Origin of the sequence: Halomonas sp. KO116, from assembly GCF_000734975.2 — a bacterium.
Lineage (GTDB): Bacteria > Pseudomonadota > Gammaproteobacteria > Pseudomonadales > Halomonadaceae > Vreelandella > Vreelandella glaciei.
Genome location: NZ_CP011052.1, coordinates 1724762 through 1840104, shown reverse-complemented (window position 1 = coordinate 1840104; position 115343 = coordinate 1724762). Strand labels below are relative to the sequence as shown.

The window sequence follows — 115343 nt, the reverse complement described above, 5'->3', positions numbered from 1 at the left end:
ACACGCTGTTCCCAGGATTCATTGATGCCTTCAAGCTCAGCCGTTAACTCTTCAACCTGCGCCTCTAACGCGGGTAACTGCTCAATGGCACTGGGTGTTTCTTGCAGCTCATCACTCAATACCCACACCGCATTGCCATCGCTGTTGCGCACACGCGTGTAGTCACCGCTGGATTCAAGCACATCGACCTGTTCGCCAGCATTGAGCGTACCAATAATACGATAACCGTCCGTTGGGCCACTACGAACGTAGGTACTTAACTCGTCAGTCACCCACGCCCGGTTATCGGATTGGGCGTTAGCATTAATGCTCGCCACACTTAGTAAAACGCCAGCCGCAGCGGCGTAATTTCGAAAACGAATTTTATTTACCTGCATGACATCATGTCCTGATTAAAAACGCTGCAAGGCGGACGAAGCCAACAGCGCTTATCGCCTAACTTAGCGGTGCGTTTGTCTCATACGCTTACCCTTCGCCGCGCGGTGGCAACGAAAAGGGACGGGGGAACTCTGCTACCCGGGCATCAGTTTTAACCGCCTTCAATGGGCCTTCACGCTCTACTTCATCAATGCGCACAATAGCATTTAACGGTAGGTAGCTACGTTTGACACCATCAAAGGTTCGCTGCAATTTTTCAGTCGCAGGGTCGACGACTACCCGTGAAGCATCGTCAAAGACAAACTCCTCGACTTCAATAAAGCCCCAGAGTTCGCTCTGAAAGATTTCTCGGACGTATAAATCCCAAATTTCACCCTGCTGGTGAACCACCACACGGTAGATCGGCTTGGCCGCCATCTTGGCCTATTCCTCTTGCCATTTGTACATGAAGTTGAACCGCCTAGCTTACCATATTCCTATCGCTACGCCTTTAAGGTTAGCCGTTGGCAAGGTCTGCGTTAGTGCTACGGATAAAGCGCTCATTAGCCGCTCATGCCCCCCTCGTGTATGGTGGGGCAGGTAATTTGGCAGTTCTGTTTATTCACCAAGTAGGAGTCATCAACATGCAAAAGGATCCAAATAAGGGCTATATTGCTCTATTAGGCTGGAGCCTAAATGCGATTGAAGCGGCTGAGAATTTTGACCGTCGCTACATTGTCGTTGCACCTGACTGGGCCGAAGAGTATTGCCAAAAACACGACATTCCCTACGTGCCTTGGAATTTTGAGCGTCTTAATGATCGCTCGATGGAAATTGCCGAGACGCTTAAAGAAAAAGGTGTTGATGTCGCGATCCCCCTCTACGAAGAAACCGTAGAGTGGGCTGGAGCTATCAACTCTTTACTGCTTGATAATCCGCGCATTTATGGCCAGTCATTACTGTTACGTGACAAGGCGCTGATGAAGCGTCGTGCCCAGCTGGGCGGTATCCGCGTCGGTATTTTTGAAGAAGCCCACGATAAAGAAGACGTAGTGCGCTTCCTCAAACGCGTTAACCAGACGTTACTAAAGCTGGACGGCGACCCTAACGACCCGATTCACCTCAAGGCCTTCGATAAAGCAGGCTGCCTGGGCCACCGTGTCATTCGTACGCCGGATGAAGTGGACACCATCCCTGAGGAAGAGTTTCCGGTGTTAATGGAATCGCATCTGGATGGCTGGGAATTTGCCGTTGAAGCGTGGATTCACGATGGCAAAATCGCTTTCTTGAATATCTCGGAGTACGTGACACTGGGCTACTCGGTATTCGTGCCCGCGTCGCCTGAGCTTGAGATTTACCGCGAGCAGATTACCCAACAGATTGAAAAGTTGATCAAGGCGTTCGACATTGAGTTTGGTTTGATCCACCCCGAATACTTTGTCACCAGCGATGGTGAGATGTACTTTGGCGAAGTGGCGTATCGTCCGCCCGGTTTCAAAGTCTTCGAATTGTTAGAGCGTGTTTACGGCTTCAATGCTTATCAAGCTTCAATGCTGGTGTTCGACCCGAAAACCACGAAAGAAGAAGTGGCCAAGTTTTTCCCGAAAGAAGTGGTCGATGCCGATGGCTTTGCCGGTTGCTTTGGCGTATACCCACGCCGTCGTGTAGTCAGCCGTTTGGAAATTCCCGAAGAGACCGAAGATCACCCCTACTTTGAGTCTCATGAGCTAACCTCACCAGTAGAAGAAACCGTTACTAAACGCACCGCGTTTGGTACCCATTGGGGTCTGGTCTACTTTAAAGGCGAGGATGCGCATACCATACGCGACCTATTAAAACGCCAAGAAGACCTCGACTTCTATGTATAATCCCCGCTAACGCTGGGATAAGGAGTCACCGTGGAGACAGATCAAGTGACGTCTTCTCAAGAAGATAGCAAGCTCAATGGGTTGTTGAGCAAATTTGATGACGCCGTGCGCCTGCTTACGCAGGCGCCCGCCTTCTCAAAGCCCGCCAAGCTGCCGCGAGTAATGGATACTGCGCGGCGAATATTACTTCAGGATGGCGGTTGTGAAGCACTGGAATCGCGTGCGCAAGCGTTCGAGGACGCCGGTGTATTTTTAGGTTCTGATTGGGAAACCCCTCAATACTTGGTGCCTACTTTGACGACTTTCTCGCTGAAAAGCGCAGATGCCAACGTGGTCGTTATTGAGTCATTAAGCGAGCTGCGACTGCTCTCTGTCGCTAAAGGCGATTTTGTACACCCGCTGGTTTCTGCAGAGCATGCGCACCATTACCTTACTCAGGTCATGGCGATTAATTTATGGCTACTGTTCTTACCGCCCAGCGAGGCGGAGCGGGAAACCCAGGGGCGCCTGGCGACCATTCCTCGCCTGCTTTTCCAGCACTTAGCGGATCGAATCGGCTACGAACATATTGTCGATCAACTGATTGATGAAATTTGGCGCATTTTAAAGCAGCGACCTATCCAGGTTGACGCAATCAAGCAGATGATCACCCAAATTGCCCTTTGCCAAGCCAACCCAGCAATTGATCTAGGCGCTAGTGGTCAAGGTGCCGACCGTTTGGTCAGCTCACTTTACGGGCCCACTCAGGCCTGCCGAGAAGACCCTGGTGTCGATGTTTATCGCGATCGACTGGAGCACATGGATCAGACGGCGCTGCAGGCTGAATCCACGGGCTTTGCCAGAGCGATGCACGATACCGGCTTAGTATCGCCCTACCACGCCGTGTTGCTACGCCACCTGCTTGAAGAGGGGGATCATTTACTCTCTGAAGCGTTGGGCTTGTCGTCTACCGGGCGTGATTGCTTACTCTGCTACCGTGAGCTGGTTCAAGCGTTGATTCGTGGTGGGGTTTATCCTGCTACCTCTCAGGCGGTCTACGGCCTTGCGCTAATGCTCGAACGCGGTATTCTCTATCAGCCGCCGGTGGCACCGGCAATGTGGCGTCAGCTTAATCTACCGCTCTCAGAGTGGGCGCAGTCACGACTCTCTATCGCCTATGGCGACACTGTCTCTCCCCGCGCACGACTGATTGAAGGCGTGCTATGCATGCTGGGTCTACCGTTAGGCGTGGGACAGGGCAATAACCCTACCTGCCAATCGGCACGCGCCCTTTCCATGTGGGCCTACAACGATCCGGACTATCTGCTACAGATGGTGGCGTGGGCAGCACGCGATGACGAAATCATCATGCATTTCGAGGGCCAGGCCATCTCATCAATGGAGAGCCTTTCTGGCGTTGCAACTGAACTGCCTATGGATTTAGACCCCGTTTCGCTAATTGTCGTGCCACATCTGGATCGCATTTATGCCGAAATGGGCCGACGCTGCATTGGTCGTGAGGGCGACCCACACCGCTGGGTGAATCCTGAATTTCATGGCTGGTGGTCAGGACGTGGTTTCCGCATCAATGTCGATGTGGCCACCGGGCAGCTAAGCGATGTGGATGATTTTGTACGCCACTTCTACGCCAGTTATCACCCCTACTACAATGGCAACCAACCGCTGATTCATCCACAGCCAGCGGGCATTGCGGTCACCGATAGCGCAGCGCGTTTCATTGGCTGGCACGCCATCACCATTTTGCGGGCGTCCCTCGACCCCTCTGACGTTATGCGGGTTTATTTTTATAATCCCAACAACGATAGCGGTCAGGATTGGGGCGACGACGTCATTGTCAGCACATCGGGTAACGGTGAACGCTTTGGTGAAGCATCACTGCCATTCGAACGCTTTGCATCGCGGCTGTATATTTATCATTACGACCCACTCGAGCGCGGTGAAATAGTCTCTGTCACCAGTGAAGAGTTGGAAAATGTTAAGTATTACCTGCACCGTAGCTGGGGGGCATCGCGTTTACCGCCTGTCGAACTACAGGCTGATCAAGGCCCTAATGCCCCACCGGATGCAGAATAAACCGCCCTATTAACGACACTCTCAATCATGATGATGCGACTCGATCAACTGTTGGTCAGCCAAGGGCTGGCCAATTCGCGTACCCGCGCCCAGCGGCTTATTCGCCATGGCCGGATTCGTCTTGCCAGTAACGGCAAACCGTTAACTAAAGCGTCAGAAAAGTGGCCCGAAGATACTCGCTTTGACGTAGAGGACGACCCTGAAGAGCGCTATGTCTCCCGCGCGGGTCTGAAACTCGAAGCGGTACTGACAACGCTTGAAATGCGCTTGGATGAAACAGTGGTACTCGATATAGGCCAATCAACCGGTGGCTTCACCGACTGCGCGCTGCGCTTTGGCGCCCGCCATGTCATTGGTGTAGAAGTTGGCCATGGGCAGTTGGCCCCCGAGCTACGTGGCGACCCACGCGTGACGTGCCTGGAGGGATTAAATGCGCGTTACATGAGTAGCGATGAAGCACTAAAAAGCGTGCTTGCCGCCCAACCCATTCATAGCGCCATTATGGATGTGTCATTTATCTCGCAAACGCTGATTCTGCCTGAAATTGCCGCCCTGCTGCCGCCGGAGGGGCACTTGATCTCGCTGGTTAAACCTCAGTTTGAGCTGAACGCAGAAGCTCTCGATAAACGCGGCGTGGTGCGTGATGCTCGGCGTTATAACGACGTTGAAACCAATATTCGCAGCGCCTGTGACGCCTGCGGGCTCGCCATTCGTCACTGGCAGGAGAGCCCGATTACCGGCGGCGATGGCAATCGGGAGTTCCTCCTGCATGCCATCAAGGAACGTAAGAAAGGGGCTTGAAAAGAGTATCAAGTCGATGAAGGAGGCGTGAGCTGATTTGCAGACTGCACTTTTATCGCCTCGCCTTTCTCGGGATGAAGCCATACATCCATCTGCTCAAAGGCCACGCGTACGCCCGCTTCACGAAACAGTGCATCAACCCGACAGTTAATTTCATCGGCCGCAAACAGCCTGTCGAGCAGGTCGTTGACGAAAATACGCAGCTCGAAATTGAGGCTATGCTGCCCGTAGCTTAAACAGAACACCTGAGGTTCAGGGTCAGTTAGCACACGAGCGTTTTCATCTGCGGCTTTGCGCAGCAGTTGATGCACCTTCTGCATGTCCGAGCCGTGAGCCACGCCGTAGGTAAGCACGACTCGGGTGATGTTATCCGACAGCGACCAGTTGATCAGCTGGTCAGTCACAAAGGTTTTATTGGGGATAATAATCTCTTTACGATCAAAATCAGTGACAGTCGTCGCTCGGATGCGGATACGGCTGACGGTACCGTGCAAATTGCCAATCGTGATCGTGTCGCCAATACGGATAGGACGTTCAAACAGAATGATCAAGCCGGATATAAAGTTGGCGAAAATCTCCTGCAAACCAAACCCTAACCCTACGCTCAATGCGGCTACCAGCCACTGCAGTTTGTCCCAGGAAACCCCAAGGGTCGACAGCCCCATAACGATCCCCGTGCCCACAATGGTGTAGGAGAGCAGCGAGCTAATCGCATAAGCGCTGCCCTGTTTCAATGACAGCCGGGATAGCACCATTACTTCTAACAGGCCGGGTAAGTTGCCCGCCATAATAAACGTAATAGCGACGATCAGCAGAGCAGCAAAGATGTCGGATATCGATAGCGCGTTATCAACCAGATCCCCCTCTTGCGCCTCCCACAGTGATACGTTGTCCAAATAGCCGAGCACCGAGAGCAAGTCTGACCAGACCAAGTAAAGCAGCGCACTAAAGCCAATCAACACAATCAGCTTGGAAAGCCGCAGCGATTGGCTATTGATCTGCGCCATATCAAGCGGGGGCTCTTCGACTACTTCGAGACCACCTTCCGCCCCCTCTTGTACTTGAGCGCGACGACGGGCCAGTGCACGACGATAGGCGAGCCGACGAGCAGCTACTGCCAAGCTGCGCACCAACGTAGCTTCCACCACCACCCACAGCCCCAGCAGGTAAAGCGTAATGGCGAACCTGCCTACTAGGCGCAACGCAGTGTATTCATAGCCCCAGGTGACTAACCCCAGCAGCATCAGTGGCACCGACGCCATCGCAAGCCCCAACAGCAAACGAAACAGACGCACGCCAAAAATGGGTATATGCGCCAGTATCAACTGCGCCAGCCACCAGCTCATGGCTATCAAACCAAGCGAGAGTAATGCTAGCGCAACGGGACGCATTGCTAACGGGGTCTCCACTTCACCCGACATAGCCGCAATGGCAATGACGGGCACCAAAGCAACCCCTAACCCGCCTAGCAGTTGGCGTAACCGAGCGGTGTATTGAGGTGACCAGGTAAAATGACGCTCAGCCACCCCCTCAGCAACCAATAGTCGGCGCACCCATGCCACTACGCCCCAACTCAGGGCTAACTGAAGCAGTGCCGGAGCAACGCTAGTTACCAACGGCCCCGCTGCGCCTAACAACCCAACCCCAATGCCCGCTAACGCTAATGGGCCAGGCAGCGCCAGCAGCGCATTTAGCAGCACCGCTTTAGGCGTGTGCAGCTGGGTGTCGCTTTTCAAGCGTCCGATTTGTGAATGCAGGTTCGCCAAGCGCGTCTTAATTTGGCGACGTAACCCCATCAGCACGAGACCCACCAACACAAGCGGTGCCCCGTTAAGCACTTGCCAAGAGAGTCCTTGCCAGCGGGTGGGCAAAATGGCACGCCACTCTCCCTCTTGCCACTCCAGGCGTAAATTATGCGGCAACTGGCGCAACCAGTTAACGTCCAGCGGGCGACTATTGGCGACCCAAAATAGCTGTTCATCAATGGTTTCAAGCAGCTCACTGGTGGTCGTTAACACTTGCTGCTGGTTCAGCTGTAGCTCGATCGCTGCACTCAACAAGCTTCCATAGGACTGCTCCAATTGTTCGACCAGCTCTCGCCGGGACTGATAGAGCCGCGAGAGTGAATCCACCAGTCCTGGCGTCGCTTCTATACCCGCTTCGGCTAGCTGCGCAGCCGCAAACTGCTCGCTTTGGCGTAACTGGTCACGCTGACGGACTAAATCAAATTGCTTCAAACGCAGATCAGCAATTTCATCCTGCAAATCGCGCCGTGCGGTTAATGGCGGGAGGGATTGGCGCTGCTCGCGCAAAATACGCGACAGCAGTTGGCTTCCGCGTATGGCATCAATTTGCTCATTCAGGCTACGCTGTAGTTGGCGTACATGCTCCAACTGACGCTGGGCTTCAATATTCTCACGCACGATACTGTTAGCGCGGTCGGTAGCTCGTAGCAGTTCAAGGCTTAACGTTTGGTTGGCTTGTTGGGCTTGCACCACCACTGGGTGGCCAGCGGCAATTAAGGGGTTATCACGGGCGGCATCAGCAATCGCCTGCTCTGAGGCCAAACGCCGCTGTTGGTCTATCACCCCTTGCAGCATACTGAGCTGCTGCTCTTGATAATCAATTTGCAACATCAGAACATCACGGCGCTCCTGCGCCAATTCGCGCAGCCGACTATTCGCGCTGAGTTCACGCTGGTAAAAGCTCACTTCGCGGTCAGCAAGTACGCGCTCAAGGCGCAGCTGTATAAGCCGTGCATCACTCAATGCCGAAAGTTGCCGATCTGCTAGCAAAGCCTCGCGCTCATCGTGTTGTCGGCGTAAACTCTCCGCGCGCTGGAGAGTTTCAGCGATGGATTGTTGGGCGCGTTCTGGGAGTGTTTGCGCAGCCAGGAGTTGAGAGTTCACTTCTGCTAGCTGACTTTGCAACTGTTGAAGCTCGACCACCGCCTCAGTTTGCAGGGTTTCCAGCTCGTCAAGGCGCCGGTCACTCAAACCAGCCACGGAAAGCTGCTGTGACGCTTCTTCGGCTTCGCTCAACTCACGCTGCAAACGAGTTAGTAATTCTGGGGCTTGCTCTACGCGCGTATCTAACGCGGCCAGGCGCTCATCGACAGAGGCTAGCCGTTCATAGGCCTCAAGGGCGGCCTCCAAGGCTTCTTTATCGCTGGTTTGTTGAGCAGTCAATGCGCCCTCAAGCGCTTCCAACTGAGCAAGCCTGGATGCCAGCTCAGCCTGTTCAGGCACACGCTCGAGCATGCTGGCCTGGAATGTAGCCTGGGCCGCGGCACTGCTAACAATAAGCAGCAAGAATAAGCACGTTACGATCCACTTACAGGCGCATCTCACCACGTTTCATATGCCTCGTTGACATCGATAGCTCCGCAGACACGGATAATAAGGTTATTGTCAGGCGTTCTGATAGCCAGCGCAATCAGAGGTGTTGACTTCCGCAGGCGGCGTGATAGAAACAACCATGGCATTTGCCTATTCATTCATTTTGCGAGCCACCTTAGATGGTTATCCGAAAACTACCGGTCACGAAATTATTGGTTCTGCTGAGTCTTGCTACGTTTAGTGCAAGTTCCTTCGCTGAGTCCCAACAAGAGATTGAGGCGCGTATCCGTGCCCTCAACGCTGAGCTATATGATCTGCATCAACAGTTGCAGCAGATAGAAAATCCCGAAGAAGCCGCTCAAGGCGTGCCATTTGAGCAGTTGCCTGAAGAAGCCGCCAGAGAAGACTTGAGCGAGCGCCGTGAACTCGAACAGGAATCGAGCCGAAACCCGTTTTCAATCACAGCGCACCGCACCAATTATCTGTTCCCGGTTAGCTATAATACGAACCAGAACCGCGAAAGCTTTCGCAATATCTCAGACGACAGCGAAATAGATAGCGTAGAGCTTAAGTTCCAGTTCAGCGCCAAGGTAAATCTGGCTGAACAGGTGTTTGGCAACTACGGCGACGTCTTTTTTGGCTACACCCAGCGCAGCTGGTGGCAAGCCTACAATACCGACGCTTCATCGCCTTTCCGAGAAACCAACTACGAACCTGAAATATTCATCGACTTTGACAATGCCTGGGAGGCGCTTGGCTGGGTGAATACACGCAACCGAATTGCCCTTAATCACCAGTCTAATGGTCGCTCAGATCCTCTCTCCCGTAGCTGGAACCGGGTTTATCTTGAAAGCACCTTCCAGCGCGGTGACTGGGCGTTCACCCTGGCACCGCATTGGCGGATACCGGAATCCTCAGAGGACGACGACAACCCGGATATCGAACGTTACATGGGGTACGGCGATATTCGCCTCGCCAAGCGCCTCAATAATAACCATGAAATGAGCGGTCAGTTACGCGGCAACCCCAGCGCAGGGAATATAGGCACCCAGATTGATTACAGCTGGCCTGCTTTCAACAGTTTGCGGGCGCATGTACAGTACTACTACGGATATGGTGAAAGCATGATCGATTATGATCATCGCGTGCACCGCTTGAGCCTTGGGTTTAGCTTAAATCCCTTATTTAGTACGACAGGGCTGAACCGATAGGCGCAATTGCTTGTCTGTTATTAAATGGCTGCTATGCTCATAGTAGCTAAACCATTCATTCGTCAAAGGAAGACTCCATGGCTAAACGTCAACCCACTTATTCTACTCAAGCCGATCAACTCAAAGATGATCTGCGCCACTTGAGTGAAACCGTTGAAGAGCTGGTCAACGCGACCGCTAAAGATGCCAGCGGAGAGATGAACGATCTACGTACCCGTGCCGAACGCCGTTTGAAAGACACCCGTGCACGCCTCGAAGCTCGCGGCGAACGTATCTATGACGAAACTCGTGACTCGTTGACCCATCAAGCCGATGCATGTGATCGCTACGTGCATGAAAACCCCTGGACGAGCATTGGTATTGGTGCCGCTGCAGGTATGGTTGTAGGTATGCTGCTCGGTCGTCGCTAATGGCTTTGGGTCCAACCCAACGCGTCTTCTCTGCCGCCAAACGCTTACTAAAATCGCTGATTGCTAATAGCGAAACCCGCCTGCGTTTGGCGGTGTTTGAGTTAGAAGAGGAGCGTGCTCGCTTACTGGTTCTACTGCTTCTCGCAGGAGCAAGCTTACTGCTGCTCTTGTTGGGTATTGCCACGCTGACGGCATTAGTAGTGGTTCTGTTCTGGGATACCTATCGCTTAACCGCCATTGCCATCAGTGCAGGTGCGTTAATCGGCGCCAGTTTGCTACTCGCGGTCATCGCGATTCGCCAGTCCAAGCAACACTCTCTTTTAAAAGAAACACTCAAACAGCTTGCTGCAGACCGAGCACTGCTTGAGGAGCCAAGTGATGAAACCATCCGCAGACAACGCTAAACCGCCAACGAAACCTTTAAGCCGCGCTGAGCGCAAAGCGCTGCTGCTAGCCGAACTAGAGCAGCAGCGCGTGGATATTTTGGTGGATAGCGACTATTTGCAGCAGGCAGCCTCGCCGCTAGACCAAAGCTGGCAAAGCTTTAAACTGCCGCTCTACGCCGTCGGCGGCTTTGCTGCTTATAAGCTAGCACGCCACCCAGGTGGCGCTATGGCGGCAGGCCGAAAAGCGCTTGCGGGCTACATGCTATTCAAAAAGCTTAAGTTATTAGCCAAAGTGGCTACTTAATTAAAGCTTTTTTGTACTGGGCTTTTTTGTACTGGGCTTTTTTGTACTGGGCTAGGATGTACGTGAAACGCATTTCCTAGCCTAGCAGGCTTGCCCACAAGCGACGCCACTCGCCCACGCCCACTGAAAGTTATACCCGCCTAGCTCTCCCGTCACATCCAATACCTCTCCAATAAAGCGCAGTTGCGGCAGGCCTTTAACTTCAAAGGTCTTGGACGATAGCGCCTCGGTATTGACCCCGCCCATGGTCACCTCTGCGGTGCGCCAACCTTCAGTCCCCGCTGGCTTCAGTTGCCAAGCGTTGAGCCTTCCTGCCCACTCATCCAGCGCTGCGTTGGCATACTGGGCCAGTGGTCGCGCCGGGTCATTGTCGGGGTACCACTCCAACAGCGCTTGCGCCAAGCGTTTCGGGAAGCGTTCGCCAAGCCAGGTAGAGAGTTGGCGCTTGGGGGTCTCTTGGCGCGCTTCGCGCAGTGACTCCGCCACGTTCTCACCGGGCAGCAGATCAATGCTAATCGCCTCCCCTGGCTGCCAAACGCTGGATATCTGCAGCATCGCAGGCCCAGACAAGCCACGATGGGTAAATAGCATGGGCTCTACAAAGCGGCGACTGCCTGCGCTAACGGCCACTGGCACGCTGACGCCTGATAGCTCTGCTGCGCGCGCCTTCCAAGTATCGCTCAGCGTGAACGGCACCAGCCCCGGGCGGGTATCGAATACTTCCAAGCCAAATTGACGGGCTATATCGTAACCCAATCCCGTCGCCCCCATGCTCGGAATGGAAAGCCCGCCGCTCGCCACGACCACTACACCCGCATCAATGTTACCTATCGAGGTGGTTAGCCGCATGGCACCGCCCTGCTGCTCCACGCGAGTAATCTGTGTGCTGAGTTTTATATCAGCCCCCGCCCACTCACACTCGGTCAGAAGCGTACGGACAATCTCTTTGGCCGAGGTGGCACAGAATAGCTGACCCGGCGTTTTCTCAACATGTTCAACGCCATGGCGCTCAACCAGCTCGACAAAGTGCTCGGGACGATAACGTTTGAGCGCCGAAATACAAAAGTAAGGGTTTGATGAGTAAAAGTGCTGCGGCGTCGTGCCAAGATGGGTAAAGTTGCAACGGCCGCCCCCGGACATGAGAATCTTCTTGCCCGCTTTGTTAGCATGATCAAGCACTAAGACCCGCTTTCCGGCATAGCCTGCTTGCGCTGCGCACATTAAGCCTGCGGCGCCAGCGCCGATGATGACAACGTCATAGATCATAATGGACAGCTCATATTGAGGACGATTCCCGCTATAAAAAGCAGGCATTCTAACAGGGTCGCACTTAAAAATTATTATATGATCAAATTACCCTATACAATAATTGTATAAATATTATCTAACGCTGAGAACTCTATGCTTTTGCCTTTTCATCGACGACGGCTGTTGCGACTTGCGCTTGTGCCTCTCACCCTTCTGCTTGCCAGTGTGACGTTCGCCCAATCGGCGCCCTCCATCATCGGCACACGGGCAATCTTGACGACCTGGTCCGATCCACTGGAAGCCTTGGGAACCCTTCGTGCTGATGAGAGCGTGACGCTATCAGCTACCGTCACGGACATCGTTGCCGAGATCAATTTCCGTGACGGCGAGCAGGTTGAAGAGGGGCAGCTGCTTATTCGCCTAGAGGATGCCGAGGAGCAGGCGCAGCTTAGGGCGTCCCAGGCACTTCGCGAAGAGCGGCGCAACGCGTCAAATCGCGCTTCCCAGCTGCAAGAACGCAATCTGGCGGCCCGGGCCGATGTAGAAGATAGCCAATCACGGCTGCGCCAGGCAGATGCCGATATACAAGCGATTGAAGCGGAGTTGGCTAATTACCAGATAAAAGCGCCCTTCAGCGGCCGTGTGGGCTTTCGCAATATCAGTATTGGCGCTCTGGTCACCCCAGGCATGGACCTGGTGACGCTTGATAAATTGGATGTTATGCAGCTCGACTTCAGCGTTCCAGAAGTATTTCTTGGTCGCCTATCGCCAGGCTTGATGCTCAACGCCACGACTGCCGCCTACCCTGACGCCCTCTTTAGCGGTGAAATTGCCACCATCGGCACACGGGTGGATCCAATAACGCGCAGCGTAAGCGTCCGCGCTGATCTCGATAATGCCGACGGCCGCCTGCGCCCTGGCATGCTGATGGAAGTGATCGTTCAACAGCGCGTACGCGATACTGTCGTCATCCCTGAGGCTGCCATAGAGCCTAGCGGTGACCGTCACTTCGTGATGCTAATTGAGCAGAGTGAAGGTAGCACACGCTTGGCACGGCGCGAAGTGGCGATCGGCGAGCGGCGCAATGGCGAGGTGGAAATTCTTGAGGGGCTCACCGCCAACGATTTAATTGTCTTTCATGGTCTACAGCTAGCCAGAGATGGACAAGAAGCCAGGTTAATCGGGATCGCCGATGACGAGACCGGTATCCGAGCGCTGCTGGAGGCCGACCGCTAATGCGCTTATCGGATATCTCTGTACAGCGACCGGTACTGGCGATGGTGATTGCGGCGCTGATTGTTGCCTTTGGTCTGCTAGCGCTCAATCGTTTGCCGCTTCAAGAGTACCCCACCATCGACCCGCCAGTGGTCACCATCGATACCCGCTACCCCGGCGCCTCGGCCAGCGTTGTCGAAACACGTATTACCCAGGTATTAGAAGACCGCATTGCGGGTGTTGAAGGCATCGAGCTAATTACCTCGCAAAGCGAAGATGGTCGCTCTCAGATCGAGATCGAGTTTGGCATCGATATGGATATCAATGCCGCCGCCAATGATATTCGCGACCGTATCTCCGGCGCGCTGCGCAACCTACCCGACGACGCTGACAACCCAGAGGTCACCAAAGCCGATAGCAGCGAAGAGATAGTGGTGTGGCTAAGCCTTTCCGGCGAAGATTACTCCATAACTGAATTGACCGACTACGCTAACCGCTTTCTGGTCGACAGCCTTTCCGTTCAACCGGGAGTGGCTCGAGTGCGTGTCGGCGGCGGCAGTGACTACGCCATGCGCGTATGGCTGGATCGCAATGCCTTAGCCGCACGCGGACTCACCGTTAGCGATATTGAAGATGCGTTGCGGGCTGAGAACGTAGAGCTACCGGCAGGCTCGCTTGAATCCGAAGATCGTCAGTTTATTGTCCGTCTCCCCCGCAGCTTTGCCAGCGCCGAAGATTTTCAGCGCCTCGCCCTCAGCTCTCCTCAAAACCAGGAGGAAAACGGCTATCTGGTGCGCCTTGCTGACGTAGCAAGAGTAGAAGTCGGCGCGGTGGAGGATCGTTCTGTCTTCCGCTCTAACGGCATCCCCATGGTCGGCCTGGGTATGATCATGCAGTCGACGGCCAACGTAATAGAGCTCTCCGAAGCCGTTCAGGTCGAACTTGAACGGCTGCAGGGCACCCTGCCCGAAGGCATGTCGCTAAGCCTGAACTACGACGCCTCGCTGTTCGTCTCAGGGGCGATTGAGCAGGTCGTTATGACGCTGTTTATCGCCATGGGCCTGGTGGTGGTAGTGATCTTTATGTTTTTGGGCAATTTGCGCACTACCCTGGTACCTGCGGTGACCGTTCCGATTGCCGTTATTGGGGCTTTTACCGCTCTGGCCGCGATGAATTTCTCAATCAACCTGCTAACGCTGCTGGCGCTGGTGCTGGCGATCGGCCTGATTGTCGATGATGCCATCGTCGTGCTTGAAAATATAAACCGGCGTATGCACGACTACGGCGAGACACCGCTAGTCGCCGCCTTTCGCGGTACCCGGCAAATCGCTTTTGCAGTTATCGCCACCACCCTGGTGTTGGTGGCGGTTTTCTTGCCGCTCAGCATGTTGCAAGGCGATATTGGCCGACTATTTTCCGAGTTCGCACTGACCATGGCCGCCGCAGTAGTCGTCTCTACGCTGCTGGCACTGACGCTTACGCCGATGATGGCGTCTAAAATTCTTAAGCCGGGCATGCACGACAGCCGGATTGGAAAAGCCGTGCAGTGGCTGCTCAGCGGCACTCAACGCCGCTATCAGGCCACGCTAGAGTGGATGCTCAAAATGCGCTGGCTAGTGGTCGCGGCGTTTGTATTGCTGATAGGTGCCACCGCCTGGCTGGCCACGGCACTGCCCAACGAATACACGCCTCAGGAGGATCGCGGCAACTTTATCGTATTGGTGAATGGCCCCGAAGGCGCCACCTTCGACTATATGATGGACTACATGGATGAGATCGAAGCGAGGATGACGCCACTAGTGGAGAGCGGTGAGTTGGAGCGCGTCGTCGTTCGCGCCCCTCGTGGCTACGGCAACATCGAGAATTTTAATAGCGGCTTTATTATCGTCAATATGGCCGAGTGGGGCAGCCGACGCAGCGCCTGGGAGATAATGGCCGACGTACGCCAGACACTGAGTACCCTACCCGGCGTACAAGCGTTCCCTGTAATGCGCCAGGGCTTTGGACAACGCACCGAAAAACCGGTCCAGTTTGTGCTGGGTGGCGGCACGTATGAGGAACTTGCCCGCTGGCGGGATATGCTGATAGACCATGTGCGTGAAAACAATACGCGCTTAACAGCCCTGGAAAGCAACTACAACGAGACCCAACCGCAACTGCGGGTAGAGATCGACTACGAGCGTGCCGCCTCGTTAGGGGTTACCGTCTCGGAAATCGGCAGAACGCTGGAAGTGTTGTTGGGCGGTCGCAATGTCACTCGCTATGTGGATGAGGGTGAGGAGTATGATGTCATCCTGGAAGGCGATCGCAGTAGCCAGAATAGCCCCAGAGCGCTGGATAACATTCAGGTTCGCTCGGCGCGCTCTAGTGAGCTGATTCCTCTAGCCAGCCTTGTCACGCTTTCCGACTTTGCTGGCGCCAGCACCCTGAATCGCTTTGACCGCATACGCGCGATTACCATTGAGGCCAACCTGGCAGATGGTTACCCGCTCGGCGAAGCGTTGGCGTACCTAGAGGAGAGCGCTGCTGAGTTGCTGCCAGAAGAGGCACAAACCAATGTGGCAGGCGCATCGCGCGACTTCCAGCAGGCTAGTGGCGCCACCGCCTTCCTATTGTTAATGGGCGCACTGGTGGTGTTCCTGGTACTCGCTGCCCAGTTCGAGAGCTTAATCCATCCCTTTGTCATCATGCTCACGGTGCCACTGGCAATGAGTGGCGCTCTGCTTGCCCTGCTGCTCACTGGCCAGTCATTGAACATCTACAGTCAAGTAGGCTTAGTGCTACTGATTGGTTTAGCCGCTAAAAACGGCATTTTGATTGTCGAGTTTGCCAACCAGTTGCGCGACGAGGGTAAAGCGTTTCGCTCGGCGTTGATTGAAGCCTCTGTGACGCGATTGAGGCCTATCTTAATGACGGCTGTCACCACTATGGCTGGCGCCATTCCATTGATCATCTCGACAGGACCGGGGGCCGAATCGCGTTTGGTCATCGGTACCGTGATTATGGCGGGAGTCGGCTCGGCCACGCTGTTTACGCTGTTTGTGGTGCCCGTCGCTTACGATCTACTCGCGCGTCACACGGGTTCGCCAGGTGCAGTTAAGCGGCAGTTGGAGGAGGAAATTGCAAACGCGCCATCTGACTGATGTCATTGCGACTGAAGCGTGGCAATTTGGGCGGGGGATGTCATTGCGTATAGGGACTCCTCCCCGGTTGCAAGCTCCGATGATGAACAACATAAGCCGATGCGTGCGTATAGTCGGTCTCTTAATGGGGACGCTATCCCCTGACCCTGATGAACGTCGCGCACCTTCTCTCCTCAACGAACGATAGGCTTTTTCAGCCATCGCAATGATCAGGTTTCGAGAAGGCCGGTCTGACCTGTTTTTCATCCATCGTTGCTCAGCAACAAGGTAGCCGCCTGTCGGCGCTTAGGCGCTGATGGTGCTACCGCTTAGCTCACCATCAGCGCTGAACCGTCGTTAAACTCTCTACAATAGGACTGACCGCTGTGCAGAACCGCCCAGGCGGTTCGTACTGTCTTGTTCGCTAACGCAACAGCCGCTTTGTTCTTGCCAACGCGAGCGACCAGGGATCGTAGCCAACGACTTTTAGCATCCTGTTTGTCACCCACGGTGTTGATGACCGAGTGTGCGCCACGTATCAGGGCAGCTTTCAGGGAGACTTGACCCGTTCGGCCAATGCCCTTGATCTTCGCGATGCCACCACTGCTGTGTTGTGTCGGCGTTAACCCCAGATAGGCTGACGCTTGGCGACCTTTCTTAAACGCGTCGCCGTTACCGAGGGCGCTATAGAGCTGGGTGGCGACCACCGGCCCCACACCCTCTATCGCCAGGAGTTGGCGACAAGGCCCCACGGCGTGACTCATCTGCTCCACCCGTTTATCCAGTGACTGAATACGCTCATTGAGCCGATCCAGCTCCGTCATTTGTTCAGCGAGTAAGTCACGCATCAGCATTGAGAGTTCGTTGTCGGCATCTTCTAGGGCGCGCCATACACGTTGCTTTAATGCCTTCTGACCACGACCGCTAATCACACCGTATTCCTGTAATAGTCCATGAACTTGATTGATCAACTGGGTGCGCTGATGAATGTACCTTTCCCGAATGCGGTGCAGGCTCTGAATATCCTGCTGCTCGACGCTTTTGAGCGGTACAAAGCGCATGTCTGGGCGCAAACCCGCCTCTACAATAGCGAGAGCGTCATTGGCATCTGTCTTGTGCCCCTTGCGAAAAGGCGTCACAAACTGGGGCGAAATGAGGGCAACGGTATGGCCGAGGGCCTGCAGCTGTCGCGCCCAATAATGCGATCCACCGCACGCCTCCATGAACACCCGACAGGCCGGTTGGCGGCGCATAAAATCCAAGACCTGATGCCGTTTAAGCTCTTTGTTGACCTGAACACGCGAGGAGTGTGTGTCGACAACACACACTTGAAAAACACGCTTTGCCAGATCAATACCGATTATCTTATGCTTGTTCATGACTCTTCCCCTCCGCATTGAAGTGGTTCAACTATCAATGTAGCTCTCTGAAGCTTCGAGAGGGGAGGAGTCCCTTTCATTGAACGCAGTGAAGCAATCTGGTTTTTAGAGGCCGCCGCACGCTTGAGATTGCCGCGTCGCTGCGCTCATCGCAATGATATAGGGGGGCATTGCGAAGCTTCGTCGTTTCACTCCTTGCAATGACGACCTCAATGAAAAAAGGTGCCTGTTGGCACCCTTTGAAAAGAGAGCTAGCGATTACTCACACTCGCCTAGGTACTCGCCTTCAATGACCGTGTTCATGCTCAGTTCCCCCATGGGTGACTGGGTCAGGATATCGACGCTGCCTTCGATACGCTCGCCCATAAAACGCATTTCGCCATCGATGGTGGCTTCACCACCCTCAGCGCGACACACCATGCTGTAGCTGAGACCGTCTGCATTCAGCTCCTGGTCGAGCAGTTCACAGCCTTCCTCTTCCTCGATGAAGCCAAATTCAGCGCCCTCAAGCTCTTCCTGACTAATACACTGGCGCTCGGTTTCCGTTTGATCCGGAATTTCCATTTCGCCGGTAACGCTGGTTTTGCTCACAAACTCCCACTCACCAGCGGTGACATTGGGGGTTTCAGCCAACGCGACCATCGGAAAGGCCACTAGGGCCGCTACTGCCATGTTACGTAACATCATCGCTACTCTCGCTGCGTTGCTTTGGGAACTTAAATCCTGAGATATCCTACCTGATTCAATCCCACGATGCCCTACCCGACGACCACACTGCTACACTCATTGGGTAAGAAACTGACTTAGCGCATCCGCAATACAAGGTAACCAACAATGCAAGACGACGCTCTGGTCAATTATGACTTTCACTGCCCCTACTGCGATTCACCGCTGACCTTCCTGATTGATACGTCACAGGGCAGTCATGACACCTGGGAGGATTGCCACCAATGCTGTGCGCCCATCCAGCTACAAGTCATCGTCTCGCCGATGAGCGGAGAACTCGAAAGCGTCGTCGCTGGGCGTGACGACGACGTGCTGTAGCTTGATCTAAACGTCTCGTAAAGCAGCCTTTCGCCGGGTCTCATTACGCCGCATAAAAAACCACGCCAACAGTGTCGCCAGCGATACCGTTAGGATGATCAAGGTAGCAAGCGCATTGATCTTCGGCGACACCCCCATGCGCACCGACGAAAACACCACCATCGGCAGCGTATTAGCCCCTGGGCCTGAAACAAAGCTGGCGATCACCAGGTCATCCAGCGAGAGGGTAAACGCCAGCAGCCAGCCTGCTGCCAACGCGGGGGTAATGATCGGCAGCGTGATAGAGAAGAAGGTTTTCACTGGAGGTGAGCCCAAATCCATGGCGGCCTCTTCAATGGAGTGATCCACTTCCCGCAGGCGCGCAGCCACCACGACCGCCACGTAGGCACTACAAAAGGTGGTATGGGCAATCCAAATGGTCGCCATACCCCGGTCGGCTGGCCAGCCGGTAATCTGCGCCATCTGCACAAATAGCAGCAGCAGTGAAAGACCCGTTATGACTTCGGGCATCACCAGCGGCGCTGTGACCATGCTGGATAGCGCCGTTTTACCGCGGAAGTGGCCATAGCGCGTCATTACGAAGGCTGCCACGGTGCCCAGGCAAACCGCCATGCTGGCAGCGAAAAATGCGATCCTTAGGCTCGTCCACACCGCCGACAGAATCTGCTCGTCACGAAATAGTTCGCCGTACCATTGGGTGGAGAACCCCGCCCACACCGTGACCAACTTTGAAGCGTTAAACGAATACACCACCAGCACAAACATCGGCAGGTAAAGAAACAGTAGGCCAATCACCAGCATGACCGTTGAGAAGTTGATCCGCCGCAGGCTGCTCATGACGCTAGCTCCTTGGACTGATAGCGATGGAACCAGACAATCGGCACCAGTAAGAGCAACAGCATCACCATGGCCAGCGCCGACGCCACGGGCCAGTCGCGGTTAAGGAAAAACTCCTCCCACAACACCTTACCGATCATTAATGTGTCCGGGCCGCCAAGTAACTCGGGAATCACGAACTCGCCTACCGCCGGGATAAACACTAGCATCGAACCGGCGACAATCCCCCCCATAGAGAGCGGCAGAGTAACTTTGATAAAGGTATTGATCTTGCGCGAACCCAGGTCGGCAGCAGCTTCCAATAAAGAATTATCCATCCGGGTTAGATGGGCATAAAGCGGCAACACCATAAACGGCAAGTAGGCGTAAACGATACCAATCGTGACCGCAAACTGGGTGTTCATCATGCGCAGCGGAGAATCGATCAGCCCTATCCCTATCAGTAGGTTATTGATCAACCCGCTATTGCTTAAAATACCCATCCAGGCGTAAACACGAATCAGAAACGACGTCCACGAAGGCAGCATGACCAGTAGCAGTAACAGCAGCTGCCAGCGAGCGGGTGCCCGCGCCATGGCATACGCCATTGGGTAGCCGATCAGCAGACAAGCCACCGTCGCTATGAATGCAGTTTTGACTGAGCCCCAATAGGCGGCGATATAGAGCGAATCTGAGAGCAGAAAGAGGTAATTGCCCAGATTAAGAAAGACATGCAGTGTCTGATCGGCGTACTCAAGCAGCGGGCCATAGGGCGGAATCGCAATCGCCGCTTCTGAGAGGCTGATTTTGAGCACTAGCGCAAAGGGCAGTAAAAAAAACAGCGTCAGCCACACGAGCGGAAACGCAATCACTGCTCGACGCCCTAACTGCAAGCGTTTGAGCAGTGCTGAAGAACGAGATAACTTCATTAAAGGCAGTCTCCTCGCAGTAAGGAATGCGCCACTATCGCAATTCAAAACGTTAGCAGCTCAAGACGCTAGCGGTTCAAAACAATCGTACTGTGATCTTCCCAGTAGACATACACACTGTCTTCCCAGGTGGGTCGATCACCGCGACGCTCGGTATTGGCCATACTGACTTTAATGATCTGGCCCGACTGGGTGCGCACGTAGTAGAGCGAGAAACCGCCTAAATAGGCAATATCATCCACCTTGCCTTCTGCCCAGTTATATTCTGTTGTGGGTTTCTCGCGGGTTAGCCAGATTTTTTCAGGGCGCAGCGCGACCCAAACCCGCCGATTCGACGCCTGTGTGGTAATACCGTGGTCAATATAGATGGGGCGCTCGAGCGCTGGAGCGGCGATACGGCAGTGGTCGGCAGCGTCTTCGATAATCTCGCCTTCAAACAGATTCACCGTGCCGACGAATTCCGCCACCATGCGGCTCACCGGGCTTTCATAAATATCGATGGGCGAGCCTATTTGCTCGATCCAGCCATCAGCCATGATCGCCACACGGTCGGCCATGGTCATCGCCTCTTCCTGGTCGTGAGTGACCATAATGCAGGTCACACCCACCTGCTCAATGATCTCGACCACTTCAAGCTGCATTTCAGTGCGCAGCTTTTTATCCAGTGCGCCCATGGGCTCATCTAACAGTAACAGCTTAGGCCGCTTGGCCAGCGAACGCGCCAGTGCTACCCGCTGGCGCTGGCCGCCAGAGAGCTGATGCGGCTTGCGCTTGGCAAAGCGCTCCATATGCACCAGTTTCAACATTTGCGCGACGCGAGCGTCGATATCCGTTTTGGGGAGCTTGTCCTGCTTTAAGCCAAAGGCAATATTCTGCGCCACTGTCATATGCGGAAATAGCGCATAGGACTGAAACATCATATTGATAGGCCGCTTGTGCGGGGGCATGGCGGTGATATTCTCACCGTCTAATAAAACCCGGCCTTCGGAGGGCGTTTCAAAGCCCGCCAACATCCGCAGCAGGGTGGATTTACCCGACCCGGAGCCACCTAATAGCGCGAAAATTTCCCCGCGCTTAACCTGCAAATTGACATCATCCACCGCCAGCGCATCATCAAACCGTTTGCTTAAGCGTTTCACTTCCAGCACGACATCCTCGGCAAACCGTGGGGTTTTGCCCTGGGGTCGTGACGAAGAAGGAGTCGTTGGCGCAGCAGATGAAGGCTCGTTCGACAGGGGCGTAGTGACCATTCGCCACTCCCATCAAAAGGCCCGGCAACCCGGGCATTAATAAAGACGAACAGCGAGCCGGTGAGGGAATGCCTCTGGCTCGCCGTCGGATAAATGTCGGTTTAACGACCGGACTTTACACGATTCCAGATCCGTGTACGTGCGCGAAGCACATCTTGAGGCTTTTCAGCCTGTACGTACAGGTTTTGCATGACATCGGTGGTCGGGTAAATCGCCGGATCATTCAGGATTTCATCAGAGAGATATTCATTAGCCGCCAAGTTAGGGTTGGCATAGCGTACATACTCGGTGATCTCGGCGGCAATTTCCGGGTCAAGAATGAAGTTGATAAAGGCATGAGCGTTTTCAGTGTTCGGCGCGTCAGCGGGCACCGCCATCATATCGAACCAAAGGGCAGCGCCTTCCTTGGGGATGCTATAGCCAATAGAGAAGTCGCGTCCTGCTTCTTCAGCACGAGCAGCGGCTTGGAAAACATCACCGGAGTAGCCTGCGGCGACGCAAATATCGCCATTCGCCAGGTCAGACACATAGCGTGACGAGTGGAAATAGGTCATATCGTCGCGAACACTAGCAATCAGCTCACCCGCCGCTTCGATATCGTCGATATTTTCGCTGAGCGGGTCTAGGCCTAGATACGCCATGGCGGGTGACAACATCTCATCAGCAGAATCCAGCATTGACAAGCCGCAGCCCGCCTCGCTCAGTGCGCTGGTTATTTCAGGATCAAACAGCAGCCCCCAGCTGTCCAAGGGGGCGTCGTCACCCAGGATTTCTTTTACACGCTCAACGTTATAGCCGATCCCATTGGTGCCCCACATATAAGGGACCGAGTATTCGCTACCGGCGTCGATGGTTTCCAGGTTAGCCATCAGCTCTGGGTTGAGGTTATCTAAATTGGGCAGTAACTCGTGGTTCAGTGGCTGAAACACGCCAGCTTTCACTTGGCGGGTAAAATAGTAAGTGGATGGCACGACCACATCGTAACCGGAACGCCCAGCGAGCAAGGCGGCATCAAGAATTTCATTACTGTCGTAAACGTCGTAGGTCACTTCAATGCCGGTGCGCTCGGTAAATTTTTCCAGCGTTTCCGGGGCAATGTAGTCTGACCAGTTAAATACCCGCACCTCTTCGGCTTGGGCAGCGCTAGCCGCTGCGGCGAATGAGATAGCCGCAACGGCCGCGGAAAGTTTGTGGATGTTCCCCATTATCACTGCTCCTGTTGTCTCAACTAGTCATTAAACAATTCAGCATTCACTAAACAGTTCAGCCAAATGTTTTGCCAAGTGTCTTCATACCAAGTGCGCCCTGCTGCTGCCGGCAACAGCCCTCAGCGGCTAACAATAGCGTAGGCCATAATACTGACCGTGCGAATTTTGCGGTGCAGTGACGCCTACCGCAAGCCAATGTGAAAAATTCTTGTATTTTGCTTCATCGACCCCATTAACCAGCTAGTGCAACGACAACCGCCTGGCCAATAGAGAAATGCTATTGATGGCATGGCTATTCTTAATTTTAGCCATTAGTCGTTAGCCATTAGTATTATCAACAATTTCACATTATTCATTCACCAATCCTGGAGATTATCTGAATGTCATTGATCAACACTGAAGTTAAGCCGTTTAAAGCAACTGCCTATTTGAATGGCGAATTTGTTGATGTTACTGAAGCCGACATGCAGGGTCAGTGGTCCATCTTTTTCTTCTATCCCGCTGACTTCACTTTTGTTTGCCCGACTGAGCTTGGTGACTTAGCCGACAACTATGCTGAGTTCAAAAAACTGGGCGTTGAAATCTACAGCGTTTCAACCGATACCCACTTTACTCACAAGGCATGGCACGACAGCTCTGACACCATCGGCAAACTTCAGTACCCGATGATTGCGGATCCGACGCTGCGCATTTCACGTAACTTTGAAGTCTTGATCGAAGAAGCCGGTCTTGCCGAGCGCGGCACCTTTGTTGTCGACCCCGACGGAAAAATCCAGATCGTCGAAATTAACGCAGGCAACATCGGTCGTAATGCCGAAGAACTGCTGCGCAAAGTGAAAGCCGCCCAATACGTGCGTGCCAACCCGAACGAAGTGTGCCCAGCCAAGTGGAAAGAAGGCGAAGAGACACTCGCTCCTTCTCTGGACCTGGTAGGCAAAATCTAAACCGCTCGCGGTTTTCACATCCTTGCTCTTTTTTGCTGCGCAAGGGTGTGCATGTTCAACGCCCGGGTTTCGCCCGGGCGTTCTGTTTTAAAACTGTTATTAAACCTGTTAACAGTTTTTTAAAGTATTACTGATTAGCACCGTCACACACGTGTGTTCAATACGTCTGTTATCTGCGAGGAAGCTACTGTCATGCTGGACGCCAATTTAAAATCCCAGTTAAAAGCGTATCTGGAAAAAGTGACTCAGCCGTTCGAGATCGTTGCGTCCCTCGATGACGGTGCCAAGTCACAAGAATTGCTTGGTCTGTTGGAAGATATCAGCAGCCTGAGCGACAAGATTACCTTGCACAGCGATGGTCAGGATGCACGTACGCCATCGTTTGCGCTCAACCGCCCCGGTGAAGAGACTGGCGTGGTGTTTGCAGGCATTCCTATGGGCCACGAGTTCACCTCGTTAGTGCTTGCCCTGCTGCACGTTGGCGGTCATCCGCCTAAGACGTCTGACGAATTGCTTGATCAGGTTCGAGCATTAGATGGCGAGATGCTTTTCGAGACCTATTACTCGCTGTCTTGCCAGAACTGCCCGGACGTGGTTCAGGCACTCAATTTGATGGCCATCTTCAACCCGAACGTGCGCCACGTCGCTATTGACGGCGCGCTGTTTCAGGATGAAGTCGAGTCTAGGGAAATCATGTCGGTGCCGAGCGTCTATTTGAACGGTAAACCGTTCGACCAGGGCCGCATGACGCTTGAACAGATTCTTGCCAAGGTTGATACCGGTGCCGCCGAACGCGATGCCAAAAAGCTGAGCGAAAAAGCCGCTTTCGATACGCTTGTCATTGGTGGTGGCCCGGCAGGTGCTGCGGCGGCTATCTACTCGGCGCGCAAAGGCATCAATACCGGCGTTGCCGCTGAGCGCTTCGGTGGTCAGGTGGCGGACACCATGGGCATTGAAAACTTCATTTCGGTGTCACACACCGAAGGCCCGAAAATGGTCAGCGCGCTAGAAGAGCATGTCAAAGATTACGAAGTTGACGTCATGAACCTGCAGCTTGCTACTTCCTTTAAAGCTGCCGAGACAGAAGGCGGCCTTCACGAAGTATCGTTTGAGTCCGGCGCTAAGCTGAAGAGCAAGACGCTAGTACTGGCGACAGGCGCCCGCTGGCGTGAGATGAACGTGCCCGGCGAGCAGCAGTATCGCAACAAAGGTGTTGCCTACTGCCCTCACTGTGACGGTCCGCTGTTCAAAGGCAAGCGGGTAGCGGTTATAGGGGGTGGTAACTCGGGTGTTGAAGCGGCGATTGACTTAGCGGGCATTGTCGGCCACGTCACGCTGGTTGAGTTTATGGGCGAGATGCGCGCTGATGCGGTGCTGCAGAAAAAGCTCAAGAGCCTGCCTAACGTTGATATCATTCTCAACGCCCAATCGACCGAAGTCACCGGTGACGGCAGCCGTGTCAATGGCTTGAACTATAAAGACCGTACGACTGATGAGAGCAAATCCATCGCGTTAGAAGGTATTTTTGTTCAGATTGGTCTGGTACCTAACACCGAGTGGTTGAAAGGCTCACCGATCGAAATGACGCCGCGTGGTGAAATCATTGTCGATGCCCATGGCATGACATCCGTGCCCGGCGTATTTGCCGCAGGCGATGTGACCACCGTGCCCTACAAGCAGATCATTATCGCCATGGGCGAAGGTGCTAAAGCATCGCTCGGCGCTTTTGACTACTTGATTCGTAACTGATCTCGACGAAAAAAAGCCCGCGGACATTTGTCCGCGGGCTTTTCTGTTGGGAAGTACCTTTAACTCGCGACCCGTTAGAGTACCCACGTACCGCCTTTTAGGTGCCCATTAAGATTTAGCTGGAATTTCCCCTAGTACCTCTGGAATCGTCATCTTCACATAGCGCCCTGGCGCAGGCTCAATCACTTTGAGCTGACCATCGCCAGGTTGGCGCACAGGCACCATCTTTTCGCTATCGGCATAGCCATTCTCAGTCATCCAAGACTGCCAATGGGGCCACCAGGAGCCTTCATGAGCCGCTGCGTTTGCTAGCCACTCATCATGCGTTTCCGGCAGCGCTTCGTTCGTCCAGTAGCCGTACTTGTTTTTATGGGGTGGATTAACAATACCCGCAATATGGCCCGATCCGCCCAATACGAAGGTAACCGGCCCTTTAGGTAACAAAGCCCCATAGTAAGTGCTGTTCCACTTGGCGATGTGATCCTCTTTGGTGGACACGAAATAGCTGGGCGTGGAGATTTTACGCAGGTCTATTTTCACATCATCCAATTCAATGCCGCCAGGCTCAACGAGACGGTTCTCCAGGTACATATAGCGCAGGTACCAAGCGTGCGTCCCGGCAGGAAGGTTGGTGCCATCCGTGTTCCAGTAAAGCAGGTCAAAGGCGGCGGGCGTTTCGCCCTTTAAATAATTATTGATGTAAAACGACCAAAATAGATCATTTTCACGCAGCAAGTTAAAGGTATATGCCATTGAACGACCATCAAGATAGCCTTTCAACTGCAGCGTCTGCTCAATGCCTTCTACCACTCGCTCATTAAGAAATACGCCGATATCGCCAGGGTCACGAAAATCCTGCAGCGTCGCCATATAAGTAACCGACTTTACTTTGCGCCCACGCCGCGTGCTGGTGAGATAGGCCACTGTAGAGGCGGCTAGTGTGCCCCCCACGCAATAGCTGAGTAGATTGACCGACTTCTCACCACAGGCCTGTTCGATGGCTTCCATCGCGCTGATGGGCCCCATCTGCATATAGTCGGCCCAGGTGATATCGCGTTGTTCAGGGCCAGGGTTACGCCAGGAGATCAGAAAGACGGTATGGCCTTGATCCACCAGCCACTTAACCATTGAGTTATCTTCACGTAGGTCAAGAATGTAGTACTTATTGATCCACGGCGGCACCATTAGCAACGGCGTTTTAAAGGTTTTTTCCGTGGTGGGGGTGTACTGGATCAACTGGATCAATTCGTTTTCGTAGACCACTGCCCCGGGTGTTACGGCGATATTTTCACCCACGCCAAAAGCGCCGCGATCCGTCATGCAGACATTGATACCCTCGGCAGAATTGCCCAAGTCTTCGCGCAGGCGAGCTAATCCATCCACCAAGTTCTGGCCACGGGTTTCAAGCGTGCGGCGCATGACTTCAGGGTTGGTGCCCATAAAATTTGTCGGCGCCATCGCGTTGACCAACTGGCGCGCGTAAAACATCAGGTTACGCTTTTTGGTTTCGTCTAAACCGCTTAGGCTTTCAACCAGCTCTTCCACCATCTGCGAAAACAGTAGGTACTGCTGCATAATAGCCATATAGTGCGGGTCTTGTGTCCACGCCTCGTCTTTAAAACGGCGGTCATTTTTGGCCGGCGTGATCAACGGGGTAACCTGCTCGCCAGCCATCCCGCGCATGGCTTGCTGCCACAACAGCCACTGATCCTGCACCAACCGGGCCTGGGTTTCCCACAGCAAAGTAGGATTCTGCATCAGCGACTGCGCACCCGCTTCAAAGCTTTCGCGCATATCGCTATAAATGGAGTCGGCGGCCTCACTGGGTGCAATACGGGAAAGCAGATCCTGCATCAATCCTTGGTACTGCTCACCGATCTCTTTGAGTTGATTATGCCACTCTTCAAGCTCTGCCTGAGATAACCCTTCAGGTAAGCCCTTGGCTATTTCATCGGCTAGCCCTTGAGAAAGCCCTGATGATAATGCCTGGAACGGATTGTGCCACGCTGACTGCATACTAACTCTCCCTACGCCCTCTCCAGGCGCACCGACCACTTTGACCAAGACCAAGCTGTTATATAGCTAAGTTTTTATACGATAAGGCTTCTATATGACAAGGTTTTATCGTTGCAATGTTTTATTTATAGTTGCAACGTTTTAAATGCATCGCGGCGCCCTAAGGCGCCGCGATGATGTCGTCAATCAGCTTTTGCGCGTTGACTGACTGGAGGCTTTCGCAGGCTGCTCCCCTTTCGCAGTAGCCTTGGCTTGGTCGGACATTTGCTGCCCGGCTTCACTGAACATCTTTTCCATTTCAGATTTAAACTGCAGGCTCATTTCGCTCATCACCCGCGCGTCTTCCTGCATCTGCTGGGAAAGTTCGTTCATCATCTCGGCTTGCTTGGTGCCGAAATCACGCAGGCTTTCTGCGTCTTGAATTTCAGTGGCGCTACGAATGCGCTCAGTACCCATCTGGCTGTAGCGCTTCATGGCTTCCAACTGATACTGGGTCATTTTTTCCATATTGTTGAGCATCAGCGAATTAATTTTTCGCATGGGCTCAAACATCTGCTTAGTTTGGGCGTTAAAGGCGTCCATCATATTGTCTTGCATAGTGTCTGCTCCTGTATCGTTCCTTGGCATGAGCCTTGGAGTGACTCACCGTGATGTAGCTTTGCTGCACTGCAAAAAGAGTAATCTTTGGCATGCTGCATTGCAACAGTGGCGTCATTTCAGTATCACCGTGCAAGCCTGAACCGCTTTGCCATATTACTCTGCCCTACCTCAACAGGTGGAGAACCACCTGTTAAGTTAATGCGCGTTAACTGCTTGCTTCAATCTATGTGCCGCTGCGTTTGGATTCAGAACGGGAACGTGACGATGCCGTTGACTTTGCTTTGCTGGAAGAAGCGCTTTCTGAATTGCTTTTAGAGCTAGTCCCCCCTGCCTTCTCATCATCATTGCTGGGGGCCGAAGAAGCGCTGGCGCTGCCCGCTTGCCGCAACATATCGAGCATCATTTGCTGGTAGGTTCCGAAATTAGCTAGCCCTTGAGAAAGTCCCTGTTGCATCATCGGTTGCTGCAGGAAAGGCCGCATTAGACTCATAGGATCGTAGCCTTCCACCCCAGACTCCATCTGCCGTTGAATATTCTCTAGCAGATTTTTCTGGAAAGCTTCGACATCAGGCAGCCCCAGTGATTGGCGAAACTCATCAGGGGTAAGATCAAACTCAACGTTAATCTTCATAGGCGGCTCCTGCACTGTTTTTCATGACGACTGCTCATGCATTTGTTTTGTTTGAGTGTAGCAGCGAACTGCCAACATCACCGTATCGGGTTAGCGCTGAGTTAAACGGGGCGTATCAACGCTAACGTCACCATTTTGACCACGCTGACGAAGCCAGTGATCCAACAGCGTAATCGCCATCATCGCTTCAGCGATAGGCGTTGCGCGAATCCCTACGCAGGGGTCGTGGCGCCCTTTAGTCACCACCTCAACTGCCTGACCATGAATATCGATAGAGCGGCCCGGCGTAGTGATGCTGGAAGTGGGTTTCAGCGCTAAGCGCGCTACAATCGGCTGCCCGCTAGAGATGCCACCGAGCACGCCGCCAGCATGATTGGAAAGAAAGCCCTCTGGCGTCATCTCATCACGGTGCTCGCTGCCCCGCTGGGCGATACAGCCAAACCCTGCGCCAATCTCAATCCCTTTTACCGCATTGATACTCATCAAAGCATGCGCCAGATCAGCATCCAGGCGGTCAAAGACGGGTTCACCCAGCCCTACCGGCACGCCTTCGGCAATCACGGTAATTTCAGCACCTACCGAATCCTGGTCGCGACGCAGTTGATCCATATAGGCTTCCAGTTCAGCGACGCGCTCCGGGTCGGGGCAGAAAAACGCATTTTGACCCACCGATTCCCACTGTTTGAACTCAATCTTGATAGGGCCTAACTGGCTCATATAGCCACGAATCTGGACGCCCTGGGCGGCTAGATACTTCTTGGCAATCGCCCCGGCAGCCACCCGCATAGCAGTTTCACGGGCACTGGAGCGCCCGCCCCCGCGATAGTCGCGGTGGCCATATTTATGGTGGTAGGTGTAATCCGCGTGGGCTGGCCGAAACTGCTCTTTGATTTTCGAGTAGTCGTTAGAGCGCTGATCGGTGTTCTCAATCAGCAAGCCGATCGAGGTACCCGTGGTTTTGCCTTCAAACACACCGGACAGAATGCGCACCTGATCGGGTTCTTTGCGCTGAGTGGTATGCCGCGAACTGCCCGGCCTGCGGCGATCCAGGTCGAGCTGTAAATCGGCTTCGCTTAACGGCAGCCCAGGCGGACAGCCATCCACAATAGCGCCGAGCGCTGGTCCGTGGCTCTCACCAAAGGTAGTCACACTGAATAGTTTGCCAAACGTATTGCCAGACATGGCCGTTAATTCCTCACACGAAAGACGCCGCATGGGCGTCGAGTTCAGCGGCGCTCAGAGCAAAAACACCCTGGCCGCCACGCTCGAATTCAAGCCATAGAAAAGCGACATCCGGAAATGCCGCTTCCACATGGCGGTCAGAGTTGCCGACTTCTACAATCAGCCAGCCATCATCGGTTAAGTGTTCCCGCGCCTCGCGCAAAATGCGCCGCACTATATCCAACCCATCGCTACCGGCTCCCAGGGCCAGTGAAGGCTCGTGGCGAAACTCGGCAGGCATAGTGGCAAGGTCACGGGCATCGACATAAGGCGGGTTAGAGACGATCAAATCAAAGCGTCGGCCTTCTAAACCGCTGAATACGTCCGATTCGACCGCCCGCACCCGGTCGCCCACATCGTGGCGGGTAATGTTCTGGCGGGCCACGGCCAAGGCATCCTGACTAACATCGGCAAGCGCCACTTCGCAGGTCGGTAAATAAAGCGCCGTCGCAATGCCGATACAGCCAGAACCGGTGCATAAATCCAGCACACTGGCAGGCGGCTCTTCAGGAAACCAGGCGGCAAAGCCGTCTTCAATCAGCTCGGCAATCGGCGAGCGCGGAATCAGTACCCGTTCATCGACACTGAACGGATGGCCGGCAAAAAAGCTCTCGCCCAATAAATAGGGAAGCGGACGGCGGGTGGTAACACGCTCCCGTGCCAGAGCAATAATCCGCTGCCGTTCTACGGGCAGCAGCCGCGCCTCGAGCACACTGGGATCGATGTTCCACGGCAAGTGCAGAGCACCCAGGCAGAGCGCTACCGCCTCATCCCAGGCAGAATCGGTACCATGGCCGTAGTGCAGGCCCGCCAGATAAAACTCGCTGGAGACCCAGCGCAGATAGTCGCGTAGGGTAAAGAGCTGGCTCACCAGCAACGACTCCGACAGGGAAAGGGTTGAGTGAGGATGCTCAACGTTTAGATGCGTGGTCACAGCGGCTCCTGGTTGACGATAATGATGAATGCAGCTGATAAAGCCTTATTCATGCAACGAATAAAAAGATTGTACCTTTCACGCCGTCCGGTTCACAGCAACGCTCAGCCCGCTATACTGTGCGTCTTTATCTGTTTCACCTTTATTTGCCACTTTTTTGCCACCCGAGCCTACCATGACGCGACGCCGCCACCTGCCCGACGATGACGATATCAATGCCTTCCGCGATGCGTTAAAGGCGGCAGGCGTGCGCCGTATCGCGACTAACCAGGCCGATCCAGGCAAACCTAAAATTGACGGTAAGGCCCATGAGGCTAGACGTCATGCGGCTGTTGAAAGCAATACGCCTCAGTCCAGCGGGCGCACCTCAGATGGCCGGGTGGAGGCCGTGCGTCCCTCTGAGTATTTAGAGTTTTGTGTACCGGATTTACCATGGCGTACGTTTAGCCAACTAAAACGTGGGCAAACGGCGTGGCAAGCGGGACTTGATATGCACGGCTATACGCTGGAAGAGGCGCGTGTGGAGTTGGAGAGTTTTTTGCGCGACGCCGCCAGCCAAGGCTTGCGCTGCGTACTGGTAGTGCATGGCAAAGCGTGGGGCACCACGTCCGACTTTCCTGTGCTTAAAAGCCATACCAATGCCTGGTTACGTGAGTGGCCCGGCGTGCTGGCTTTCTGCTCGGCTATCGATATCGATGGTGGCACCGGTGCGGTGTATATATTGCTCCGCAAGCGAAGCCAGTAGCCGTTACTCGATAGCGTCGGACGCGATACTTGGCATGCGCCGCTCCAGCGCTTCATCGGCCAAATGTCTGCCCAGACGAATCAACTCCTTGCCGCGGTGGAATTCATAGGTACTGCAGACTGTTTTGGGTATTTCGATCAGCACGTCGGGCGGGTAGCCCGCCACCTTGTACTTGGCCAGCGCTGCCTGGGTAATATCAAACGACTCCAGAATCATATCGAGCTTGCTCCACTCCCGCTTACCACGGGCTTCAGTGGTCTCCTCCAGCTCTTCGCCCTCTCCGCTTGCCCCCTCACCATTCGCTCCCAGCCCCGCCCACAGTTTTCGCGTAGCGGCGCGCACATCCCCCATCCAGTTACCCATGTTTTGATCGCGCTCAATCTCTTTTTTGCTACGGCTATCGGTCGCCTCCTCCTCCTTAGGCAGCAATTCCTCCATGGTGACTGGCAGCGGGCTATGCGCGGTCACGTTGACCGCCACCACAAAATCCGCTTGATGAGCCGCCACCACAGGCATGATCGGCAGCGGGTTAAGCAACCCGCCATCCACCAACACTTGATCACCCAAATGCACTGGCGTTATTACCCCCGGCACGGCAATTGAAGCGCGAATCGCTTGCAATAAGGGTCCATTTTGAAACCACACTTCCCGCTGGCGAACCAGATCCGTTGCCACCGTTGTCACTGGAATCGCGAGGTCTTCAATTAAGATATCGCCCACCAGCGTTTCCAGCTTGTTCATGACCTTGCTGGCACGCATCGCGCCCATGGGGCTCCAGGTCACGTCGACTAATTTGAGCACATCCAAATAGTCAAGGTTGCACACCCAATCGCGGTATTCAGGCAGCTTGCCTGCCGCGTAAATACCACCGATCAGCGCGCCCATCGAGCATCCTGATACGGCGATGATTTCAAAGCCCCGCGCCTCAAGGGCTTCAATCACCCCAATATGCGCGTAACCGCGCGCACCGCCGCTGCCTAACACCAGAGCGACCTTGTTCCCACTACTGACATGCGCCAATCCGTTCATACTACTATCCATCGCTAGGCCTTATCGGTCTTAACCCTGTCGCTCGTAACCCAGTGAGCGCCAATCACTGCGGCGACTTGCGCTACGGCACGGGGTTCCAGATGCAAGTGGTGGCCGCCATTAAGCACACGCCGGGTCAATGCTTTTACTGCTTGCCGCGCCTGAACCGCCCAGGCGCGTTCACCCAGAATCCCCTGCTCCCCTTCAACCAATAGCACTGGAGCGCTGATTTCCGCCAGCAATGACAACACCTGTTCGGGCGTGAAGCGCACCAATGAAGGCTTCAGCAAGCGACTGTCGGTGCGCATTTGCACATGGCCATCGGCGGTGGCCTGGGTGTTGCGCTCCACTAACGGTGTGGCCGTAATGGTATCCACCGGCGTGACGCCTCCAGCAACACGCGCAGCGATGGCACTCTCGATATCCGGGTAGCGCGGCGCGCGGGAAAGTGGCCGACGGTAGGCTGTCAGTCCTTTGCACAGTTGGCTAGCGGTCTCTTCAATGGGCGTATTGAGCGCCCCCAGCCCGTCAATCAACGTTAGCCGCTCCACCCGTTCGGGTAGCGCAGCAGCAAGCAAGCAAGCCACTGCGGCGCCCATGGAGTGGGCCAACACGCTAACCTGGTTAAGGCCGAGGTCTTCCATGGCATCCAACACATCGTGGCAGTAGCCCCATAGCGCATAGCCACCGCCCTGGGGCACATGTGCCGAATGACCATGGCCGCGAAAATCCAGTGCCACGATACGCATATCCAATGACTCTACCAGAAGCGGGGCTAACCGAGTAAAACTGGCTGCATTATCCAGCCAGCCGTGCAGAGCCAGCCAAACCGGGGCATCAGCGCGCCCCCAACTAAGGGCGGCCAGGCGACCCTGGGCAAGAGAAAGCGGCTGCGGCGCAACGCTGCGTGCAGCCGTAGATTCGGTGTGGGGCATAATCAACCATCCTGAACAAACGGCAACGTTATAAGGCAAGCAAGATGACGACGTAAGCGACAAACGTTACCATGCCCGGCGTTATGCTTCCGCCTCTTTTACCTCCACCCTCATTTGGTGCCATTATGAAACCACACCGCGATACCCGCGCTCGTAATCTGGTCTTTTTTGTTGCTGTCATTAGCGCCCTGGTGGTCGGTTTCTGGCTCGCAAAATAGGTTCAAGCCTCACCGAGTAGCCCCAGGCTGGCCGCTGGCGCTTGGCGACGTAATCCCCGCGAAAGTGCATGACCTATCACGCCAATCAGCACAGCACCGCCAATGGGGAGGAAAATCCATAGCCCCAGATGAAGGTGCGGGGTTAGATCCAACAAAAAGATGTACAACGCTGCGGTGGTCAATTCAGCCAGTACCGCCCCCATCAACCCACTGGCAAAGCCCAGCAACGCGTATTCAGCGCCCTGCACCCGTGAAATCATTTTACTGCCTGCGCCAAATACGCGTAATAGACCGCTTTCATGGGCGCGCACAGGTAAGCTTGCAGTCAGTGCGGCATACAGTACGCTTATCCCTGCCAATAGGACCAATGCAAGCACTAACTCCACCGCCCGTGTAACCTGGCCGAGTACATCCCGCACCTGGCCCAAAATGGCATCAACATTCAGTAAGGAAACTCCTGGGAATTCGGCAATCAGCTCCCGGATCAACCCCTGCTCCGCTTCAGGCAGATGAAAGGCGGTGATGTAGCTATGCCCAAACTGTTCCAGCACGCCCGGCGGAAAAATGACGAAGAAATTAGGCTGAAAACTATCCCAATTCAGGCTGCGCAAGCTGGTAATTTGGGTGGTGATTTCATCGCTACCCACCGAGAAGGTCATCTCATCACCGATGTTTAAGCCAAGCCTTTCAGCGAGTCCATCCTCCATGGAGATGGGTACTGGCGCCGCTTGCTGCGTTGCCTCGACGGCGCTCATCCAGCCTTGGCTTTCACTGCCCTCTTCATTGCCCTTCTCACTGTTTGTGTCGCCTCCCAACGGGGCTGGCGAGAACCATTCACCGGCCACCACAGCATTGCCCTCTGGCACTTCAGATTGCCACGTCAGGTTGAGCTCCCGGCGCAGCGAGTTGTCACCGCGGGCATCAGGCGGCACAGCATCTCCCGGCGGCTGACCATTAATGGCAATCACTCGCCCACGCACCATTGGGTAGAGGGTGCTTTGGGTTTCCACCCGTGGCGAAACTGCCGCATCGAAAGGATCGCGTTCGGAAGGCTGGATATTGATGGCAAAGTAGTTAGGCGTATTGTCAGGCAGTTGGTCTTGCCACGTGCTGAGCAGGTCGCCCCGTACCAGTACAATCATCGCCATGGCAAAGAAAGTCACTGAAAAGGCCAGTAACTGGCCTAGGCCCGCTTGGCGACGCCGTGCTAGCTGGCGGCCGCCTAAGCGGAGCGCCTGAGACCACTCACTACGCCCGGAAAATCGCTGTACAACGCGCAACAAACCGCTAAGCAGCAGCGCACTAATCATCCACAGCACACCGAGCAGAGCCGCCCCACCAATCAACAGCGCAATAGCCAGCGGCAGGCTACCCGAGTAGAGCCACAGCAGCCCGCCAAACACTAGGCTTGCCACGCCCACCACCAGCCAGGCCGAAGGCGGCAGCGGATCTAATTCGCGACGCAGAACTTTTAATGCGCTCACTCGTTTGATACGCAGCAGGGTTGGCCCAGCAAACCCCACCAGCACGGCAAGAGCCGTAAACACGCCTAATCCCAACGGCATAAGACCAGGCGGCGGTAGCGTCATGGGTAAGAAACTCACCAACAGCCAGATAAGAACCGCTTGGCCAACCAGCCCAAGCAGCGCCCCAATCACTGCGGCTACCAGTGCCAAACCCATTAGCTGAAGCGAAAAAATCGTCACCAGTTGCCGCTGGCTGGCGCCAAAGCAACGCAACAGTGCGGCAGTATCCAGGTGGCGTTCCACATAACGGCGAGTCGACATTGCCACTGCCACGCCTGCCAGCAGTACCGCTGCTAAACCGGCCAGCCCCAGATAACTCTCTGCACGCTGCAAGGCATTGCCAAGCTGGGGGCGATCAACGCGGACATCCCGTACCTCTACCCCATCGCGGCGTAGCTCAGCAAGCAGGCCTTGCACTTGATCAAGCGCTTCCGGCGGGCCTGCTGCCAGGATTTCAAACTCAATCCGCGAGCCTTCTTGAACAAGACCGGTGGCTTCGACATCCTCGGTATTGATCATCAAGCGTGGATTAAAATTACTGAAGCCGCCGGACTGGTCCGCTTCGCGCTCAATGATCCCTGTTATCTCAAGTTCGGTCTGGCCCACTTGGACCCGGTCACCCAACTCTATCTCGACCAGTTCTATCAAGCGTGGATCCGCCCATGCTTCACCAGGGGCTGGACCAGACGCTATTTGTTCAGTGCCATTGCCAAAATCGACGGAAGAGGCGCCATAGTGTGGGTAGACCTCATCCACGGCTTTTAAGCTAGCCGGTTGAAAACGCCCGTCGCGGCTAATCATCGATACCAGATCGACTTGGTCACTCAGTACGAAACCTGCATTTTCAAGGCGTTCTCGCAGCTCCTCTGAAAACGGATCACGCTGCTCTAATACCAGATCGCCACCCAGCATTTGGCCCGCCTGGCGCTCTAGGCCGCGCTCTAGGCGATCTAGGAAAAACGCAATCATGGTGGAAGCCGCGACCGCCAATACCAGGGCGATAAATAGCGCACGTACATCAGCGGCACGCAGGTCTCGCTTGAGGCTGCGCATGGCCAGGCGCCAGTTCACATCACTCATTGCGTGCCCTCGTCAATCGAAGCCGCGGTGGGCACAAACGCTTCTAATTTTCCATGATCTAATCGCAGGCAGCGGTCACAACGACGCGCCAGGGCATGGTCGTGAGTCACTAAAATCAGCGTGGTGCCTGCTTCCCGGTTTAGGGTGAAGAGCAAGTCAATGATTTGCGCGCCGGTGTCGGGGTCCAAATTACCGGTGGGCTCATCGGCAAATACCAGCTCGGGGTCGGTAACGAAAGCACGGGCAACGGCAACGCGCTGCTGCTCACCACCGGAAAGTTGTTTGGGTAAGTGATTCACTCGCTCGCCAAGTCCAACACGCTCCAACCACTGGGCAGCGGTTTGTGTCTCCCCTGCACGCGGTGAGAGTTCGAGGGGTAACATGACGTTTTCAAGCGCGCTCAACGTGGGCAGCAGTTGGAAGTTCTGGAACACAAAGCCCACTCGCCCAGCGCGTAGCGCAGCTCGCCCATCTTCATCCAAGCGGCTCAATGCATGGCCGAAGAGTGTTAGCTCACCATCGCTTGGAGTATCAAGGCCAGCCAGTAGCCCTAGTAGGGTTGATTTCCCCGCACCGCTCTTGCCTAGAATCGCCACACTTTCACCTGCCGCCACGCTTAGCGATAGGTCGTGTAAGATAGTTAGTGAGCGTTCACCGCTCGTCACTTTTTTAGACAGCTTATCGGCATGCAGAACAGGATGCCTAACGGCGCCTTGTGGAACATCGCTTAACGCTTGGTTGTCGGTATTAGGCTGGCGCTCACCGTAGGGTGACTCGCTCGACATTGATATATCCGTAGCAGTATTTTCAGTTTTATCTGAGGAGTTTGGATTTGAAGAACATGGATTTGAAGAGCTTTGATTTGAAGAGCTTTGATTTGAAGAGCTTTGATTTAAGGAGTAAGACATGAAGCGTGGCATCCCTGTGGCATGGCATGGACTGAACCGCATGGTAACCGGATGGCTGGTGTTGCTGATAGTCACCTTTGCCTCGGTGTCTATCAACGCTTCGCCTACCAATACCGAACAGTCACCCAGCCTATTAGTGATGGGCGATAGCTTAAGCGCCGCCTACGGTATTGAGCGTGAAGAGGGCTGGGTGAGCCTGCTGGCAGAGCGTTTAGAAGGCGAGGTGAACGTCATTAACGCCAGCATTAGCGGTGAAACCACATCCGGAGGTCTACAACGATTCTCTGATATTCTCGGACAGCAGCAACCGGATATTGTTCTACTGGAATTAGGCGGCAATGACGGTTTGCGCGGTCTGGCACCCAATCAAATGCAGGCGAACTTAGCCAGCATGATTGAGCAGAGCCAAGAGGCAGGTGCACAAGTACTGCTACTAGGGATCGATATACCGCCCAATTATGGCCAAGCGTACCGGGATGCTTTTACCGGGGTTTTCCACTCGCTGTCAGAAGAGTACAACATTTCTTTAGTGCCTTTCTTGCTGGAGGATATAGCCCTAAACAACGCGTTAATGCAAAGTGACGGCATTCATCCTACCGCCGATGCACAGCCGATTATCCTCGACAATGTGTGGCCCGAGCTTGAGCCGCTGATTGAGCCCCTGGTTGAGGGGCAGTTAGAGACAACGCATCAGGCAGCGGTTCAGTAAGGTTAACAAAAAGCTGTTTATCTACTTTATCGACGGGTGGATAAACCGCCCTATGAAATAAACGTTAGTGCATATCTTCTGCCATATGGACTAACATCAGCAGTGTTGCTGAAAAATAGTCGTCCTGCTGTTGAGGTGTTGAGCTAGGCAACGTTTCGCCACTGACATAGGCTCTAATCGCATCCACTCCACGTGAAATCGGATATTCAGCACGCTCATCACTTACCACATCAACCCAAGCGGGTGCTGGTTGATGTACAGGATCATCCCAAAAAGCCTTAATACTGCCAAGGCCGCTGGCTTCCTCACGCCCACCCCATACAAAATAGAGCGGGATACGAACAGCATCAAAACCGAATCTAGGCGCCCAGTTTGTTGCCGGGCTCAATTCACCCTCCTGAGTGATTTGAACCCAATCGGTTGGCAATAAATATGCGCCAAAACGTGCTTGATCCAGTAATTTAACGCCATCATTAATCAGGCGGTCCCAGGACTCATTCGGCTCAATTTCAGCGAAGTCTTGTAACGCGGGAATAAACCAGTATGAGAGGTTGAGATCAGCTCCTTCGTTGCGACGAAAACCTTCTATGCCTGGCAGTAACACCTGAAAGCCAGCAACTTCGTATGTTAGGTTTTCAAGTATTGCGCTTCGTATACTTTTTGATGCACTCGCATAATTAGCGTTATCCCAGCGCTCGGCTGCTAAATATAATGCCCAGGCAATAAATAAATCACCATCGGTTGCGTTATTTCGATCGCGCACTGCTGGTATATCGCGAGGGTCATATCGCCAAGAGAAGAGTGATACATCCGGTCTATTCAGGTGACGGCGGGTCCAGCGCCAAATCTGATCAAACGTTTTCTGATCATTATAATGCTGAGCAAGCATCATGCCCCACCCTTGCCCTTCCGAGTGACTGATATTGTGATTACCTGTGTCAATCACCCTTCCCTCTGCATTAACAAAGCGCTCACGATAGACGTGCCAAGCAGAGTCTGCCTGGGCTGCACTTATGCTGCTGAACAAACAGACAAGAAGCCCAGCGCTTAACGTAAACCGATACAGCATTTTCGGTTAGCCCTTTAATTGTGCAGCTCCATTAACAAAAGCCGCTAACGACCATAGAGGAAAGTGCATTCACGCTGTTCTAGATTACGACTTATACATCTGATAGGCACATCAAAATCTCCACCCTGCTGTTGCAGCCACCCTTTAAACACGCCTTCTAGCAATGCGGACATTGCTAGCAAACTGGTATCGAGGCGCTCCGGAGACGATCCTGGTACTGGGAATGCAGTATGACAAATATGCATTGCTTTATTTTCGGCCACGATGCTCGCCTGCCCCCAGTCCAGCAGGCCTAATTCATCGTTGACGGCTTGCTCCAGCCGCTCTAGCGTAGCGCACTCTCCAATAGGCTTTTCTGCAGCTATTCGACTACCGATATGGTGCCAAAAACCAGATGATTCCTCTTTACCCGCGTTATTAGAGAGCTCATCAAAGACCAGTTCTAAAAAAAGCCGCCACTGGGGACTACAGTGTCGCTTAGCGTAGTACTCGATGTGTTGAATATGATTATCTGGCTCGTTCACCGCTATCTCCAAAGATATAGTTCATAAACATACTCGCGGATGTATCGTTGTAATCACCGAAGCTATTGAAGTCCACATTGCCGCCAAGGGAAAGTTCCGGGGTCATTTGATACTTCATAGTTCCACCGAATGAAAGACCTACACCACTTTCGCTCTCTCCCTCATAGCGTGATTCTTGCGTCGCTCCCAAGGCAGCAAACACATCTAGCAACGCTTGTGCATCCGGATCAGTGGGAAAATAATTGCTTTCATCAGTACTATAGCTTTGGAAACCTGGAGCAATGTATCCACCCAACGTTAACTGGTCGGTAAAGTTTTCCTGATAATTGATAGGGAAGGTCACGCTAACGTAGTCCTGAGGACTGAAATATCCTCCATGCCCATAGGTAAAGTGGCTGAGATCATCATCAAAAGCCATCGCAGAAATATGAACACCCGTTTGCAGCCGACGACGTTCATTATTGATCGGACGCGCATAGCCACCCAGAGATAGTTCATATGACTGGTTATCGGCAACGTTATTACCGGTATATCGATATGTACCAATATCAGCATAGAGACCGCCTGTTTCAGTATCGTAATTGATACCTGCTCGGCCACCGGTGCTCACTACTCCACCCCACGTATCGCCAGAATAAGCATCGTAGGTGCCCGCATACGAAAGTACACTATCCTTCACAGCTCGGCGCTCAGCAGTAAAATTCAGCGATATATTGTCAGCGACCTCAGGGCGCCAATTGATACCACCAACCAAATTTGTTTCTTCAAACCCAAGAGGCGTGCTGCCAATATCCAAGTTTAGGTTGCGATTTGTATAACTAAGTTCTAGCCCCGAACCGCTATCCCGTAGGCTGGAGGGACGTGCTGATTGTGCCTCTAAACGGCTTTGGATGCCAGCAAGGGCAGTTTCAATCTGCTCACGACTATTTGCAAACGCACTTAAAGACTCGCCGTCCAGGTCTAGCTCAGCAAAATTGACACTATTTTCTTCAAGGTAACTATTAAATAGCGCTAGCTGTTGATCAGTCAGACTGGCGACCGTTAAGCCTGCTTCAAATAGTGGATTACGCTCAAGAGCTGCCTCATAAAAGCCTCTCGCCTCCTCTAGTTCAGCAGCCAATCTAACCGCCTCTTGTTCATTTACTGCAGCATCCAGGCTACTCTGGGCAGCGAAAAAGTTTGTTACGGCTGACTCAATCTCGTCCAAGATAGAGGAGACGCCACCCAACGACTGATTTAATGTACTGGCACTCTCAGCCAGACCACTGCGCCCATAGCGTCGCAGGCCATCTCCCTCAGGCGTTCCCGCCGTTACTTGTGTTGGCGTGATCGCTACTTCAAGACGGCCCTCTCCGAATGGTATTGCTGAAAAACGCAAGGGAGCTTCAATGCGATCCTGTTGGCTCAAGCCACTCTCGCCATCGCGGAAATTAAACACAAACTCGGTGGTAACTCTTGGCGCCCGCTCGCGCCTAATCTCTCTAGAGAGATCATCAATCTGTTGGCTTACAGTCGGGGCTTGCATCTCTGTTTCAGCGAGCTCAACGTCGCTGCTGATTTCGCGGCTAGCGCTCGGTAGCCAGCTAGGTCGTTGTGAATAATTTGCGGTTCCTCTGGCCCTATCCGTAAACGGATTCTGTCTTTGAGAAAGGGCAGCAACCTCGCCTTCTTGTCCACTTAACCGCTGGCGGGCTTCGCTCAATAAAGCCAGTGCTCCAAGGCTCTGGCCGTTAGCTCGAGCAACTTGGGCGCGGAGTAGTAGTATATCAGCCGTTTGCTCCTCTGACGCATAGCGCTCCAGCAGCTGGCTAGCTTGACTCGTGCGGTTGTTAGAAAGCGCCGTTTGCACAGCGCCTAGCAGCGCCTGCTCACTCTGTGGATGACGAGTCAACACATAGGTGTAAATTTGTTCTGCTTGTGCTTGGCGCCCCCCATCAGCATATACACGACCCATCGCCAACAATAAATCTTCATTGTCAGGTGTTTGTCGCATCGGTTCAGCAAGCCGATCATAAGCACTAGCTAAGCGGCCACTCTGACGCAGTTGGTCAGCTTCAATAATAACCAACCCACGTTCTACTGCTAACGCATCTTGATTTTCTTGCCATTGAGGATAAGCAGCTAAACGATGAAATAATTGGCGAGCTGCTTCTGGGCGCCCTGCCTGGGCCATCACCAGCACGTGGTTGATATATTCGTTGGGTGTTTGCTCGTCAATTCCACGGGCTAAGTCGCGCTCCACCCAACGAAGGGCTTCACTTTTTGCACCCGCCTGAGATAAAGCTCCCGCAATTTGACTAACCTGATTTGGCGTCAGCTCAGAATCTCTATAGCGAAGATATAACTGCTGTAGTGAGGCAATTGCGGCAGTGCGATTTCCCTGCTCTAGCTGAGCAATTGCTTCCGTGAGGGGCTGCTGAATTTGCGCCTGCTGCTGAAGTGATTGCATATCAGCGGTTATTGCATTGGCCGGAATCCCAGATAGCAAACGCTGGGTTTCTGACCAACGTTCCTGCTCAGAAGCAAATAACGCAGCGGCGTAGCGTTGGTCAGGTGTTGCACTGCCGCTTTGAAAAGGCACCATCAAGGCTTGCGCTTCATCAGGGCGTGATTGATCAGCTAAAACCCGTGCTAAGTCGAGCCGCGTCCAAGGATCATTTGGCGATAAAGCAAGGGCTTCGCGAAGCGCCGTCTCAGCCCCAAAACTATCCTGCTGACGCGCTTGACGACGCAGCGCCTCCACTTGCGCAGTGGTTAATCCGCCAATTTGGCTGCGGGCACTTTCCGGAAGAGCCTGCGCTACTTGCTGAGCAGTCGCCCAATCACCTTTATCAGACAGTACTTGAACCAAACCAACACGCGCGTCTACATCATTTTGACGGGCTTCCAGAAGGCCGCGGTAGGCCTGTTCTGCAGCATCCAGACGCTGCTGCCTGCGCAAAATGTCTGCTTCTAACAGTCGGGCGGCACGCCCTGCATCACCGTTCTGCTGAGTAAGCGGCCGTACTTGCCCAAGCGCCTGCTCAAGATTATTCGCCTCCGCTAAACGCCGAGCTTCTCCCAAGCGGGCATAAAACGCTGCGCTTTGATACGCGGCCGCCCACTGTTCTCGCTGAGCAGGCACTTCATCCATCGCTTCACCGAGTAAATCTCTCGCTTCAGCAAACTGCTGCCTACGTAGCAGTATCAGCCCTAAACCGACTTTAGCCTCTGCGTCTTGAGAATTAACGTTAAGCGCTTGCCGAAATGACTCCTCCGCATTGCCAAGCTCTCCAGACTGAAGCGCAGTAAAGCCGATTGCACGAGAGTTCTGAGCAATGGAGTCTTCGAACCGCTGTATCACTTCGGTATCACTTGGGTTGGCCTGTGCATAAGCCTGATAAAGCGTTTGGTCCGCAGGCGTGGCCTCTAGCCACAATAATGCTTGACGCCAAGCACTCCGTGCAGCCGCCGCATCTAAGCCATCTTCTTGCGCTATCTGTGCTAACTGATCAATTCCTTCACGGCGGGTGCCCTCGCGATAGGTTAAGACCTTTCCTAAGGCAAGGCTTAGAGGATCATTTTCAGGATATTTATTACTAAACTGGCGCAGGCCATCACGCGCCTCTCGCCATTGAGTATCGCTGCCACCGGCCAATGTTTGGTAATACTCAACCGCCAAACCTCGAGGAGGTGTTTCACCTCTAAATAACTCCCGGTATGCGGTTACCGACTCTTCATAGCGGTTAGCACGGGCTAACTGACGAGCACGATTCAGCTGCGCGGTGTCTAACTCACTGCCCTGCTGAAGCTGGTCTAGCTCGATTAGACGCGGGTTATTAGGTGATACCTCTGCAAGGCGCTGAATCCACTGCTCCGCTTGATCAGGTTGTTCATCCACGAGGGCTTGTTGCGCTAATCGGAACAGAACTTCTGGGTCGTCCGGCCGACCAGAAAGGTATCGCTCTAAGGCTTGCCTAGCTAAATCCGGACGTTGATTTTCTTGCCAGAAATCAGCTTGGCGTAATAAAGCATCTAGGGCGGTTTGCGAGTTATCTTGCCCCCACGCAGTTGACACTGGAACGCAGCAGGCGAATGCACTTAGCAAAAGCCGCTTTTTTAACTTCATGATAGTAGGTACGGGTGATGTATACATATTTATTTCCCGCCAGGGTGCGTATTGCTACCACTATATGCGCGCCGCAATGCCCGCCGCTTGAGAGCGCTATAAAAAACTCCCGCCATTAATAAAAGTACCGTCACCATCGCCAGCAGCATAGGAATAATATACTGCCCTGCATACCAGCGAATAAGTCGATGCCAGACCATTCTTCCTCGCGCTGTCCGGGGCCCAACTTGATAAGCATTAACTTTGTGATCAGGAGAGATCACTACTAAGTCACCTACTGCTTGACGGCTAATTTGGGGTTGATCAATGATCGCAGCTAACGTCCGCATTCCTTCATCGTGAAAAGCAGTTGCTACCACGATACTTCGCATTGGATTAAGCGGTGACCGAACTCCCATTAACACTTGTTCTGGTGCTTGACTACCGAGCCTGTTACGTGAACGTTCTACGTCTTTTCCCCACTGTGCCTGCGACCACAAGTTGAGACGACTAAGCAGACTTAACGGTGTAACACGCAAAGCGCCTTGCTGAATGCTAAATGGGTCTATGTGGCTATTGAGCTGGCTATTTTCTAATTGATCAGCGCGAGCAACGACCAGGATATCTTGCTGGGCTAGGCTGTCATTAAGGGTTAATCCTTTTCGTATATTTAAGGCCGTACTTGGATAACCCGTGGAAGCCCCCATACGACCAATCAAACCAAGCGCGGTGCTAATTTCCACAGCGTCAGGCTCACTTGCCACCATCAATGTCGTTTGAGATAAATCCGCCCACTGGGTAAATGGAAAGCCAGCACTTAACCAGTACGAGAGTTCGGGTAACACTGCAAAATGTTGCGCGTCACTCATATCTAAATATGAGTCTGGATAAAGTCGCGTTTCAATACGATCAGGCAGGCCAAGCTCGCAACCATCTTCAGGCGTATTGACGGCCATATTAAAGTAGAAACTAAGTTGGTTATTTCCATATAGCTGCTCTTGTGGAATACGTAACGTTGCTCTTTCTTGGCGAATATCATTGCCCAGTAGCCTCCATGCATCCCAAGCTAGCGAGCGTTTTTCAACGGGTAAAGAGCCAAGATAAGACCCGTTTAATTCCACCTCTAAGCGTGAGTCGCTTTCATTTAACCAATCGCCACGTGGGAACTCATAACCTATCTCCAACGTGACATCGTCACCGGGCCACAAGTGTATGTTTGGCGGTAGACGGAAGCTATAGTTTTGTGGCGGAGGACGAATACCTTCACCGACCATTTCACTGCTACTTGTCATGCTAGTGAGAAATATTGGTTCATTAAGTGCCTGCCAGTTAGGTGCGTCATAAGGTTTCCTCAAAGGAAAAAGAGGAGCGCTAACTTGTTCGCTATCCCCACTCAGCCTCGCTTGATAACTAGCTAAATAAGTTGCAGCATTTTTCACTTCCTGTTCGGTTTTCCCCGTCGCAATAAGCAAGCGATACATAGGATTATTGGGATTGGCTTGTTGCAGTAAAGTTGGCCCATTAATCCGCGGCAACTCCACCCCTAGCGGCATTTGCTCAGGGGTGCCTATCACAACCGCATGCTGGTCAGGTATTTGGGTATGATGAACTGGAAAATCCGCCCCCCTAAATCCAGATTCAACCGCAAAATGCGACGCTAAAATAGCACTGGCACTCAGTAACGTTTCAGAGGGAGAAGCAGGCATAACAAAGGGTAATTCCAGCCGATCCATGTCTGCTATATCAAAAAATGGAGCTGGCAAATTAGCTAAACCGCTTACTGGTGGTAATGATTGAACGTCTACTGTAAGTGTCGAGCTAGGCAGTATTTCCACCCAAATATCTTTACTCAGCAGGTTATTACACTGCTCTAATGTTTGACCTGTAATACTCAGCAACAATGTGTTGTAGGATACAATTAACTCAGGAGGGATAGTAATTTCAGCCACTAGATGATCTGCGGTGAAGCGATCAAGTTCAAGAGTATCAACCACTATGCCGTTTAGATTAACGTCTAACTGACTAAGTCCTTCCAATAACATATCGGAATAGCGTATCTCCAAATGCAATACAGCTTCCGTTGACACTTCATCACTGCGTAAGGCGAACTCCACCCCCGCCTGGGCTCCATTACCCTGTATGCGTAAGGTATTAGGTTCTAACGATTCGCTATTCGTTTGCTGTAAAAGCGGGTAGATGCGTTCGCGAGTTTGAGTCGGCATATTGAAAGCCAGCCCTCCTCTCGCGCTCACTTCAACGTCAGGCAAAAATGAATTGTCAGGCGATAAAGTATCTGACATCAACAACTTTGATTGCGGTGGCAGCGGTGAAACACCTAACTCTTGGCTCCATGCCCGCTGAGTAGACATAATGCCAATCACAATTAAAGCGACCAACACCATGCGCCATACCCATGTTGACGCTGGAGTCGTTGCTTGAGCTGCTACTGGTGCTGCACTGGTGGGGATGCCTTCTGCCTCCTTAACTTGTTTTGCGCCTGAAGCACCTCTTGCAAATAGGCGATTCTCCTTCCAGTTTTTGAAAAACAGACCTGTAACTGCACGAATGACCGTCCACATGGAGCGAAGTGGCTGATCTTGGGGAAGTTTACGTTTTTGTAACCAAGCATCTGCACGCCCCATAACTAATTTGACCAACTGTCGACGTTGCGCCACGTTCAAGCTGCCAAACCGTAGACGGATATGCTGGTTATCATGGCTCACTACATGCACTGGAAAAAGAACTGGATGGCCGTCGAATTTCATTTCAACAAAATCAATTCGGGAATCTTCAGAAAAGCCCGCTATTGCAGCGATTTGCATCCCCCCCATTGAAAGGTTTTGAGTGGCCGCCGTTAAGGTATAACCACCGACTAGATGCAATACCGCAGGGCGACTGAGTTTAATCCGCACGTATTCACGAACTTGTCGTTGCTCACTTCCTACCGCGATTGCCGCCATCAAAAAGAAAGCGCTAAAGGAAGCCCAGATTATATTGAAGAGTAAAACGCTTAATTGTTCACCTTCCGGGTTCCACCAGACGAAGCGTATAATGCCCCATAGCGTACCGGCCGTCAGTAACGCTAGCAAAAATAAATGTGGTCGTGTGACATTAAAATCAAAAAAACTTCGATCTAGCCGCCCGCCCTTTTCGGTAACATTAAACTTGCCACGGTTAGGATTAAAAAGAGTAATAATCGAAGGTTTAAGAAGATAAAAGGTTAGAACCGTTTCATATATTTCATTCCAAAATGTATAGCGGTACTGACCGACAAGTTTTGCATTGGTATAAACGACAGCAAACAAGTGAGGTAAAACATACACCGCAACTGACTGCGGAGAGGCCTGGATAATATTAAGTCCAAATAGCAGGTAAGCTAACGGCGCCGTTAAAAAAACAAAACGCGCTAGAGGAAACTGGAAATGCAGCATTGCGCTCAAGTAGCAAAGACGCTGAGGAATACTTAACCCTCGTCCCAGAAGTGGGTTATCACGGCGCAATATTTGTGTCATCCCACGAGCCCATCGCGCTCGCTGAACGATATGTAGTGCCAAACGCTCAGTAGCCAAACCAGCTGCAAGAGGTATCCCCAGATATGCGGTGGACCATCCTTTTCTCTGCAACTTTAATGCTGTATGAGCATCCTCCGTTACTGTTTCAACAGCAAAGCCGTCGATTTCGGCCAGAGCACTGCGACGGATAACAGCACAGGAACCGCAAAAAAAAGTTGCGTTCCAGTAATCATTTCCTTTCTGAATGGGACCGTAGAAAAGCTCACCTTCGTGAGGTACTTCTCTTCCGCTTACTAGATTACGTTCAAAAGGATCAGGAGAATAAAAATGGTGGGGCGTCTGTATAAGTGCTAAACGTTCATCAACAAGAAATGAACCCACTGTTGCCTGTAAAAAGACTCGCGTCGTAACATGATCACAATCAAATATACAAATTAGCTCTCCTTTTGTTTTTTGAAGAGCATTATTTAAATTACCCGCTTTAGCATACATATTATCTGAACGTGCTATATAACCCACTCCTGCTTGTGCCGCAAAAGCAGCAAACTCAGCCCTTTTACCGTCATCTAAAATATAGACATTAACTTTATCAGCCGGGTAGTCAAGATTTTGCGCTGCCAGCACGGTATCACGAACGACATCTAAACTTTCGTTATAGGTGGGGATATAAACGTCTACCGTTGGCCATTTAGAGATTTGCTTAGGTAATGGCACAACTTTACGTTCAAGTAGCCAAGCTGATTGAAAAAAGCTAAGTACTAATACTAGCCAAGCATACAGTTCTGCACCTAAGAGCCCCAAGCTCAAAATAGACTCTAGAAGGCCTTCGGTAACCAGTGTCTCAGTCACCCGCCAATAGATATAACGACTCGCGGTCATAACCGTAATCAAGGCCATTGCTAAGCGTACACGTGGCGAATTAACCTGACCCATCACAAGTAAAAGTGCAGCCGTAATCCCCCCAAAAGCTAACTGATTACTCAGCGTCATGGGCGTTGAAATCACAATTAGCAAAATAGGAGTGCAAAGAAGTAATAAAAGGATAATCCAGGTTTTATACAGAAGCTGTTTCATCACTCACCTACCTGACGAATTTGCACTAACGCAGTATCCGGCATTAAACGCATAAGATTATGAGCGATGACTTCCAAATCATTAACCACCGCTGATGTATAAGCATGCTGTAGAACAGAGACCTGTAGAGCATGTGCTTCAGACACCGCAGGATCGCGATGTACAGATCCTAGCAGAGAAGCACCTAATCGTTCTTTTAAAAGCGAATACACGTCACGACTAAGCTCACTTCTTAAATCCAGTTGGTTCACAACGTAATACAGATGCCTACTTACATCTCCTGAATAGAAGTCTCCCTCTTCAATGGAAGGCAGAACAGCCAAAGAAGCGCTATCAGAAAGCAGTGCTGTCACACATAGTGGCTTTAATTTACATATTGCATCTAAAGCAACCGAATGCCCTGGGGGCAAATCCACTAATAAAACATCGTCCGGGGAGTCATAGAAACTCCTAAGTGATTGATATAGAGCTTGCGGATCACTGGAGATATAGCTCTCAAAACGGTAGCGTTCCTCTCGAGTTGTGGGACCGTAAGCAAGCACATTGATGCCAATGGATGTAGTTCTTACCATTTCATGCCAATATGGATTTGAAGTTGCTTCAGCCACATATCCTTGCGGGTCATTAAAAGCAATGCCAAAATGTAATTTCAGCGCATCCTGGCTATCGAAATCGATAACCGTGACATTAAATCCTTGACGCTGAAATGTGTAGGCAAGATTAGCAGTTAACGTCGTTTTTCCAACACCTCCTTTAGGTGATGCAACGCAAATAAGAGTCATGAATTAATTTCCCTTAGCAACGCTTTTAGCGACGTTTCTTCGTTTTCATCTGATTGTTGCTCGTTACCGTTATCGGTATAAATTTCAAATAAGTGACCAAAAGAAGGTCGCTTCGGTTGAGTGGGCGATGGATGCTCATATGATGGATGCTCATATAAAGCGTCGAAGGAGGTGGGCCGGGAAACATTTTTTTGTTGAGGAGTCGCTGGTCGCAGCGTTGGTACCATCGCTGGTTTTTGTACTTGATGAGGTACCCGTGGTGCTTGCTTTGAGCGCTCAACGCTCGTATGCACTACACCAGGGGCATACTTTGCAATACAATCGAGCAATTTCCAACGCTGAGACTCATTGGAATGAGCCGTACCTTCCGAAAATTCCCGATGTTCAAATCCCGTACCGAAATTTTCATCTGATACACCAATATCTACATTTTTTCCCATGTTTTCGTTACAACCTCGTTTAAATCTACAACCAACACTATACTGAAGGCTAAACTTCATGCATCTTTATGCCAGTATTTTGTTAGTAGCAACTGTTGGCTCATACTGAGGAACTAGCTATTAACTTGGTTTTGTATACTAGATCACTACCCACATCAAGGACTAAAATAACAATAATTCAACAAATAGAAATATTCGTTTGCCGAACAACAACTGTCTAGTTACCCTTTTGTCCTTGCTGAAGCCCTAATCCCAACAAAATGAGCACCAACCCGACCAGGGTTGAAGGCAAAATAGGCTCGCCTACCACTAGATAAAGCAAAAACAGCGACACAGGCGGTGAAAGAAAAATCAGGTTGGAGACTTTGGCGGTGCGCGACACTTGATGTACCGCTAGCTGCCACAAAATAAACGCCACACCCATTTCAAACAGACCTACATAAACGCCCGCCCCAAACGCTGGCCAACCGTGCCACTGCACACCTGGGCCAAGCAGTAACAAAACTGTCAACACAGGTAGACCCACGCTGAAATTTTGCCATTGGCCTACTAGGGGCTGTCGCTTATCGCGTGCATTGAGAAGCCAATAAAGTGCCCACAGCAGTGTCGAAGCGAGTGCCAGTACAACCCCTAACGGATCGGCGAAAGAGACATTGAAAACCAAGCCACGTGTAGCGATCACCCACACGCCTGCATAAGCGACCAACCCAGCAACGATATCTATTCGGGTTAAGCGTTGACCAAGCAAAGGCACCGCTAAAAACGCCATCGCTAACGCCCAGGTGTAATTCAGCGCCATGGCTTCTTGCCCGGGGAGGCGGTCATAGGCGGCGAATAGCACTAAATAATAAGCCACGGGATTCATCAGCCCCGCCCATGCAGCCGTTTTCCAACCACTGCGTAGCGCCTTAGACATATTTCCCTGCTTGATGACTAGCGCCCCCATTAATGCCCAGGAAACGAATGCCGCTAGCCACATCAATTCCAAAGGACTCATCCAAGCGAGTGCTACTTTGAAAGCCGTTGCTACTGTCGACCAAAGCGCTACCGCCCCCAGGCCATAGAGGACGGCTTGCTTATCCTGATTCATCGGTCGATATGTCCTAAATCTCGCCCTGGATCCAATTGATCTCGCACACGCTGCTTAAGAAGTTTTATATCGGGAAAGCCGCCATCACGCTTACGCTCCCAGAGCAGTAGCTCATCACACCATATCTCGAAAGCGCCGCCATGAGAGGGGGATAGCGCGACCTCGGTCAGTTGCTCACCGAAGGTCGATAGAAGTTCTTGGGCATACCAAGCGCTACGCAATAGCCACTGACATTGAGTGCAGTAGCGGATTTGAATACGTGGCATTGAGAGTTCCTTATCGGTAAATTCCTTTGCAGGATACTATGTCGTTCTCAGAAAACATTTTGTCATTTTAAATTAGCAATCGCCAAGGAACCGTCATGGCTCAACCGGATGTTTCACAGTCTCGCCTTTATGAGTGGCTAACAGGCGATGAAGATAGCCGCATGTGCGATGACATACCTGATAGTGCTTGCAACGCACAGCCGCACAACTTTTTCCTACACCTATGGGCTTCTTTAGGAAATAAGTTGGCTGACGAGTTATCTAGCGCGCGCTTAGTTTTACCGTGGCTGATGGGAATTATTGGAGCACCGGTGTGGATGGTAGGCTTGCTAGTGCCCATCCGTGAGGCGGGTGCGCTACTGCCACAAATTTTTGTGGCGGGTTTTATCCGCTTAAAACCCAAACGGAAATGGGTATGGGTAACAGGTGCGTTGATTCAGGCGCTAGCTGCATTAGTGCTGGCCCTACTGGCATTGTTCGCCACCGGCTCTTTGGGCGGTGCATTAGTGTTAGCCGCGCTCGTGCTGCTTTCGCTGGCACGGGGCTTATCCTCTATCGCGACCAAAGACGTGCTGGGTAAAACCATTTCCAAACGCCGCCGCGGCACGTTGATGGGCTGGAGCGGCAGCGTTGCCGGTGGTGCTACGCTGGCGGCGGGCGCTGTACTCATGCTGTTTGGTAGTCGCCCCGGCAATGTCATCGTGGCGCTCTTACTCGTAGTCGCCGCTAGCAGCTGGCTAATGAATGCCTTAGCCGCGGCCCGTATTGAAGAAGCTCCTGGCGCCGTTGAAGGAGGAGAAAACGGCTGGGACAGTATTAAGCTAGGTCTGTCGCTGCTAAAAAATGATCGCACTTTTCTACACTTCAACCTTGCCAGGGCATTACTGCTATCAAGTGCACTCGCCTTGCCTTACATCGCCCTGCTGGGGCAGAACCAAAGTGGCACCGACCTCGGCGGCCTGGGTATTTTGATTGTGGTATCCGGGCTTGCAGCGATGGTGGCAAGCCCCGTCTGGGGCAAGCGCGCCGACCAATCGAGCCGCAGCGTTATGCGCGATGCAGCGGTAGGTACGGCTATTTGCTGTTTATTAGCTGCCAGCGTGGTCTGGTTGCCAAACGGCTGGGCACAAAGCATTTGGCCCTATGCGGTGGTTTACGCGCTCTTAGTGGTTATTCACCATGGCGTACGCTTGGGGCGAAAAACCTACCTCATTGATATGGCGAGTCAAGATAATCGGGCGCTTTATGTTGCGCTCTCTAATACGCTAACAGGCGTATTAATGCTTTTGGTAGGCGGCATTATTGGCGCTCTTGCACAATGGTTTGGTAGCGCCATACTACTGCTAATACTGGCAGCAACCGCCGTGGGGGCTGTATTGAGCGCCCACCAATTACCCGAGGTCGAATGAGACGGTGCGCGTACACGATTGCAATGCGTGACAACGCTCGCCATGATAGAGCCAGATAGCAGCGGTAGATTGGAGCCCTTGCTATGCTGCTGATAATAAATGATTTGAAATGCTGCCCGTTCACAGGCAAAAAAAGCCACTTTGAACGGCGGGAAGGATTGGAGCTGCAACAGGAACCCCTTGATGAAACGATCTCCATTGATCAGTCCAGAGCTGCTCGAACGCATAATTGACGCCTCGGAAGACGGTATTGTTGTTGCTGAACAGGAAGGCGATGAAAATATCCTCATCTACGTCAATAAAGGCTTTGAACGCTTAACGGGCTATAGCGCAGATGAAATTCTGTATCGCGACTGTCGTTTTTTGCAGAACGAAGACCGCGACCAGGATGCCCTGATCTCTATCCGAGACGCGCTTAAAGATGGCAGTCCTTCTCGCGAAGTACTGCGTAATTACCGTAAAGACGGCACCATGTTTTGGAATGAATTATCCATTACACCGGTCTACGACGAAGCAGACGAGCTGATGTATTACATTGGCGTACAAAAAGACGTAACGGAACGTGTAGAGGCTCAGCTTGCGCTTGTGGAGTTACAAAAACAGCGAGATAACCGCTAATTATTAACTTTTCCACTAAAAAAACCGATCAATGCTTGAACTTCATCCCTACTGGCGTTATATAGCCGCAAGGCGCTTAATTTGCGCTAGGCGCTTCACTTTGCAATCCACACGTGCTTTTTGATCCGCACGTGCTAATAAGTGGAGCCGTTGTTACGCCGGCACGCCGGCTGGGTTGGAGGACATCACATGAGCCGTGATCCCCTAAATCGTGAAACGTTTACCAGTGAAGCAATCGACTCAGACGAGTTTGAAAGTTTAGATGCCGTTAATGATGACCATTACGGTAAAAGCAAGCCTAGCAAAGCAGACAGCTTACGCGCACGACGCCAAGTAGAAGCATGGCTAGAAGAGCGTCGACTTCAGCGAGCCATAGAAGACGACTGGGACGAAGAAGAGTAAGCGTTGAATAGCTTGGCCTTCTCAGCCAATGAGTGGGTCTGGCTAGCCGCGCACCTTAAGCAGCCTAGCCTTTCCTGGCGCAGACCACTATCATCATTCCTTAGCCAGTAGCCTGCTGCTGTCGCTTTTTTCTATCAACAACCTAACGGATCTCCATGGCGCAATACGTTTTCACCATGAATCGGGTTGGCAAAGTAGTGCCGCCCAAAAAGCAAATTCTCAAGGATATCTCATTATCATTTTTTCCTGGTGCCAAAATCGGCGTATTGGGGCTTAACGGTTCGGGAAAATCCACACTGCTGCGCATCATGGCCGGTGTCGATAAAGAGTTTGAAGGTGAAGCTCGTCCGATGCCCGGCATCAATATTGGCTACCTGCCCCAGGAGCCGGAACTAGACGACGAGAAAAACGTCCGCGACACCGTCGAAGAAGCGCTAGGGGCAATTAAAGAAGCACAAGAGAAGTTAGATGCAGTGTACGCAGCTTACGCCGAGCCAGACGCCGACTTTGATGCCCTGGCAAGTGAGCAGGGGCGGCTGGAAAATATTATCGAGGCGGCCGATGCGCATAACTTAGAACGCAAGTTAGACGTTGCCGCTGAAGCGTTGCGCCTTCCTCCTTGGGATGCCAAAGTCGGCAACCTATCAGGGGGTGAACGCCGCCGGGTGGCACTATGTCGCCTGCTACTCTCAAGTCCTGACATGCTGCTGTTGGATGAGCCTACCAACCACCTTGATGCAGAATCAGTGGCTTGGCTTGAGCGCTTCTTGCACGACTACAACGGCACCGTAGTGGCGATTACCCACGACCGTTACTTCCTGGATAACGTGGCGGGCTGGATTCTTGAGCTCGACCGTGGTCAGGGTATCCCGTTTGAGGGTAATTACTCTCAGTGGCTTGAGCAGAAAGATCAGCGCTTAAACCAAGAAGCCAAGCAGGAAGCCTCGCGCCAAAAAGCCATCAGGCAAGAGCTTGAGTGGGTGCGCAGCAACGCCAAAGGCCGTCAGGCAAAAAGCAAAGCGCGTCTTAACCGCTTTGAAGAAATGCAGTCAGGCGACTTTCAGAAACGCAATGAAACCAATGAAATCTATATTCCGCCTGGTCCACGCCTAGGCGACAAGGTTATTGAGTTTCATAACGTGACCAAGCGCTTCGATGACAAGCTGCTTTATCAAGACCTCTCTTTCACGATTCCACCGGGTGCGATTGTGGGGATCGTAGGCGGTAACGGCGCAGGTAAGTCGACCCTATTTCAGCTAATTACCGGTAAAGAACAGCCCGATGCAGGCGAAGTTGTGATTGGCGAAACCGTCGATATCGCCTATGTCGAGCAGTTACGCGATGCGCTGGACAACAAGCAAACTGTCTGGGAAGCCGTATCGGATGGTCAGGACATCCTCAATATTAACGGCTACGAAGTCTCCTCCCGCGCCTATGTTGGTCGATTCAACTTTAAAGGTAACGACCAGCAGAAGCGTTTATCGGAGCTCTCCGGGGGCGAACGCGGTCGCTTACAGCTTGCGCAAACGCTCAAGCAAGGCGCTAACGTGCTGTTGCTTGATGAGCCGTCAAACGATTTGGATATCGAAACCCTGCGGGCACTGGAAGACGCACTACTCGCCTTCCCGGGCTGTGCCATGGTGATTTCGCACGATCGTTGGTTCTTAGACCGTATCGCCACGCACATTATGGCCTTTGAAGGTGATTCTGAAGTGGTCTTGTTTGAAGGCAACTACGCAGAGTACGAAGAAGATCATAAGAAGCGGGTCGGGAACGATACGCCTAAGCGCATGAAATACAAGCGCATTGATGCCTGATAGTTTGCCTAACGCTGACGCGTGATATTAATAGCCAAGGCCTCGCACTGCGGGGCCTTCTCATTTCCGATTACGCTGAAAAACATTGTATTAATCAGGGTTCGTCATGAAGGTATATTAAAGGTGATAGGCACTTTTAGAGATGACTTTCGAGGCCAGTCGCATGCCCCACTTCACCGGGGCAGGAAAACGAATGCCCCCTGCCTCTAAAGCAAGATGGGCGTGATGCGCCTCATCAACAGCCATTTGGCGTAGGATAGCTCGTGAGCGATAGTCGCCGGGGGGTAGCGATTTTTGGTGAGCATCCAGATGTTTACCTGCCTGTTCTTCCGTCGCGGCAACAACCCCCAAACTGATACGATCACTGACCGCCCCAGTCGCTGCCCCGATGCCAAACGAGGCTACATAAAAGAGCGGGTTTAAATAGCTGGGTCGGCTTTGTAACTGCACTAAACGCTCATCACACCAGGCCAGATGATCGATCTCTTCCAGTGCAGACTGCTCAACCTGTTGACGCACATGAGGAAGTTTAGCGGTCACGCTCTGCCCCTGGTACAGCGCTTGGGCACACACTTCACCGGTATGATTAATCCGCATCAAACCCGCCGCGTGGCGGCGCTCTTGATCATCGAGCGCGCCATCGACAACACCCGCTGCAGGGCTGGTGCGCTGCGATGCGGCCGCGTGGGGCATTAGCGTACGTAAAACAGTATCAAACTGGTGGATGACGCGATCTGAACGACTCTGTTGACGATCCATGGCAACACTCCGTTGTTTGATGACGGGTGACGATAGCGGTCTACTTAGCCTAACCAGCAGGCCACGTGAAAGCGCGTCCACCCATTAAATGCATGTGGATATGGTAGACCGTTTGCCCGCCCATTTCGTTGCAGTTCATAACCACACGATAGCCATCTTCAGCAAAGCCCTGCTCACGGGCAAGCTTGGCGGCAGTAAACTGCAGCCGCCCTACCGTAACAAGATCGGTTTCATCGATATCATTGAGTGTGGCGATATGCTTTTTGGGAATGATCAACTGATGCGTCGGCGCTTGGGGGCCAATATCGTTAAACGCTAACACATGCTCATCTTCATAAACGATATCAGCAGGGATTTCACGCTTAATGATTTTGCAAAACAGACAGTCCATATAACTCTCCTTACGGCTTTCAACCAATGCTGACGGTCACGATTAACGGAAGCGCCGCTGCGCCAGTAGATGCCTGACCAGAGGGGCAAGGATAAGCTCCATGGCCAGCGACATCCGCGCGCCGGGTACCACCAAGGTATGCGGGCGGGTCATAAACGAATCTTTGATCATCGCCAGCAGCCAAGGGAAATCAACCGTGGAGGGATCTCGAAAGCGGATGACCACAAACGACTCAGCATCAGTGGGGATATCCTGCACCTCAAAGGGGTTGGAGGTATCAACCGTAGGCACCCGCTGAAAATTGATGTGGGTGCGCGAGAACTGCGGCTGGATATAACGGACATAGTCATCCATCCGGCCCAGGATAGTGTCAATAACCGCTTCTTGTGAATAACCACGCAGCTTGGTGTCACGGTCGATTTTTTGAATCCACTCCAGATTCATGGTGGGTGCCACGCCTACCAATAGATCCACATGGCGGGCAATATCATACTCTTCGGTCACCAACCCGCCGTGCAAACCTTCATAGAACAGCAGGTCGGTTCCACAGGGCAGCGATTGCCACTCGGTGAACGTCCCCACCCGGTAGCCCGCTTCAATTTTCTGCTTATCTTCGGCGTGGATATAGTGGCGAAAGGTACCTGAACCATGTTCGCCATACTCGCTAAACAAGCCTTCCAGGCGGTCCAGTAAGTTAGCCTCTACGGCAAAATGAGAAAGCTCATCTTTGCGCTCAGGCTCTTCCCGGAAGATACGGTGCAAATCATCGCGAGTGTAGCGGTGAAAGGCATCGCCATCGACCATGGCTGCATGCACATCTTCACGCAGAAACATCCGCTCAAAACTGCGCCGAACGGTGGTCGTGCCCGCCCCGGAAGAGCCGGTGACCGCAATAATCGGATACTCCCGTGACATTAGCCGCTCCTCGCATGTGCAAGCGCTTGTTTAACCTGCTCAGGCACCTCAGCAGGGCGGCCCGTAGCAAGATCAATCAGCAGTTGATTAACCCGTGCTGTCGCGACAACCTGCTGGGATTCTGCCTGGTAAATACGCTGATAAACTGTCAACGCTTTACCTTGCGGCTCAGGCACGGCAGTCGCAATGATCAAAGCGTCAGGCCAGCGTGCTTCACTTTGATACGTTACCGCAAGGTCGGCGACGACCGATGGATGCCCATGCATGTCCCACTCAGGCAGATCCAGCGCCGCAAAGGCTTGAATACGCGCCTCGTGGAGCAGCGATACCACCGCATCGTGCCCCAAATGACGGCCGTAGTTTATATCGGTTACCCGCACTGTCAGAGAGTGACGATGAATGACCGCTTCAGCGGGAAAGTCCAGCTTGACACGCTCCATGCCTTTTCCTCGTCAGTGAAGTAGGAAACCTCGGTTTAAACGGCGTATGCGTTCAGTACTAGCTCAGCATCAGGAGTACTTACCCCTCGCGAGCAATCGCTCTGAAAGCGATATCACGCCGACACTCAACGCCTTCCCAGTGAATCGCGTTAACGCCTTGGTACGCTTGCTGCTGCGCTTCTGAAACGCTATCACCTAACGCTGTTACGCACAGCACACGCCCGCCTGCCGTAGTGATCTCACCCTGGGCATTTTGCGCTGTACCCGCGTGAAACACTTTGCACCCCGTCTGTTCAGCGTCTGCTAAGCCGTGGATAACATCGCCTTTGCGATAGCTACCAGGATAGCCGCCAGCAGCCAATACCACGCCTACCGCCGCACGTGAATCCCATTCGCAATGCTGTCCGGCCAATCGGCCTTCGGCACCCGCCAAGCAAAGCTCCGCCAGGTCAGAAAGCAAGCGCAGCATAATCGGCTGGGTTTCAGGGTCACCGAAGCGGCAGTTGTACTCAATAACACGAGGGTTACCGGCGGCATCAATCATTAAGCCTGCATACAGGAACCCCGTATAGGCATTGCCCTCAGCAGCCATGCCACGCACAGTGGGCAGAATCACCTGCTCCATAATGCGCGCATCAACTTCAGGGGTAACCACCGGTGCTGGCGAATAAGCCCCCATACCACCCGTATTCGGGCCGGTATCACCATCGTAGGCACGTTTATGGTCTTGGCTAGTCGCCATGGGCACGACATTCTCGCCATCCACCATGACAATAAAGCTCGCCTCTTCACCCTCTAGGAACTCTTCAATCACCACCCGAGCGCCTGCATCGCCAAACGCATTGGCTTCCAGCATGTCACGAATAGCGGCCTCTGCTTCGGCTTCGCTAAGGGCTACGATGACGCCCTTACCCGCAGCCAAGCCATCCGCTTTGATCACTATCGGCGCACCCATTGTTTGCAGATAGGCCAGCGCGGGGGCTACCTCAGTAAAGGTTTGATAGTCCGCCGAAGGGATTTTATGACGAGCCAGAAAATCCTTGGTAAAGGATTTGGAACCTTCCAACTGGGCAGCCGCCTGCGTAGGGCCAAAAATTGTTAACCCCGCGGCTTGAAAACGATCGACCACACCGTCTACCAAAGGCGCTTCAGGGCCTACCACGGTAAGGCCAATCTGCTCATCACGGGCAAAGGCGATCAGACCCTCTAAATCGGTTGCCGCAATCGCCACATTGGTTAACTTAGGCTCCGTGGCGGTGCCTGCGTTTCCAGGCGCGACAAATACTTGTTCAACCTGTTTAGATTGCGCTAATTTCCAAGCCAGGGCGTGCTCACGACCACCGCCGCCTATCATCAAAACCTTCATGTGCATCCTTCTCAAACGGGAGAGCGTTATCGGCGGCATTATGCCACAGCGCAGCGGCGAGTGGGGTTAGGAGGTAGGTTTGTTATCATCGCTGGTGTCGCGGTTATCGCCCTCAGCCTGCGTTGTATCGTCTGAGTCATCAGCTTGACCGGGCTGGTTCAGCGTTTTTTGCCAAAAGCGCATATTCTCTTCAGCTAACTCGCGCATAAACTCCAACGGCGTGTTACGCATCGCCTGCTTCCACTGACTTTGCAAACGCTTTTGCTGCTCTAACATCAGTTGAGTGCCCTGTTCTAGATAGCGCGACAGCGGCAACGGTGATGTCATGTCGTAAACGCGGATTAATTGCGCCAGCAGGTCGTTAGAAAACACTTCTGCCTCGCTGTCCGCTTGCTCCTGCTCAATAATAATAGAGAGCAAAATAGTACGCGTCAGATCTTCCCTGCTTTTGGCATCTTCTACCCGAAATGGCTCTTCTTCGATAATTAAACGGCGTAGGTCTTCCAGCGTTACATAACGACTTTGCTGAGTATCGTACAACCTACGGTTAGCATACTTGCGAATCACGCGCACGGCGCATCTCCTTAAACGCGATAGGGGCTTTTGTTCCCGTTACTGGTATTGTGCCTGCACCACGCGTCCATGCAAGCCACCTTAATAGTTTAGCAAGACGCACTGCGCCTGTTCTGTGACCAATAGACCTCATTATGAATTTGATTTTGCTTGATCCTAACGATCTGACCGCCGACGGCCACGTCTGCATCACCGACCTACGTCGCCTGACACATTTACGCGAAGTCCATCGCTCAGTCCCCGGCGACCTTCTTACCGTAGGTGTACAGGGCGGTAACATGGGTAAAGCGCTGCTGAAGGAACTGACGCCGGAACGCGCCTTTTTCCAACTGGAAGCCCTTGATGAACCACCGCCGCCACCACTTCCCGTGCACTTGGTGCTAGCACTTCCCCGCCCGCGGATGCTAGCGCGCACGTTGGAACATGTAACGGCGCTGGGTGTGAAAGAGATTACCTTACTGCATACCAAGCGGGTGGAAAAAAGCTACTGGCAGTCACCCGAGTTACGCGCTGAGAAAATTCATCAACACCTCCTATTAGGCTTGGAACAAGCGCGCGATACACAGCTGCCTACTGTCACGCTGAGCAAAGGCTTTCGTCCATTTCTGGAGCAGCAACTACCTGGCTTACTGGGCAACCGACGCGGATTGGTAGCCCACCCTGGCATGCCTGCCCCCTGTCCCAGAAATATCAGTGAACCTACCTTGTTATTAGTAGGGCCAGAGGGAGGATTTATAGCGTGGGAAGTCGAGCAGTTGCTGACGGCGGGTTGCGAGGGCATGCACCTTGGCCCGCGCATTCTACGCGTCGAAACAGCCGTGACCGCGCTGCTGTCACGGCTGTTTTAACTTAGTCAATGTCAGTGTAAATGTAAGTGGTTAAGATTGGTCATCTTCCGGGTCGTGGGGCACAACGGTCGCGTTTTCCCCACACTCAGGATCTTGCAAGAAGGTTTCACGCACATCTAGCATGCCAAGGTGGCTAATCGTACGGCGGCCCAGCAGTAGCGGGTAGTTCATCTCTTCGCGGTCGCGCAGACTGAATTGCTCTTCATAAATAGTATCGCCCATGCAGACTTCCAGCAGCACCACAGGGCGTTCGTCGCGGCCGCCGGCTCCGCGTACGGCTAATTCTCGGTAAAGCGGACGCTCAATCTGATCACTGAAGACCTCACCACTCGCCTGATCTTCAAGCTTTAAACGAAAGCGTACCCACTCTTCATCATCTTGCTCAAACAGCTCAATATCCCGCGCATCCAGCGAGGAGGTTAATGCGCCACTATCAAGTTTGGCCTTCACTTCAATATCCCAAGGCTGCAGGGTTGCTTTTTCAACCCAGCCAAATACTTGATCGTCATCGGCCATTGCCACGGAGGCAGAGAGCAAGCCTCCCATCAACACACTGCCTAGTAACTTTTCTAGTAACTTTTTGCCCATTAATTGCATAGCATCATCCTTGGTAAATTAACGTAAACCTAGTCACTCTAAATGACTGCGTAACTGCTCAAGCAGTGCTTGCGTCGCAAAGCCATCCGGCATTAACCCTTGATCTCGCTGGAAGTTCCGCAACCCCTGGCGTGTATTGGGCCCCATTACGCCATCCGCGCCGCCCACAGAGTAACCAGCGCGGTTTAGACCCCGCTGAAGTTCTTGAACATCGCCACGGGTAAGCGGTTGCTGATCCCGCGGCCATGCATGCTGGATTCCATCACGCCCGGCGATTGCATCACCCAGTGTCGCGACGGCCAATGCATAACTGGTGGCATTGTTATAGCGTAAAATGGCGCGGAAATTTGCGCCGGCTAGGAAGGCAGGCCCCTCAGCCCCCGCAGGGATAATGATGGCTGCGCTATCAAAGTTGGGTAACTCACCCTGCAGCGCTTGAACACCTTTTCCACGCCACTCAGCGCTGCTGCGTCGCTCGGTCTGAGCATAATCAAAGCCTTCTGGCAAACGCACCTCGACTCCCCACGGCTGACCGGCCTGCCAGCCAGCCCGGTCAAGATAGTTAGCCGTTGATGCCATAACGTCGGGGATACTGCCCCAGATATCGCGACGGCCATCACCATCGCCGTCCACGGCATAGGCTTCAAAACTGCTGGGGATAAACTGGGTATGACCCATCGCCCCTGCCCAAGAACCTTTCATCTGCTCGGCGGCGATATCTCCTTCGTCGATAATACGCAAGGCAGCGAGTAGTTCACCACGAGCAAAGTCACGACGCCGACCGTCATAAGCCAGTGTGGCAAGGGATTCCAAGGTTGAGAAATCGCCGAAATTACTGCCGTAGTTGCTCTCGATTCCCCAGATGGCGACGATAATTTCGGCAGGGATGCCAAAGCGTTGCTGCATCTCCAGCGCGGTATCCCGGTGGGCAGCCAACTTCTCCCTCCCGGTATTAATCCGCGTAGACGACACCGCAGTATCAAGGTACTCCCAGATAGCGCGGACAAATTCGGGCTGATAACCGTCGAGTTCGATCACCCGCTCGCGAAAGCGTACGCCATCCAGTGCACTGCTCAGGGTTGCTTCGCTGATTCCCTGATTGGCGGCGTACTGACGAAACTCCTGAAGCCACTGCTGAAAGTTTGCATAACTAACCTCAGTTGCCGCCTGAGTATCTACTTCTGTCATCAATTGAGAGTCGGCGAGCGCAACACTGCCTGCAAAAGAAGTACTTAACGCGGCAATGAACGAGGCACATACTAAAGGGCGGAATGGTCGCCCAGCAGAGAAATTACGAGACATCATTTATATCCTTAGGCAGTCCTTGGCATGCCTGGGATGATGGCCTAGAAAAGTCGTAGATGCCAGCCTTCACGGCTGGTCATAAGCGAAGGTTACTTTGTAACGATAGTCAATATAGGCGGCTTGGCTGTTGTAACCGCTTCTTGGTAAGGAATTAACCACGGCGCCCACTGTTCGGGTTCAACATAAGGAGCCTTAAACGCGAGAGCATTGACACGCCATGGTTGATGGCGTGCTAAACCAGGGGGTAAATTTTCGAGCGGTTTCACCCAGTGCGCAACATACAGCCCTTGCGGGTCATAATGGCCTGCCTGCTTGAGCACGTTAAAATAGCGATCCTGTCGTGGAGCGCGCCCTACCCCGGCAATATAACGCCAATTACCCCAGTTATTGGCAACATCGTAATCAACCAAGCAGTGCTCAAACCATAAAGCGCCTAATCGCCAATCCACTTTTAAGTCTTTCACCAAAAAACTGGCCGCATTTTGCCGGGCGCGATTGGATAACCAGCCAGTGTGGCGCAGCTCTAACATCGCGGCATCCACAAACGGCAGCCCTGTGGCAGCATTGCGCCAGGCATCAAAAGCGGCACAGGGCTTGGCTGGTTGACGAGAGCCAAACATCTTCGCCCCTTCCAGCTCAGCAACACGGATAAAATACTCCCGCCAAAGTAGCTCAAAAGTAATCCAATAACTCGATTCGGTGCTACCGTGCTCCGCTTCCCACGCTTTCACCGCCGCATACACTTGGCGAGCCGACAGACAGCCGCGGGCGAGCCAGGGTGAAACACGGGTTGAAAAATTCGCGCCCAGCAGGCCATTGCGGGTTTTCTTATACGTCTCTGCGCCCTGTTGACGCCAAATGTAATCGTTAAGGCGCGTATGTGCCGCCGATTCACCACCCCGATACACATAGCCCTGACGGCTATCAGGCTGCCAGGTGGCGCTCTGCTCACAGACGGCTTTCAAGGGTGGAAATCCTCTGGGAGCTTCAGGCCAGGGGGGCAGCGTTACCGGTGCGCAGCGACTCTCAGGCACCGTACATGCTTGCTCTACGCTACGCCTGAAGGCAGAAAAGCTGTTGGGTAATGCCGCCTGCTCGAAAGGCAATGCATGGCGTTCAAAGAGGCGCCCACTTTCCATGCACGTAACGGTTGTTTCACTAGGCAGCGACTCTACAACTGCTTGGATATGGGCATTTTCGTCAACCCCAGGATACTCGGCAACGCGCACTTGTCGGGCATTAAGCGAAGCGGCCAACTCAATGACAACGTTACTCGGCTTACCAATGCGTACCAACAAATCACTGCCGCGTTGCAAAAGCTCACCGCGCAATTCCATCAAACTTTGCCATAAAAAGCGTAATCGGGCTGGCCCGATCCGCGGCGTCGATTCGCCCTCTATGAGAGGTGCCAACCACTGCTCATCCACGACAAAGAGACAAAGCAGGTAGCTAGGACGAGCGGTAAAGTGAAAAAGAGGATTATCCGCAATACGCAGGTCGTCTTGCAGCCAGACAATATCGATCGTGCTGTTCATGCTTGTGCCTCCTTGGGGTGCTTTGATGCCAAGCGCTTTGGCTGCTTAGCACTACGACGGCAGCGTTCGCTGCAGTAGCACACCTCGTTCCAGCAGCGCGCCCATTTTTTCCGCCAAAAGAAGGAACGCTCGCATTGAACGCAGGTTTTTTGCGACAAATGTTGTTTGCGGTGCATTGAACATTACTCACGCGCGCATGTAGCATGCCTCAAAACATAGACAAATTATCTTATACAGTACAATTATTGTACATGATAATTTTTTACCAGCGTGTATAAAAATAACGGGGCTTATTAAACAGAGGATGTGAAAAAGCCACCCGAAGGTGGCTCAATAGGGGTTATCCACTGGCGGTGACAGGATTGGTGTCGTCAGCTTTTAGTCGGGGTCTGTTTCCCTTGGCTGGCGTTTGGCATTTTCCTGCGTTTCCAGGCCACTTTTTAATTCGTGGGTCAATGGGTCGTAGTTAGGGCGCAATTCATCTTTGACCGTTCCACTCCAAAGCTTGGAGCCGACAAAGTAACCGGCTCGCCCAATCACATGGGCCGCTACCGGTGCGGTCATCAAAATAAACACAATAATGGCAAACGAACGGGCCACAATGCCTACTTCTGCAAAGTGCATAGCGGCAGCCAGCATAACCAAAATTACGCCTAACGCCGCCGCTTTGGTGGTCGCGTGCATACGCGTTAGCAAATCAGGCAACCGCAGCAGGCCTACCGAGGCAAGCAGTATAAATAGCGCGCCACCTATAATTAACGTGCCCTTTATAAAATCAATCATCCCGCGGACCTCCCCTTTCCAAAAAGCGTGCAAACGCTATCGCCGCCAAAAACCCCATCAAGGCAATCACAATGGCGGCATCCAGGAAGCTGGCAACATCCGACTTGATCGCATACACCCCAACCAACCCAACAACAGTGGTTGAAAAAAGCTCCAATGCGACCACGCGGTCGGGCAGACTCGGGCCACGAACGACACGAACAAAAGTCAGGATAAGCGCCAGGCTCATGATGACTTGGCTGATCAGAATAACCGTATCCATTAGCGAAACAGCTCCAAGGCCCGATGCTCCATCTCTTTTAAATTACGTCGCAATTCCTCTTCGTTATCTAAAAACATCGCATGGATATACAGCACCTTGCGGTCATCAGACACATCCAGGCTAAGCGTTCCCGGCGTTAATGAAATCAGATTGGCCACCATGGTAATTTCCATTTCGGTACGGGCGGAAAGCGGCATAGCGATAACCCCCGGCTTCATATGCCAAGGTGGCGTCACGATATCGAAAGCGACACGTAAGTTGGCTTGAATGAGTTCTTTTAGAAAAAAGCCGATAAAACCGATAAAGCGCGGCACGCGAGCAGGATAACCTTTCAGGGCATCCAGCTGAGGCTCAATTAGCACCAGCGTGATATAACCGAAGATTAAACCGACAAGGAGATTCAGCCCACTGAAATCCCCGCTCAACAGTACCCAGGCTAATCCTAACAGCAGGTTCCAAATGGCACCGGTCATGGCAACTCCTCCCCGGCGTCAGCCTTAGGTTCTTCGTCGGTGGCGACAGCTGAATCCAGCAACACATCTTCGGCACTGGCTGAAGCGCCCAGCACTGCTTCGATATACCCGTGAGGCTCAAGCAACTGATCACCAATGCCGGTCATTACCCACATAATCGGTTCGGCAAACACACCAATCAGTAACGATGAAAGAGCCAGTACCATTACTGGCAAATACATCATCCACAGACTTGGTTTTAACAGCCGCCCATCGTCGCCGGTTGGCGTGGCCGTTTCGGGTACCAGGTTATCTTCCGGTAGCGATTTCCAGAATATTTCATTCCAAATTTTGACCATGGAGTAGAGCGTCATTAAACCCACTGCCAGCGCAATACCAGTGGCCACGTAGGCCTCAACTTCCAGACCCGCGCGAACAATCACAAACTTGGCAAAAAAACCTGATAGCGGCGGCACACCGGCCAACGAGAAGGCAGAGATAAAGAAAGCAACGGCTAACCAAGGGCGCTCACGATAGAGCCCCCCCATTTTTTTAAGCTGGTACGTGCCCTGCAACCGATGGGTAATACCGCTAATCAAAAACAGATTGGTCTTCACCACCATATTATGCACGATGGCAAACACCCCCCCGGCAATCGCCAGCGGCGTATAAAGCGCCAAACCTAAGATCATATAGCCAATTTGGCTGACAATATGAAACGACAGAATGCGCCTAAACTCATACTGGGCTGCCGCACCCAATACGCCCGTTACCATGGTAAACACTGCGCCCCAGAGCATAATGTCCTGAAGATAGCCCATGGTTTGATCGAATATCAGCGTGAAAACACGGAACATCGCATAAACGCCGACCTTGGTGAGTAGCCCGGCAAATAGCGCTGAAACGGCGACTGGCGGCGTGTGATAAGACGCAGGTAACCAAAAGAACAGCGGAAAAGCCGCCGCCTTGATCCCGAACGCCACCATAAACATGACCGCTAACACTTCGACCATGCCCGAGTGCTCTGCCTCATCCATGCGCAGCGCAATGTCAGCCATGTTGAGCGTTCCCACCATCCCGTAAAGTAGCCCCACCGCCGTCAGGAAGATCACCGACGCTAACAGGTTCAGCGTGACATACTTAATCGCCCCTTCCATCTGTGCGCGTTCGCCGCCCAGAATCAGCAGTGCAAACGAGGCCACCAGCATCACTTCAAACCACACATAAAGATTGAAGATATCGCCGGTCAAAAACGCGCCGGTCACCCCGGCAAGCAACAGGTGCATCAAGGGGTAATAGCCAAATTTTTCATGGCCACGGCCAGTGGTTGCCAATGAGTAAATCCCCATTGCCAAGCCGATAATCGCGGTCATCAAGACCATGACGGCACTTAGCAAATCGGCAATCAAGGTGATCCCAAACGGGGCTGGCCAGCTGCCCATCTGCATCGTTACGTAGCCATCCGACAACGTCGATACAAACAGCCACAGGCTGACTATTAGCAGCGCGACATTTCCAGCCACCGCCATAAAGCGCTGCATGGGTCGCGAGCGCCAAAACAGCAACGAGATAGCCCCTGACAACAAGGGCAGGAGGACGGGAAGAGCAACTTCAGGCCTCACGTATCAGTATCCTTCATCTTATCGAGATCATCGGCCTTAACGACTTCGTAGGCACGCCGAATCAATACCACTGCAAACGCCAGCACCCCGAAGGCAATCACGATCGCTGTTAGCACAACCGCTTGGGGCAAAGGGTCAGCTACGCCACTAGGCGGCTGCATCATACCTTCTGCAATCAGCGGCGGGGCACCACGGGTCATGCCCGCCGTGGTGAAGATTAGCAAATTGGCAGCGTTGGAAAGCAGCATCAAACCAATCACCAGTTTGACAATAGAGCGACGCAGCATCATAAAAATGGCCGTTGCATAAAGCAGACCAATCGCCACTGCCATCAATGGTTCCATACTGAGCCTCCTAATGTTTCAAGGTTCATCCTTGTCGACCTCCATCAGCGTCATTACCATTCCAGTCACGGAGCCCAGTACGGCGAAGTACACACCGATATCAAAGATCAGCGGTGTGGACGCTTTAAAGTCGATGATGGGAATTGTCCACCATTGGGCGGTCAAAAACGGTTGACCCATAAACCAAGCAGGCACCACCGAAATCATTCCCAACAGTAAGCCGATGCCAATTAAGTCGCGAGGGTCGACCATTCGCAGTACTTCTTTGGTAGCGCTCACGCCAAAGGCAAATAAATAGAGCGTAAAGGCCCCCGCCGCCACTAAGCCAGCAATGAAGCCACCACCCGGTTCATCATGCCCCCTGAGCAGCAGGAAGACAGAGAACAGTAGCTGCAGCGGCATTAAAAAGCGTGCCGCGGTATTGAGAATAATCGTACCTGACTTAACCATCGTACGGCTCCTTGGTGGTCACTTTACTGCTCTCCCCGTTTTTGCCATTGCTGCTCTCTCCATGGCGCAGCTTCAGCATCGCGATAACACCAATCGCTGCGAGTGCCAGCACGAACATCTCACCCAGGGTGTCCAGAGCGCGGTAATCAACCAAAATGACATTGACGATATTGCGGCCATAAGCCAGCGGCGCACTGTTCTCAATCATGTAAGTCGAAATCGGTTCAAACTGCTGAATGCTCCACGAGGTCATAATCAACAAGCAGATCAAGATCCCCATCATCGCAGCGACGGAGCCATCACGAATACGTTCAAGGCTCGTCGACAAATTCGAGAACCGCGGCAGCCGAAACAGCACCAGTACCAGCAAAATCACCGTAAGTGTTTCCACCAGTAGCTGCGTTATGGCTAGGTCCGGAGCACTGAAAAGGATAAATATGAGCGCAATAGAGAAGCCCATCACCCCAACGGAGACAACGGCCCCAAGACGCGAGCGAGTCGTCGTGGCAAAAAGCGCCCCCATCGCCATGGTGCCCGCCACTACCACTTCGTGAAAACGAACATCCAGATCAAAAGCGAATATTGGCGAATGGCGTAACAAGATTGAATTCCCAATCAGCGCAATAAGCGTGATCAACATCACCAGAATGTAGTTACGCATATAGCCGTTTTGCAGCAGCCGTGTTTGCCACTCAGAGAACTGCACAATGCCGTTCATCATGCTTTCATAGCCCGCTTCGGGACCATGGCGCATGATCGGAGCCAGTAATGAAAGCTTGGCTCGCACACTATCCCAACGCTTAAACAGCAAAAAGCCAACGCCCAGGCTGATGATCGACATTATCAACGCCACATTGATGCCGTACCAAAGTGACAGTGTCACCTCCATCGTTTCTCCAGAAACAGAAGTGGCAGCTGACGTTAATAAGGCATTAGCGCCTAGCAAGGCTGGCATTAAGCCCAACAGTAGCGACCCTACTGCCAGTAACGCAGGGCCCACTAACATGCTTAGCGGCGCTTCATGAGGCTCAAGGGGGGTATGGTGACGCTTACCATAAAAGGGCCGTAACGCAATGATAAAGGCCACCGCAATCGTCAAAATAGAAGCGACAAAAGCGAATAATACCAACAGCATACGGAAGCTACTGGCGCCTAATACAGACTCAAGCATCAGCTCTTTACCGATAAAGCCAAACAGCGGCGGAACCCCTGCAAGTGAAAGCGCCGCTACCAATGCGATCATCGCCGTTACCGGCATTAACGAGCGCAGCCCGCCCATCTGCGTCACGTCTTTGGTACCGGTTTCATGATCAAGAATACCGGCGACCATAAACAGCGCGCCCTTGTACAGAGAGTGCGCAAGCAGAAAAGTGACAAAAGCGGTCATCGCATATTCAGTGCCAATGCCCAGCAACATTGTCAGCGTACCCAACGCCATGATGGTCGAGTAAGCGAGCAGCTTTTTGATATTCGTATGGTGAATCGCTAGGAACGCGCCGGTCAGCATTGTCGTCGCCCCAACAACGGACAAAATACCGACCCACATCGACGTTCCACCAAGCTCTGGGTGTAAGCGAGCCAGTAGATAAATGCCCGCTTTCACCATCGTGGCGGAGTGAAGATAGGCAGAGACCGGCGTAGGTGCGGCCATGGCGTTGGGCAGCCAGAAGTGGAACGGGAACTGAGCCGATTTGGTAAATGCCCCAAGCAGCAAACAGATCAGCATGGGTGTGTAGAGTGCATGCTCACGCAGGTCGGCTTCCTGACTAAGGATCTCCGCCAGCGACCAGCTATCGCTCGCAATCCCCAACAATACCAGGCCCGCCATTAATGCTAAGCCACCGGCCACCGTGACAAATAGGCCCTGACGGGCAGACTTACGTGCTTCAATATCGGCGTGATTAAAACCGATCAGTAAATAGGAGGTAATGCTGGTCAGTTCCCAGAAAATAAACAGTGTAAATAGCCCGTCCGCTAACACCAGCCCTAGCATTGAGACCATAAAAGCGACGAGTGCAATATGAAAACGTGCGATATCGGGATGATCTTTTAAGTAACCACCCGCATATACCAGCACGCAGGCGCCCATGATGGTGATCAATAGCCCAAATAGAAGTGACAAGCCATCCAGCAGGAAAGTAAGACTGATACCCAGGGAAGGCACCCACTGCCACTCCAACAGCAAGCTGCCGTTCTCAATTATTTCAGGGGCTTGTAGTAACAGCCAGGCCGCTAACCCTGCGGGGAAAAGCGCCAGTACAAGGCTGGTGTGATGCCCGAACCAACGATGCAGTAGCGGTGACGACGCGGCCAGCAAAAACCCCATTAAAACGGCAAGTTGCATCTGGCGAAATCTCCTGAAAAATGAAAGGCTCACCTTGGAGGTTGAGGCGAATACCCAGGCATCATGCCCTGTCACTGGCATGCCAGCGTTGAAGTAGTGTGATTCTAAAGTTGTACACCTTATAACAGGTGGTTTTGACTGACCAGTCAAACGCTTAAACGCAAACAGCCGCTGGCGAACAAAAACTCGTCCGCGGCTGTTGTCAAGAAATGACTATAGCAAATAAGGTGTTACACGTTAGGCAATAGACAACCAACCCGCTAATTCATTATTGATAACGCTTAGCAGCGCTTCGATATGGTCATCACGGTCATTGAGGCAAGGAATATAGCTAAACGTTTCCCCTCCCGCTTCCATAAAGCTATCGCGAATCTCCTCCTCGATCTCTTCCAGGGTTTCGACACAATCTGACGAGAAAGCCGGCGACATAATCGCAATATGTTTATGCCCCTGCTTGGCAAGCTCCGCTACATGCTTGACGGTTTGCGGGCCAACCCACTTTTCAGGGCCAAACTGTGACTGGAAGGCGGTATCGACCTCCTCTTTGCTGAAACCAAGCTTCTCACGCAGCAAACGAGTGGTTTTCTGGCACTGGCAGTGGTAAGGGTCTCCCTCCATCAAGTAACGCTCGGGCACCCCATGGTAGCTCGCGACAAGCTTGGTGGGCCGGGTCGCAAAACCGTCATAGGCTTCTTGTACCGAGTTAGCCAACGCCTGAACATAGGCAGGATGGTCGAAATACGCGGGCACTGTGCGAATGTATGGCTGCCACTTCATTTTCATCAACGTACGAAATGCTTCGTCGTTAGCCGTAGCCGTCGTCGGAGAACCGTACTGAGGGTAGAGAGGGAAAAAAACGATTTTCTCACAGCCCTTCTCCTTCAATCGCGTCAATACGCTTTTGGTAGAAGGGTTGCCGTAGCGCATACAGAAATCGACTTCGACATCGTCGCCATAAAGTGCTTTCAGACGCGCCGTTATTTTTTCGGTTTGAGCACGCGTGGTGGTTAACAGAGGGCTCTCGTTTTTTTCGTTATTCCAAATACTACGATACGCTTTACCCGACGAAAATGGACGCTTCGTCAAAATAATCAACTGCAGCAGTGGTTGCCATTTCCAACCGGCATAGTCAACCACGCGCTTATCAGACAGGAACTCACTCAGGTAACGACGCATTGACCAATAGTCGGTGGCATCCGGTGTTCCCAAGTTCGCGAGTACCACGCCGACTTTGGCACGCGGCACCGGCGGATGATCGCTAGGTGCATGGGCCAAACGGCCTTCGCCCGGCTGATCCTTGACGACATTCTCGGTCATTACTCATGCTCCTGAAATATAACGGTGTCACTGATCACTAATAAAATTTAAGCCTACCAGATGGCTAAATCTTACCACTTTTCGGGAAAGTGGCGGCATAAAGTTATACTATCGGCATCATTTGTATAACTATAGGTTGTATAAATTCAGGTTGTATAACTACAGGCCAATCCATGGCCAAGCCTGTGCTTCTGATGCTTGGCAATCAGCTCTCTTTTTCACTCAAAATGCTACAAGACGCGCCCGCCAATACGATCAGCCCAACCAATATAGGACAACGATGAGCCACTACACACCGCTACATGCGTCACCGCCCGCCACACTTTTCCACGATGGCCACTGCCCTTTTTGTCAGCAGGAAGTGGCTTGGCTTAAAAAGCATCGTCACCGGGAACGCATCGCACTGGTAGATATCCAGGCCAGTGACTTTAACGCTCAGGCATACGGGCAGGAATTTAATGCGATGATGGGCCAACTACATCTAAAAGATAGCCAAGGAGAGTGGTATATCGGGATGGATGCCAGCCGTGCCCTCTATGCAGTTTTGGGCTACCGGCGGCTGGTGAAGATTTCATGCTTACCGGGTGTACACGGCGTGATGAATGCCGGTTACCGTTATTTTGCCCGTCGTCGAATACGAATCGGGCGGTGGTGGGAAAAGCGTAAAGCTAAGGGTTAACGATTTATACGTGAAGCGTTTGGGTTAGCGCGTAAACTTAAAATACTAACGGCATACGCGGTGTAAGCGGCTCACTGTAATGAGCGTCACGGCCAATTACTTCATCGTGCGGTACGTGCTGTACTAAGTACGCGCGGTGAATGCCAGCCCGTTTGAGTTCCATATAGGCATCATCCAGCGACCGAAATAGCATTGGCTTAGAACGCTGCATCAGCATATGGCGCTCGCCTTCAACATCTTCCAGCTCAACCTGATAAAAACGGCTACCCGAATGGGTAATCACGCGAATTTCAAAGTCGTCGTGGCTGGCGACAAATTGCTTAAGATCCTTCAGTTCCATGGTTCCCTCCTGTTATTTGTCTGTGTCATCAAGTATGCCATCAGACATGGCATCAGGGCACAGCATGACTGCACCCTATGACATTTCTGTTGCCCTGTTGTTGCAGTGTTGTGACGTCCATTAAAAGATAGACGCACAGTAGCTGGTTATTCAACAAGTGATTTTCCAACACTAATTTTTCAGCTATTAGGAGGGCAACAGTGCAAGAGAGTTCCTGACCGAAGCGTCAAGAAGTCGTTATTTTATTGATATTCAGAAGGGTCGATGGCTTTGCCAAGTGAATTACGGTCAATCCAGTTGCCGCCTTTGGTCTCTTTGTAACGAAACACGACCTTATCCCCCACCTTAACGGGCAGCTCTCCATCTTCGGTTTGATAGCTATACTTTTCCCCCTCCACGACCAAATGGTAACGATAAAGGTCTGGCATACCTAACCACTCTTTGAAAGGCCCTTCACGCTCCAGTGCTTCAAGCTCACCGCGACCTTCTAGCTTAGGAAGACGCTGCCGATTACCGCGCCGAAATCCACCTGCCATTTGCTACTCCCGTTTATTTGCATATCGTCGTGGATGGGCATTATACGAGCTCGCTCCCCATCCTCAAGTGACTCATCACAAAGCTGTCTTTACAAGCCCATCTTTAAACACCAGTCTTCCCAAACCAGCCTGTAAAAACCTAGTCGCCGAATGCTTGACCGTAGCTATCCGGGGCCAAATCTTCAAAGCGAGTATATTTACCGATAAACGCCATGTGAACGGTGCCGATCGGGCCGTTACGCTGCTTACCAATAATTAACTCCGCGATACCTTGGTTATCGGGGTTATCTGGATTATAGACTTCATCGCGATAAACGAAGGCAATCACGTCCGCGTCCTGCTCAATGGCGCCCGACTCACGCAAATCCGACATGACAGGACGCTTGTTGGGACGCTGCTCCAACGAGCGGTTCAACTGGGAAAGTGCCACGACTGGACAATTAAACTCTTTCGCCAAGCCCTTCAACGAGCGCGAGATTTCAGAAATTTCACCGGTACGGTTTTCATTGAAGCCGGGAATCTGCATTAACTGAAGGTAATCGATCATCACCAGGGCAATATTGCCATGCTCCCGCACCACCCGACGCAACCGTGAGCGCATTTCATTAGGCGATAAGGCCGCGGTATCATCGATGAATAGCTGTTTGTCTTTGAGCAGGTTGACGGCGGAAGTTAAGCGCGGCCAATCCTCATCTTCCAATTGCCCAGTACGTACGCGGGTTTGGTCAATCCTACCCAGCGATGACAGCATCCTCAGCATCAAGGATTCGGCGGGCATCTCCATAGAGAACACCATGACCGGCTTGTCGCTGGAAATAACCGCATGCTCCACCAGGTTCATCGCGAAGGTGGTTTTACCCATGGAGGGACGACCTGCAATCACCACCATATCTGAAGGCTGTAACCCAGTGGTCATCTCGTCCAGGTCACGGAAACCGGTGGAAAGCCCGGTCATTTCCCCTTTCAGGTTAAACAGCTCATCAATGCGATCAACGGCTTTGGTCAAAAGGTCACTCATGCCGATAGGACCACCAGTCTTAGGACGCTCCTCGGCAATCTGGAACACTAACCGTTCAGCCTCATTGAGCAATTCATCCGCCGGGCGCCCTTGAGGGGAAAAAGCGCTATCGGCGATTTGGTTAGCCGCACGGATCAATTTACGCAGCGTTGCCCGCTCACGCACGATATCGGCGTAGGCGCGAATATTACTGGCAGAGGGCGTGTTACGCGCAAGCTCGGCTAAAAACGCTAACCCACCGACCGTATCCAAGTGATCCCGCGCTTCCAGCGCTTCGGAAAGCGTTACCACGTCCAATGGCTGACCGGATTCAGCCAGATGAATCATCACGTTGAACACTAAACGGTGCTCATAACGGTAGAAATCATCCGCCACCAAGCGCTCTGAGACGTTATCCCAGGCTTGGTTATCCAGCATTAGCCCGCCTAATACCGACTGCTCCGCCTCCAGAGAGTGCGGCGGCAGTTTTAGCGCTGCCGTTTCTTTATCAGCAGAAGGCTGGTCCTGCATAGCGAGCTCCTTTAAATACTACAGCGTAGCCAATAATGAAGAGGGGTATCTTAGCCGGAGCGAGGACGTTCGACCACCGACATCACAGCCAATCTAGACATTGTCTGAAAAACACCAAACCGTAATAGACCAGGCGGATTTATGACACTATCCAGCACTACCGTCTTGCAGCACAGGCGTCAGAAATAACAAAAGGCGCGGGTTTCCCCGCGCCTTTGAGGCGTACGTGCTAGCACAGAGAATGACCAAGCACTAAATACTCACTTGGAATTTACCTCGTACTTAAGTAGCACTTACTTAATTACTCTGCAACTACCACTACGCGTACAGTCGCATTCACTTCAGCGTGCAAGTGAATAGCAATGTCGTATTCGCCAGTTTGGCGAATCGGCCCTGTCGGCATACGCACTTCGCTCTTGGCAATATCGATGCCAGCAGAGGAAATGGCGTCAGCCAGGTCACGCGGACCAATAGAACCGAACAGCTTGCCTTCATCGCCTGCTTTGGAAACCAAAGACAGCTCGATGTCGTTTAGCTGCTCAGCGCGCACTTCGGCTTCTGCCTTGCGCTCAGCGGCTTGCGCTTCGAGCTCAGCACGCTGTGCTTCAAACGCTTCGATGTTGTCTTTGGTGGCCGGTACGGCTAAGCCGTAAGGCACCAAGTAGTTACGACCATAACCAGGCTTCACGGTGACTTTGTCACCCAGGCCGCCCAGCTTACCAATGTTGTCGAGCAGAATGACTTCCATCTCGTAAACCTCTTGTCAGTTGCTGCGGGCAAGGCGTGCGCGAACGTTCGCGAATGTATCAATCAGCCCCAACAGCAGCACAATGAGAATCGTGGGCCAGGTCGTGATTAGCAGCACATAAAATGCTACCAGCCACAGCCCGTTCATCCCCTTTATTCCAATAAACCCATGCACTAACGCAACGCCAGCTACCAACAGCGGAATCCAACCAAGCATCGCCAGCGCGTGTGCGCCCAGCAGCATGCCTATCACTCCAATGACGACCAATACGGCCAGCTCTTTGGGTGTTAAGCGTAGTGCATGAAACTCTTCGCGAAAGCCACCTGGGTTATACAACCCAGCTTGCCAACTACGCGCAAGCGCTAAACACACTATCGCTGCCAACAGCACCACAAGCCCTGTCACTCCACCCACCACTAATGCGGCGATGGTTTGGGTATCGTAGCCCTGATTGGCGAATTCCGTGAGCATGCGGTCCACTTCTTCTGAACCTTCCCGCAACTGCTCAAGCATTAACTCTGTGCCGCCTGGTGGGCTGAAGATGCCAAGCTGAACCATGACAGCGGCGACCAACGTCCCCACAATCAACGTTTCACCCCAACGCATCCTCTCGCGCAGGATAACGGCCATCAGCGTTACCAGCAGTATGCTAGCAAGCGGAATGACGTCTCCCTGTGCCCACCACCAGCCAGCAGGCAGTGCTGCAGCGATAATGACTGGCAGCGCAGGTGCAAAACCTTTGCGTAGCGTCATCAACGCGGCGATGGCTGCCCCTAACCAGAACAGCCAAGGCACTAGCGTTGCCAGGGCCGCCCCGCCTGCAGCGTAAGGCGTGCCCCGCATTAGCCATCGGGCTAGTGCCAGCATCACGTTAAACGCTTACTGGTGGCTATCGGAGTAGGGCAGCAGTGCCAGATAACGCGAGCGCTTGATAGCAGTCGCCAACTGACGCTGATAGCGTGCTTTGGTGCCGGTAATACGGCTTGGAACGATCTTGCCGGTTTCGGTGATGTAAGCCTTCAGCGTGTCCAGATCTTTGTAATCGATCTGCTTGATGCCTTCAGCGGTGAAGCGGCAAAACTTACGGCGACGGAAAAAACGTGCCATGGACTAGCTCCTTAAAACGTGCAGTGAATAAAATCAGGCAGTTTCTTCTTCTTCAGCGCGCGGTTTTTCTTCGCGACGCGGACGTTTTTCTTCTGCCGGCTTCATCATCGGGGAAGCTTCAGTAACAGCTTCTTTGCAGCGAACAACCAAGCTGCGGATAATGGCGTCGTTGTAACGGAAGATATTCTCGATTTCATCGAGAGTCTCGCCGTTACATTCAACATTCATCAGCACGTAGTGGGCTTTGTGGATCTTGTTGATCGGGTAAGCCAAGTGACGACGGCCCCAATCTTCTAGACGGTGCACAGTGCCGCTGTTTTCAGTAACGATGCTGGTGTAGCGCTCAACCATCGCCGGCACCTGCTCGCTTTGATCCGGGTGGACCATAAACACGATTTCGTAATGACGCATGGGATCTCCTTGCGGTTTGACAGCTTCCGTTGTGTGCTACTGCTAAAGGCAATAAACGACGACAAGGAAGCAAGGAGTTAACTGAAGTGCTCCGCCACCGCATTAAACGGCTACCGGGGCATCAAACAGAACTTTTATTTCAACAACTGTTTTTCAACGACAGTTTCAATTACTAATTCTCACAGCTAACGCCCGCTTGCAGACAAACGGGCGCGTGTATCTTAGTCGTACGGCGGTTAACTTGCAAGCTGGCGCTGTCGGACAGCTTCAAACAAGCAGATACCGGTAGCTACTGACACATTCAGGCTAGAAACCTCCCCTGCCATCGGTAACTTGGCAAGGTTATCGCACGCTTCGCGCGTTAACCGCCGCATGCCCTTGCCTTCTGCTCCCATCACCAGGGCAGTAGGGCCTGTCATATCAATATCAAAGACGCTGGCCTCAGCCTCACCTGCCGTGCCGGTTATCCAGACACCGGTATCTTTTAGCTTGGCAAGGGTACGCGCCAAATTCGTTACTTGATAAACCGGCACTACCTCGGCGGCACCACAGGCAACTTTGCGCACGGTGGCATTGAGCGGCGCGGCCTTGTCCTTCGCCACGATCACTCCGTGAGCACCAGCGGCATCCGCGCTGCGCAGGCAGGCACCGAAGTTATGCACATCCGTCACGCCATCCAAAATCAGCAACAGTGGCGGTGTATTCGAGGGCCAGGCGCGCAGCTTAAGCCAGAGCGACTCCTCGCCCTCTGGCGTCAGCGGTGGACAAAATGCCACCACACCCTGATGAGCGGCGCCCTGGGTTAGCTGATCAAGCAAATCGCGCGGTTGCTCTTTCACACGAGCGCCATGCGACTGAGCGTGGGCGACCAACTCTTTCAAGCGGCTCCCCGCCCCCTGCTGCACCCACAATTCACGGGGTGCCTCACCTCTATCTAGCAGGCTTTGCAGTGCATGAACCCCATAAACCTGATCTAACCCATCAGGGGTCTTGGGACCCCGCCGTGAAGACGCTGACTTCATGCTCAGCCCTTATTCGGTGATGGTTTGCGTGGGCCGTTCCGTGTGCGGCGTGGGCCACGACGCGTAGCGGGCTTCTCGCTGCTGGATGGTTTGTCACCAGAGGCTTTGGCACTACCCGTTTTCGTACTACCTGTTTTCGTACTACCTGTTTTGGCACCAGCGCCCCCTTCCCCGCCGCGGCTCTTACGCGGCTGGCGGCGTGGACGAGGCTTTTCATCCCCCAGACCGAAGTCGATCTTGCGGTCATCCATATCGACCCGCGCCACTTGAACGGTAAGACCATCGCCTAAGCGGTAAGTGGTGCCGGTGCGCTCGCCTTTCAGGCGGTGCTTCTCTGCTTCGTAGTGGTAGTAGTCCGACGGCAACGAGGTCACATGCACCAAGCCTTCCACAAAGAACTCATCCAGACGCACGAACAGGCCGAACTGAGTGACGGAGGCGATAGTACCTTCGAACATTTCGCCCAGCTTGTCGGACATGAACTCGCACTTCAGCCAGCTCTCGACATCACGGGTGGCTTCGTCGGCGCGACGCTCCGTCATCGAGCAGTGTTCACCCAGCTCAAGCATCTGCTCGAAGGTATATGGGCACCACTTGCTCGGCGGCTCAACCGGAGATCCTTCAACGCGCAGCACCGTATTGGTCTGGCGCGGACCGCGAATCACCGAACGAATAGCACGGTGCACCAGCAGATCAGGATAGCGGCGGATCGGCGAAGTAAAGTGGGCGTAGGCCTGGTAGGCCAACCCAAAGTGACCTTCGTTTTGCGGCGAATAGACCGCCTGATTCATCGAGCGCAGCATGACCGTCTGGATGATATCGAAGTCAGGCCGGTCGGCAATCGTTTCACGAAGTGCCTGATAGTCTTGCGGAGTGGGCATATCACCGCCGCCGACTGCAAGGCCCAACTCGTTCAAGAACAGGCGCAGTTTATCAAGCCGCTCAGGTGTCGGCCGTTCGTGAATACGGTACAGCGCCGGCAGGTCATGCTTATCCAGGAAGCGCGCGGTCGCCACGTTGGCGGCCAGCATGCACTCTTCAATCAACTTGTGCGCGTTGTTACGGCTACGCGGAACGATTTTTTCGATTTTACGCTCATCATTAAAGATGATCGCCGTTTCAGTGGTGTCAAAATCGATCGCACCACGCTCAGCGCGCGCTTCGCGCAACAAATAGTAAAGCTCTTCCAGATTTTTCAGCGGCTTAACTAGTTCGCTGTGCTCTGTGCGTAGCGCCTCGCCCTCTTCGCTCTTCTCGTCAAGAATCGCCGCCACCTTGTTATAGGTAAGGCGAGCATGGGAATTCATGACGGCTTCGTAGAAGCGGTAGCGGCTAATCGCACCGGTTTGCGAAATATTCATCTCGCACACCAGCACCAAGCGATCCACGTGGGGGTTCAGCGAACAGAGTCCGTTGGACAATAGTTCCGGCAGCATGGGAACGACTTGGCCAGGGAAGTAGACCGAGTTACCCCGCGTGCGGCCTTCGTCATCCAAAGGCGTGCCGGGGCGCACATAGTGGGAAACGTCCGCGATCGCGACGAGCAGTTTCCAACTACCGGATTTGGTCTTCCAGGCGCACACGGCATCATCAAAGTCTTTGGCAGACTCATCGTCGATGGTAACCAGCGGCACGTCACGCAGGTCAACGCGGTGCTGCTTATCCTCTTCCAACACTTCAGCTGAAATGCCAGCAATTTGGTCGAGCACTTCAGGCGGAAACTCTGCAGGAATATCGTAACTGCGAATCGCAATATCAATTTCCATACCGGGGTCCATACGCTCACCCAGCACTTCGATTACCTCGCCTACCGGCTGTACACGGGTGGCTGGCTGCTGAACGATCTTGGCCGAGATCACCTGGCCATCTTTAGCGCCACCGCAGGCGCTATGCGGAATAATCACTTCCTGAGTAATACGCGGGTTTTCCGGTATTAGAATACCAAACTCAGGGGTATTGCTACGGTAAACACCGACGATAGTCTGGGTGTTACGCGCAATCACATCGGCAATGGTCGCTTCATCACGACCACGACGATCACGCCCGCTAACGCGTGCCAACACATGGTCGCCGTGAAAAACGCGCCGCATTTGACGAGGCGGCAGCACCAAATCAGGCTTTTTACCATCATCACGCAGCAGGAAACCAAAGCCATCACGATGGCCAAGCACTTTGCCTTTGACGAGATCGAGCTTGTCGATCAACGCATAGGCACCTCGGCGGTCGCGCAGCACTTGACCATCGCGCTCCATCGCCGCCAAACGGCGACGGACAGCTTCGATCAACTCTTCGTCTTCCAGACCCAGCAGGCGGCTCATATTTTCATGGGTAATCGGCTTGCCATACGTCTCTAAGGCAGCAAGCAAATACTCCCGGCTTGGCGCTGGGTTACCATATTTATGCGCCTCGCGCTCGGCGTGCGGATCATCACTTAACGTCCAATACTTCATACGAGCAACATCCTTAATGGCGTCATTTGCGAGAGGCATAAAAAAAGCGCATACGCAGTGCGTTGCGGGCGGGATATTTCAGTGTTTGAAAAGCTGAAATGAATAGGATTTTGTTTAGTCATAGGCGCAGTATAGCGCTGCACGTTCAATCACCCAACCGTCTTAGACGTTGTTTATACAATTAGCTTTATAAAAAGCGCATAAGGGGTCTTGCATTTAACCATCACCCCGGTATTATACGCGCCACTTGCCCAGATGGCGGAATTGGTAGACGCGCTAGCTTCAGGTGCTAGTGTCCGTATGGACGTGGAGGTTCAAGTCCTCTTCTGGGCACCAAACTGCTTTTATACTATCTTTTTGTATACGCAGTTCAGTGCTAAGCAAGTAAAGGCAATAAGCCAGTCAATGTAAGTAGCAACAAGTTTGTGTTCGCCCAGGTGGCGGAATTGGTAGACGCGCTAGCTTCAGGTGCTAGTGTCTGTATGGACGTGGAGGTTCAAGTCCTCTCCTGGGCACCATACGAACACAAACGGGGCGGATGCAGACACTGAGTGCAACACCGTCAATGTATAGATGACAGGGCCTCATGGTACTTCGCCATCTGCTCGCTCATCACCTCAATAGGGCACTTGAAGTCGAAGCGCTTTCGGGGGCGCATGTTCAACTCAAGTGCGATCTCATCCAGTTCTTGCTGGGTATAGACCGATAGATCCGTTCCCTTGGGCAAGTACTGCCGTATGAGACCATTGATATTTTCGTTGGCGCCTCTCTGCCACGGACTATGTGGGTCGCAAAAATAAATGGCAATACCGGTATTCTGGGTAATCTTGGCGTGCTGCGTCATCTCGCGCCCCTGGTCATACGTCATGCTCTTCCGCGCAGCCAATGGCATCCGGTTCAGCGCAGCGCTAAAGCCTTCCACGGCCGAGGTGGCGGTCGCATCGTTCATCTTCGCCAGGATCAGGTAACCGCTTTTCAGTTCTACCAGGGTTCCGACAGCCGATGCGTTGCCCTTGCCTTTGATCAGGTCGCCTTCCCAGTGCCCGGGAAATTCACGTTTCTCTACCTCGGGAGGGCGGAGGTGGATGCTGACCATATCAGGAATCTGGTTGCGTCGATCAACTTGCCCACGTCGGGGCTTACGGGTGGATTTTCCTTGCCGCAAGCAGTGAATCAGTTCCTTTCGCAGCTCACCGACGGGCAACGCGTAGATAGCACTGTAGATCGTTTCACGGCAGACGTAGGCGTCTCGGAGGTCAGGGATATTCATATTCCTGAGCTTGCCGCTAACCTGCTCGGGTGACAAGCGCCGACGCAGCATGTACTGAATCAGTGCGAACCGAGGGCTGCCCGGAAACAGTTTTCGCCTTGGTCGACAATTGTCTCGGCGGTCATGACGGCGCTGTTGCGCGTGTGACGGGCGGTAATGGCCATCGGACGATCCATTGCGCCGTATCTCTCGACTGATCGTCGCCGGGGACCGCTCAAGCAGGGCTGCTATCTTCCTGATGCTCAAGCCTTGTGCGAGGCTGACTTGGATCGTCGCACGCTCTTCTATGCAAAGTTCAGAATATGACATGGGGTCAACACCTTACCGGTTTGGTCAGGTGTTGCACTCAGAATTTGCGGCCAAGCGGTAAGTAACTAATCTAAGCTGTTAATGATGCGCCCAGGTGGCGGAATTGGTAGACGCGCTAGCTTCAGGTGCTAGTGTCCGTATGGACGTGGAGGTTCAAGTCCTCTCCTGGGCACCATGATGTATATGGGCCAGTCCGCATCATTCTTAATACCCCTTTGTAATATGTTCAGCGCTCGCCAACCTCCTGTAATCGCCTTGCTAATACACTACTTCCTATTGAAATCGCCCTGGGCGTCGCGCCACTTCTTCAAGTGCCCAACCCTGTACTCGCAACTCCCCTTCCAGCACTGACTCTACTTCCGTCGTTAATTCAGGGAAGAAGTTAAGCCCCGTGCGCGTTTCTATGTCATCAATGGTTACCAGGTAATCATCCAGCGGCTCATTGCCGCGTACGTCTTGCGGCATAATAAATGCCAACGCTAATGGTGCCTCACTGTGCGGGGCGACAATGATCTTATAAAACGCTTCAGGCACTTCAACCAGACCTACCCGATTAAACACGTTATCCATAAAGCGTTCAGGAAATACCGGCCCCGTGATCACCTGCAAACGATCAAAGCGTGGTGCAAAGTGATCCATAACGACTTCTTCTAAACGCTGCCACAGCTGTCGGTTCAGGTTGGGACGCTGCGGGGTCATATTGCTCATAAGGAAGGTGTCGACCTGTGCGCTACGCCCATGCACCGCGGCGATCGCATAATTGGGCGCCATATGCCCTCGGTCATATCCACTGCCCGCGTAGCTATCCGTGCCTACCGGCCACAGTGTGCGCCAGTCGGCTTGAAAATTTGGCCGGGAACCAATGCTTGAATCGTCTACCGCTTCAACCTGATAGCTTACCCAGAGCGGATTAACCCGCACATCAGACCAGCCAACTAAATAGCCGTCGTTGCGCAATACACGGTGAAGCGTAGTAGGACGAAATTTCTCCCAGGTAGGCACTCCCATCCACGTAAAAGCATCTTTATGCTGGCGCTCTTGAAATTCCCACAGCCCTGTGCCAACGGCAACAAACAGCACGGCAATGCCCAGTCGTCGACCCTGTCGACGCCAGCTCGAAAGCGATGTTCCCAACACTCTTACTCCCTGGTTAGCGCTGATGAACGCCTATCGTTTTATCTCGCCTAAAGCTACTACATACCGTGGCGATAAAAGCGGCCCCAATTACCAGCCTAGTGAAAACATCGTTTCGAGATCGTGGCGGGAGTGAACCTGCATGGCATTCAACGTTTCTGTATCGCTGATACCTTCTACAGCATTTAAGCGCTCCGTCACTAGCTCAGCCAAGCTCTCAAAATCGCGAGTACGGGCAATCGCCACCAAGTCGTAGCGGCCACAGGTAGAATAAACTTCACTAATGCCTTCTACATCAGCTAAGCGCTCGGCCACGGCTTTCACTTGGCCTTTATCGGTATTGATTAAAATGACTGCGTTTTGCATGGCGTGCCCCTCAAGAGAAAATAATGGCAACAAAATGTCGTCTTTAAGCTGCGCAGAGTATAGCAGCGACTAGGAAGCGAGCGCAGCACCCAGCAACAGCGTGACCAATTGTCGCTGTACATCTCACGGCATTCGCACAAGCTTTGCACATCCGCTAGCATGTAAGAGAGAACTCCGACTTATAAGTTTATTCGGAGCACTAATAGAGGTGGATAACCACCCGACAACCGTGACCAAACGTCATAACCGTGACGATAAGGAGAAATCATGGCTAATAAGAGCCGTCGTGACTTCATGCGCAACAGCATGTTAGGGCTTGCGGCCCTACCGCTGGGTGTCGGCATTCTTTCCAAGACTGCTTTCGCTCAAGAGCTGCCGCGTCTTGATCCTTCCTCAAGCAATGCCCAAGCGCTTAACTACGTCGAAAACGCCAGTGAAGCAAGCGATCACCCTGCTTATGAAGATGGCGAGCGCTGTGATAATTGCATGTTCTTCAATGCAGAGACAGAGGGTTGTCAGCTGTTTCCTGAGAACAGTGTTGAGCCAGGGGGCTGGTGTCAGTCTTGGACTGCACGAGCCTAAACAGCTGCCGTTTAAAGCGGTTACTGCTGTACTAACAACTACCCCGCGCTTTGCGCGGGGTAGTTGTTTTTAAAAAGCTATTTATTAAAGCGCTGTTTTAAAAAACTGGCTTACGCAGACACCGTTTAAGAAGCATGGTTCTCATCTTCAACCGGCCAGTGAAAACGCCGCGTCACTTGCCCCTCCTCCATTGAGACCAGATGAACCGGAAAACCCCATAGCTGCTGTAGATGGCGAATAACCGGATAAACGCTGCGCCCCAGCGGGCGGCGATTATCCTGTACGTGATGAAGCGTCAATGAGCGATCCCCACGAATGGCCGCCTCGACCACTTGAATGTTGGGCTCGCGAATAGAGAGTGCATACTGCGTTGCGAGCGCTTCACGCACCTGGCGATAGCCCTGTTCGTTATGTATCGCCGCTACTTCCAGGGCCTCTAACTGATCATCATCCACCACTAAAAAAAGCTTATGGTCACGCATCACCTTCGGCGACAGAAACTGCTGAATAAACGACTCATCCTTAAAGTTGCGCATCGCAAACTCCACCGTTTCCCGCCACGGGGTGCCCGCCACATCTGGAAACCACTCACGATCCTCGTCGGTAGGGTTTTCGCAGATGCGCTTAATATCCATAAAAATCGCGAAACCAAGCGCATAAGGGTTAATCCCGCTGAAGTGAGGGCTATCAAAGGCTGGCTGGTTAATGACAGCGGCGTGAGACTGCAAGAATTCCAGCATCAGCCCTTCATCGACATTGCCGTCGTCGTAGAGTCGATTCATTAACGTGTAGTGCCAGAAGCACGCCCAGCCCTCGTTCATCACCTGCGTTTGCCGCTGGGGATAAAAATACTGCGCCAGCTTGCGCACAATTCGTACAATCTCACGCTGCCAAGGCGCCAGCAACGGGGCGTTTTTCTCTATAAAATAGAGCAGATTTTCCTGCGGCTCTGAAGGGTAAAGCCCGCCGCTATGTAAACCTAATGGGTCATCGTCATTGGCATTGTGCAAACTTCCCGGCAGCGAAGACTCCCCAGTTGGCGGTTCGGGAATGGTTCGCCAGAGCATATTAACCTGGGTTTGTAGATAGGCTTCCCGCTCATCCTGGCGCTTCGCTTCCTCTTCTGCAGAAATCGGTGAGGGGCGCTTGTAGCGGTCAACACCGTAGTTTTGCAGCGCATGGCAAGCATCCAGCAGCTGCTCGACAGCTTGCACGCCGTGACGCTCTTCGCACTGGGCAATATACTTACGTGCAAACACCAGGTAATCGACAATAGAAGAGGCATCCGTCCAAGTACGGAACAGGTAGTTACCTTTAAAAAAGGAGTTATGACCGTAGCAGGCGTGGGCCATCACCAACACCTGCATCATCAGCGTGTTCTCTTCCATCAAGTAGGCAATACAAGGGTCAGAGTTAATGACCAGCTCATAAGCCAGGCCCATCTGGCCGCGCTTGTAAGCCCCTTCGACGGCTAGAAACTGCTTTCCGAATGACCAGTGGTGGTAGCCCACCGGCATGCCCACGCTGGCGTAGGCATCCATCATTTGCTCCGTGGTGATCACTTCTATCTGATTGGGATAAGTATCCAGACGATACTCATCAGCGAGCCTTGCCAGCTCCGCATCGAAGCGCTCCAGCAGGTTGAAGTTCCAATCGGAGCCGGTGGCAATCGGCTTGCGCTTGCGGGTCGCACTCATAGCCCACTCCTCTATTACACGGCCACTAGGACTGGCTTAAGCGGCGTTTGAACAGCTCGCGAAAGACCGGATAAATATCGCCCGCCTCTATAATTTGCCGCATGGCAAAGCGTTCGGGAAATTCTTTGACCACACTTGCATACTCATGCCACAGCGATTGATGGTCATGAGGCGTGATCTCAACGTAAGCATAGTATTGCAACTGCGGCATTAGCTGTTTGATCAGCAGGTCGCGGCAAATATTCGAGTCGTCATCCCAGTTATCGCCATCGGAGGCCTGGGCCACATATAAATTCCACTGCCCCACTGGATAACGCTTTTCAATGATCTTATTGACCAGATTCAGCGCACTGGAAACAATCGTACCGCCGGTTTCCCGTGAGTAAAAAAACTCCTCCTCACTAACTTCCCGGGCAGCGGTGTGGTGGCGCACAAACACCAGTTCGACTTTTTCGTAGTGTTTCTCCAAAAACAGATACAGCAGCAAGAAAAAGCGCTTAGCGATATCTTTATGGTTTTGGGTCATCGACCCCGAAACGTCCATGACACAAAACATTACCGCCTGATTAGAAGGCTGCGGCTGGGCGCTTAACTGGTGGTAGCGCAAGTCATAGGTATCAATGAACGGCACGCCAGCAATACGTTTTTCCAGGCGTTCGATTTCAGTTTTCAGCTCGGCAATACGGGCCGGGTTACGCAATACCGGGTCTTTACGCTCTTCGGCTTCCAGGGTCTCTTGAGCTTCCTTAAGCGCCCGTTTAATCGGCGCGCGCATGGCAATGCGCCGAGCGTAGGCTTCGCGCATCGAACGGGTAATGCTGATCCGGGAAGGCACGCCATCTTTAGACAATCCCGCCCGCACCATTTTGACCTCTTCCAGCGACTTCAACGGTTTGCGCTGCAAATGGGGTAACTCAAGCCCGTCAAACACAAACTCCAGAAACTCCTCGCGGCTGAGGGTGAAGGCGAACTCATCCACCCCTTCCCCCTGATTAGAGGCGCCGCCTTCCCCCGCACCACTACCGCCGCCCTGCCCGCTAGGGCGGCGTATTTTATCGCCCGCTACAAACTCCTTGTTGCCTGGTGAGACGATATTGCGCGTTCCGCCCGGGCCATGCTGAAACACTGGCTCAGAGATATCCTTCGCCGGAATAGATATTTTTTCACCGCGCTCCATATCAGTAATGGAGCGGCGATTAACGGCCTCTTCAACCGAACGCTTGATATGCTTGCGATAGCGCTCTAAAAAGCGCTGACGGTTCACCGCGCTTTTATGTTTAGCGTTAGGCCTTCGATCAATAAAGTAGGTCATACGACCTCCTGAGACGCTTTTCTTAAGCACTGTTTTAACAACAGCCCTTAACTATCCGTCCCTTACTGGGACTTACGCACGCGCAGGTACCACTCGGACAGTAATCGAACCTGTTTTTCGGTGTAGCCGCGCTCAACCATCCGCGCCACAAAGTCTTCATGCTTCTTCTGGTCTGACCGGGAGGCCTTGGCATTGAACGAAATCACCGGTAGTAGCTCCTCGGTATTGGCGAACATTTTATGTTCGATAACACCTTTTAGCTTTTCATACGACTGCCAGCTCGGATTCATGCCATTATTTTGCGCCCGCGCCCGCAGCACAAAATTGACCACTTCATGGCGGAAGTCTTTCGGGTTGGAGATACCCGCCGGTTTTTCGATTTTCTCCAGCTCTTCGTTCAGGGACTGGCGGTTCAACAGCTCGCCGGTTTCATGGTCGCGGTACTCCTGATCCTGTATCCAGAAATCAGCATAGGTCACATAGCGGTCGAAGATGTTTTGACCATATTCGCTGTAGGATTCGAGGTAAGCGGTTTGAATCTCCTTGCCAATAAAGTCCACGTAGCGGGGTGCCATATACTCTTTGATGAAGCCCAAGTAGCGTTCAAACACTTCCGACGGCAGCTGTTCACGCTCCAGTGCCTGCTCCAGCACATAAAGTAGATGCACCGGGTTGGCAGCCACTTCGGTGCTATCAAAGTTGAATACCTTAGAAAGAATCTTGAAGGCGAAACGGGTGGAGAGCCCTTGCATGCCTTCGTCAACCCCCGCCGCATCGCGATACTCCTGAATCGACTTGGCACGCGGATCGGTGTCTTTCAGGTTTTCACCGTCGTACACGCGCATCTTGGAATAGATATTGGAGTTTTCCGGCGCTTTAAGCCGTGACAACACCGAGAACTGCGCCAGCATGCGCAGCGTATCCGGCGCGCAGGGCGCGGCGTTTAGTGAAGAGTCCTCGAGTAGTTTTTGATAAATTTTGATCTCTTCAGTGACCCGCAGGCAGTAAGGCACCTTGACGATATAGACCCGGTCAAGAAATGCCTCGTTGTTACGATTGTTGCGAAATGCCTGCCATTCAGACTCGTTAGAGTGCGCCAGGATCACGCCATCAAAGGGGATTGCTCCCATGCCTTCGGTGGGGTTGTAGTTGCCCTCCTGCGTCGCGGTGAGCAGTGGATGCAGCACCTTGATCGGCGCCTTGAACATCTCCACAAACTCCATCAACCCCTGGTTGGCACGGCATAAGCCACCGGAGAAGCTATAGGCATCCGGGTCGTCCTGGGAGTAAAGCTCCAACTGGCGGATATCGACCTTACCTACCAGCGAGGAGATATCCTGGTTGTTCTCATCGCCCGGCTCGGTTTTCGAAATGGCAATTTGATTCAACCGTGAGGGGTACAAGCGCACCACCCTAAACTGGGAAATATCACCGCCATACTCTTTAAGCCGCTTCGCCGCCCAGGGCGACATCACGCTGCGCAGATAACGCTGAGGAATACCGTACTCTTTCTCTAACAGCTCGCCATCCTCCTCGGGAGAGAATAAACCAAGTGGCGACTCATAAACCGGCGAGCCCTTAATGGCATAGAACGGGATGCGCTCCATCAGTAACTTCAAGCGCTCTGCCAGTGATGACTTACCGCCACCCACTGGACCCAGCAGGTAGAGGATCTGCTTGCGCTCTTCAAGCCCTTGCGCCGCATGGCGGAAGTAGGCAACGATTTGCTCGATCGCCTCCTCCATACCGTGGAACTCTGCAAAGGCAGGGTAGCGGCGAATCACTTTGTTGGAAAAAATGCGTGACAGACGCGGGTCTTTCGCCGTGTCGATCACTTCAGGCTCGCCTATGGCTTCCAGCATGCGCTCGGCGGCGCTGGCATAAACCTTCGAGTCACGGCGACAAAGCGCCAGGTACTCCTCAAGGCTCATGTCTTCTTGCTGAACGCGGGCAAATCGGTCTTGAACGTGATCAAAGATGCTCATGGAACTCTCCTGTGGCCTAACCCCAGGCAGTCACCGCCAAGCCAAGTGTTTCGCAACGGTGTGCCAAACGAGGTGTCGCTTTTTTTAGCGTAGTCAGCATTAGCAAAAAGTGATGACTAAAACCTTCAACGCAGCGGCGATACAGTTAAGAGAATTATTCAGGGGATTAGTTGCGTTAAATAAAGCAACGGGCGACGAAAGGGAGCGCACTAGAGCAGTTACGCCGCTGCCAGGGCAACGGCGTAACTAGATGGCAGGTACTAAACAGCGGCAAAAGAGGTACTGTTTTCGCGCTTAACGCTCAAGCACGGCACGAATATCCGCTAATAACTCATCAAGTAATTCAACGGTGGTGTTCCAGGCACATACAAATCGGGCACCGCCTGCGCCAATAAAGGTATAGAAGGTCCAGCCTTTGGCTTTCAACGCTTCAATTGCCGGGAGTGGCAATTCAACGAAAACGCTGTTGGCCTGGGTAGGGAACATCAGTGAGACACCCGGCAACGCCTGCAGGCCTTCTGAGAGGTAACTCGCCATGGCATTGGCGTGTTGGGCATTGGTTAACCAGGCGCCGCTTTCTAACAACCCTAACCACGGCGCTGAGATAAAGCGCATTTTCGATGCCAACTGGCCTGCCTGCTTGCAGCGATAGGAGAAATCTTCGGCTAACTCACGGTTAAAAAACAGGATCGCTTCGCCAAACGCTAGACCGTTCTTGGTACCTGAAAAACACAGCGCATCCACGCCCACCTGCCAGGTCAGTTCAGCGGGGGTGGCATTTAGACTTGCACAGGCGTTGGCAAAGCGGGCACCGTCCATATGCAACCGCAGGTCATGTTTATCAGCAATGGCGCGAATCGCCATCAGCTCTTCGCGGGAATAAAGCGTGCCCACTTCGGTCGCTTGGGTCAGCGAGACCACTTTGGGTTTGGGGTAGTGAATATCGCTGCGCTTGGTGACCAGCGCCTCGATACCTTCCGGGGTAAGCTTGCCATTGGCGCCGGGTGAGGTCAGCAGTTTCGCGCCGTTGGAGAAGAACTCCGGGCCACCACACTCGTCGGTTTCAATATGCGCCAGCTCATGACAAATAACGCTATGGTAGCTACGCCCCATCGCTGAAAGGGCCAGTGAGTTAGCAGCGGTGCCGTTGAAAACGAAGAAGACGTCACAATCATAGTCAAACATTTCGCGGAAGCGATCTGCGGCACGGGCCGTCCAGGTATCGTTACCGTAAGCCAAATCATCGCTGCGGTTGGCTTCTAAAAGATATTCCATCGCCTCCGGGCAAATACCGGAGGTGTTATCACTGGCTAAAAAACGCGGGCTACACTCCGAGGTCATGACAGTTGTCCTTATATCTGGCGATCTTACGGCACAGGCTGGGTGCCACCAGTGCCTTTAATGCCTAGCTATGCTTAATAGCCAGGCCAAGAAATCCCTTAATAACAGGACATTCAGTCTATCGCCATTAATGGGTAAACGTCACCCGCTCTACTAGCTTGTCTAGAACTATATCAAATACATCGGTGTCGAGAGCAGACTTCCGAGAGGACGCTGTAAACCCATCCATGGGCGCTACTTTCGCCATCTGACCGCCATGGATGGCGGAAATGCCGTCATTGTCAGGAACATTTTCCGGCCATGGCGAAAGACTTTCTCTTCAACCCGCCCTCACACCTAGTGAAAGTTTTGACCCGATTACAGGATAGCGGCCAGACGTGTGCCCTGCTCAATCGCCCGTTTAGCATCCAGTTCGCTGGCTTCATCGGCACCGCCAATAATGTGCACCGCTACTTTTGCCTGCTCCAGCGGCGCCAGTAACTCCCGCACCGACTCTTGCCCGGCGCACACCACCACGCTGTCTACCGCCAACACTTGATCAACGCCCTCGCGGCGAATATGCAGCCCTTGGTCGTCGATTTTGAGGTACTCGCAGCCCGTTAGCGTGGTGACCCCACGGGCTTTAAGCGAGGCGCGGTGCACCCAGCCCGTGGTTTTACCCAGGTTTTTACCCGGTTTGGAGCTTTTACGCTGCAGCATCACGATCTCGCGGGGAACGTCTGGCGGTGTCGGTGTTTTTAAACCGCCGCGTTCGCCCACTGCTAAATCAACGCCCCATTCGTCGCACCAGTCAGCAATATCCAACGCGGGGTGTCCTTGGTGTGTCAGCAGCTCAGAGACATCAAACCCAATCCCCCCCGCGCCGATCACGGCTACTTTACGCCCGACCCGCTCGGGCGACTCAATCGCCTCGGCGTAGCTCAGTACCTTTGAATGGTCGTGGCCCGGCAGGCTTAGTTCGCGGGGTCGAACGCCGGTGGATAGCACCACTTCATCAAAATCGGCAAGCGTTTCTGCGGTTGCCGTGGTGTTCAAGCGCACCTCTACCGAATACTTTTCTAGCATCACGCGGTAGTAGCGCAAGGTTTCGTTGAACTCTTCTTTGCCAGGAATTCTACGTGCGTAGTTAAACTGCCCGCCGAGCTCACTGCGCTGTTCAAACAGCACCACGTTATGCCCGCGGCTGGCCGCCGTCACAGCCGTTGCCAGCCCCGCCGGGCCGCCGCCAACCACCGCGACTCTTTTACTCGTTTGCGCAGGCTCTATTACCAGCTCGGTTTCATGACAGGCGCGGGGATTAACCAAACAGGAGGTCAGCTTGCCGGCAAAGGTGTGATCCAGGCAAGCCTGGTTACAGGCAATGCAGGTATTGATCTCGTCTGCTAAGCCTTCCTGGGCTTTACGCACCCAGGCGGGATCAGCCAGAAAAGGCCGCGCCATGGAAACCATGTCGGCGTGGCCCTCTGCCAGCACCCGCTCGGCGACCTCGGGCATGTTGATGCGGTTAGTGGTGATCAATGGAATCGAGAGCGCCGACTTGATGCGCTTAGTCACCTCGGTAAAGGCCGCTCGTGGCACGCTAGTCACAATCGTGGGTACCCGCGCTTCGTGCCAGCCGATACCAGTATTAATGACATTAGCGCCAGCAGCTTCAATCGCTTGCCCAAGCGTAACCACCTCTTCCCAGGTACTGCCCTCTTCAACTAGATCAATCATCGAGAGTCGGAAGATAATCACGAAACGCTCACCTACTGCCTCGCGTACACGACGCACAATCTCCACGGCAAAGCGCATGCGGTTTTCAAACGCCCCGCCCCACTCGTCCTCGCGCTGATTGGTGCGTTGGCAAATAAACTGATTAATCAGATAGCCTTCAGACCCCATCACCTCCACGCCGTCATAGCCTGCCTGCTGGGCCAGACTCGCGCAGCGCACGTAGTCGGCAATTTGCTGCTCCACCTCGTCGCTACTTAGCGCCCGTGGCATAAACGGATTGATCGGGGCCTGTATCGCCGAAGGTGCTACGAGATCCGGTGAGTAGGCGTAGCGTCCGGCGTGCAGAATCTGCATGCATAGGTGGCCGCCTTCAGCGTGCACCGCATCAACCACTTGGCGGTGCTCCAACAGTTGCGCTTCGCCAACAAGCGCGTTGGCCCCCTGAAAAACCGCGCCTTCTGCATTGGGGGCGATACCGCCAGTGACAATCAGGCTAACCCCCTCCCGCGCCCGCTCGGCATAGAAGGCGACTAGCCGTTCAAAGCCATTCGGCGCCTCTTCCAAATTGGTGTGCATCGAGCCCATTAAGACGCGGTTAGGCAGCGTCAAATGACCAATCGTTAGCGGTCGGAAAAGATGCGGATAGGCGGGCGTCTGGGTCATCACGGGTCTCCTGAATCTTATTAGTAGCGTTGCAAGGCAAATTCAAACAAGCGTATGACATCCTGAGCATCACGTATAGCCCTTAGATCTAGTCCTTCAATCTAGTCCCTCGATCTTTTGCCAACCGCTTGCCCAACGCGCGAATCCGCGTCACATTACCCGGCTAACGATAAGGAACAGTTGCTATGCCCTTAATTTACTTTTTGCCGCCGCTCGCCACTGTATTGATATGGTCGGGCAATATGACCATTAATCAGCTTAGCGTAGGCGCCATTGCGCCCAGTAGTATCGCCTTTTTACGCTGGTTATTAGCACTCGCGGTGATGACGCCTTTTGTGCTGCCTGCGGTGTTGCGTCACCGTGACGAGATTCGTCGCCAATGGCCGAAGCTTGCGCTACTCGGGTTACTCGGCATGGGCCTATGGCAGGGGCTTGCCTATGTGGCGGCAGAAACCACCACCGCCACCAATATGGGCATTCTTGCCGCCATGGTGCCGTTGCTAACGGTGCTGCTTAGCGCGCTTATTCTCCGCGAACCACCGACTTTAGGCGGTATTTTGGGCGGGGTGCTGGCGTTTGTGGGCGTCACCGTATTGCTAGGGCGTGGCAATCCGCTTTCGCTACTGCAACTCCAGGTCGCCCTGGGCGATGCACTGATGGTGGTCGCAGCCACCTGCTACGCGCTATATGGCGTGATGCTCAAGCGCTGGTCAATGAACTTACCGCCTTGGGTCATGCTCTACGCCCAAGTCTGTTTCGCCGTCCTATTCTTGTTGCCGCCCTATTTAATGGGGCCAATGACGCCGATTGATGGGCAGAATATCGGCTTGATTCTCTATGCAGGTATTCCCGCCTCAGTCATCACTACGTTTCTATGGATGCGGGCGGTACGTCAAATCGGTGCCAATCAATCGAGTATTTTTATCAACCTGATGCCGCTATTTAGCGCAGTCATTGCCATGATCTTTTTAGGTGAGCGAGTGGCTGGTTTCCACTTTGCAGGCGGGCTACTCATCCTTGCCGGGGTGATCATGGCGCAAACACTGACACGGCCGTTAACCCGCGAGTTAACACCAGATAAGCCGAGCAACGCCCAATAATGCTAGAATGGGCGTTTACTTCTGACGCTGGGAAGCCCTGATATGTCCCTGGAAGAACTGCATCTTAATCTGCGCAACCTAATGAGCGATGACTACGATCAGCTCAAGGCATTGATGGACGCTGTCTATCACGATATCGGTGGAGCTTGGCCAAAGCGCACGATCGACAAATTAATTCAGGAATTCCCTGATGGCCAAATCGCCATTGAGGACGATGGACTGCTGGTGGGCGTGGCGCTCACCGTACAGGTGGATTACGACGAATTTTCCAACCCGCATAAATACGATGACCTGATCGGCCACCGCGAGATCATCCTCAATGATGAGGATGGCGACGCCATGTACGGCTTGGATGTGTTAATTCACCCAGACTACCGTGGTTATCGCTTGGGCCGCCGCCTTTACGAAGCGCGTAAAGAGCTGTGCCGCTCCATGAACCTGCGCGCGATACTGGCCGGTGGGCGAATTCCCGAGTATCACCAGCACGCTGATGAACTCACGCCCGCTCAGTACATTGATAAAGTCTCACGCAAAGAGATCTACGATCCGATTCTCTCTTTCCAGCAGGCTAATGACTTTCAGGTTAAGCGCCTGCTGCGTAAGTACCTGCCGGAAGATGAACAGTCGCGCGGTTACGCTACCCTGCTAGAGTGGAACAACATTCTGTTTGAGCCTGCTGCCAGTGTGCTCGACAACAAGCCTACCCAAGTACGGGTAGGTGCTGTGCAGTGGCAAATGCGTGAGTTCTCCTCAGTGGAAGCCGCGCTTCAGCAGATTGAGTACTTTGTTGATGCGCTGTCTGACTACCAGAGCGATTTTGCGGTATTCCCAGAACTGTTTTATGCCCCCTTGATGGGCCTTCAAGACCGCGCCGCCCAGCAGGATCAAATGGGCGCCATTCGCTTTTTGGCGGGTTTCACCGAGCGCTTTAAAGCGGAACTCTCGCGCATGGCGGTCTCCTACAACATCAACATTGTCGGCGGTTCGATGATTGAGGTCGGTGAGGATGACCGCCTCTACAACATCGCGTACCTGTTCCACCGCGACGGCAGCGTTGAGCGCCAGGCCAAGTTGCATATAACACCTCAAGAGCGCCGCGATTGGGTCATTGAGGGTGGCGATGAGCTGCAGGTGTTCGATACCGACGCTGGGCGAGTGGGCATCCTGATCTGCTATGACGTGGAATTCCCAGAGCTTGGTCGTCTGCTGGCCGACCAGGACATGGACATCCTGTTCGTACCCTTCTGGACCGATACCAAAAACGGCTACCTGCGCGTGCGCCACTGCGCTCAGGCGCGGGCAATTGAAAACGAGTGCTACGTGGTGCTGTGCGGCAGCGTCGGCAACTTGCCCTCGATTGAAAACCTGGATATCCAGTACGCGCAATCCGCGGTGTTCTCACCTTCTGATTTCGCCTTCCCCCACGATGCGGTGCTGGCGGAAACCACGCCGAATACCGAGATGATCTTCTTCTCGGACTTGGACTTGACCCGTTTGACGGTAGTGCGTGCTGAAGGCTCGGTGACCAACTTGAAGGACCGCCGCAAGGATTTGTTTGATTTACGCTGGCGCGACTGGTCGTGGAAATCGGGTGCTAACCTGGAAGAGTGAAATGAACCGTGAGAAAACTCACCAACGCCATTCATAAACACAAAACACCGCCCAATTTGGGCGGTGTTTTGTGTTCGCGCCAGATTTCGCTAATGTCATTGCGTATAGGGACTCCTCCCCGGTTGCAAGCGACGATGATGAACAACATAAGCCGATGCGTGCGTATAGTCGGTCTCTCAATGGGGACGCTATCCCCTGACCCTGATGAACGTCGCGCACCTTCTCTCCTCCACGAGGCGTAGGCTTTTTCAGCCATCGCAATGAGCAGGTTTTGAGAAGGTCGGTCTGACCTGTTTTTCATCGATCGTTGCCCGGCAACAAGGTAGCCGCCTGTCGGCGCTTAGCCGCTGATGGTGCTACCGCTTAGCTCACCATCAGCGCGGAACCGTCGTTAAACTCTCTACAATAGGACTGTCCGCTGTGCAGAACCGCCCAGGCGGTTCGCACTGTCTTGTTCGCTAACGCGACAGCCGCTTTGTTCTTGCCAACGCGAGCGACCAGGGATCGTAGCCAACGACTTTTAGCATCCTGTTTGTCACCCACGGTGTTGATGACCGAGTGTGCGCCACGTATCAGGGCGGCTTTCAGCGAGATTTGCCCCGTTCGGCCAATGCCCTTGATCTTCGCGATGCCACCACTGCTGTGTTGTGTCGGGGTTAACCCCAGATAGGCTGACGCTTGGCGACCTTTCTTGAACGCGTCGCCGTTACCGAGGGCGCTATAGAGCTGGGTGGCGACCACCGGCCCCACTCCCTCAATCGCCAACAGTTGGCGACAAGGCATCACCGCACGGCTCATCTGCTCCACGCGCTTATCCAGTGACTGAATGCGCTCATTGAGCCGATCCAGCTCCGTCATTTGTTCAGCGAGTAAGTCACGCATCAGCATTGAGAGTTCGTTGTCGGCATCTTCTAGGGCGCGCCAGACACGTTGCTTTAATGCCTTCTGACCACGACCGCTGATAATCCCGTACTCCTGTAATAAGCCATGAACCTGATTGATCAACTGGGTGCGTTGATGAATATACCTTTCCCGAATGCGGTGCAGGCTCTGAATATCCTGTTGCTCGACGCTTTTGAGCGGTACAAAGCGCATATCAGGGCGCAACCCGGCCTCTACAATGGCGAGCGCGTCATTGGCATCTGTCTTATGCCCCTTGCGAAAGGGCGTTACAAACTGGGGCGATATGAGGGCAACGGTGTGGCCGAGGGCCTGCAGTTGTCGCGCCCAATAATGCGATCCACCGCACGCTTCCATAAATACCCGACAGGCCGGTTGGCGGCGCATAAAATCCAAGACCTGATGCCGTTTAAGCTCTTTGTTGACCTGAACACGCGGGCGGCGAGTGTCGACAACACACACTTGGAAAACACGCTTTGCCAGATCAATACCGATTATCTTATGCTTGTTCATGACTCTTCCCCTCCGCATTGAAGTGGTTCAACTATCAATGTAGCTCGCTGAAGCTTCGAGAGGGGAGGAGTCCCTTTCATTGAGCCAAGCGAAGCAACTAGAGTTAATTGTCTCCGCGGCATAGATTGCTTCGTCGCGAGCTCCTCACAATGACAGTGAGGGCTTCGCGCAGCTCAATCAGGCCAAACAAGATGCGCGGGTACGCGGCCTTTGGCATCGAACAGAATACCTTCATCGCGTAACTTGCGGTATTGGCGCTCTGCCCCACCGTGATCCGCAAGCTTTAAAGAGGATGCAATCACGCGATGCCAAGGCAATTGGTGGCCATCCGGCAGGTGGCGCATCGCCGAACCCACCATGCGCGGAGTAGCGCCTTCGGTCATTGCTGCAATGCGGCCATAGGTAGTCACACGGCCCGGCGGAATCTGATCGACAATCGTGTAAATCTGTTCGAGTAATTCGGGCCGGGGCATGTGGAATTCCTTCTAACGCAAGAGGAGGCTTAAAACCCCTCAACCAATTGATCAATCGCCTGAAAAGCTTCTTTGAGCGCAGCGTCGCGATGCTGCTCACCCATGTTCAAACCTTCAGCATAGACCACCTGGGTATCTTTAATCCCCATCAAGCCGAGCATGGCTTTGAGGTGCGGCGTTTGGCTATCCATTTCGGTCCCTGCGTACTGGCCGCCACGGGCTGCCAGAATAATCGCCCGCTTGCCTTCTACCAAGCCTTGAGGCCCATTTTCGGTATAACGGAATGTTTCTCCAGCCCGCAGCACGCGGTCAAACCACGCTTTCAACTGCGAAGGAATACCCAGGTTATACATCGGCACTGCAATCACCAGCACATCATTAGCACGCAGCTCTGCCAGCAGCGTTTCCGAATGCGCAGCCAACTCGTGTTGCTCGGCGCTGCGTTCTGCAGCCGCCACTTGCCAGGCGCCCAGCTCGTTGATGTCCAGATGAGGCAGCGTATTTTTCACCACATCACGTTGGGTGACATTGATACCGTCACGAGCGTTAGCTTGCTCGATAAAGCGATTAGCCAGCGCATCGGATTGGCCGTTTTCCGCCAGAATAGAAGAGGTGATTACCAGGGCACGCGTCGTCATTGATAGCTCCAAGGATCATTAGGTTGATGAATTGGAAGCTATTCTACGGCGCTTTCCGATAAGCAAAAGCGCAACGTTTTCCGACTTGTATTCGATTAAATCGAATTATCCGAGGGTGCTCTGTTTTATTCACATCCTTTTCACACATTCACCGGTCAAGCCAGCGGGAAGTCGCAACCGGCATGGCTCTTCATCCCATCGAGTTGCACAGCCACTGCCAGACCAACCCTGCTTCATCGCTAACATGGCGTCGGCTTGGCCGTACCAGCCAAAAGCGCTCGTCGCTAGGCACACTAATAGTAAAGGGCGCCACTAAATCGCCACGTTGCTCCATTAAACGCCGGTGAGTAAGCGCAATGCCGCCACCTTGGCTGGCCAGTGCCAACGTCATGACTTGGTTATCGCAAGTGAGCGACCAACACTGCGCCTCAACATGGGCAGCACCCGCTTCCTGCAACCAGCCCGGCCACCCCACCCCAAACCCCACGGCGTGCAGCAGCGTGTGCCCGGCCAGATCACTCGGCGCAGAGAGCGTCTCTGCCAAGGCCTGGGAGCACACCGGCAGCAGATGCTCTTCCCCTAGCGGCTGCATTTCAACGCCGGTCCACTCCCCTTTGCCATAGCGAATCTCGATATCAGCCCCTTCAGGGCCAAAGTCATCAGGCCAGATAGCGCTGACCACACGAATCGCCACCTGCGGGTGGGCGCGATGGAAGGCAATCAGACGCGGCGCCAGCCACGACTGCTGAATGGCAGGCGTGGCACGCAGTGTGACCGGTTGCTCGGTTGTGCTACCAAAGACCTCCAAGGTCCCTTCGCTGATTCGGACAAAGGCGTCATGAATACTCGGCAGCCACGCTTGCCCCGCTGGGGTTAATGTTAAACTGCGGGCATGGCGCACAAACAGCTTCTGCCCGACACGGTCTTCCAGCAACCGAACGCGCTGACTGATCGCCGCCTGGGTTACTCCAAGCTCATTGCCTGCAGCGGTAAAGCTTAATGTACGCGCTGCGGATTCAAAGGCTTGCAGCCATAACAATGGCGGTAACTGACTCATGAAAAAGAGACCTATAAATAAAATGATGTCTTAGGGGCCAGATTAATCGTTTGTCACTGACGCTGCTACTCCCCATCCTGGTTAGCACTTAAGCACACCCCCCTAACGCACAGCCATCTGGCTCTGCCGCAAAGGGAGCGATTCGGAGTCATCATGAATAGCGCGCTACAAACGAAGGCAACGATACCAACGACAAATAACGCTCAAGCCCCAGACATGGGCGAATTAACCCCCTACCAAACCGGCCCCGCACTCACTCAGGCAATGCTCACCCAACACGGTGTTGCACTTGAGTGGCAAGATGGCGAGCAAACCACCCTGCCCCTGCTCTGGCTACGCGATCACTGTGCCTGCCACGCTTGCCGTCATCCGCAGACCCGTGAACGGCTTTACCTGCCGCTTGAAGCGATTTCCGAGCCGCCAACCGTGGCGCTACTGGATGGCCACCTGCATTTGAACTGGCAGGACGGTCACGTTAGTGCATTTCACAGCGGCTGGCTTTATCAGCGCCGGCCAGAGGCGAGCCTTACCTCAGCCGTCCCCAATGCCAAACCGTGGGTCGATAACTTCGCGCCTGAGCGCATAAACCATAGCGACTTCCTCACGCCCCAAGGCGAAAAAGCCTGGTTAACCGCTATGCTGCGCGATGGCCTGGCGCTGATCACCGACGGCCCTTTGGTAGAAGAAGAAGTCAGCCGGCTGGCTGAGCGTATTGGCCCACTGCGCGCCACCAATTTTGGTGCCCGCTTTGATGTGCGCTCTAAGCCCAACCCCAATAACGCGGCGTATACCGCGGTAGGATTGCCGCTGCATATCGACTTACCCAACTGGCGCCAACCGCCGGACATTCAGCTGCTCTACTGCCTGCAGAACGAAGCCAGCGGCGGCGAATCGCTATTTGCCGATGGAGCGCGGGTTGTCGAAGCGCTGCGTCAGCAAGACCCTACGGCGTTAGCCATTCTTAGCGAGACACCAATTGATTTTCGCTTTCAGGATGAGACCCACGATATCTCTATGCGGGCACCGGTAATTACGCTGGATAGCGCAGGCAATCTGGTTGAGATGCGCTTGAACAACTGGATTCGCGACGCACTTCATTTACCGGTAGAGCAAATGGATGCTTGGTATAGCGCCTATGCCCTATTGTGGAAGTTATTTCACAGCGAAGCACACCAGTTGGAGTTCTCCCTTCGCCCTGGGCAGATGATTGCATTTGATAACCGCCGCGTACTGCACGGACGCCGCGAATTCGACCCCAATAGTGGCGCTCGCCATTTACAAGGCACCTATCTAGACCGCGATATGCTGGCCTCACGCCTTCGCGTGCTAGCCCGCAATGTTTAGCGGCTTTCGAGTTTAAGCACCTATCTAGCCACAGCGTTTATCTGACAAAAACTAGCAAGGAGATCGTATGACACATTTTAAACCTCTCATCTCGGGCATTGCCCTTGCCACCACGGCACTATTGGGCACGAACGTACAAGCTGATGATCAAACCCTCGATTTCGGCGTACCCTCTTGGCCCGGCATTACGGTTAAAACCGCTATTGCTGAGCAGCTATTGAAGCCGCTCGGCTACGAGACCAGCGTCCAGGAAATCGGCCTGCAGGTGATTTATCAGGGTATTGAAAGCGGCGATATAGACGTCTTCCTGGGTGCTTGGCTGCCTGCCCAACGCGAGATGTTCAATCCCCGCAAAGAGTCGGGCGTGCTCATTGATGTGGCGAACAATGTCGATGGCGCACAAATGACTCTGGCGGTACCTGAATATCTCTTTGATGACGGCCTGCAAAGCTTTGCCGACCTTGATGACTACCGCGACCAGTTGGATGGCGAGATTCATGGTTTCGGTGCTGGCTCGGCGGCCAGCGAAATTCTTAACAACGCCATTGATAACGACACCTGGGGACTCGGAGACTGGCAATTGGTCGACACCAGCGAAGTCGCCATGCTTTCCGCCGCACGCAATGCGATCTCCCGGGAAGAGCCGATTGTCTGGGTAGGCTGGACGCCTCACTGGATGAACCTTGAGCTGCCGATGCGCTACTTGGAAGATCCCGAAGATCTGTTCGGTGAGAACAACGGTGAAAGCGACGTATTGACCCTTCTGCGCAGTGACTATGCTGACGCTAATCCCAACGTCGTGGCGTTCTTTGAGCAATTCACCTTCTCCGCCGAAGAGCAGAGCTGGATGATTCAGGCATTTGGTCAGGAAGAGCGCGATCTTGCCGAGGTCGCCGAGCAGTGGATCGTTGATCACCCCGAGCGCATTGAAGCCATGCTGGCTGACGTGACCACCACCGACGGTGAGCCCGCCTGGCCGGTGATTGAAGCAGAACTCAACAACTAATCGTTCGCCTAAAGCGCCTTCATCCCATCGCACGGCTAGCGTATGCTAGCGCTTTTTTAGTCGATGGGAATGGGCATGTCGCGAACATTGAGCAAGGGCGTTGGCCTGCTGGTAGCCGTCGTGCTGTTAGGCGTTATGTGGCATTTGCTACAGCGCTATGACCTACTAACCCAGGCGCACCTGAGCGAGCTGATCGATACCATCCGCCAGTGGCGTAACGCGCCCTGGATGTTTGCGGCGGTGATGGCCGTTTACGCTGGCGCGCTGCTGGTGATGTTCCCACTTAGCCTACTGGTGGTGGTGACAGGCTTACTGTTTGGCCCAGTATGGGGGCTAGCGTACGCCACGCTCGGCACATTGACCTCATCGGTAGTGTCTTATTGGGTAGGTCACTGGCTAGGTCGAGAGGCGCTGATGCACTATGGCGGCCGTCATTTACGTGGCCTTTCGGGCTATTTATCCAAGCGTGGCATTCGCACCATGACGGTCATTAACCTGCTGCCCCTCGCCCCGTTCACACTGACGAATATGCTGGCAGGCGCTTTCCACCTTAAGTTCCGCGATTATATGATCGGCTCCACCCTCGGCATTGTGCCAGGGCTCGCAGCGGTGATTCTTTTGGGTAGCCAGTTAGGCGCCCTGTTCACCGCGGCCTCCACAAAAGAACTCGTGTTGGCAGGCGCAGGGCTTGCCGCTGGTGTTGGCCTACTTGCCGGGCTTAAGTACTATAACAGTCAGCGTCAAGATGCCAACCGCCGCCAAGCAGCCAAAAAACGGCCTCAGCGTGAAGGGGAGTGATACTTAGCGAGCACTTCGGCGTAAAAGGTGGCTACCGCGGTGGCAAAGTTGGCAATATCAAACTCTTCAGCAAAGTGGCTGGCCTGTTTACCCAACTGCTGGCGTAGCTCTGCGTTATCTTTTAGCTCGACGACTTTTTGCCCCCACGCCTGACGATTTTGCGGCGTCTTGAAGCCGTTCACCCCCTGGCGCACCACATCATCAATACCGCTTGAGCGAACCGCCACCACGGGCAAGCCCGCCGACATCGCCTCTAAAATGACCATCCCCTGGGTTTCCGATGTAGAAGCGAACACAAATATATCGCCTAGGTGATAGTAAAGCGCCATTTGGTCAGGCGGCACCGCGCCCACTAACGTTACCCGTGCAGCCAGTTTTAAGGTATCGATCTGATGTTGAATGGCCTCACGATCTGGCCCATCACCGATGAGCAGCAGATGAAAATCCTCGTGCCCTTGGTTCTGCAGCTCGGCAAGTGCTTCCAGCATAAAGCCAATATTTTTCTCTTTGCTTATCCGCGAGACGCTAATCAATATTTTGCGCGCGGGATCAATCGCTAGCCGCTCACGCAGCGTTTCCAACTCCCCCGCCTCGACATGCGCGAAACGCTCCACATCAATTCCCGTGGGTTGCACCAGCGAGGGCGTTTTAACCCCGATCATGCGTAGATACTCCTCTGCGGAGTAGGTAGGCACGATCACCCCTTGGCAGCGGTTAGAAAAGTGCTTAATCAGAGAGTGCGAGATCAAATTCCGAAAAAGCGCACCAGGTAACGGTACAAAGTGGGCATAGTGCTCCAGGCGGGTGTGATAGGTGTAGACCACCGGCACCTTAAGCCGACGCCCCATAAACAGCCCCATGGAACCAAGCCAGAAAGGATGATGAACATGAATCAAATCGGGCTTAAAGGCACGCAGGCAGCGGCGAAAGCGCACACTGAACGGGTTGGTTAAACGGAACTCCCTCTTTTCACCAAACGCCATCAAAGTCGGGATACGTTTGATCGCTTTATCGTCCTGCCATGCGTCACGATAACGGGGCACTAGCAGTTGAACCGAGTGCCCTAAATCACGTAAACCATTGCGCAAACGGTCCACCGACACCGATACGCCAGACACAAACGGAAAGTAATTATTGGATACCATCGCCACTCGAAGTGATTTACCCAGGAAAGGCGTCGGATCAATATCAAAATCGGGATAATAATGGCGGTCTTCAAAAATCAGCCGATATAAACGCAGCGCTAACAGCGTCAGCAAACCAACAATCAGTAAAAAGCGGGTATAGCTGACGTAAAAGAAGGCGTAAACCGTTGATCCAACGCTACTCACTACCCGCCACCAACCGGGGCTATCCACATTTAAACGCACCGGTGCAATGGCGACATTCTCACCTTCTACGTCGACGATCACGTAGTGATGAAAGCTGCTGTCGGCATCAATCAGGATACCGCCCGCACCGCCCGTGGTGACGTAATCCACCCCATTAATCGTCTGCTCTGAAAAGAGCGTTAGGTTAGCGGAGAACACCGTATCAACATCATACTCCTCCGCCAGCGCCATGATGCCCTCGGCCAGCCGGGGGTCATTGAGATAGTTGTCGGCTTCAAACAGCGGCGCATCGCTCACTACGTTGTGCAGCGGCAAACCAATAAACAAAAACCGATGCTGCGCGTCAGATGCAGCCAGTTCCCTTGAAAGCCAATCAAGCTGCCAGGAGGTAGATGACTTGCCCGTACCGTCCAGGAAGATAAAGTGGCTATCGCCCGCGACGAAGGAGTAAAAATGCGGGCCAAAATATTCATAAAACAAGTAACTACCAAAGTCACTGTCTTCTTTATCACCATAGGTTAGCAAGTAAGGCACATTGAGCTGTTCCAAGCTGTGATAGATCGCCTGATAGCTCTCTTGTCGCCCGCCATTAACGGCGTTACCCGCCGAGATCAGAAAATCGATGCCGCCCTGGTTGATCAGCGGCACAATTTCATCTTGAAAGACGCTCACCGAGTTATTGATATTACCCACCACCGCAAAGCGGTAGTCGGTTCGCTCCGTCAATACCTCGCGAATATCCGCCACCTGAAGCGTATGGACTGACTCAAACTCAGGCTCCGCCACGTATAACCAAATTTGGTGCGCAATGAGCACACCCACCAAGGTAAGATTGAGAAAGAAAAACAGCCGCAACCATCGCTGGCGGGAAAGATGAAAAACGGAGCGTCGTGGCATTTAAAAGCGCTTTTTCCATGGTAAATGCAGAATGAACCGCTACTGCAGCGGCTCAAGCCTTAAAACGCCCTAACTATACAGCAACCCCGCGTTCAGGTGATGCCCCCAGGTTAACCAGCGGCACACCCGTTTAGGGTGGCCAATAAACGCCGCGGCCCGGCTTGATGACGATGCTCCCCCAGCCATATGCCCTGCCAGGTGCCCAGCGCTAGGCGACCGTCACGCACGGCCAAAGTGAGCTGAGTGCCCAGCAGGCTGGCGGCCACGTGGGCTGGCATATCATCAGGGCCTTCCAGCGTATGGCGAAAATAGGGCAAGTCTTCCGGCACCAGACGGCGCAGAAAGGCATCTAAGTCGTGGCGCACATCGGGGTCAGTGTTCTCGTTAAGCGTTAACGAGGCGGAGGTGTGCATCAACTGAAGGTGCAGCGTGCCAATATGAACATCGTTTAAAAACGGCAGCGCCCTGGCCACGTCATCGGTAATAAGATGGAAACCGCGCGCCACCTCGGGTAAATGGATTTCTTGTTGGCACCACATAAACACTCCTGTGTTTGCTATCTCATTAGCGACACGTCATCAGCGTGTCCTTCTTATATGGCAAAATGACGACAGAATGTAACGTCTGATAGTACACAACATAGCCGAACGCCAAAGACTCATCGCCAAGGAGCGCTTCAATGAAACATTTGCTAGGAAGCAGCGTCATCAGTATGGCTTTACTTACCGGCTGCACCGGCATTCCCGAGGGAACCGAGCCGGTTAGTGACTTTGCATTAGATCGCTACCTGGGCCAATGGTACGAGATAGCGCGCCTGGACCACTCATTTGAGCGTGGCCTTGATTGCGTCACCGCCACTTATAGCCTGCGCGATGACGATGGCGTACGCGTCATCAACCGTGGCTACAACCTGGAAGAGCAAGCGTGGGATGAAGCCGAAGGCCGCGCCTACTTTATTGATGATAAAAATGTGGGCCGTTTAAAAGTGAGCTTTTTTGGTCCCTTTTACGGCGGCTATAACATTCTTGAACTTGACGATGACTACCAGTGGGCGCTGGTAGCGGGCCCTAACCGAGACTACCTGTGGATACTGTCGCGCACACCGCAAATGGACAGCGCGACGGAGTCCAGCCTGCGCCAGCGAGCAGCCGAGCTGGACTTCCCCACCGATGAACTGATCGATGTCGCCCAGGGCGAAGCCTGCCCTAATCGCTAGTCAGGAAGACTCCGGCAGCGCCGACACCCGCCCCGCCATCTCCTGCTGAACAAAGGCAATAAAAGCACGCAGCCGGGCGGGCACATGCCTGCGCTGCTCATAGACCGCAAAGAAGTCCGCGCGCACACTCTGCCAGCCAGGCAGCAGTTCAACTAACGCGCCACTGGCAAGGTGCTCGTTTACATCCCACCAAGAGCGCAGCATCACGCCATGGCCGTCCAACGCCAAACGGGTGATCACCTCACCATCATTACTGGCTAACCGGCCACTGACTTTTACCGTTTGCTCCTTTTTGGACGGCTCGCTACGTTCAAAGCGCCATAGCGGAAAATCACTGTCGTTCTCGCGAATGACTAAGCAAGCATGCTGCTGCAAATCAGCCGGTGTCTGAAGGGGCGACGAGTGAGCGATATAGCCAGGCGATGCGCAGAGTATGCGTCGATTCGCTAAAATGCGTCGCGCGACTAAGCGCGACTCCGGGGGCTCACCCACTCGAATGCCAATATCGAAGCCGTGATCGCTCAAATTGAGCGGAAAGTTGGTGAGCTCTAACCAGCCCTCCACCTCAGGGTGTTCGGCACAAAAACACGACAGTAACGGCGCAATATGGCGGCGACCAAAGCCAAACGTGGCATTAACACGCAACCGACCGCTAAGAGCTTGGTTGGAACGCTCACCCAGGGAGCTCTCCAGCTCGGCAAGCTCATCCAAAATGAGCGTGCCACGGGCAAGGTAGCGCTCGCCCTCCGCCGTCAGCGTCAGCCGCCGAGTGGTACGGGCAGCCAGCTCAACCCCCAAACGCGCTTCTAAAAGTTTCAGCCGCTTACTCACGGCGGAGAGCGATAGCCCCAATTCACGGGCGGTTGCCGTTAAGCTGCCCGCCCGTGCCAGGTGCTGAAAAAACGCCAAATCATCCAGTTGTGCCATACACCCCTTAGCCACTCTCCACTTTTACGCAACAATAGCTTGAATAGTAGCCTGATTATCTCCACCAAAATAGCCGCTACACTCTACTCAGTACTTGCCAGACCCAGTACTTACCAGCAATTGTCAGCCACTAACAAGAGAAGGAAGCACCATGGCTCATCGTATCGCCATTATCGCCGGCGACGGCATTGGTACCGAAGTTATGCCCGAAGGCATTCGTGCCCTTGAGGCAACCGCCAAGCGTTTTAATATCGAGCTTGAGTTCACTACGTTTGAGTTTGGTAGCTGCGACTACTACCTCGAACATGGCAAGATGCTGCCGGATGATTGGTTTGAGCAGTTAAATGGCTTCGATGCACTGTTTTATGGCGCAGTTGGCTGGCCCGATAAAGTACCCGACCATATTTCCCTATGGGGCTCGCTGCTGCAGTTCCGCCGCCAGTTCGACCAGTACATCAACCTGCGCCCTTGCAAGCTGATGCCCGGCATTAAAAGCCCGTTGGCAGGCCGCGAACCCGGCGATATCGATTTTTATGTGGTGCGTGAGAACACCGAAGGCGAGTACTCAAGCGTTGGCGGCAAAATGTTTGAAGGCACTGACCGTGAAGTGGTGATTCAAGACACGGTCATGACCCGCACCGGCGTGGACCGCGTATTGAAGTACGCCTTTGAACTGGCCCAAACCCGCCCGCGCAAAAAGCTTACTTCTGCTACCAAGTCCAACGGCATTTCCATCACCATGCCTTACTGGGATGAGCGCGTCGTCGAAATGGCAAAAGGCTACCCTGAGATCGCGGTGGATAAATTCCATATCGATATTCTGACTGCCAATTTCGTCCTTCACCCAGACTGGTTCGATGTGGTCGTGGGCAGTAACTTATTCGGCGATATCCTCTCCGACTTGGGCCCCGCCTGTACCGGCACGATCGGCATTGCGCCATCAGCCAACATCAACCCGGAAGGCCACTTTCCCAGCCTGTTTGAGCCGGTACACGGCAGCGCACCGGATATCGCTGGTAAAGGCATCGCCAACCCTATCGGCCAGATCTGGTCAGGTGCCATGATGCTTGAGCACCTTGGCTACAAGGAAGCCGGTGATGGGCTGGTAAGCGCCATTGAGGAAGTGTTGAGCGCAGGCGACAGCCAAGTTCTCACCCGCGATGTGGGTGGCCAAGGCACAACGGAAAGCTTAGGCAAGGCAATTGCTGACGCTATTACACGCTGACGTCATCTGCTATAGCGATTGTCTGCCCAGCTGAGTCCAACCGGGCAGACAATGTATGTTTTTTACACGCTTATGTTCTACATTTGTCCTGAAGGTGAAGAAAACGTCAGTTTCACTTCGCTCATAACAACATCAACAAACAAACTCAGGACAATGCTATGAAACTTGGACGCCGTCAGTTTCTCTCGGCAACGGCCGCTCTGGCCGCAGTCGGCACCTCCCCCCAGCTGTTTGCCATGCAGACCTCGCCAGGGGCCGCTCCCGCTCGCTACCCCATTGATGCCTGGAAAGTTGAGGATCAGCGCTTCAGTGACTACATGATTTTTAATAGCCCGCTGGAGCGCCACTGGAGTGGCGGGCTATGGACAGAGGGGCCGGCCTGGAATGCCGTGGGCCGTTACGTTGTATTCAGCGATATCCCCCGAGCCAAGCAGATGCGTTGGGACGAAGCGACTGGCCAGGTCAGCGTTTTAAGAGACAACGTTGGCCACTCTAACGGTAATACCTTTGATCACCAGGGCCGGCTAATTGCTTGCGAGCACTACCCTTCTCGGGTGTTACGCTACGAATGGGATGGCAGCACCACGGTGCTTGCCGAGCGCTATCAAGGCAAGCCACTCAATGCCCCCAATGACGTGGTGGCGCTCCCGTCGGGTGGTGTAATCTTTACCGATCCCGGTTACGGCGCCCACTTCGACTACGAGGGCAAGAAGCGTGATCTGGAACTTGAAACCGCTATCTATTACGTCGATGACAGCCTTGATGAACCTATCCTACTGACCGACGATATTTTTAAACCCAACGGTATTGTACTAACACCGGATGGCAAGGGTTTCTACGCCAGTGACAGTGCCCCCACCCATTTTGACGAGCCCGCGCGAATCATTCGCTGGTCGCTTGGCGAAGATGGCAAAAGCGTCAGTGACCGCCAAGTGGTCGTTACCAGCGAAGATACCATTTTCGACGGCATGACCTGCGACATGGATGGCAATATCTGGTCGAGCGCCAACGGTGGCGAAGGCATTGATGGCGTCGTGGTTTTCTCGCCGGAAGGCACGCTGTTGGGGCGGGTTTTGCTGCCTGAAGTCTGTTCCAATGTATGTTTTGCTGGTGCGAATCGTAACCGGTTATTTATGACCGCCAGCCAATCCGTTTACACCATTTACACTGCAGCCCGCGGCGCCTAGCGGTGTTGATATCACCCATAAAAAAAGCCTCGCTGGTCAATGCCAGCGAGGCTTTTACGTTATGAACTATCACTTCATCAGCTAGCTAGTTTAGCCGCTGTCTTAGCGACTAGCTCACCCTGGAAACGAGCAATTTTGAGCTCGCGCTCATCGGGCTGGCGAGAGCCATCGCCGCCCGCAAGGGTCGCTGCGCCGTAAGGCGTGCCGCCGCTCACTTTGGAAATATCGAACTGCTCTTCAAGGCCATAACCAATCGGTACAATGATCATGCCGTGGTGAGCCAACGTGGTCCACGTAGAGGTAATGGTCATTTCATCACCACCGCCCGTACCGGTAGACGTAAACACGCTGGCAACTTTGCCACGAAGTGCGCCATTAGCCCATAGGCCGCCAGTTTGATCCAGAAAAGTACGCATTTGCCCGGTCATATTACCAAAGCGGGTTGGCGTACCGAAGATAATTGCATCGTAATCAGCGAGTTCTTGTGGCGTAGCTTCCGGCGTATCGTAATCCTGCTTGCCGCCTGCGTTTTTAAAGGCTTCCGCGGGCATGGTTTCAGGCACTCGCTTAACGGTGACTTCAACGCCGCTGACGCTTTTTGCGCCCTCTGCAACGGCGTGCGCCATCGTATCAATATGACCGTACATGGAGTAATAAAGTACCAGAACCTTTGTCATGGATATCTCCTTAGCGATGTGTGGCTTATAGGTAACCTAGCAGTGCACTGGGCTTTCTCAATAAACAGTACCCACAACATAGCGCACTCAAGCGTAGATAAAAGCGAATGTTTTCGTCCGCGGGCATCGATTTCATCGACGAACGCCAGCTTGCACTTTACGCAAACCCCCACTAGCTTTGGTCTTGCCTACCTAAACGTATCCAAGGAGTCTGGAATGACGATTTTTGAAGCCCTGCGCAAGGATCATGATATTCAGCGTGATCTGCTTGCCCGCTTGATTGAGACTCATGGAGATAGCGACGAGCGCGACTCACTCTACCAGCAAGTGAAAAAAGAGCTGCACGGTCATGCCGCAGCCGAAGAGCGCGCTTTCTATATTCCGCTAATGGAAATGGATTTGACCCAGGAAAAGGCTCGTCACAGCGTGGCCGAACATCATGAAATTGATGAGCTTATAGAACTTCTCGATGAAACCGACTACAGCGCCACTCATTGGCTGACCCATGCTAAACAGCTACAGCATTTAGTGACTCACCACCTCGACGAAGAAGAGCAGGAAGTGTTCCAGCTGGCTGGCCGAGGCCTACCAGACAATCAAAAAACCTCCCTTGCCAGTGAGTATCAGCAGGAAATGGAGCGTCAGCGCTCAGCGTAACCCGACACGCAGCTTGAAAAAGCGCTCATGCGTCGCATGGGCGCTTTTTTTGATGCCGGTTTCCTTATGCTTTTCACGAATACGCTGGGCTTTTACATGCGAACGACCTAGTGTCTTGTGGCAAACGGTTAGCGTGGTAATGCTAGGCTCACTTTTTATAACGACAACGACACTAAAAACAGAGACTAAGGAGCTGACAATGCTAGGGCAATGGCTCGACTGGTCGCTTGACGGGCAGCTCCCGGACCAAAAGCAAGGCGTTTTCCCAAGCGGTAGCTACCACTTGTATGCACCGGGCGTTTTGGAGCTCATACCTAATACGGCAAACCACGCGGCTCACGCGTGCATTTTTTCAGCGGCTATCCACGGTAATGAAACCGCGCCAGTTGAACTGATCGGTGAATGGCTCAGCCGCCTGGAAGCCGGTAGCGCCATACTTGGCGCGCCCGTGCTGGTCATCCTTGGGAACCTACCCGCACTTAAAGCACAGCAGCGTTTCATCACCACTAACCTGAACCGGCTGTTTAAGCGTGAATTACACGCCGAAGGCGAAGAGCCAGAACGCGCCCGAACATTAATGGCCGCCGTGGATGACTTTTACACCCGCCATTCAGGGCTACCCAAACTGCACTACGACCTACACACCGCCATCCGGGATAGCCGTTATCCCCGCTTCGTTGTCGAACCTTTTGCCGACTCCTCTACCGACGCTGAGCAATGGGACTGGCTCGCCGCTGCGGATATGCAGGCGGTGCTACACCAACATCAGCACAGCTGGACATTCTCCCACTACAGCAAGCACTATCACGCCGCCCAGGCCTTCACGTTTGAATTGGGCCGCGTGGCGCCCTTCGGTCAAAACGATATGGCGTCTCTAAAACCTATGTGTGCCCTGCTCACAGCGTTAAGTGAAGGGCACTCCCCGGCCCACCGGCCAGCCTCGCAAATGCAGTTTTTTAAGGTACAGCATGAGCTGATTCGCCACTCAGATGACTTTCAGCTCTGTTTTGCCGAAGACACGGCCAACTTCAACCGTTTTGAGCCTGGCACGCTGCTGGCACAAGATGGAGAAGCTGGAGAATTCCGAGTGGGTGATACGCCCCTTTACGTGGTCTTCCCTAACGCCAGTGTAGAAGTGGGTGCCCGTGCGGCACTGTTGGTGGCACCGGTTACGTAGGGTTCAGCGTTAAGGCCCTCCAAAAGACCACCCTAGCGTTAGAGAGATTGACAATAATAATGGTGAGGCGATAACAGGCTGCTCGGCGTTGATACAACTAACGTCGAGTGTTTAATGTGATAAGTAGGGCGCGCATTATGCGTCCAGCCTGCTAGAATCGCCCCTTTTTTCGCGCCAGCCGCATCACAGCCTGTTGTTGATTGATAACCAGTTGCTGCGGCAACTCTGTACTGGAGCCAATGTTATGGCCGCTACGCCTACTCCCCTTGAAGTGCGTAATATTAAAAAACGCTTTGGCGATACGGAAGTTCTGAAAGGTCTCTCACTGCAAGCCCAAAAGGGCGACGTGATTACCATGATTGGTGCCTCTGGGTCGGGTAAAAGTACTTTTTTGCGCTGCATGAACTTGCTTGAACAGCCCGACGATGGCGACCTCATTGTCCACGGCGAACCGGTTCGCTTTAAAACCACCAAGCACGGCCGCGAACCTGAAGATTGGAAACAGGTAGTACAAATGCGCGCCAAGCTCTCCATGGTGTTTCAAAGCTTCAACCTGTGGGCTCACATGACGCTGCTGGAAAACATCATTGAAGCGCCGATTCATGTACTGAAAAAACCCAAAAAAGAAGCCCTGGAACACGCTCACGCCCTGCTCGATCGTGTGGGTTTAAGTGCCCGCGCCAATGCCTATCCGGCGCAGATGTCCGGCGGGCAGCAGCAGCGTGGCGCCATTGCGCGGGCGCTGGCGATGGACCCTGAGGTTATGCTGTTTGATGAACCCACCTCCGCCCTGGATCCTGAGTTGGTAGGCGATGTGCTGAAGGTCATGCACGGGCTGGCCGAAGAGGGCCGCACCATGGTGGTCGTCACCCACGAGATGAGCTTCGCCCGCGATGTCTCCAGCCAAGTCATCTACCTTCACCAGGGTTTGGTAGAAGAAGCGGGCCCACCGGATCAAGTGCTAGGCAATCCGCAATCACCGCGCCTACAGCAATTTCTGGCTCCCAAATACTGATCCGTGAGGCTCACCATGATTGATTTGCAAGGTTATGGCCCCCGACTGATCGAGGGGGCTGGCGTGACTATTCAATTGGCGGTGTTATCGCTGATTTTAGCGATTATTTTGGGACTGCTAACCGCCACCGCGAAGATGTCGCGCAACTGGTTTTTAAGGCGCACGGCTACGGTTTACACCACGCTGATTCGCGGCGTGCCGGATCTCGTGTTGATGATGCTGCTGTTTTTTGGTGGCCAAATCGGCGTCAACGCCATCAGCGATATGCTGTATTACAACTACGACATCGACATCTACATTAACTTCAACGCCTTCGCTGCCGGTGTGCTGACCATTGGCTTTATCTTCGGCGCTTATATGGGCGAAACCTTCCGTGGCGCCTTTATGGCCGTGGATAACGGGCAGATCGAAGCGGGCAAAGCCTATGGCATGAGCAGCAGCTTAGTATTCCGCCGCATTCGCTTCCCACAAATGATGCGCCATGCGCTGCCTGGGCTGTCTAACAACTGGATGGTCCTGCTCAAAACTACTGCGCTGGTATCCGTTATCGGCCTCACCGACATGGTGCGCGTCGCCGCTGAAGCCTCCCGCGCCACCCACGAACCGTTTACCTTTTTGCTCCCTGTCGCCGTAGTTTACTTGCTGATCGCCAGCGTCTCCGAGTGGATATTTGCCCGGCTGCAAAAACGCTACGACATCGGCTTTGGAGGTCAGTGATATGCTCGATATTTCCACTTGGTTCAATGACCTACTCGCTGGCAATACCATTTTTACTGCCGATACGCTGGGTTACTACTGGGAAGGCTTGGTCACGACCACCCAGTTGGTGTTCTTATCACTCATCGCAGGGCTAATTCTCGCCGTGCCACTGGCGATCATGCGCAGCTCCAAGCATAAGTGGATTAGCCTGCCGGTCTATTTATACACTTACGTATTTCGCGGCACGCCGCTACTGATTCAGCTCTACATCATCTATTACGGCGTGGTGTTTATTGACGGTATTCAAGAAACCTTTTTATGGCCAGTGCTGCGCGAAGCTTTCTACCCCGCATTAATCGCCTTTACGCTGAATACCGCCGCCTACACCACCGAGATCTTCCGTGGCGCTATCAAAGCTACCGCCCAAGGCGAGATTGAAGCCGCCCGCGCCTATGGCATGTCGCCACGCTTAATGATGCGGCGGATTATTTTACCCAGCGCCTTTCGCCGCGCCCTGCCCGCCTACGGCAATGAAGTGATCTTTATGCTCCACGCCAGCGCGATTGCCAGCGTGGTCACCTTGATGGACTTGACCGGTGCCGCTCGCTTTGTCTATGCGCGCTACTACGCGCCATTTGAAGCGTTTTTGTTCGTAGCCGCTATTTACCTATGCTTAACCTTTGCAATTTTATTTTTCTTCCGTTATTTGGAGAAAAAGCTGCTGGCACATCTACGCCCACAAGATGCTTAATCATAAAAAAATCATGAAACCGTCAAACAAACGTTAGTTCAAAACCCGGCAGCCTCTTTTCGTCAGCGCCAACCTGGGTTAGTTTAATTGTCGGTTAACAACTATTTGTCAGTTAAAAACGGGGATCACTCTCAAGTGAACCCGCTTTCTACGGAGTAATAAGATGAAAAAACTACTATCTCTCTCGCTGCTGGGCTTGGCCGTCGCCGCCGCATCTTCAGCACAGGCACGTGACTACGACAACGTGCGCATCGGCGTTGACGTTCCCTACGAGCCGATGGAATTCCGCACCGCTGAAGGCGAGCTCACCGGCTTTGATATCGACCTGGGCAACGAGCTGTGTGACCGCATGGGCGTTACCTGTGAATGGGTCGAGCAAGAGTGGGATGGCATTATTCCTGGTTTAATGTCACGCAACTACGACGCCATCATGTCGTCAATGACCATTAACGACGAGCGTCGTGAGCAAGTGCTGTTCTCTGACCCTTACATCACTATGCCCTCTGCATGGTTTGCGGCTAGCGATCTAGGTATCAGCGAAGCCACTGAAGAGACGCTGGAAGGCATGACCATCGGCGTTCAGCGCGGCACCCTGCAAGACAACTACGTGACTGACAACTTCAGCGACGTTGCTGACATCAGCCGATACTCCACCGCCGATGATATGGTGCTGGATATGGAAGCCGAGCGTCTGGACATCGTGTTCCTCGATTTCCCGATTGGCCAATCCACCCTGCTGGAAAGCGAAGAAGCTGAGTACGTAGTCGTCGGCGAGCGCATCAGCGAGCCGAAAGAGTACTTCGGTGACGGCTTTGGTATCGCCTTCCGTCAGCGCGACGAAGCCCTGGCTGAGAAGTTCAACGAAGCCTTAGCTGAAGTGCAAGAAGACGGTACTTACGACGAAATTTACACGCGTTATTTTGGTGAAGAAGACGCAGAGTAAACACTCTCACCTCCCCGGCGTTTACGCTGGGGAGGTATTAGATTTCCAATCTTACCAGCATCCTCCCAGGCAGCATCCTGCATTTCTTTTCCCTGAATCACCCCGTCCCGCTTAAGTAACCACTAACTGCAACCACCACCAAGTCGCCACGAAACCGGGTAAACTCCATCGTATAGTGGTCGCGACATTGAGAAACGTTAAGCCAACTCAGCGAACTCGTTTACAAAATGCCGGTCTTTATTTCTCAACGCAGATTTACAAGGAGGTACCATGGTTGAAAAATCAGCCGCCCACTCGGTGGCTCAAGAGGCTGCTGCGACACTGCGTCCTTCTTCTCACTGGACAGGCTGGGGCCAGTGGCTGGCATTGTTCACCATGACCATTGACCACCTCACTCGCTACATATTG

106 protein-coding genes and 3 tRNA genes (2 of these 109 running past the window's edge) are annotated in these 115343 nt (G+C 53.3%); 39 read left to right on the top strand and 70 right to left on the bottom strand.

Annotated features, from left to right (window positions below):
- Both KO116_RS08485 and KO116_RS08480 read right to left on the bottom strand, forming a co-directional pair.
- Nucleotides 1-377 carry the 5' portion of a TIGR04211 family SH3 domain-containing protein gene (locus KO116_RS08485; protein ID WP_035563304.1) on the bottom strand. The gene continues 259 nt to the left of window position 1, outside the view, so the window shows 377 of its 636 coding nt (coding positions 1-377); its start codon is at nucleotides 375-377; the stop codon falls past the left edge of the window.
- 88 nt (nucleotides 378-465) lie between these two features.
- The gene (locus tag KO116_RS08480) at nucleotides 466-795 is read right to left on the bottom strand and encodes a DUF1820 family protein (RefSeq protein WP_008959579.1); all 330 of its coding nucleotides are present in this window, start codon (nucleotides 793-795) and stop codon (nucleotides 466-468) included.
- A gap of 206 nt (nucleotides 796-1001) precedes the next feature.
- On the opposite strand from KO116_RS08480, the gene KO116_RS08475 reads away from it, so the two are divergent.
- The 3 genes from KO116_RS08475 to KO116_RS08465 are packed head-to-tail and all read left to right on the top strand — an operon-like array spanning nucleotide 1002 to nucleotide 5099.
- Nucleotides 1002-2225 carry an ATP-grasp domain-containing protein gene (locus KO116_RS08475; protein WP_035563301.1) on the top strand — a complete coding sequence of 408 codons (1224 nt, stop codon included), beginning with the start codon at nucleotides 1002-1004 and terminating at the stop codon, nucleotides 2223-2225.
- A 30-nt stretch (nucleotides 2226-2255) separates the two neighbouring features.
- Nucleotides 2256-4298 carry a hypothetical protein gene (locus tag KO116_RS08470; protein WP_035563299.1) on the top strand — a complete coding sequence of 681 codons (2043 nt, stop codon included), beginning with the start codon at nucleotides 2256-2258 and terminating at the stop codon, nucleotides 4296-4298.
- A 30-nt stretch (nucleotides 4299-4328) separates the two neighbouring features.
- Nucleotides 4329-5099 (top strand): TlyA family RNA methyltransferase, encoded by a 771-nt coding sequence (locus KO116_RS08465; protein WP_035563392.1) that lies wholly within the window; start codon nucleotides 4329-4331, stop codon nucleotides 5097-5099.
- Nucleotides 5100-5107: 8 nt separating this feature from the next.
- Here the strand turns inward: KO116_RS08465 and mscK are convergent, their stop codons facing one another.
- Entirely contained in the window at nucleotides 5108-8359 is a 3252-nt protein-coding gene (mscK, locus tag KO116_RS08460; RefSeq protein ID WP_235272558.1) for a mechanosensitive channel MscK, read from the bottom strand.
- 257 nt (nucleotides 8360-8616) lie between these two features.
- Between mscK and KO116_RS08455 the strand changes: the two genes are divergently transcribed.
- The 4 genes from KO116_RS08455 (at nucleotide 8617) to KO116_RS08440 (ending at nucleotide 10748) form a co-directional block, all read left to right on the top strand.
- Nucleotides 8617-9648 carry a phospholipase A gene (locus tag KO116_RS08455; protein ID WP_035563276.1) on the top strand — a complete coding sequence of 344 codons (1032 nt, stop codon included), beginning with the start codon at nucleotides 8617-8619 and terminating at the stop codon, nucleotides 9646-9648.
- A 77-nt stretch (nucleotides 9649-9725) separates the two neighbouring features.
- Complete coding sequence (locus KO116_RS08450; protein WP_035563274.1) at nucleotides 9726-10058, top strand: DUF883 family protein; 333 nt, start codon at nucleotides 9726-9728, stop codon at nucleotides 10056-10058.
- Nucleotides 10058-10462 (top strand): phage holin family protein, encoded by a 405-nt coding sequence (locus KO116_RS08445; protein WP_035563273.1) that lies wholly within the window; start codon nucleotides 10058-10060, stop codon nucleotides 10460-10462. Before KO116_RS08450 ends, KO116_RS08445 begins: the two co-directional genes overlap by 1 nt.
- A complete protein-coding gene (locus tag KO116_RS08440) occupies nucleotides 10437-10748 on the top strand; it encodes a YqjK family protein (RefSeq protein ID WP_035563271.1) in 312 nt (103 codons plus the stop codon). The genes KO116_RS08445 and KO116_RS08440 overlap by 26 nt, the downstream gene beginning before the upstream one ends.
- 81 nt (nucleotides 10749-10829) lie before the next feature.
- Here the strand turns inward: KO116_RS08440 and KO116_RS08435 are convergent, their stop codons facing one another.
- Nucleotides 10830-12014, bottom strand: a complete 1185-nt coding sequence (locus KO116_RS08435; RefSeq protein WP_035563269.1) for an NAD(P)/FAD-dependent oxidoreductase — start codon at nucleotides 12012-12014, stop codon at nucleotides 10830-10832.
- Between the two features lie 135 nt (nucleotides 12015-12149).
- Here KO116_RS08435 and KO116_RS08430 point away from each other — a divergent pair, with 135 nt between their 5' ends.
- Together KO116_RS08430 and KO116_RS08425 are read left to right on the top strand one after the other, a co-directional pair.
- On the top strand, nucleotides 12150-13232 hold the full coding sequence (locus tag KO116_RS08430) for an efflux RND transporter periplasmic adaptor subunit (protein ID WP_035563266.1): 1083 nt from the start codon (nucleotides 12150-12152) through the stop codon (nucleotides 13230-13232).
- Nucleotides 13232-16354, top strand: a complete 3123-nt coding sequence (locus KO116_RS08425; RefSeq protein ID WP_035563263.1) for an efflux RND transporter permease subunit — start codon at nucleotides 13232-13234, stop codon at nucleotides 16352-16354. The genes KO116_RS08430 and KO116_RS08425 overlap by 1 nt, the downstream gene beginning before the upstream one ends.
- Nucleotides 16355-16662: 308 nt before the next feature.
- Here the strand turns inward: KO116_RS08425 and KO116_RS08420 are convergent, their stop codons facing one another.
- Entirely contained in the window at nucleotides 16663-17712 is a 1050-nt protein-coding gene (locus KO116_RS08420; protein WP_045812105.1) for an IS110 family transposase, read from the bottom strand.
- 258 nt (nucleotides 17713-17970) lie between these two features.
- Complete coding sequence (locus tag KO116_RS08415; protein WP_022522778.1) at nucleotides 17971-18399, bottom strand: DUF3617 domain-containing protein; 429 nt, start codon at nucleotides 18397-18399, stop codon at nucleotides 17971-17973.
- A 147-nt stretch (nucleotides 18400-18546) separates the two neighbouring features.
- On the opposite strand from KO116_RS08415, the gene KO116_RS08410 reads away from it, so the two are divergent.
- Nucleotides 18547-18756: a CPXCG motif-containing cysteine-rich protein gene (locus KO116_RS08410; RefSeq protein ID WP_035563260.1), complete on the top strand. Its 210-nt coding sequence runs from the start codon at nucleotides 18547-18549 to the stop codon at nucleotides 18754-18756.
- Between the two features lie 6 nt (nucleotides 18757-18762).
- Here the strand turns inward: KO116_RS08410 and KO116_RS08405 are convergent, their stop codons facing one another.
- The 4 genes from KO116_RS08405 to KO116_RS08390 all read right to left on the bottom strand — a co-directional run bounded on the left by KO116_RS08405 (nucleotide 18763) and on the right by KO116_RS08390 (nucleotide 22956).
- On the bottom strand, nucleotides 18763-19593 hold the full coding sequence (locus tag KO116_RS08405) for an ABC transporter permease subunit (protein WP_035563255.1): 831 nt from the start codon (nucleotides 19591-19593) through the stop codon (nucleotides 18763-18765).
- Nucleotides 19590-20501, bottom strand: a complete 912-nt coding sequence (locus tag KO116_RS08400) for an ABC transporter permease subunit (protein WP_035563249.1) — start codon at nucleotides 20499-20501, stop codon at nucleotides 19590-19592. Before KO116_RS08400 ends, KO116_RS08405 begins: the two co-directional genes overlap by 4 nt.
- Before the next feature lie 68 nt (nucleotides 20502-20569).
- On the bottom strand, nucleotides 20570-21751 hold the full coding sequence (locus KO116_RS08395) for an ABC transporter ATP-binding protein (protein WP_035563237.1): 1182 nt from the start codon (nucleotides 21749-21751) through the stop codon (nucleotides 20570-20572).
- 101 nt (nucleotides 21752-21852) lie between these two features.
- Nucleotides 21853-22956 (bottom strand): polyamine ABC transporter substrate-binding protein, encoded by a 1104-nt coding sequence (locus tag KO116_RS08390; protein ID WP_035563235.1) that lies wholly within the window; start codon nucleotides 22954-22956, stop codon nucleotides 21853-21855.
- 389 nt (nucleotides 22957-23345) lie between these two features.
- Here KO116_RS08390 and ahpC point away from each other — a divergent pair, with 389 nt between their 5' ends.
- Together ahpC and ahpF are read left to right on the top strand one after the other, a co-directional pair.
- The gene (ahpC, locus tag KO116_RS08385) at nucleotides 23346-23903 is read left to right on the top strand and encodes an alkyl hydroperoxide reductase subunit C (protein ID WP_431313221.1); all 558 of its coding nucleotides are present in this window, start codon (nucleotides 23346-23348) and stop codon (nucleotides 23901-23903) included.
- A 192-nt stretch (nucleotides 23904-24095) separates the two neighbouring features.
- A complete protein-coding gene (gene ahpF / locus KO116_RS08380; protein ID WP_035563233.1) occupies nucleotides 24096-25652 on the top strand; it encodes an alkyl hydroperoxide reductase subunit F in 1557 nt (518 codons plus the stop codon).
- A 108-nt stretch (nucleotides 25653-25760) separates the two neighbouring features.
- Here ahpF and phaC read toward each other — a convergent pair whose 3' ends face one another.
- From phaC to prmB, 5 genes are all read right to left on the bottom strand, one after another.
- On the bottom strand, nucleotides 25761-27668 hold the full coding sequence (gene phaC, locus KO116_RS08375) for a class I poly(R)-hydroxyalkanoic acid synthase (protein WP_082072572.1): 1908 nt from the start codon (nucleotides 27666-27668) through the stop codon (nucleotides 25761-25763).
- A 186-nt stretch (nucleotides 27669-27854) separates the two neighbouring features.
- Complete coding sequence (locus KO116_RS08370) at nucleotides 27855-28265, bottom strand: phasin family protein (RefSeq protein ID WP_035563231.1); 411 nt, start codon at nucleotides 28263-28265, stop codon at nucleotides 27855-27857.
- Between the two features lie 226 nt (nucleotides 28266-28491).
- On the bottom strand, nucleotides 28492-28899 hold the full coding sequence (locus KO116_RS08365; protein ID WP_035563230.1) for a hypothetical protein: 408 nt from the start codon (nucleotides 28897-28899) through the stop codon (nucleotides 28492-28494).
- Nucleotides 28900-28989: 90 nt separating this feature from the next.
- Entirely contained in the window at nucleotides 28990-30081 is a 1092-nt protein-coding gene (gene aroC, locus KO116_RS08360; protein ID WP_008959602.1) for a chorismate synthase, read from the bottom strand.
- A gap of 13 nt (nucleotides 30082-30094) precedes the next feature.
- A complete protein-coding gene (gene prmB / locus KO116_RS08355) occupies nucleotides 30095-31054 on the bottom strand; it encodes a 50S ribosomal protein L3 N(5)-glutamine methyltransferase (protein ID WP_035563228.1) in 960 nt (319 codons plus the stop codon).
- A 175-nt stretch (nucleotides 31055-31229) separates the two neighbouring features.
- Between prmB and KO116_RS08350 the strand changes: the two genes are divergently transcribed.
- Nucleotides 31230-31799 carry a Smr/MutS family protein gene (locus KO116_RS08350; RefSeq protein ID WP_035563226.1) on the top strand — a complete coding sequence of 190 codons (570 nt, stop codon included), beginning with the start codon at nucleotides 31230-31232 and terminating at the stop codon, nucleotides 31797-31799.
- 3 nt (nucleotides 31800-31802) lie between these two features.
- On the opposite strand, the gene KO116_RS08345 is transcribed toward KO116_RS08350, so the two are convergent.
- The 4 genes from KO116_RS08345 to KO116_RS08330 form a co-directional block, all read right to left on the bottom strand.
- Nucleotides 31803-32828 (bottom strand): patatin-like phospholipase family protein, encoded by a 1026-nt coding sequence (locus KO116_RS08345; protein ID WP_035563224.1) that lies wholly within the window; start codon nucleotides 32826-32828, stop codon nucleotides 31803-31805.
- 14 nt (nucleotides 32829-32842) lie between these two features.
- On the bottom strand, nucleotides 32843-33763 hold the full coding sequence (locus tag KO116_RS08340; protein ID WP_035563222.1) for an alpha/beta fold hydrolase: 921 nt from the start codon (nucleotides 33761-33763) through the stop codon (nucleotides 32843-32845).
- Between the two features lie 220 nt (nucleotides 33764-33983).
- Complete coding sequence (locus KO116_RS08335) at nucleotides 33984-36587, bottom strand: ABC transporter permease (protein ID WP_035563210.1); 2604 nt, start codon at nucleotides 36585-36587, stop codon at nucleotides 33984-33986.
- Entirely contained in the window at nucleotides 36584-37372 is a 789-nt protein-coding gene (locus KO116_RS08330; RefSeq protein ID WP_082072571.1) for an ABC transporter ATP-binding protein, read from the bottom strand. Before KO116_RS08330 ends, KO116_RS08335 begins: the two co-directional genes overlap by 4 nt.
- Nucleotides 37373-37493: 121 nt before the next feature.
- On the opposite strand from KO116_RS08330, the gene KO116_RS08325 reads away from it, so the two are divergent.
- Nucleotides 37494-38204: an arylesterase gene (locus KO116_RS08325; RefSeq protein ID WP_035563208.1), complete on the top strand. Its 711-nt coding sequence runs from the start codon at nucleotides 37494-37496 to the stop codon at nucleotides 38202-38204.
- A gap of 64 nt (nucleotides 38205-38268) precedes the next feature.
- On the opposite strand, the gene KO116_RS08320 is transcribed toward KO116_RS08325, so the two are convergent.
- The 8 genes from KO116_RS08320 to KO116_RS08285 form a co-directional block, all read right to left on the bottom strand.
- Nucleotides 38269-39273 carry a glycosyl hydrolase family 8 gene (locus tag KO116_RS08320; RefSeq protein ID WP_035563206.1) on the bottom strand — a complete coding sequence of 335 codons (1005 nt, stop codon included), beginning with the start codon at nucleotides 39271-39273 and terminating at the stop codon, nucleotides 38269-38271.
- 44 nt (nucleotides 39274-39317) lie between these two features.
- Nucleotides 39318-39797 (bottom strand): cellulose biosynthesis protein BcsD, encoded by a 480-nt coding sequence (bcsD, locus tag KO116_RS08315; RefSeq protein WP_035563204.1) that lies wholly within the window; start codon nucleotides 39795-39797, stop codon nucleotides 39318-39320.
- The gene (locus KO116_RS08310; RefSeq protein WP_035563202.1) at nucleotides 39781-43932 is read right to left on the bottom strand and encodes a cellulose biosynthesis protein BcsC; all 4152 of its coding nucleotides are present in this window, start codon (nucleotides 43930-43932) and stop codon (nucleotides 39781-39783) included. The genes bcsD and KO116_RS08310 overlap by 17 nt, the downstream gene beginning before the upstream one ends.
- Before the next feature lie 2 nt (nucleotides 43933-43934).
- Nucleotides 43935-48470, bottom strand: a complete 4536-nt coding sequence (gene bcsA, locus KO116_RS08305; RefSeq protein ID WP_045812104.1) for a UDP-forming cellulose synthase catalytic subunit — start codon at nucleotides 48468-48470, stop codon at nucleotides 43935-43937.
- On the bottom strand, nucleotides 48470-49252 hold the full coding sequence (gene bcsQ / locus KO116_RS08300; protein ID WP_045812103.1) for a cellulose biosynthesis protein BcsQ: 783 nt from the start codon (nucleotides 49250-49252) through the stop codon (nucleotides 48470-48472). The genes bcsA and bcsQ overlap by 1 nt, the downstream gene beginning before the upstream one ends.
- Nucleotides 49249-49692 carry a hypothetical protein gene (locus tag KO116_RS25035; RefSeq protein WP_158414206.1) on the bottom strand — a complete coding sequence of 148 codons (444 nt, stop codon included), beginning with the start codon at nucleotides 49690-49692 and terminating at the stop codon, nucleotides 49249-49251. Before KO116_RS25035 ends, bcsQ begins: the two co-directional genes overlap by 4 nt.
- Nucleotides 49693-49909: 217 nt before the next feature.
- Nucleotides 49910-50782, bottom strand: coding sequence for a DMT family transporter (locus tag KO116_RS08290; RefSeq protein ID WP_035563199.1), 873 nt, complete (start codon nucleotides 50780-50782; stop codon nucleotides 49910-49912).
- Nucleotides 50779-51048 carry a SelT/SelW/SelH family protein gene (locus tag KO116_RS08285; RefSeq protein ID WP_035563196.1) on the bottom strand — a complete coding sequence of 90 codons (270 nt, stop codon included), beginning with the start codon at nucleotides 51046-51048 and terminating at the stop codon, nucleotides 50779-50781. Before KO116_RS08285 ends, KO116_RS08290 begins: the two co-directional genes overlap by 4 nt.
- Nucleotides 51049-51143: 95 nt before the next feature.
- Between KO116_RS08285 and KO116_RS08280 the strand changes: the two genes are divergently transcribed.
- The 4 genes from KO116_RS08280 (at nucleotide 51144) to ettA (ending at nucleotide 55294) form a co-directional block, all read left to right on the top strand.
- Nucleotides 51144-52457 carry an MFS transporter gene (locus KO116_RS08280; protein ID WP_035563193.1) on the top strand — a complete coding sequence of 438 codons (1314 nt, stop codon included), beginning with the start codon at nucleotides 51144-51146 and terminating at the stop codon, nucleotides 52455-52457.
- 183 nt (nucleotides 52458-52640) lie between these two features.
- A complete protein-coding gene (locus tag KO116_RS08275) occupies nucleotides 52641-53075 on the top strand; it encodes a PAS domain S-box protein (protein WP_035563190.1) in 435 nt (144 codons plus the stop codon).
- A gap of 189 nt (nucleotides 53076-53264) precedes the next feature.
- The gene (locus tag KO116_RS08270) at nucleotides 53265-53477 is read left to right on the top strand and encodes a PA3496 family putative envelope integrity protein (RefSeq protein WP_008959622.1); all 213 of its coding nucleotides are present in this window, start codon (nucleotides 53265-53267) and stop codon (nucleotides 53475-53477) included.
- Nucleotides 53478-53632: 155 nt separating this feature from the next.
- Complete coding sequence (gene ettA / locus KO116_RS08265) at nucleotides 53633-55294, top strand: energy-dependent translational throttle protein EttA (RefSeq protein WP_035563186.1); 1662 nt, start codon at nucleotides 53633-53635, stop codon at nucleotides 55292-55294.
- Between the two features lie 117 nt (nucleotides 55295-55411).
- Here ettA and coq7 read toward each other — a convergent pair whose 3' ends face one another.
- The 6 genes from coq7 to phaR all read right to left on the bottom strand — a co-directional run bounded on the left by coq7 (nucleotide 55412) and on the right by phaR (nucleotide 59738).
- Entirely contained in the window at nucleotides 55412-56053 is a 642-nt protein-coding gene (coq7, locus tag KO116_RS08260; RefSeq protein WP_035563183.1) for a 2-polyprenyl-3-methyl-6-methoxy-1,4-benzoquinone monooxygenase, read from the bottom strand.
- A 49-nt stretch (nucleotides 56054-56102) separates the two neighbouring features.
- Entirely contained in the window at nucleotides 56103-56444 is a 342-nt protein-coding gene (locus KO116_RS08255) for a histidine triad nucleotide-binding protein (protein ID WP_008959626.1), read from the bottom strand.
- A 42-nt stretch (nucleotides 56445-56486) separates the two neighbouring features.
- A complete protein-coding gene (locus tag KO116_RS08250; RefSeq protein WP_035563180.1) occupies nucleotides 56487-57359 on the bottom strand; it encodes a phosphoribulokinase in 873 nt (290 codons plus the stop codon).
- Complete coding sequence (locus tag KO116_RS08245; protein WP_035563177.1) at nucleotides 57359-57799, bottom strand: acyl-CoA thioesterase; 441 nt, start codon at nucleotides 57797-57799, stop codon at nucleotides 57359-57361. The genes KO116_RS08250 and KO116_RS08245 overlap by 1 nt, the downstream gene beginning before the upstream one ends.
- A gap of 79 nt (nucleotides 57800-57878) precedes the next feature.
- Nucleotides 57879-59165: a phosphoribosylamine--glycine ligase gene (gene purD / locus KO116_RS08240; RefSeq protein WP_035563174.1), complete on the bottom strand. Its 1287-nt coding sequence runs from the start codon at nucleotides 59163-59165 to the stop codon at nucleotides 57879-57881.
- Nucleotides 59166-59231: 66 nt separating this feature from the next.
- Nucleotides 59232-59738: a polyhydroxyalkanoate synthesis repressor PhaR gene (phaR, locus tag KO116_RS08235; RefSeq protein ID WP_035563171.1), complete on the bottom strand. Its 507-nt coding sequence runs from the start codon at nucleotides 59736-59738 to the stop codon at nucleotides 59232-59234.
- Between the two features lie 134 nt (nucleotides 59739-59872).
- Here phaR and KO116_RS08230 point away from each other — a divergent pair, with 134 nt between their 5' ends.
- Nucleotides 59873-60586, top strand: a complete 714-nt coding sequence (locus KO116_RS08230; protein WP_035563169.1) for a 16S rRNA (uracil(1498)-N(3))-methyltransferase — start codon at nucleotides 59873-59875, stop codon at nucleotides 60584-60586.
- Between the two features lie 30 nt (nucleotides 60587-60616).
- Here KO116_RS08230 and rloA3 read toward each other — a convergent pair whose 3' ends face one another.
- The 12 genes from rloA3 to hemH all read right to left on the bottom strand — a co-directional run bounded on the left by rloA3 (nucleotide 60617) and on the right by hemH (nucleotide 71597).
- Nucleotides 60617-61183 carry a retropepsin-like aspartic peptidase RloA3 gene (rloA3, locus tag KO116_RS08225; RefSeq protein WP_035563166.1) on the bottom strand — a complete coding sequence of 189 codons (567 nt, stop codon included), beginning with the start codon at nucleotides 61181-61183 and terminating at the stop codon, nucleotides 60617-60619.
- Between the two features lie 33 nt (nucleotides 61184-61216).
- Nucleotides 61217-62485 (bottom strand): lytic murein transglycosylase, encoded by a 1269-nt coding sequence (locus KO116_RS08220; RefSeq protein WP_035563164.1) that lies wholly within the window; start codon nucleotides 62483-62485, stop codon nucleotides 61217-61219.
- Nucleotides 62486-62577: 92 nt separating this feature from the next.
- Nucleotides 62578-64023, bottom strand: coding sequence for a DASH family cryptochrome (locus KO116_RS08215; RefSeq protein WP_035563162.1), 1446 nt, complete (start codon nucleotides 64021-64023; stop codon nucleotides 62578-62580).
- Nucleotides 64020-64199 carry a DUF2256 domain-containing protein gene (locus KO116_RS24590; protein ID WP_082072569.1) on the bottom strand — a complete coding sequence of 60 codons (180 nt, stop codon included), beginning with the start codon at nucleotides 64197-64199 and terminating at the stop codon, nucleotides 64020-64022. Before KO116_RS24590 ends, KO116_RS08215 begins: the two co-directional genes overlap by 4 nt.
- Nucleotides 64200-64401: 202 nt before the next feature.
- Entirely contained in the window at nucleotides 64402-64806 is a 405-nt protein-coding gene (gene mnhG, locus KO116_RS08210; protein WP_035563159.1) for a monovalent cation/H(+) antiporter subunit G, read from the bottom strand.
- Complete coding sequence (locus KO116_RS08205) at nucleotides 64799-65068, bottom strand: monovalent cation/H+ antiporter complex subunit F (RefSeq protein ID WP_008958995.1); 270 nt, start codon at nucleotides 65066-65068, stop codon at nucleotides 64799-64801. The genes mnhG and KO116_RS08205 overlap by 8 nt, the downstream gene beginning before the upstream one ends.
- The gene (locus KO116_RS08200; RefSeq protein WP_035563156.1) at nucleotides 65068-65541 is read right to left on the bottom strand and encodes a Na+/H+ antiporter subunit E; all 474 of its coding nucleotides are present in this window, start codon (nucleotides 65539-65541) and stop codon (nucleotides 65068-65070) included. Before KO116_RS08200 ends, KO116_RS08205 begins: the two co-directional genes overlap by 1 nt.
- On the bottom strand, nucleotides 65538-67142 hold the full coding sequence (locus KO116_RS08195) for a Na+/H+ antiporter subunit D (RefSeq protein WP_035563152.1): 1605 nt from the start codon (nucleotides 67140-67142) through the stop codon (nucleotides 65538-65540). The genes KO116_RS08200 and KO116_RS08195 overlap by 4 nt, the downstream gene beginning before the upstream one ends.
- Nucleotides 67139-67486, bottom strand: a complete 348-nt coding sequence (locus KO116_RS08190) for a Na+/H+ antiporter subunit C (RefSeq protein WP_008958992.1) — start codon at nucleotides 67484-67486, stop codon at nucleotides 67139-67141. Before KO116_RS08190 ends, KO116_RS08195 begins: the two co-directional genes overlap by 4 nt.
- An 18-nt stretch (nucleotides 67487-67504) precedes the next feature.
- Nucleotides 67505-67936, bottom strand: coding sequence for a Na+/H+ antiporter subunit B (locus KO116_RS08185; protein WP_035563150.1), 432 nt, complete (start codon nucleotides 67934-67936; stop codon nucleotides 67505-67507).
- Complete coding sequence (locus KO116_RS08180) at nucleotides 67929-70280, bottom strand: putative monovalent cation/H+ antiporter subunit A (RefSeq protein ID WP_035563147.1); 2352 nt, start codon at nucleotides 70278-70280, stop codon at nucleotides 67929-67931. The genes KO116_RS08185 and KO116_RS08180 overlap by 8 nt, the downstream gene beginning before the upstream one ends.
- Nucleotides 70281-70517: 237 nt before the next feature.
- Nucleotides 70518-71597 (bottom strand): ferrochelatase, encoded by a 1080-nt coding sequence (gene hemH, locus KO116_RS08175; protein WP_035563145.1) that lies wholly within the window; start codon nucleotides 71595-71597, stop codon nucleotides 70518-70520.
- Nucleotides 71598-71877: 280 nt separating this feature from the next.
- On the opposite strand from hemH, the gene KO116_RS08170 reads away from it, so the two are divergent.
- Nucleotides 71878-72276, top strand: coding sequence for a thiol-disulfide oxidoreductase DCC family protein (locus tag KO116_RS08170; protein ID WP_035563143.1), 399 nt, complete (start codon nucleotides 71878-71880; stop codon nucleotides 72274-72276).
- A gap of 37 nt (nucleotides 72277-72313) precedes the next feature.
- Here the strand turns inward: KO116_RS08170 and KO116_RS08165 are convergent, their stop codons facing one another.
- The 9 genes from KO116_RS08165 to rnr form a co-directional block, all read right to left on the bottom strand.
- On the bottom strand, nucleotides 72314-72616 hold the full coding sequence (locus KO116_RS08165; protein ID WP_035563140.1) for a DUF6482 family protein: 303 nt from the start codon (nucleotides 72614-72616) through the stop codon (nucleotides 72314-72316).
- A gap of 242 nt (nucleotides 72617-72858) precedes the next feature.
- On the bottom strand, nucleotides 72859-73152 hold the full coding sequence (locus tag KO116_RS08160; protein WP_008958984.1) for a hypothetical protein: 294 nt from the start codon (nucleotides 73150-73152) through the stop codon (nucleotides 72859-72861).
- A gap of 139 nt (nucleotides 73153-73291) precedes the next feature.
- Nucleotides 73292-74680: a replicative DNA helicase gene (gene dnaB, locus KO116_RS08155; RefSeq protein WP_008958983.1), complete on the bottom strand. Its 1389-nt coding sequence runs from the start codon at nucleotides 74678-74680 to the stop codon at nucleotides 73292-73294.
- A gap of 301 nt (nucleotides 74681-74981) precedes the next feature.
- Nucleotides 74982-75428 (bottom strand): 50S ribosomal protein L9, encoded by a 447-nt coding sequence (rplI, locus tag KO116_RS08150; RefSeq protein WP_035563138.1) that lies wholly within the window; start codon nucleotides 75426-75428, stop codon nucleotides 74982-74984.
- A gap of 15 nt (nucleotides 75429-75443) precedes the next feature.
- Complete coding sequence (locus tag KO116_RS08145; RefSeq protein ID WP_008958981.1) at nucleotides 75444-76295, bottom strand: hypothetical protein; 852 nt, start codon at nucleotides 76293-76295, stop codon at nucleotides 75444-75446.
- Nucleotides 76296-76307: 12 nt separating this feature from the next.
- A complete protein-coding gene (rpsR, locus tag KO116_RS08140) occupies nucleotides 76308-76535 on the bottom strand; it encodes a 30S ribosomal protein S18 (RefSeq protein WP_008958980.1) in 228 nt (75 codons plus the stop codon).
- Between the two features lie 33 nt (nucleotides 76536-76568).
- Complete coding sequence (gene rpsF, locus KO116_RS08135; protein WP_008958979.1) at nucleotides 76569-76946, bottom strand: 30S ribosomal protein S6; 378 nt, start codon at nucleotides 76944-76946, stop codon at nucleotides 76569-76571.
- Nucleotides 76947-77182: 236 nt separating this feature from the next.
- Entirely contained in the window at nucleotides 77183-77968 is a 786-nt protein-coding gene (gene rlmB / locus KO116_RS08130) for a 23S rRNA (guanosine(2251)-2'-O)-methyltransferase RlmB (protein ID WP_035563136.1), read from the bottom strand.
- Between the two features lie 2 nt (nucleotides 77969-77970).
- Nucleotides 77971-80418: a ribonuclease R gene (gene rnr, locus KO116_RS08125; protein WP_035563134.1), complete on the bottom strand. Its 2448-nt coding sequence runs from the start codon at nucleotides 80416-80418 to the stop codon at nucleotides 77971-77973.
- Nucleotides 80419-80667: 249 nt separating this feature from the next.
- On the opposite strand from rnr, the gene KO116_RS08120 reads away from it, so the two are divergent.
- Nucleotides 80668-80754 (top strand) — tRNA-Leu (locus KO116_RS08120).
- A gap of 95 nt (nucleotides 80755-80849) precedes the next feature.
- Nucleotides 80850-80936: transfer RNA gene (locus KO116_RS08115), tRNA-Leu, on the top strand.
- A 44-nt stretch (nucleotides 80937-80980) separates the two neighbouring features.
- Here KO116_RS08115 and KO116_RS08110 read toward each other — a convergent pair.
- On the bottom strand, nucleotides 80981-81997 hold the full coding sequence (locus KO116_RS08110) for an IS30 family transposase (protein WP_035565389.1): 1017 nt from the start codon (nucleotides 81995-81997) through the stop codon (nucleotides 80981-80983).
- A gap of 88 nt (nucleotides 81998-82085) precedes the next feature.
- Here KO116_RS08110 and KO116_RS08105 point away from each other — a divergent pair.
- Nucleotides 82086-82172 (top strand) — tRNA-Leu (locus tag KO116_RS08105).
- Between the two features lie 98 nt (nucleotides 82173-82270).
- Here KO116_RS08105 and KO116_RS08100 read toward each other — a convergent pair.
- Together KO116_RS08100 and KO116_RS08095 are read right to left on the bottom strand one after the other, a co-directional pair.
- Nucleotides 82271-83131 (bottom strand): DNA/RNA non-specific endonuclease, encoded by an 861-nt coding sequence (locus tag KO116_RS08100; protein ID WP_035565026.1) that lies wholly within the window; start codon nucleotides 83129-83131, stop codon nucleotides 82271-82273.
- A 90-nt stretch (nucleotides 83132-83221) separates the two neighbouring features.
- Nucleotides 83222-83497: an Lrp/AsnC family transcriptional regulator gene (locus KO116_RS08095; protein ID WP_008958975.1), complete on the bottom strand. Its 276-nt coding sequence runs from the start codon at nucleotides 83495-83497 to the stop codon at nucleotides 83222-83224.
- A 267-nt stretch (nucleotides 83498-83764) separates the two neighbouring features.
- Between KO116_RS08095 and KO116_RS08090 the strand changes: the two genes are divergently transcribed.
- Complete coding sequence (locus KO116_RS08090; RefSeq protein ID WP_035565013.1) at nucleotides 83765-84079, top strand: high-potential iron-sulfur protein; 315 nt, start codon at nucleotides 83765-83767, stop codon at nucleotides 84077-84079.
- 125 nt (nucleotides 84080-84204) lie between these two features.
- Here KO116_RS08090 and KO116_RS08085 read toward each other — a convergent pair whose 3' ends face one another.
- From KO116_RS08085 to KO116_RS08065, 5 genes are all read right to left on the bottom strand, one after another.
- The gene (locus tag KO116_RS08085; RefSeq protein WP_035565015.1) at nucleotides 84205-85776 is read right to left on the bottom strand and encodes a SpoVR family protein; all 1572 of its coding nucleotides are present in this window, start codon (nucleotides 85774-85776) and stop codon (nucleotides 84205-84207) included.
- 25 nt (nucleotides 85777-85801) lie between these two features.
- Nucleotides 85802-87088, bottom strand: a complete 1287-nt coding sequence (locus tag KO116_RS08080; RefSeq protein ID WP_035565018.1) for a YeaH/YhbH family protein — start codon at nucleotides 87086-87088, stop codon at nucleotides 85802-85804.
- A 62-nt stretch (nucleotides 87089-87150) separates the two neighbouring features.
- Nucleotides 87151-89073 carry a PrkA family serine protein kinase gene (locus tag KO116_RS08075; RefSeq protein WP_035565019.1) on the bottom strand — a complete coding sequence of 641 codons (1923 nt, stop codon included), beginning with the start codon at nucleotides 89071-89073 and terminating at the stop codon, nucleotides 87151-87153.
- A gap of 294 nt (nucleotides 89074-89367) precedes the next feature.
- The gene (locus KO116_RS08070) at nucleotides 89368-90414 is read right to left on the bottom strand and encodes a threonine aldolase family protein (protein ID WP_008958970.1); all 1047 of its coding nucleotides are present in this window, start codon (nucleotides 90412-90414) and stop codon (nucleotides 89368-89370) included.
- 357 nt (nucleotides 90415-90771) lie between these two features.
- On the bottom strand, nucleotides 90772-92793 hold the full coding sequence (locus KO116_RS08065; RefSeq protein ID WP_035565021.1) for an NADPH-dependent 2,4-dienoyl-CoA reductase: 2022 nt from the start codon (nucleotides 92791-92793) through the stop codon (nucleotides 90772-90774).
- Between the two features lie 185 nt (nucleotides 92794-92978).
- Between KO116_RS08065 and KO116_RS08060 the strand changes: the two genes are divergently transcribed.
- Together KO116_RS08060 and KO116_RS08055 are read left to right on the top strand one after the other, a co-directional pair.
- Nucleotides 92979-93893, top strand: coding sequence for a DMT family transporter (locus tag KO116_RS08060; RefSeq protein WP_035565022.1), 915 nt, complete (start codon nucleotides 92979-92981; stop codon nucleotides 93891-93893).
- 42 nt (nucleotides 93894-93935) lie between these two features.
- Complete coding sequence (locus KO116_RS08055) at nucleotides 93936-95504, top strand: bifunctional GNAT family N-acetyltransferase/carbon-nitrogen hydrolase family protein (protein WP_035565024.1); 1569 nt, start codon at nucleotides 93936-93938, stop codon at nucleotides 95502-95504.
- A 363-nt stretch (nucleotides 95505-95867) separates the two neighbouring features.
- On the opposite strand, the gene KO116_RS08050 is transcribed toward KO116_RS08055, so the two are convergent.
- The 4 genes from KO116_RS08050 to KO116_RS08035 form a co-directional block, all read right to left on the bottom strand.
- Nucleotides 95868-96917, bottom strand: coding sequence for an IS110 family transposase (locus tag KO116_RS08050; RefSeq protein ID WP_045812102.1), 1050 nt, complete (start codon nucleotides 96915-96917; stop codon nucleotides 95868-95870).
- Nucleotides 96918-97090: 173 nt separating this feature from the next.
- Entirely contained in the window at nucleotides 97091-97390 is a 300-nt protein-coding gene (locus KO116_RS08045) for an MGMT family protein (protein WP_035556784.1), read from the bottom strand.
- 29 nt (nucleotides 97391-97419) lie between these two features.
- Nucleotides 97420-98028 carry an FMN-dependent NADH-azoreductase gene (locus KO116_RS08040; RefSeq protein WP_035556781.1) on the bottom strand — a complete coding sequence of 203 codons (609 nt, stop codon included), beginning with the start codon at nucleotides 98026-98028 and terminating at the stop codon, nucleotides 97420-97422.
- A 190-nt stretch (nucleotides 98029-98218) separates the two neighbouring features.
- Nucleotides 98219-99085 (bottom strand): LysR substrate-binding domain-containing protein, encoded by an 867-nt coding sequence (locus KO116_RS08035; RefSeq protein ID WP_035556779.1) that lies wholly within the window; start codon nucleotides 99083-99085, stop codon nucleotides 98219-98221.
- Between the two features lie 153 nt (nucleotides 99086-99238).
- Between KO116_RS08035 and KO116_RS08030 the strand changes: the two genes are divergently transcribed.
- From KO116_RS08030 to KO116_RS08020, 3 genes are all read left to right on the top strand, one after another.
- Complete coding sequence (locus KO116_RS08030) at nucleotides 99239-100429, top strand: TauD/TfdA family dioxygenase (RefSeq protein WP_144408576.1); 1191 nt, start codon at nucleotides 99239-99241, stop codon at nucleotides 100427-100429.
- Nucleotides 100430-100496: 67 nt separating this feature from the next.
- Nucleotides 100497-101435 carry an ABC transporter substrate-binding protein gene (locus KO116_RS08025; RefSeq protein WP_035556776.1) on the top strand — a complete coding sequence of 313 codons (939 nt, stop codon included), beginning with the start codon at nucleotides 100497-100499 and terminating at the stop codon, nucleotides 101433-101435.
- Between the two features lie 75 nt (nucleotides 101436-101510).
- Nucleotides 101511-102233, top strand: a complete 723-nt coding sequence (locus KO116_RS08020) for a TVP38/TMEM64 family protein (protein WP_035556773.1) — start codon at nucleotides 101511-101513, stop codon at nucleotides 102231-102233.
- Here KO116_RS08020 and KO116_RS08015 read toward each other — a convergent pair.
- Together KO116_RS08015 and KO116_RS08010 are read right to left on the bottom strand one after the other, a co-directional pair.
- Nucleotides 102215-104461, bottom strand: coding sequence for a glycosyltransferase (locus tag KO116_RS08015; protein WP_035556770.1), 2247 nt, complete (start codon nucleotides 104459-104461; stop codon nucleotides 102215-102217). The genes KO116_RS08020 and KO116_RS08015 overlap by 19 nt on opposite strands.
- A 110-nt stretch (nucleotides 104462-104571) precedes the next feature.
- Nucleotides 104572-105000, bottom strand: coding sequence for a secondary thiamine-phosphate synthase enzyme YjbQ (locus KO116_RS08010; protein WP_035556767.1), 429 nt, complete (start codon nucleotides 104998-105000; stop codon nucleotides 104572-104574).
- Between the two features lie 140 nt (nucleotides 105001-105140).
- On the opposite strand from KO116_RS08010, the gene KO116_RS08005 reads away from it, so the two are divergent.
- Nucleotides 105141-105677, top strand: a complete 537-nt coding sequence (locus tag KO116_RS08005) for a lipocalin family protein (protein WP_035556763.1) — start codon at nucleotides 105141-105143, stop codon at nucleotides 105675-105677.
- On the opposite strand, the gene KO116_RS08000 is transcribed toward KO116_RS08005, so the two are convergent.
- Nucleotides 105678-106604, bottom strand: a complete 927-nt coding sequence (locus KO116_RS08000) for a LysR family transcriptional regulator (protein ID WP_035556761.1) — start codon at nucleotides 106602-106604, stop codon at nucleotides 105678-105680. It abuts the gene before it with no gap.
- A gap of 151 nt (nucleotides 106605-106755) precedes the next feature.
- On the opposite strand from KO116_RS08000, the gene KO116_RS07995 reads away from it, so the two are divergent.
- The gene (locus tag KO116_RS07995; RefSeq protein ID WP_035556758.1) at nucleotides 106756-107829 is read left to right on the top strand and encodes a tartrate dehydrogenase; all 1074 of its coding nucleotides are present in this window, start codon (nucleotides 106756-106758) and stop codon (nucleotides 107827-107829) included.
- A gap of 158 nt (nucleotides 107830-107987) precedes the next feature.
- A complete protein-coding gene (locus KO116_RS07990) occupies nucleotides 107988-109016 on the top strand; it encodes an SMP-30/gluconolactonase/LRE family protein (protein ID WP_035556755.1) in 1029 nt (342 codons plus the stop codon).
- Between the two features lie 77 nt (nucleotides 109017-109093).
- Here KO116_RS07990 and wrbA read toward each other — a convergent pair whose 3' ends face one another.
- Nucleotides 109094-109693 carry an NAD(P)H:quinone oxidoreductase gene (gene wrbA / locus KO116_RS07985; RefSeq protein WP_008958954.1) on the bottom strand — a complete coding sequence of 200 codons (600 nt, stop codon included), beginning with the start codon at nucleotides 109691-109693 and terminating at the stop codon, nucleotides 109094-109096.
- Between the two features lie 216 nt (nucleotides 109694-109909).
- Between wrbA and KO116_RS07980 the strand changes: the two genes are divergently transcribed.
- From KO116_RS07980 to KO116_RS07950, 7 genes are all read left to right on the top strand, one after another.
- A complete protein-coding gene (locus KO116_RS07980) occupies nucleotides 109910-110350 on the top strand; it encodes a hemerythrin domain-containing protein (protein ID WP_035556752.1) in 441 nt (146 codons plus the stop codon).
- A gap of 199 nt (nucleotides 110351-110549) precedes the next feature.
- Complete coding sequence (locus tag KO116_RS07975; RefSeq protein ID WP_035556749.1) at nucleotides 110550-111527, top strand: succinylglutamate desuccinylase; 978 nt, start codon at nucleotides 110550-110552, stop codon at nucleotides 111525-111527.
- 244 nt (nucleotides 111528-111771) lie between these two features.
- Nucleotides 111772-112542: an ABC transporter ATP-binding protein gene (locus KO116_RS07970; RefSeq protein WP_035556746.1), complete on the top strand. Its 771-nt coding sequence runs from the start codon at nucleotides 111772-111774 to the stop codon at nucleotides 112540-112542.
- 15 nt (nucleotides 112543-112557) lie between these two features.
- Entirely contained in the window at nucleotides 112558-113259 is a 702-nt protein-coding gene (locus KO116_RS07965) for an ABC transporter permease (protein ID WP_035556743.1), read from the top strand.
- Nucleotide 113260: 1 nt separating this feature from the next.
- Nucleotides 113261-113992, top strand: coding sequence for an ABC transporter permease (locus tag KO116_RS07960; protein WP_035556740.1), 732 nt, complete (start codon nucleotides 113261-113263; stop codon nucleotides 113990-113992).
- A gap of 163 nt (nucleotides 113993-114155) precedes the next feature.
- A complete protein-coding gene (locus tag KO116_RS07955) occupies nucleotides 114156-114935 on the top strand; it encodes a transporter substrate-binding domain-containing protein (RefSeq protein WP_035556737.1) in 780 nt (259 codons plus the stop codon).
- A gap of 270 nt (nucleotides 114936-115205) precedes the next feature.
- Nucleotides 115206-115343, top strand: partial view of a TraX family protein gene (locus KO116_RS07950; RefSeq protein WP_035556734.1) — the 5' portion only. Its footprint extends 681 nt past the window's final position; 138 of the gene's 819 nt are visible here — the first part of the coding sequence; it begins with the start codon at nucleotides 115206-115208; the stop codon falls past the right edge of the window.

What these genes read in the sequence shown, in the direction of transcription:
- KO116_RS08480 (WP_008959579.1), bottom strand. Translation starts at nt 795, where the DNA reads ATGGCGGCCAAGCCGATCTACCGTGTGGTGGTTCACCAGCAGGGTGAA.
- KO116_RS08475 (WP_035563301.1), top strand. Translation starts at nt 1,002, where the DNA reads ATGCAAAAGGATCCAAATAAGGGCTATATTGCTCTATTAGGCTGGAGC.
- KO116_RS08465 (WP_035563392.1), top strand. Translation starts at nt 4,329, where the DNA reads ATGATGCGACTCGATCAACTGTTGGTCAGCCAAGGGCTGGCCAATTCG.
- mscK (WP_235272558.1), bottom strand. Translation starts at nt 8,359, where the DNA reads ATGCTCGAGCGTGTGCCTGAACAGGCTGAGCTGGCATCCAGGCTTGCT.
- KO116_RS08455 (WP_035563276.1), top strand. Translation starts at nt 8,617, where the DNA reads ATGGTTATCCGAAAACTACCGGTCACGAAATTATTGGTTCTGCTGAGT.
- KO116_RS08450 (WP_035563274.1), top strand. Translation starts at nt 9,726, where the DNA reads ATGGCTAAACGTCAACCCACTTATTCTACTCAAGCCGATCAACTCAAA.
- KO116_RS08445 (WP_035563273.1), top strand. Translation starts at nt 10,058, where the DNA reads ATGGCTTTGGGTCCAACCCAACGCGTCTTCTCTGCCGCCAAACGCTTA.
- KO116_RS08440 (WP_035563271.1), top strand. Translation starts at nt 10,437, where the DNA reads ATGAAACCATCCGCAGACAACGCTAAACCGCCAACGAAACCTTTAAGC.
- KO116_RS08435 (WP_035563269.1), bottom strand. Translation starts at nt 12,014, where the DNA reads ATGATCTATGACGTTGTCATCATCGGCGCTGGCGCCGCAGGCTTAATG.
- KO116_RS08430 (WP_035563266.1), top strand. Translation starts at nt 12,150, where the DNA reads ATGCTTTTGCCTTTTCATCGACGACGGCTGTTGCGACTTGCGCTTGTG.
- KO116_RS08425 (WP_035563263.1), top strand. Translation starts at nt 13,232, where the DNA reads ATGCGCTTATCGGATATCTCTGTACAGCGACCGGTACTGGCGATGGTG.
- KO116_RS08420 (WP_045812105.1), bottom strand. Translation starts at nt 17,712, where the DNA reads ATGAACAAGCATAAGATAATCGGTATTGATCTGGCAAAGCGTGTTTTT.
- KO116_RS08415 (WP_022522778.1), bottom strand. Translation starts at nt 18,399, where the DNA reads ATGATGTTACGTAACATGGCAGTAGCGGCCCTAGTGGCCTTTCCGATG.
- KO116_RS08410 (WP_035563260.1), top strand. Translation starts at nt 18,547, where the DNA reads ATGCAAGACGACGCTCTGGTCAATTATGACTTTCACTGCCCCTACTGC.
- KO116_RS08405 (WP_035563255.1), bottom strand. Translation starts at nt 19,593, where the DNA reads ATGAGCAGCCTGCGGCGGATCAACTTCTCAACGGTCATGCTGGTGATT.
- KO116_RS08400 (WP_035563249.1), bottom strand. Translation starts at nt 20,501, where the DNA reads ATGAAGTTATCTCGTTCTTCAGCACTGCTCAAACGCTTGCAGTTAGGG.
- KO116_RS08395 (WP_035563237.1), bottom strand. Translation starts at nt 21,751, where the DNA reads ATGGTCACTACGCCCCTGTCGAACGAGCCTTCATCTGCTGCGCCAACG.
- KO116_RS08390 (WP_035563235.1), bottom strand. Translation starts at nt 22,956, where the DNA reads ATGGGGAACATCCACAAACTTTCCGCGGCCGTTGCGGCTATCTCATTC.
- ahpF (WP_035563233.1), top strand. Translation starts at nt 24,096, where the DNA reads ATGCTGGACGCCAATTTAAAATCCCAGTTAAAAGCGTATCTGGAAAAA.
- phaC (WP_082072572.1), bottom strand. Translation starts at nt 27,668, where the DNA reads ATGCAGTCAGCGTGGCACAATCCGTTCCAGGCATTATCATCAGGGCTT.
- KO116_RS08370 (WP_035563231.1), bottom strand. Translation starts at nt 28,265, where the DNA reads ATGCAAGACAATATGATGGACGCCTTTAACGCCCAAACTAAGCAGATG.
- KO116_RS08365 (WP_035563230.1), bottom strand. Translation starts at nt 28,899, where the DNA reads ATGAAGATTAACGTTGAGTTTGATCTTACCCCTGATGAGTTTCGCCAA.
- aroC (WP_008959602.1), bottom strand. Translation starts at nt 30,081, where the DNA reads ATGTCTGGCAATACGTTTGGCAAACTATTCAGTGTGACTACCTTTGGT.
- KO116_RS08350 (WP_035563226.1), top strand. Translation starts at nt 31,230, where the DNA reads ATGACGCGACGCCGCCACCTGCCCGACGATGACGATATCAATGCCTTC.
- KO116_RS08345 (WP_035563224.1), bottom strand. Translation starts at nt 32,828, where the DNA reads ATGAACGGATTGGCGCATGTCAGTAGTGGGAACAAGGTCGCTCTGGTG.
- KO116_RS08340 (WP_035563222.1), bottom strand. Translation starts at nt 33,763, where the DNA reads ATGCCCCACACCGAATCTACGGCTGCACGCAGCGTTGCGCCGCAGCCG.
- KO116_RS08335 (WP_035563210.1), bottom strand. Translation starts at nt 36,587, where the DNA reads ATGAGTGATGTGAACTGGCGCCTGGCCATGCGCAGCCTCAAGCGAGAC.
- KO116_RS08330 (WP_082072571.1), bottom strand. Translation starts at nt 37,372, where the DNA reads ATGTCGAGCGAGTCACCCTACGGTGAGCGCCAGCCTAATACCGACAAC.
- KO116_RS08325 (WP_035563208.1), top strand. Translation starts at nt 37,494, where the DNA reads ATGAAGCGTGGCATCCCTGTGGCATGGCATGGACTGAACCGCATGGTA.
- KO116_RS08320 (WP_035563206.1), bottom strand. Translation starts at nt 39,273, where the DNA reads ATGCTGTATCGGTTTACGTTAAGCGCTGGGCTTCTTGTCTGTTTGTTC.
- KO116_RS08310 (WP_035563202.1), bottom strand. Translation starts at nt 43,932, where the DNA reads ATGTATACATCACCCGTACCTACTATCATGAAGTTAAAAAAGCGGCTT.
- bcsA (WP_045812104.1), bottom strand. Translation starts at nt 48,470, where the DNA reads ATGAAACAGCTTCTGTATAAAACCTGGATTATCCTTTTATTACTTCTT.
- bcsQ (WP_045812103.1), bottom strand. Translation starts at nt 49,252, where the DNA reads ATGACTCTTATTTGCGTTGCATCACCTAAAGGAGGTGTTGGAAAAACG.
- KO116_RS25035 (WP_158414206.1), bottom strand. Translation starts at nt 49,692, where the DNA reads ATGGGAAAAAATGTAGATATTGGTGTATCAGATGAAAATTTCGGTACG.
- KO116_RS08290 (WP_035563199.1), bottom strand. Translation starts at nt 50,782, where the DNA reads ATGAATCAGGATAAGCAAGCCGTCCTCTATGGCCTGGGGGCGGTAGCG.
- KO116_RS08285 (WP_035563196.1), bottom strand. Translation starts at nt 51,048, where the DNA reads ATGCCACGTATTCAAATCCGCTACTGCACTCAATGTCAGTGGCTATTG.
- KO116_RS08280 (WP_035563193.1), top strand. Translation starts at nt 51,144, where the DNA reads ATGGCTCAACCGGATGTTTCACAGTCTCGCCTTTATGAGTGGCTAACA.
- KO116_RS08275 (WP_035563190.1), top strand. Translation starts at nt 52,641, where the DNA reads ATGAAACGATCTCCATTGATCAGTCCAGAGCTGCTCGAACGCATAATT.
- KO116_RS08270 (WP_008959622.1), top strand. Translation starts at nt 53,265, where the DNA reads ATGAGCCGTGATCCCCTAAATCGTGAAACGTTTACCAGTGAAGCAATC.
- ettA (WP_035563186.1), top strand. Translation starts at nt 53,633, where the DNA reads ATGGCGCAATACGTTTTCACCATGAATCGGGTTGGCAAAGTAGTGCCG.
- coq7 (WP_035563183.1), bottom strand. Translation starts at nt 56,053, where the DNA reads ATGGATCGTCAACAGAGTCGTTCAGATCGCGTCATCCACCAGTTTGAT.
- KO116_RS08255 (WP_008959626.1), bottom strand. Translation starts at nt 56,444, where the DNA reads ATGGACTGTCTGTTTTGCAAAATCATTAAGCGTGAAATCCCTGCTGAT.
- KO116_RS08250 (WP_035563180.1), bottom strand. Translation starts at nt 57,359, where the DNA reads ATGTCACGGGAGTATCCGATTATTGCGGTCACCGGCTCTTCCGGGGCG.
- KO116_RS08245 (WP_035563177.1), bottom strand. Translation starts at nt 57,799, where the DNA reads ATGGAGCGTGTCAAGCTGGACTTTCCCGCTGAAGCGGTCATTCATCGT.
- purD (WP_035563174.1), bottom strand. Translation starts at nt 59,165, where the DNA reads ATGAAGGTTTTGATGATAGGCGGCGGTGGTCGTGAGCACGCCCTGGCT.
- KO116_RS08230 (WP_035563169.1), top strand. Translation starts at nt 59,873, where the DNA reads ATGAATTTGATTTTGCTTGATCCTAACGATCTGACCGCCGACGGCCAC.
- rloA3 (WP_035563166.1), bottom strand. Translation starts at nt 61,183, where the DNA reads ATGCAATTAATGGGCAAAAAGTTACTAGAAAAGTTACTAGGCAGTGTG.
- KO116_RS08220 (WP_035563164.1), bottom strand. Translation starts at nt 62,485, where the DNA reads ATGTCTCGTAATTTCTCTGCTGGGCGACCATTCCGCCCTTTAGTATGT.
- KO116_RS08215 (WP_035563162.1), bottom strand. Translation starts at nt 64,023, where the DNA reads ATGAACAGCACGATCGATATTGTCTGGCTGCAAGACGACCTGCGTATT.
- KO116_RS24590 (WP_082072569.1), bottom strand. Translation starts at nt 64,199, where the DNA reads ATGCACCGCAAACAACATTTGTCGCAAAAAACCTGCGTTCAATGCGAG.
- mnhG (WP_035563159.1), bottom strand. Translation starts at nt 64,806, where the DNA reads ATGATTGATTTTATAAAGGGCACGTTAATTATAGGTGGCGCGCTATTT.
- KO116_RS08205 (WP_008958995.1), bottom strand. Translation starts at nt 65,068, where the DNA reads ATGGATACGGTTATTCTGATCAGCCAAGTCATCATGAGCCTGGCGCTT.
- KO116_RS08200 (WP_035563156.1), bottom strand. Translation starts at nt 65,541, where the DNA reads ATGACCGGTGCCATTTGGAACCTGCTGTTAGGATTAGCCTGGGTACTG.
- KO116_RS08190 (WP_008958992.1), bottom strand. Translation starts at nt 67,486, where the DNA reads ATGGAACCATTGATGGCAGTGGCGATTGGTCTGCTTTATGCAACGGCC.
- KO116_RS08185 (WP_035563150.1), bottom strand. Translation starts at nt 67,936, where the DNA reads ATGGTTAAGTCAGGTACGATTATTCTCAATACCGCGGCACGCTTTTTA.
- KO116_RS08180 (WP_035563147.1), bottom strand. Translation starts at nt 70,280, where the DNA reads ATGCAACTTGCCGTTTTAATGGGGTTTTTGCTGGCCGCGTCGTCACCG.
- hemH (WP_035563145.1), bottom strand. Translation starts at nt 71,597, where the DNA reads ATGACCGAGAATGTCGTCAAGGATCAGCCGGGCGAAGGCCGTTTGGCC.
- KO116_RS08170 (WP_035563143.1), top strand. Translation starts at nt 71,878, where the DNA reads ATGAGCCACTACACACCGCTACATGCGTCACCGCCCGCCACACTTTTC.
- KO116_RS08165 (WP_035563140.1), bottom strand. Translation starts at nt 72,616, where the DNA reads ATGGAACTGAAGGATCTTAAGCAATTTGTCGCCAGCCACGACGACTTT.
- KO116_RS08160 (WP_008958984.1), bottom strand. Translation starts at nt 73,152, where the DNA reads ATGGCAGGTGGATTTCGGCGCGGTAATCGGCAGCGTCTTCCTAAGCTA.
- dnaB (WP_008958983.1), bottom strand. Translation starts at nt 74,680, where the DNA reads ATGCAGGACCAGCCTTCTGCTGATAAAGAAACGGCAGCGCTAAAACTG.
- rplI (WP_035563138.1), bottom strand. Translation starts at nt 75,428, where the DNA reads ATGGAAGTCATTCTGCTCGACAACATTGGTAAGCTGGGCGGCCTGGGT.
- KO116_RS08145 (WP_008958981.1), bottom strand. Translation starts at nt 76,295, where the DNA reads ATGCTGGCACTAGCCCGATGGCTAATGCGGGGCACGCCTTACGCTGCA.
- rpsR (WP_008958980.1), bottom strand. Translation starts at nt 76,535, where the DNA reads ATGGCACGTTTTTTCCGTCGCCGTAAGTTTTGCCGCTTCACCGCTGAA.
- rpsF (WP_008958979.1), bottom strand. Translation starts at nt 76,946, where the DNA reads ATGCGTCATTACGAAATCGTGTTTATGGTCCACCCGGATCAAAGCGAG.
- rlmB (WP_035563136.1), bottom strand. Translation starts at nt 77,968, where the DNA reads ATGAAGTCAGCGTCTTCACGGCGGGGTCCCAAGACCCCTGATGGGTTA.
- rnr (WP_035563134.1), bottom strand. Translation starts at nt 80,418, where the DNA reads ATGAAGTATTGGACGTTAAGTGATGATCCGCACGCCGAGCGCGAGGCG.
- KO116_RS08110 (WP_035565389.1), bottom strand. Translation starts at nt 81,997, where the DNA reads ATGTCATATTCTGAACTTTGCATAGAAGAGCGTGCGACGATCCAAGTC.
- KO116_RS08095 (WP_008958975.1), bottom strand. Translation starts at nt 83,497, where the DNA reads ATGCAAAACGCAGTCATTTTAATCAATACCGATAAAGGCCAAGTGAAA.
- KO116_RS08090 (WP_035565013.1), top strand. Translation starts at nt 83,765, where the DNA reads ATGGCTAATAAGAGCCGTCGTGACTTCATGCGCAACAGCATGTTAGGG.
- KO116_RS08085 (WP_035565015.1), bottom strand. Translation starts at nt 85,776, where the DNA reads ATGAGTGCGACCCGCAAGCGCAAGCCGATTGCCACCGGCTCCGATTGG.
- KO116_RS08080 (WP_035565018.1), bottom strand. Translation starts at nt 87,088, where the DNA reads ATGACCTACTTTATTGATCGAAGGCCTAACGCTAAACATAAAAGCGCG.
- KO116_RS08075 (WP_035565019.1), bottom strand. Translation starts at nt 89,073, where the DNA reads ATGAGCATCTTTGATCACGTTCAAGACCGATTTGCCCGCGTTCAGCAA.
- KO116_RS08070 (WP_008958970.1), bottom strand. Translation starts at nt 90,414, where the DNA reads ATGACCTCGGAGTGTAGCCCGCGTTTTTTAGCCAGTGATAACACCTCC.
- KO116_RS08065 (WP_035565021.1), bottom strand. Translation starts at nt 92,793, where the DNA reads ATGACCCAGACGCCCGCCTATCCGCATCTTTTCCGACCGCTAACGATT.
- KO116_RS08060 (WP_035565022.1), top strand. Translation starts at nt 92,979, where the DNA reads ATGCCCTTAATTTACTTTTTGCCGCCGCTCGCCACTGTATTGATATGG.
- KO116_RS08055 (WP_035565024.1), top strand. Translation starts at nt 93,936, where the DNA reads ATGTCCCTGGAAGAACTGCATCTTAATCTGCGCAACCTAATGAGCGAT.
- KO116_RS08050 (WP_045812102.1), bottom strand. Translation starts at nt 96,917, where the DNA reads ATGAACAAGCATAAGATAATCGGTATTGATCTGGCAAAGCGTGTTTTC.
- KO116_RS08045 (WP_035556784.1), bottom strand. Translation starts at nt 97,390, where the DNA reads ATGCCCCGGCCCGAATTACTCGAACAGATTTACACGATTGTCGATCAG.
- KO116_RS08040 (WP_035556781.1), bottom strand. Translation starts at nt 98,028, where the DNA reads ATGACGACGCGTGCCCTGGTAATCACCTCTTCTATTCTGGCGGAAAAC.
- KO116_RS08035 (WP_035556779.1), bottom strand. Translation starts at nt 99,085, where the DNA reads ATGAGTCAGTTACCGCCATTGTTATGGCTGCAAGCCTTTGAATCCGCA.
- KO116_RS08030 (WP_144408576.1), top strand. Translation starts at nt 99,239, where the DNA reads ATGAATAGCGCGCTACAAACGAAGGCAACGATACCAACGACAAATAAC.
- KO116_RS08025 (WP_035556776.1), top strand. Translation starts at nt 100,497, where the DNA reads ATGACACATTTTAAACCTCTCATCTCGGGCATTGCCCTTGCCACCACG.
- KO116_RS08020 (WP_035556773.1), top strand. Translation starts at nt 101,511, where the DNA reads ATGTCGCGAACATTGAGCAAGGGCGTTGGCCTGCTGGTAGCCGTCGTG.
- KO116_RS08015 (WP_035556770.1), bottom strand. Translation starts at nt 104,461, where the DNA reads ATGCCACGACGCTCCGTTTTTCATCTTTCCCGCCAGCGATGGTTGCGG.
- KO116_RS08010 (WP_035556767.1), bottom strand. Translation starts at nt 105,000, where the DNA reads ATGTGGTGCCAACAAGAAATCCATTTACCCGAGGTGGCGCGCGGTTTC.
- KO116_RS08005 (WP_035556763.1), top strand. Translation starts at nt 105,141, where the DNA reads ATGAAACATTTGCTAGGAAGCAGCGTCATCAGTATGGCTTTACTTACC.
- KO116_RS08000 (WP_035556761.1), bottom strand. Translation starts at nt 106,604, where the DNA reads ATGGCACAACTGGATGATTTGGCGTTTTTTCAGCACCTGGCACGGGCG.
- KO116_RS07995 (WP_035556758.1), top strand. Translation starts at nt 106,756, where the DNA reads ATGGCTCATCGTATCGCCATTATCGCCGGCGACGGCATTGGTACCGAA.
- KO116_RS07990 (WP_035556755.1), top strand. Translation starts at nt 107,988, where the DNA reads ATGAAACTTGGACGCCGTCAGTTTCTCTCGGCAACGGCCGCTCTGGCC.
- wrbA (WP_008958954.1), bottom strand. Translation starts at nt 109,693, where the DNA reads ATGACAAAGGTTCTGGTACTTTATTACTCCATGTACGGTCATATTGAT.
- KO116_RS07980 (WP_035556752.1), top strand. Translation starts at nt 109,910, where the DNA reads ATGACGATTTTTGAAGCCCTGCGCAAGGATCATGATATTCAGCGTGAT.
- KO116_RS07975 (WP_035556749.1), top strand. Translation starts at nt 110,550, where the DNA reads ATGCTAGGGCAATGGCTCGACTGGTCGCTTGACGGGCAGCTCCCGGAC.
- KO116_RS07970 (WP_035556746.1), top strand. Translation starts at nt 111,772, where the DNA reads ATGGCCGCTACGCCTACTCCCCTTGAAGTGCGTAATATTAAAAAACGC.
- KO116_RS07965 (WP_035556743.1), top strand. Translation starts at nt 112,558, where the DNA reads ATGATTGATTTGCAAGGTTATGGCCCCCGACTGATCGAGGGGGCTGGC.
- KO116_RS07960 (WP_035556740.1), top strand. Translation starts at nt 113,261, where the DNA reads ATGCTCGATATTTCCACTTGGTTCAATGACCTACTCGCTGGCAATACC.
- KO116_RS07955 (WP_035556737.1), top strand. Translation starts at nt 114,156, where the DNA reads ATGAAAAAACTACTATCTCTCTCGCTGCTGGGCTTGGCCGTCGCCGCC.